At 57.4% G+C, this 115,343-nt stretch carries 104 protein-coding genes and 2 pseudogenes (2 of these 106 running past the window's edge); 57 read left to right on the forward strand and 49 right to left on the reverse strand.

Annotated elements, in window-relative coordinates:
- From KUF73_RS10660 to KUF73_RS10675, 4 genes are all read left to right on the forward strand, one after another.
- Positions 1-264 carry the 3' end of a transporter substrate-binding domain-containing protein gene (locus KUF73_RS10660; protein ID WP_218438012.1) on the forward strand. Its footprint begins 519 nt before the window's first position, so only the last 264 of its 783 coding nucleotides appear in the window; the start codon falls outside the window, past its left edge; it ends in the stop codon at positions 262-264.
- 176 nt (positions 265-440) lie between these two features.
- Complete coding sequence (locus tag KUF73_RS10665) at positions 441-1,154, forward strand: ABC transporter permease (protein WP_218438013.1); 714 nt, start codon at positions 441-443, stop codon at positions 1,152-1,154.
- A 5-nt stretch (positions 1,155-1,159) separates the two neighbouring features.
- The gene (locus tag KUF73_RS10670) at positions 1,160-1,858 is read left to right on the forward strand and encodes an ABC transporter permease subunit (RefSeq protein ID WP_218438232.1); all 699 of its coding nucleotides are present in this window, start codon (positions 1,160-1,162) and stop codon (positions 1,856-1,858) included.
- Positions 1,858-2,862, forward strand: a complete 1,005-nt coding sequence (locus tag KUF73_RS10675; RefSeq protein ID WP_218438014.1) for a DMT family transporter — start codon at positions 1,858-1,860, stop codon at positions 2,860-2,862. Before KUF73_RS10670 ends, KUF73_RS10675 begins: the two co-directional genes overlap by 1 nt.
- Here KUF73_RS10675 and KUF73_RS31345 read toward each other — a convergent pair.
- Positions 2,818-3,357 (reverse strand): annotated as a pseudogene (locus KUF73_RS31345) (TetR/AcrR family transcriptional regulator); the annotation flags it as partial. The gene KUF73_RS10675 and the pseudogene KUF73_RS31345 overlap by 45 nt on opposite strands.
- A gap of 117 nt (positions 3,358-3,474) precedes the next feature.
- Between KUF73_RS31345 and KUF73_RS10680 the strand changes: the two are divergent.
- The gene (locus KUF73_RS10680) at positions 3,475-4,491 is read left to right on the forward strand and encodes a succinylglutamate desuccinylase/aspartoacylase family protein (protein ID WP_218438015.1); all 1,017 of its coding nucleotides are present in this window, start codon (positions 3,475-3,477) and stop codon (positions 4,489-4,491) included.
- Positions 4,492-4,503: 12 nt separating this feature from the next.
- On the opposite strand, the gene KUF73_RS10685 is transcribed toward KUF73_RS10680, so the two are convergent.
- Positions 4,504-5,418 carry a LysR family transcriptional regulator gene (locus KUF73_RS10685; protein WP_218438016.1) on the reverse strand — a complete coding sequence of 305 codons (915 nt, stop codon included), beginning with the start codon at positions 5,416-5,418 and terminating at the stop codon, positions 4,504-4,506.
- 105 nt (positions 5,419-5,523) lie between these two features.
- Here KUF73_RS10685 and KUF73_RS10690 point away from each other — a divergent pair, with 105 nt between their 5' ends.
- The 11 genes from KUF73_RS10690 to KUF73_RS10740 all read left to right on the forward strand — a co-directional run bounded on the left by KUF73_RS10690 (position 5,524) and on the right by KUF73_RS10740 (position 16,228).
- Positions 5,524-7,263 (forward strand): amidohydrolase, encoded by a 1,740-nt coding sequence (locus tag KUF73_RS10690; protein ID WP_218438017.1) that lies wholly within the window; start codon positions 5,524-5,526, stop codon positions 7,261-7,263.
- Between the two features lie 83 nt (positions 7,264-7,346).
- Entirely contained in the window at positions 7,347-8,087 is a 741-nt protein-coding gene (locus KUF73_RS10695) for a TorF family putative porin (protein ID WP_218438018.1), read from the forward strand.
- A gap of 443 nt (positions 8,088-8,530) precedes the next feature.
- Positions 8,531-8,875: a DUF6124 family protein gene (locus tag KUF73_RS10700; protein WP_218438019.1), complete on the forward strand. Its 345-nt coding sequence runs from the start codon at positions 8,531-8,533 to the stop codon at positions 8,873-8,875.
- Positions 8,876-9,083: 208 nt separating this feature from the next.
- On the forward strand, positions 9,084-9,707 hold the full coding sequence (locus KUF73_RS10705; RefSeq protein WP_218438020.1) for an NIPSNAP family protein: 624 nt from the start codon (positions 9,084-9,086) through the stop codon (positions 9,705-9,707).
- A 131-nt stretch (positions 9,708-9,838) separates the two neighbouring features.
- Positions 9,839-10,819 carry a quinone oxidoreductase gene (locus tag KUF73_RS10710; RefSeq protein ID WP_218438021.1) on the forward strand — a complete coding sequence of 327 codons (981 nt, stop codon included), beginning with the start codon at positions 9,839-9,841 and terminating at the stop codon, positions 10,817-10,819.
- A gap of 14 nt (positions 10,820-10,833) precedes the next feature.
- On the forward strand, positions 10,834-11,682 hold the full coding sequence (locus KUF73_RS10715) for a TauD/TfdA family dioxygenase (RefSeq protein WP_218438022.1): 849 nt from the start codon (positions 10,834-10,836) through the stop codon (positions 11,680-11,682).
- A 90-nt stretch (positions 11,683-11,772) separates the two neighbouring features.
- Positions 11,773-12,825, forward strand: a complete 1,053-nt coding sequence (locus KUF73_RS10720; protein WP_218438023.1) for a 3-keto-5-aminohexanoate cleavage protein — start codon at positions 11,773-11,775, stop codon at positions 12,823-12,825.
- 94 nt (positions 12,826-12,919) lie between these two features.
- On the forward strand, positions 12,920-14,239 hold the full coding sequence (locus KUF73_RS10725; RefSeq protein WP_218438024.1) for an MFS transporter: 1,320 nt from the start codon (positions 12,920-12,922) through the stop codon (positions 14,237-14,239).
- Positions 14,236-14,898, forward strand: a complete 663-nt coding sequence (locus tag KUF73_RS10730) for a DsbA family oxidoreductase (RefSeq protein WP_218438025.1) — start codon at positions 14,236-14,238, stop codon at positions 14,896-14,898. The genes KUF73_RS10725 and KUF73_RS10730 overlap by 4 nt, the downstream gene beginning before the upstream one ends.
- Positions 14,895-15,221 carry a Rieske 2Fe-2S domain-containing protein gene (locus KUF73_RS10735; protein WP_218438026.1) on the forward strand — a complete coding sequence of 109 codons (327 nt, stop codon included), beginning with the start codon at positions 14,895-14,897 and terminating at the stop codon, positions 15,219-15,221. The genes KUF73_RS10730 and KUF73_RS10735 overlap by 4 nt, the downstream gene beginning before the upstream one ends.
- Positions 15,218-16,228 (forward strand): YeiH family protein, encoded by a 1,011-nt coding sequence (locus KUF73_RS10740; RefSeq protein ID WP_218438027.1) that lies wholly within the window; start codon positions 15,218-15,220, stop codon positions 16,226-16,228. Before KUF73_RS10735 ends, KUF73_RS10740 begins: the two co-directional genes overlap by 4 nt.
- Before the next feature lie 136 nt (positions 16,229-16,364).
- Here KUF73_RS10740 and KUF73_RS10745 read toward each other — a convergent pair whose 3' ends face one another.
- Complete coding sequence (locus KUF73_RS10745; protein WP_218438028.1) at positions 16,365-17,420, reverse strand: AraC family transcriptional regulator; 1,056 nt, start codon at positions 17,418-17,420, stop codon at positions 16,365-16,367.
- 264 nt (positions 17,421-17,684) lie between these two features.
- Here KUF73_RS10745 and KUF73_RS10750 point away from each other — a divergent pair, with 264 nt between their 5' ends.
- The 7 genes from KUF73_RS10750 to KUF73_RS10780 all read left to right on the forward strand — a co-directional run bounded on the left by KUF73_RS10750 (position 17,685) and on the right by KUF73_RS10780 (position 29,087).
- Positions 17,685-18,251: an alpha/beta hydrolase gene (locus KUF73_RS10750; protein WP_218438029.1), complete on the forward strand. Its 567-nt coding sequence runs from the start codon at positions 17,685-17,687 to the stop codon at positions 18,249-18,251.
- Between the two features lie 129 nt (positions 18,252-18,380).
- On the forward strand, positions 18,381-20,405 hold the full coding sequence (locus KUF73_RS10755) for a DUF1302 domain-containing protein (RefSeq protein WP_218438030.1): 2,025 nt from the start codon (positions 18,381-18,383) through the stop codon (positions 20,403-20,405).
- A 40-nt stretch (positions 20,406-20,445) separates the two neighbouring features.
- On the forward strand, positions 20,446-21,804 hold the full coding sequence (locus KUF73_RS10760) for a DUF1329 domain-containing protein (protein WP_218438031.1): 1,359 nt from the start codon (positions 20,446-20,448) through the stop codon (positions 21,802-21,804).
- A 69-nt stretch (positions 21,805-21,873) separates the two neighbouring features.
- Positions 21,874-22,944 carry a YCF48-related protein gene (locus tag KUF73_RS10765; RefSeq protein ID WP_218438032.1) on the forward strand — a complete coding sequence of 357 codons (1,071 nt, stop codon included), beginning with the start codon at positions 21,874-21,876 and terminating at the stop codon, positions 22,942-22,944.
- A gap of 30 nt (positions 22,945-22,974) precedes the next feature.
- Entirely contained in the window at positions 22,975-25,434 is a 2,460-nt protein-coding gene (locus KUF73_RS10770) for an RND family transporter (RefSeq protein ID WP_218438033.1), read from the forward strand.
- Between the two features lie 182 nt (positions 25,435-25,616).
- Positions 25,617-27,389, forward strand: coding sequence for an acyl-CoA dehydrogenase C-terminal domain-containing protein (locus KUF73_RS10775; RefSeq protein ID WP_218438034.1), 1,773 nt, complete (start codon positions 25,617-25,619; stop codon positions 27,387-27,389).
- Between the two features lie 51 nt (positions 27,390-27,440).
- The gene (locus KUF73_RS10780) at positions 27,441-29,087 is read left to right on the forward strand and encodes a fatty acid--CoA ligase (protein WP_218438035.1); all 1,647 of its coding nucleotides are present in this window, start codon (positions 27,441-27,443) and stop codon (positions 29,085-29,087) included.
- A 124-nt stretch (positions 29,088-29,211) separates the two neighbouring features.
- Here the strand turns inward: KUF73_RS10780 and KUF73_RS10785 are convergent, their stop codons facing one another.
- From KUF73_RS10785 to arcD (KUF73_RS10805), 5 genes are all read right to left on the reverse strand, one after another.
- A complete protein-coding gene (locus KUF73_RS10785; protein ID WP_218438036.1) occupies positions 29,212-29,574 on the reverse strand; it encodes a DUF5064 family protein in 363 nt (120 codons plus the stop codon).
- 66 nt (positions 29,575-29,640) lie between these two features.
- Positions 29,641-30,570, reverse strand: coding sequence for a carbamate kinase (gene arcC, locus KUF73_RS10790; protein ID WP_218438037.1), 930 nt, complete (start codon positions 30,568-30,570; stop codon positions 29,641-29,643).
- 151 nt (positions 30,571-30,721) lie between these two features.
- Complete coding sequence (locus tag KUF73_RS10795) at positions 30,722-31,732, reverse strand: ornithine carbamoyltransferase (protein ID WP_218438038.1); 1,011 nt, start codon at positions 31,730-31,732, stop codon at positions 30,722-30,724.
- 80 nt (positions 31,733-31,812) lie between these two features.
- Complete coding sequence (gene arcA, locus KUF73_RS10800) at positions 31,813-33,069, reverse strand: arginine deiminase (RefSeq protein ID WP_218438039.1); 1,257 nt, start codon at positions 33,067-33,069, stop codon at positions 31,813-31,815.
- Between the two features lie 34 nt (positions 33,070-33,103).
- On the reverse strand, positions 33,104-34,531 hold the full coding sequence (arcD, locus tag KUF73_RS10805; protein ID WP_218438040.1) for an arginine-ornithine antiporter: 1,428 nt from the start codon (positions 34,529-34,531) through the stop codon (positions 33,104-33,106).
- Positions 34,532-34,968: 437 nt separating this feature from the next.
- On the opposite strand from arcD (KUF73_RS10805), the gene arcD (KUF73_RS10810) reads away from it, so the two are divergent.
- Positions 34,969-36,396, forward strand: coding sequence for an arginine-ornithine antiporter (gene arcD / locus KUF73_RS10810; RefSeq protein ID WP_218438041.1), 1,428 nt, complete (start codon positions 34,969-34,971; stop codon positions 36,394-36,396).
- An 85-nt stretch (positions 36,397-36,481) separates the two neighbouring features.
- Here the strand turns inward: arcD (KUF73_RS10810) and KUF73_RS10815 are convergent, their stop codons facing one another.
- The 4 genes from KUF73_RS10815 to KUF73_RS10830 all read right to left on the reverse strand — a co-directional run bounded on the left by KUF73_RS10815 (position 36,482) and on the right by KUF73_RS10830 (position 40,205).
- Positions 36,482-37,387 (reverse strand): amino acid ABC transporter substrate-binding protein, encoded by a 906-nt coding sequence (locus tag KUF73_RS10815; RefSeq protein ID WP_218438042.1) that lies wholly within the window; start codon positions 37,385-37,387, stop codon positions 36,482-36,484.
- A gap of 46 nt (positions 37,388-37,433) precedes the next feature.
- The gene (gene potE / locus KUF73_RS10820) at positions 37,434-38,768 is read right to left on the reverse strand and encodes a putrescine-ornithine antiporter (protein ID WP_218438043.1); all 1,335 of its coding nucleotides are present in this window, start codon (positions 38,766-38,768) and stop codon (positions 37,434-37,436) included.
- Between the two features lie 102 nt (positions 38,769-38,870).
- Complete coding sequence (locus KUF73_RS10825; RefSeq protein WP_218438044.1) at positions 38,871-39,830, reverse strand: HlyD family secretion protein; 960 nt, start codon at positions 39,828-39,830, stop codon at positions 38,871-38,873.
- A gap of 3 nt (positions 39,831-39,833) precedes the next feature.
- On the reverse strand, positions 39,834-40,205 hold the full coding sequence (locus KUF73_RS10830) for a DUF3302 domain-containing protein (protein WP_218438045.1): 372 nt from the start codon (positions 40,203-40,205) through the stop codon (positions 39,834-39,836).
- Between the two features lie 432 nt (positions 40,206-40,637).
- On the opposite strand from KUF73_RS10830, the pseudogene istA reads away from it, so the two are divergent.
- The 4 genes and pseudogenes from istA to KUF73_RS10850 all read left to right on the forward strand — a co-directional run bounded on the left by istA (position 40,638) and on the right by KUF73_RS10850 (position 46,279).
- Positions 40,638-42,136: pseudogene (gene istA / locus KUF73_RS10835) on the forward strand (IS21 family transposase).
- On the forward strand, positions 42,129-42,932 hold the full coding sequence (gene istB / locus KUF73_RS10840; protein WP_218438046.1) for an IS21-like element helper ATPase IstB: 804 nt from the start codon (positions 42,129-42,131) through the stop codon (positions 42,930-42,932). Before istA ends, istB begins: the two are co-directional and overlap by 8 nt.
- Before the next feature lie 141 nt (positions 42,933-43,073).
- Positions 43,074-44,156, forward strand: coding sequence for a hypothetical protein (locus KUF73_RS10845; protein WP_218438047.1), 1,083 nt, complete (start codon positions 43,074-43,076; stop codon positions 44,154-44,156).
- A gap of 38 nt (positions 44,157-44,194) precedes the next feature.
- Positions 44,195-46,279, forward strand: coding sequence for a hypothetical protein (locus KUF73_RS10850; protein WP_218438048.1), 2,085 nt, complete (start codon positions 44,195-44,197; stop codon positions 46,277-46,279).
- Between the two features lie 463 nt (positions 46,280-46,742).
- On the opposite strand, the gene KUF73_RS10855 is transcribed toward KUF73_RS10850, so the two are convergent.
- The 7 genes from KUF73_RS10855 to KUF73_RS10885 all read right to left on the reverse strand — a co-directional run bounded on the left by KUF73_RS10855 (position 46,743) and on the right by KUF73_RS10885 (position 55,972).
- A complete protein-coding gene (locus tag KUF73_RS10855; protein WP_218438049.1) occupies positions 46,743-47,588 on the reverse strand; it encodes a LysR family transcriptional regulator in 846 nt (281 codons plus the stop codon).
- Between the two features lie 95 nt (positions 47,589-47,683).
- A complete protein-coding gene (locus KUF73_RS10860) occupies positions 47,684-47,947 on the reverse strand; it encodes a DUF2790 domain-containing protein (protein ID WP_218438050.1) in 264 nt (87 codons plus the stop codon).
- Positions 47,948-48,118: 171 nt separating this feature from the next.
- Positions 48,119-49,405, reverse strand: coding sequence for an SLC13 family permease (locus tag KUF73_RS10865; RefSeq protein WP_218438051.1), 1,287 nt, complete (start codon positions 49,403-49,405; stop codon positions 48,119-48,121).
- 68 nt (positions 49,406-49,473) lie between these two features.
- Positions 49,474-50,427: a D-2-hydroxyacid dehydrogenase family protein gene (locus tag KUF73_RS10870; protein WP_256345557.1), complete on the reverse strand. Its 954-nt coding sequence runs from the start codon at positions 50,425-50,427 to the stop codon at positions 49,474-49,476.
- Between the two features lie 403 nt (positions 50,428-50,830).
- Positions 50,831-52,954, reverse strand: coding sequence for a methylmalonyl-CoA mutase (gene scpA, locus KUF73_RS10875; protein WP_218438052.1), 2,124 nt, complete (start codon positions 52,952-52,954; stop codon positions 50,831-50,833).
- Positions 52,951-53,814 carry a Pnap_2097 family protein gene (locus KUF73_RS10880; protein WP_218438053.1) on the reverse strand — a complete coding sequence of 288 codons (864 nt, stop codon included), beginning with the start codon at positions 53,812-53,814 and terminating at the stop codon, positions 52,951-52,953. Before KUF73_RS10880 ends, scpA begins: the two co-directional genes overlap by 4 nt.
- A 256-nt stretch (positions 53,815-54,070) precedes the next feature.
- Entirely contained in the window at positions 54,071-55,972 is a 1,902-nt protein-coding gene (locus tag KUF73_RS10885) for a sigma 54-interacting transcriptional regulator (RefSeq protein WP_218438054.1), read from the reverse strand.
- A 242-nt stretch (positions 55,973-56,214) separates the two neighbouring features.
- Between KUF73_RS10885 and KUF73_RS10890 the strand changes: the two genes are divergently transcribed.
- The 7 genes from KUF73_RS10890 to KUF73_RS10920 all read left to right on the forward strand — a co-directional run bounded on the left by KUF73_RS10890 (position 56,215) and on the right by KUF73_RS10920 (position 62,171).
- Positions 56,215-56,697 carry an MSMEG_0572/Sll0783 family nitrogen starvation response protein gene (locus tag KUF73_RS10890; RefSeq protein WP_007969977.1) on the forward strand — a complete coding sequence of 161 codons (483 nt, stop codon included), beginning with the start codon at positions 56,215-56,217 and terminating at the stop codon, positions 56,695-56,697.
- A gap of 139 nt (positions 56,698-56,836) precedes the next feature.
- Positions 56,837-57,814 carry a Nit6803 family nitrilase gene (locus KUF73_RS10895; RefSeq protein WP_218438055.1) on the forward strand — a complete coding sequence of 326 codons (978 nt, stop codon included), beginning with the start codon at positions 56,837-56,839 and terminating at the stop codon, positions 57,812-57,814.
- Positions 57,801-58,883, forward strand: a complete 1,083-nt coding sequence (locus KUF73_RS10900; RefSeq protein ID WP_218438056.1) for an MSMEG_0568 family radical SAM protein — start codon at positions 57,801-57,803, stop codon at positions 58,881-58,883. Before KUF73_RS10895 ends, KUF73_RS10900 begins: the two co-directional genes overlap by 14 nt.
- Before the next feature lie 14 nt (positions 58,884-58,897).
- Positions 58,898-59,458, forward strand: a complete 561-nt coding sequence (locus KUF73_RS10905; RefSeq protein WP_218438057.1) for an MSMEG_0567/Sll0786 family nitrogen starvation N-acetyltransferase — start codon at positions 58,898-58,900, stop codon at positions 59,456-59,458.
- Positions 59,451-60,482 (forward strand): sll0787 family AIR synthase-like protein, encoded by a 1,032-nt coding sequence (locus tag KUF73_RS10910; protein WP_218438058.1) that lies wholly within the window; start codon positions 59,451-59,453, stop codon positions 60,480-60,482. Before KUF73_RS10905 ends, KUF73_RS10910 begins: the two co-directional genes overlap by 8 nt.
- Before the next feature lies 1 nt (position 60,483).
- Entirely contained in the window at positions 60,484-60,819 is a 336-nt protein-coding gene (locus tag KUF73_RS10915) for an MSMEG_0570 family nitrogen starvation response protein (RefSeq protein WP_218438059.1), read from the forward strand.
- A gap of 50 nt (positions 60,820-60,869) precedes the next feature.
- Positions 60,870-62,171 carry an MSMEG_0569 family flavin-dependent oxidoreductase gene (locus KUF73_RS10920; RefSeq protein ID WP_218438060.1) on the forward strand — a complete coding sequence of 434 codons (1,302 nt, stop codon included), beginning with the start codon at positions 60,870-60,872 and terminating at the stop codon, positions 62,169-62,171.
- A 312-nt stretch (positions 62,172-62,483) separates the two neighbouring features.
- Here KUF73_RS10920 and KUF73_RS10925 read toward each other — a convergent pair whose 3' ends face one another.
- From KUF73_RS10925 to KUF73_RS10980, 12 genes are all read right to left on the reverse strand, one after another.
- Positions 62,484-63,344: an oxaloacetate decarboxylase gene (locus KUF73_RS10925; protein ID WP_218438061.1), complete on the reverse strand. Its 861-nt coding sequence runs from the start codon at positions 63,342-63,344 to the stop codon at positions 62,484-62,486.
- A 26-nt stretch (positions 63,345-63,370) separates the two neighbouring features.
- Positions 63,371-63,883 (reverse strand): 3-isopropylmalate dehydratase, encoded by a 513-nt coding sequence (locus KUF73_RS10930; RefSeq protein ID WP_218438062.1) that lies wholly within the window; start codon positions 63,881-63,883, stop codon positions 63,371-63,373.
- 9 nt (positions 63,884-63,892) lie between these two features.
- Positions 63,893-65,149, reverse strand: a complete 1,257-nt coding sequence (locus KUF73_RS10935; RefSeq protein WP_218438063.1) for an aconitase family protein — start codon at positions 65,147-65,149, stop codon at positions 63,893-63,895.
- 190 nt (positions 65,150-65,339) lie between these two features.
- Complete coding sequence (locus KUF73_RS10940) at positions 65,340-66,647, reverse strand: MFS transporter (RefSeq protein ID WP_218438064.1); 1,308 nt, start codon at positions 66,645-66,647, stop codon at positions 65,340-65,342.
- 229 nt (positions 66,648-66,876) lie between these two features.
- Positions 66,877-67,638 (reverse strand): SDR family NAD(P)-dependent oxidoreductase, encoded by a 762-nt coding sequence (locus KUF73_RS10945; RefSeq protein WP_008018040.1) that lies wholly within the window; start codon positions 67,636-67,638, stop codon positions 66,877-66,879.
- A 20-nt stretch (positions 67,639-67,658) separates the two neighbouring features.
- The gene (locus KUF73_RS10950) at positions 67,659-68,372 is read right to left on the reverse strand and encodes a nitroreductase (protein ID WP_218438065.1); all 714 of its coding nucleotides are present in this window, start codon (positions 68,370-68,372) and stop codon (positions 67,659-67,661) included.
- A 7-nt stretch (positions 68,373-68,379) separates the two neighbouring features.
- Positions 68,380-69,117, reverse strand: a complete 738-nt coding sequence (locus tag KUF73_RS10955; protein ID WP_256345560.1) for a FadR/GntR family transcriptional regulator — start codon at positions 69,115-69,117, stop codon at positions 68,380-68,382.
- A complete protein-coding gene (locus tag KUF73_RS10960) occupies positions 69,101-70,747 on the reverse strand; it encodes an acyl-CoA synthetase (protein WP_218438066.1) in 1,647 nt (548 codons plus the stop codon). Before KUF73_RS10960 ends, KUF73_RS10955 begins: the two co-directional genes overlap by 17 nt.
- 53 nt (positions 70,748-70,800) lie before the next feature.
- Complete coding sequence (locus tag KUF73_RS10965) at positions 70,801-71,988, reverse strand: CaiB/BaiF CoA-transferase family protein (protein WP_218438067.1); 1,188 nt, start codon at positions 71,986-71,988, stop codon at positions 70,801-70,803.
- Between the two features lie 14 nt (positions 71,989-72,002).
- Complete coding sequence (locus KUF73_RS10970; protein WP_218438068.1) at positions 72,003-72,791, reverse strand: SDR family NAD(P)-dependent oxidoreductase; 789 nt, start codon at positions 72,789-72,791, stop codon at positions 72,003-72,005.
- Positions 72,788-73,963 (reverse strand): acyl-CoA dehydrogenase family protein, encoded by a 1,176-nt coding sequence (locus KUF73_RS10975; protein WP_218438069.1) that lies wholly within the window; start codon positions 73,961-73,963, stop codon positions 72,788-72,790. Before KUF73_RS10975 ends, KUF73_RS10970 begins: the two co-directional genes overlap by 4 nt.
- A gap of 10 nt (positions 73,964-73,973) precedes the next feature.
- Positions 73,974-75,080, reverse strand: coding sequence for a phosphotransferase family protein (locus KUF73_RS10980; RefSeq protein ID WP_218438070.1), 1,107 nt, complete (start codon positions 75,078-75,080; stop codon positions 73,974-73,976).
- A 147-nt stretch (positions 75,081-75,227) separates the two neighbouring features.
- Here KUF73_RS10980 and KUF73_RS10985 point away from each other — a divergent pair, with 147 nt between their 5' ends.
- From KUF73_RS10985 to KUF73_RS10995, 3 genes are all read left to right on the forward strand, one after another.
- Positions 75,228-76,397: an acetyl-CoA acetyltransferase gene (locus tag KUF73_RS10985; RefSeq protein ID WP_218438071.1), complete on the forward strand. Its 1,170-nt coding sequence runs from the start codon at positions 75,228-75,230 to the stop codon at positions 76,395-76,397.
- A 37-nt stretch (positions 76,398-76,434) separates the two neighbouring features.
- Positions 76,435-77,229, forward strand: coding sequence for an enoyl-CoA hydratase-related protein (locus tag KUF73_RS10990; RefSeq protein WP_218438072.1), 795 nt, complete (start codon positions 76,435-76,437; stop codon positions 77,227-77,229).
- 132 nt (positions 77,230-77,361) lie between these two features.
- The gene (locus tag KUF73_RS10995) at positions 77,362-78,639 is read left to right on the forward strand and encodes an OprD family porin (RefSeq protein WP_218438235.1); all 1,278 of its coding nucleotides are present in this window, start codon (positions 77,362-77,364) and stop codon (positions 78,637-78,639) included.
- A 63-nt stretch (positions 78,640-78,702) separates the two neighbouring features.
- On the opposite strand, the gene KUF73_RS11000 is transcribed toward KUF73_RS10995, so the two are convergent.
- Both KUF73_RS11000 and KUF73_RS11005 read right to left on the reverse strand, forming a co-directional pair.
- Positions 78,703-79,599: an N-acyl homoserine lactonase family protein gene (locus KUF73_RS11000; protein WP_218438073.1), complete on the reverse strand. Its 897-nt coding sequence runs from the start codon at positions 79,597-79,599 to the stop codon at positions 78,703-78,705.
- A 37-nt stretch (positions 79,600-79,636) separates the two neighbouring features.
- Positions 79,637-80,206 carry a hypothetical protein gene (locus KUF73_RS11005; RefSeq protein ID WP_077183557.1) on the reverse strand — a complete coding sequence of 190 codons (570 nt, stop codon included), beginning with the start codon at positions 80,204-80,206 and terminating at the stop codon, positions 79,637-79,639.
- A gap of 264 nt (positions 80,207-80,470) precedes the next feature.
- Here KUF73_RS11005 and KUF73_RS11010 point away from each other — a divergent pair, with 264 nt between their 5' ends.
- From KUF73_RS11010 to KUF73_RS11020, 3 genes are all read left to right on the forward strand, one after another.
- Positions 80,471-81,358 carry a LysR family transcriptional regulator gene (locus tag KUF73_RS11010; RefSeq protein WP_218438074.1) on the forward strand — a complete coding sequence of 296 codons (888 nt, stop codon included), beginning with the start codon at positions 80,471-80,473 and terminating at the stop codon, positions 81,356-81,358.
- 196 nt (positions 81,359-81,554) lie between these two features.
- Complete coding sequence (locus KUF73_RS11015) at positions 81,555-82,085, forward strand: 2,4'-dihydroxyacetophenone dioxygenase family protein (protein WP_218438075.1); 531 nt, start codon at positions 81,555-81,557, stop codon at positions 82,083-82,085.
- A gap of 228 nt (positions 82,086-82,313) precedes the next feature.
- Positions 82,314-83,651, forward strand: coding sequence for an MFS transporter (locus tag KUF73_RS11020; RefSeq protein WP_008018020.1), 1,338 nt, complete (start codon positions 82,314-82,316; stop codon positions 83,649-83,651).
- A gap of 188 nt (positions 83,652-83,839) precedes the next feature.
- Here the strand turns inward: KUF73_RS11020 and KUF73_RS11025 are convergent, their stop codons facing one another.
- Together KUF73_RS11025 and KUF73_RS11030 are read right to left on the reverse strand one after the other, a co-directional pair.
- Positions 83,840-84,121, reverse strand: a complete 282-nt coding sequence (locus tag KUF73_RS11025) for a DUF2790 domain-containing protein (RefSeq protein WP_218438076.1) — start codon at positions 84,119-84,121, stop codon at positions 83,840-83,842.
- 69 nt (positions 84,122-84,190) lie between these two features.
- Complete coding sequence (locus tag KUF73_RS11030) at positions 84,191-84,604, reverse strand: ester cyclase (RefSeq protein WP_008018018.1); 414 nt, start codon at positions 84,602-84,604, stop codon at positions 84,191-84,193.
- A gap of 145 nt (positions 84,605-84,749) precedes the next feature.
- On the opposite strand from KUF73_RS11030, the gene KUF73_RS11035 reads away from it, so the two are divergent.
- Entirely contained in the window at positions 84,750-85,646 is an 897-nt protein-coding gene (locus tag KUF73_RS11035) for a LysR substrate-binding domain-containing protein (protein ID WP_256345562.1), read from the forward strand.
- Positions 85,647-85,691: 45 nt separating this feature from the next.
- Here KUF73_RS11035 and KUF73_RS11040 read toward each other — a convergent pair whose 3' ends face one another.
- A complete protein-coding gene (locus tag KUF73_RS11040; protein ID WP_008018016.1) occupies positions 85,692-86,579 on the reverse strand; it encodes a LysR substrate-binding domain-containing protein in 888 nt (295 codons plus the stop codon).
- A 131-nt stretch (positions 86,580-86,710) separates the two neighbouring features.
- Between KUF73_RS11040 and KUF73_RS11045 the strand changes: the two genes are divergently transcribed.
- From KUF73_RS11045 to KUF73_RS11070, 6 genes are all read left to right on the forward strand, one after another.
- Positions 86,711-87,538, forward strand: coding sequence for a transposase (locus tag KUF73_RS11045; protein ID WP_218438077.1), 828 nt, complete (start codon positions 86,711-86,713; stop codon positions 87,536-87,538).
- A 40-nt stretch (positions 87,539-87,578) separates the two neighbouring features.
- Complete coding sequence (locus KUF73_RS11050; protein ID WP_218438236.1) at positions 87,579-88,739, forward strand: acyl-CoA dehydrogenase family protein; 1,161 nt, start codon at positions 87,579-87,581, stop codon at positions 88,737-88,739.
- Positions 88,740-88,751: 12 nt separating this feature from the next.
- Positions 88,752-90,104 carry an MmgE/PrpD family protein gene (locus tag KUF73_RS11055; RefSeq protein ID WP_218438078.1) on the forward strand — a complete coding sequence of 451 codons (1,353 nt, stop codon included), beginning with the start codon at positions 88,752-88,754 and terminating at the stop codon, positions 90,102-90,104.
- Between the two features lie 6 nt (positions 90,105-90,110).
- A complete protein-coding gene (locus KUF73_RS11060; protein ID WP_218438079.1) occupies positions 90,111-91,316 on the forward strand; it encodes a CaiB/BaiF CoA-transferase family protein in 1,206 nt (401 codons plus the stop codon).
- Positions 91,313-92,134, forward strand: a complete 822-nt coding sequence (locus KUF73_RS11065) for a CoA ester lyase (RefSeq protein WP_218438080.1) — start codon at positions 91,313-91,315, stop codon at positions 92,132-92,134. Before KUF73_RS11060 ends, KUF73_RS11065 begins: the two co-directional genes overlap by 4 nt.
- Before the next feature lie 104 nt (positions 92,135-92,238).
- A complete protein-coding gene (locus KUF73_RS11070; protein WP_218438081.1) occupies positions 92,239-92,832 on the forward strand; it encodes a TetR/AcrR family transcriptional regulator in 594 nt (197 codons plus the stop codon).
- 76 nt (positions 92,833-92,908) lie between these two features.
- Here the strand turns inward: KUF73_RS11070 and KUF73_RS11075 are convergent, their stop codons facing one another.
- From KUF73_RS11075 to KUF73_RS11085, 3 genes are all read right to left on the reverse strand, one after another.
- The gene (locus KUF73_RS11075) at positions 92,909-94,171 is read right to left on the reverse strand and encodes a cytochrome c (protein ID WP_218438082.1); all 1,263 of its coding nucleotides are present in this window, start codon (positions 94,169-94,171) and stop codon (positions 92,909-92,911) included.
- A gap of 113 nt (positions 94,172-94,284) precedes the next feature.
- Positions 94,285-94,563 carry a muconolactone Delta-isomerase gene (locus KUF73_RS11080; RefSeq protein ID WP_218438083.1) on the reverse strand — a complete coding sequence of 93 codons (279 nt, stop codon included), beginning with the start codon at positions 94,561-94,563 and terminating at the stop codon, positions 94,285-94,287.
- Between the two features lie 44 nt (positions 94,564-94,607).
- Complete coding sequence (locus tag KUF73_RS11085) at positions 94,608-96,044, reverse strand: aldehyde dehydrogenase (RefSeq protein WP_218438084.1); 1,437 nt, start codon at positions 96,042-96,044, stop codon at positions 94,608-94,610.
- A gap of 420 nt (positions 96,045-96,464) precedes the next feature.
- On the opposite strand from KUF73_RS11085, the gene KUF73_RS11090 reads away from it, so the two are divergent.
- The 4 genes from KUF73_RS11090 (at position 96,465) to KUF73_RS11105 (ending at position 101,810) form a co-directional block, all read left to right on the forward strand.
- Complete coding sequence (locus KUF73_RS11090) at positions 96,465-97,646, forward strand: MFS transporter (RefSeq protein WP_218438085.1); 1,182 nt, start codon at positions 96,465-96,467, stop codon at positions 97,644-97,646.
- Positions 97,647-97,951: 305 nt separating this feature from the next.
- Complete coding sequence (locus tag KUF73_RS11095; RefSeq protein WP_218438086.1) at positions 97,952-98,437, forward strand: (2Fe-2S)-binding protein; 486 nt, start codon at positions 97,952-97,954, stop codon at positions 98,435-98,437.
- On the forward strand, positions 98,430-100,658 hold the full coding sequence (locus tag KUF73_RS11100) for a molybdopterin cofactor-binding domain-containing protein (protein WP_218438087.1): 2,229 nt from the start codon (positions 98,430-98,432) through the stop codon (positions 100,656-100,658). Before KUF73_RS11095 ends, KUF73_RS11100 begins: the two co-directional genes overlap by 8 nt.
- 135 nt (positions 100,659-100,793) lie before the next feature.
- The gene (locus KUF73_RS11105; RefSeq protein WP_218438088.1) at positions 100,794-101,810 is read left to right on the forward strand and encodes an XdhC family protein; all 1,017 of its coding nucleotides are present in this window, start codon (positions 100,794-100,796) and stop codon (positions 101,808-101,810) included.
- 241 nt (positions 101,811-102,051) lie between these two features.
- Here KUF73_RS11105 and KUF73_RS11110 read toward each other — a convergent pair whose 3' ends face one another.
- Positions 102,052-103,179, reverse strand: a complete 1,128-nt coding sequence (locus tag KUF73_RS11110; RefSeq protein WP_218438089.1) for an alkene reductase — start codon at positions 103,177-103,179, stop codon at positions 102,052-102,054.
- A 107-nt stretch (positions 103,180-103,286) separates the two neighbouring features.
- On the opposite strand from KUF73_RS11110, the gene KUF73_RS11115 reads away from it, so the two are divergent.
- The 3 genes from KUF73_RS11115 to KUF73_RS11125 all read left to right on the forward strand — a co-directional run bounded on the left by KUF73_RS11115 (position 103,287) and on the right by KUF73_RS11125 (position 104,825).
- The gene (locus KUF73_RS11115; protein WP_256345565.1) at positions 103,287-103,655 is read left to right on the forward strand and encodes a helix-turn-helix domain-containing protein; all 369 of its coding nucleotides are present in this window, start codon (positions 103,287-103,289) and stop codon (positions 103,653-103,655) included.
- 72 nt (positions 103,656-103,727) lie between these two features.
- Positions 103,728-104,018 (forward strand): muconolactone Delta-isomerase, encoded by a 291-nt coding sequence (catC, locus tag KUF73_RS11120; protein ID WP_218438091.1) that lies wholly within the window; start codon positions 103,728-103,730, stop codon positions 104,016-104,018.
- Between the two features lie 51 nt (positions 104,019-104,069).
- Positions 104,070-104,825 (forward strand): SDR family oxidoreductase, encoded by a 756-nt coding sequence (locus KUF73_RS11125; protein WP_218438092.1) that lies wholly within the window; start codon positions 104,070-104,072, stop codon positions 104,823-104,825.
- An 86-nt stretch (positions 104,826-104,911) separates the two neighbouring features.
- Here KUF73_RS11125 and KUF73_RS11130 read toward each other — a convergent pair whose 3' ends face one another.
- Positions 104,912-106,087 carry an MFS transporter gene (locus KUF73_RS11130; protein ID WP_371135454.1) on the reverse strand — a complete coding sequence of 392 codons (1,176 nt, stop codon included), beginning with the start codon at positions 106,085-106,087 and terminating at the stop codon, positions 104,912-104,914.
- A 541-nt stretch (positions 106,088-106,628) separates the two neighbouring features.
- Between KUF73_RS11130 and KUF73_RS11135 the strand changes: the two genes are divergently transcribed.
- Both KUF73_RS11135 and KUF73_RS11140 read left to right on the forward strand, forming a co-directional pair.
- Positions 106,629-108,302, forward strand: a complete 1,674-nt coding sequence (locus KUF73_RS11135) for a nitrite/sulfite reductase (RefSeq protein WP_218438093.1) — start codon at positions 106,629-106,631, stop codon at positions 108,300-108,302.
- Positions 108,299-108,802, forward strand: a complete 504-nt coding sequence (locus KUF73_RS11140; RefSeq protein ID WP_218438094.1) for a DUF934 domain-containing protein — start codon at positions 108,299-108,301, stop codon at positions 108,800-108,802. Before KUF73_RS11135 ends, KUF73_RS11140 begins: the two co-directional genes overlap by 4 nt.
- 419 nt (positions 108,803-109,221) lie before the next feature.
- On the opposite strand, the gene KUF73_RS11145 is transcribed toward KUF73_RS11140, so the two are convergent.
- From KUF73_RS11145 to gcvA, 8 genes are all read right to left on the reverse strand, one after another.
- Positions 109,222-110,427, reverse strand: a complete 1,206-nt coding sequence (locus KUF73_RS11145; protein ID WP_218438095.1) for a CaiB/BaiF CoA-transferase family protein — start codon at positions 110,425-110,427, stop codon at positions 109,222-109,224.
- Positions 110,417-110,827, reverse strand: a complete 411-nt coding sequence (locus KUF73_RS11150; RefSeq protein WP_218438096.1) for a PaaI family thioesterase — start codon at positions 110,825-110,827, stop codon at positions 110,417-110,419. The genes KUF73_RS11145 and KUF73_RS11150 overlap by 11 nt, the downstream gene beginning before the upstream one ends.
- 18 nt (positions 110,828-110,845) lie before the next feature.
- Positions 110,846-111,652, reverse strand: coding sequence for an enoyl-CoA hydratase/isomerase family protein (locus KUF73_RS11155; RefSeq protein WP_218438097.1), 807 nt, complete (start codon positions 111,650-111,652; stop codon positions 110,846-110,848).
- Between the two features lie 10 nt (positions 111,653-111,662).
- Positions 111,663-112,427, reverse strand: coding sequence for an SDR family NAD(P)-dependent oxidoreductase (locus KUF73_RS11160; RefSeq protein ID WP_218438098.1), 765 nt, complete (start codon positions 112,425-112,427; stop codon positions 111,663-111,665).
- Between the two features lies 1 nt (position 112,428).
- Positions 112,429-113,574: a thiolase family protein gene (locus tag KUF73_RS11165; RefSeq protein WP_218438099.1), complete on the reverse strand. Its 1,146-nt coding sequence runs from the start codon at positions 113,572-113,574 to the stop codon at positions 112,429-112,431.
- Complete coding sequence (locus KUF73_RS11170; protein WP_007980448.1) at positions 113,571-113,930, reverse strand: OB-fold domain-containing protein; 360 nt, start codon at positions 113,928-113,930, stop codon at positions 113,571-113,573. Before KUF73_RS11170 ends, KUF73_RS11165 begins: the two co-directional genes overlap by 4 nt.
- Before the next feature lie 245 nt (positions 113,931-114,175).
- Entirely contained in the window at positions 114,176-115,114 is a 939-nt protein-coding gene (locus tag KUF73_RS11175; RefSeq protein WP_218438100.1) for an NAD(P)-dependent oxidoreductase, read from the reverse strand.
- 94 nt (positions 115,115-115,208) lie between these two features.
- Positions 115,209-115,343 carry the 3' end of a transcriptional regulator GcvA gene (gcvA, locus tag KUF73_RS11180; RefSeq protein ID WP_218438101.1) on the reverse strand. It continues 771 nt past the right edge of the window, so 135 of the gene's 906 nt are visible here — the last part of the coding sequence; the start codon falls outside the window, past its right edge; its stop codon occupies positions 115,209-115,211.

The following is a 115,343-nucleotide window of genomic DNA, read 5'->3' on the forward strand; positions in this document are numbered from 1 at the left end:
ATTGCCGGTCGTATCGACCTGATGATGGCGGATGGCACGGCCATGGCAGCGTTCGTTCAAACCCCTGATGCGAAAGACCTCGCGTACCTCGGTGCCGTGCCTTACGACCCGATCTTCGGCAAAGGCGTGGGTGCTGGTATGCGCAAGGACGACACCGCGCTCAAGGCCAAACTCGACAAGGCGATCCAGGAACTGTTGGCGAGCAAGGACTATGACGACCTCTCCCAAAGCTACTTCGGCACCAGCGTGAAACCGACGTTCTGACAACAGCAGCTGAACGCTACACCCATGGGCCATATAAAACTCATGGGGTGCGCCAATCCCTGTAGGAGCGAGGCTTGCCCGCGAAGCTTTTTGCGGCCTCAAGGGCCCCTTCGCGGGCAAGCCTCGCTCCTACAAGGGCGATGTGGTGCTGAGAAGACCACTGAGTGGAGAGTGAAATGCCAGCAATGTTCGATTTGATCAATTTCACCGAACAAGGATGGGGCGGGGCGCTGCTGAAGGGACTCTGGATGACCCTGCAGATATCGGCCGGGGCTTTTATTGTCGGGCTGGCCATCGGGTTGGTGGTGGCCTGCATCAAGCTAGGCGCGCCAAAGCCGATTGCGGCACTGGCACGCGGTTACACCACGTTGTTCCGTGCCGTTCCAGAGTTGTTGCTGATTCTGTTGCTGTATTACGTCGGTTCGATGCTGCTCAATTCGCTGATGGCCCAACTCGGTTATGACGCAGTGAACCTGAGTGGTCCGCTGGCGGCGATCCTGGTTCTGGGCCTGGTGCAAGGCGCCTACGCTTCGGAGATTTTCCGCGCGGCAATCCAGGCGATTCCCTATGGCCAGATCGAATCGGCGAAAGCCTTCGGCCTGCACGGCTTCGGGCTGTTCCGGCGTGTCACGCTGCCGATCATGGCGCCCTATGCGATGGCGGGGATGGCCAACCTGTGGATCAACCTGATCAAGGACAGTGCGTTGATCAGCGTGGTGGGCACCAATGAGCTGCTGTACACCGCCAAACAAGGCGCGGGTTCGACGCGTCACTATCTGTTGTTCTACCTCACCGCCGCGGCGTTGTATTACGTGGTGACGCTGGTGTCCAACTACCTGTCGGGTCGGCTTGAGCGGCGTATTCGTCGCTGGATGCCTTTGGCTGAGTGAATGAAATGATTCCAGCGTGGACAATTGAATACGCGTCGCTATTGGGGCGTGGCTTGCAAACGACCATCAGCATTCTGCTTGTTTCCAGTGTGTTCGGTTATGCGCTGGCGGTGCTGGTGGCGTTGGCCAGGATTTCAAAAAACAAAGTGATCGCCAAGGTCAGCCTGTTCTACACCAGCGTGACGCGTGGTACGCCGTTGCTGATCCAGATCTACATCTTCTACTACGGCATCGGCAGCCTGTTTGCCCAGTTCCCACTGATTCGCGGCAGTTTCCTCTGGCCGTACTTGCGCGATGGTTACTGGTACATCGTGTTTGCGTTGGTGGTGTCGATGGGTGCCTACGTCGGTGAAGTGATTCGCGGTGGCCTGCTGGCGGTGCCAAAAGGTGAAATGGAAGCCGCCTCGGCCTTTGGCATGACCCAGCGTCAAGCGTTGTTGCGAGTGCGCTTGCCCCGGGCGTTGCGCTTGCTGCTGCCGACGCTGGCCGGGGAAACCGTGATGTTGCTCAAATCCACGGCACTGGCCTCGACCATCGCGGTGATCGACTTGCTCGGGGCGGCCAACGTGGTTCGGGCGCAGACCCTGCAAGTTTATGAACCCTTGCTGCTGGTGGCCGGGGTGTATGTCTGCCTGACCTTCATGATCGAGGCGTTGTTCGCGGTTGCCGAACGCCGGGGAACTCCAATACGCAGGTCCGCATAATGAATAAGCCACTGGTTGACCGTTCTTTGCAGGGCATTGGCCTGTGCACGTTGGGCTATGCGTTCCTGTCCTTGCAGGATGCGGGCATCAAGTGGCTGGTGGCTGACTATTCGGTGTTCACTATTTTGTTCTGGCGTGCCGCCGTAGTGGTGGTCGCCGTGTTGCTGGCGGGACGCCTGCAGTTGGTCCGGCGTGCATGGCGCTCGCCCAGTCGGCGCTTGCTGGTGGTGCGCGGGTTGCTGTCGATTGCCGCGTGGTTGCTGTACTACACGGCGGCCCGGGACCTGACCCTGGCAGAAATGACCACGCTGTATTTTTCGGCACCGATCATGGTCACGGTGCTGGCGACGGTGATTCTCAAGGAGAAGGTTACGGGTTGGCAGTGGTTCACCCTAATCATCGGTTTTGTCGGCGTGGTCATTGCGTGCAGCCCCGGCAACATGACCAACCCGGTACCGATTGTCCTGACGTTGCTGGCGGCGATGTGCTGGGCCTTTACGTATATCCAGTTGCGTCAGGTGGATGACCAGACCTCAGTGCTGGAACAGATGCTGATTACCAACGTGGTGTTTGTGATTTGCATGCTGGTCGCGTTGCCCTGGACGCACACTCCGACGCCGATGCCTGCATGGCTGGGGATGCTCGGGGCTGGGTTGATGGGCGGTGTCGGTCAGTTTTTATTGTTTGCCAGCTTTCGTCGCGCCACCGCGACAGTGTTGGCGCCATTCGAATACACGGGGCTGATCTGGGCGTTTCTGCTGTCGAGCCTGATCTGGGGCACGCTGATGGATGTGTCACTGATGATCGGTGCCGGGCTGATTGCAGTCAGTGGCACTTTGGCGATGATTTTCGGGCGGCACGCGTCACAAGACGTCGTCGGTGCTGAATGCTCCGTGTCGCAGTCCCTTTATCCAGCAGCGGCAGATATGGAGGCCGTTGGCGGGGCTGAAGGTCTCGGGGTTCAGGCACCACTCGATCCAGAGACCGTCGAGCATCGCCGATAACCCGATGGCAGCCAGACGGGTGTCGCCGATCGCGAACCCCTCGCTGGCCGCCAGGTCACCCAACAGTTGACGCAACAGAGCGATGTACGCGCCGTAGCTTTTTTCGTGGGACTGGCTGACGTGTTCGGAGTGGCGGATCAGGCTCCAGAACACCACCCAGGCACCGAGCAATTTCGGGTCCATGACCCTGGCTGAAAAAGAGCCAACCAGAAAGGCGTCGATTTTTTCAGCCGGTGTGCCGACCTGTTGGATTTCATGGTGCAGGGCGGTCGTGAGTTCGCTGGCAAGCTTTTGGTAAGTGTCGGCAATCAACGCATCAATGCTGCCGAAATGATGATTGAGCAGGCCAACGGAGACCCCGGCCTCGGTGGCGATGCGCCGCACGGAAATGCCGGCGTGGCCGTCGCGGACCAGGCAGCGCAGGGTGGCGGCAACCAGCAGTTCGCGGCGCTCATCAGGTTCGGCGCGGCGGTTTTTCGGGGCGATGGTTGTCACAGGCGATTCCTTGGCGTGGGTTCCACGCTGCCGAGCTTAGTTGAACGTGTGTTCAATCACCAGTCTCGGTAGGCGCAATACCTCGGTTTTTAACGGTCATGACGGGAGGGCAAGCATATGGCGCAGGATGTTTCGTTCAACGTTCGCAACAACAATGGTGAACCGGTGCAGGTCGGTGCCTGGCGTTACGAAGGCAAACGCGAGGGGCCGAAGGTGCATTTGCAGGCGGGTGTGCACGCGGATGAAATTGCCGGGATGCTCGTGCTGCATTTATTGATGCAACGCTTGCAGGCCGCAGAGGCCGAAGGCCGGCTCAAGGGCAGCGTGACCGTGGTGCCGCAGGCCAACCCGCTGGGCATCGGTCAGTTCCGCCAGGGGCGGATTCTCGGGCGTTACCACGACGCCACCGGGCACAACTTCAATCGTGGTTTTGATCATTCGGCGGCGATGGAGCGGGGGTTGACCAACGTTCAGGAATGGCAAAAGCAACTGGTGCAACTGGCGGCCCCGGCGGATGTGATGCTCGACCTGCATACCGATGACGAAGCGCTGCCGTACCTCTACGTCCATCGCAGTTTCTGGCCCCGTGGCCGCGAACTGGCGGCGGCGATGAAGATGGACGTGGCGATCATTTGGGATGACGGCGGCGACGGCTCTTTCGAAGAGACCATCATTGCGCCGTGGTTGCGCGAAGGCCGTACCGGGCAGCACATGGCCGCGACCCTGGAGCTGCGCGGGCAGGGCGATGTAAACGACCGGTTCGCCCAGCAGGACGCCGAAGGGCTTTACACCTGGCTTTGCGGCTATGGCGTCATTGACGAGTCAGTGCCAGCCGTTGATTGGCCCGTTGAAGCCATGGAAATGGGCCATATGGAAACCATTATTGCGCCGCAGTCGGGTGTGCTGATCTTTGAAAAAGAGCTAGGCGATGTCGTCGAAGAAGGCCAGCGTTTTGCGCGGATTCTGCGCCGGCCCGGCGATCCGTCTTCCGAAGTAGTACTGGTGGCGGAGCAGACCGGGCGCATGGTCACCCGCTATCGGGATCGCCTGATACCCCAGGGCATGGGCGTGGCGAAGTTCACCGGTAGCCGGGTGTCACGCAATTGGAGCGGCGGGCTGCTGGACCCGAACTAAGCCGAGCCAACCTCAATGCAGCGCCTGCTCGTCCAGGTACGCATTGAGGCATTCGATAAACGCTTGATGCTTGCGTGTATGCCGTCGGTACGCCGGGTAAATCACATAGACTTTTCTGCCGAACTGCTCAGGGTCCAGATCGGCGTCCGGTAGCAATTGAACCAGTTCGCCGCGCCGGATGTACGGTGCGGCGCTCCACTGCGGGCAGAATTGCAAACCTCGTCCGGCCAGCAAGGCCCCCAGCAGGAAGTCGTAGTTATCGCTGCTCAGGCGCGGAATCGGCTGGGTGACTCGCTTGCGTTCGCCTTCATGCATCAGCCACCAGTAATGTGGGTTCAGGGCCGGATGACGGAACACCAACCAGTCATGTTGGTAGAACGTATCAGGCACCACAGGCAGCGTGTTGCGTTGCAGATACTCAGGGCTCGCGCACAGGAGGATACGATTGGCAGTCAGCGGTCGTGCGATCAGGTCGGGCAGTTCTATCGGGCCGTCGCGCACTGCAAGGTCGAACCGGCCCTCAACCAGATCGACAAACTCATCGGTCAGCACCACGTCCAGGCGCATCTGCGGGTATAGCTCCAGAAAACGACAGCACACCGCATTGAGAAACGCCGGCGCAAAAGAGGGCGGGGCGGTCACGCGCAACACGCCGTACATCTCGCGCTGCAATTGATCGATGTCTTCCCGGGCCTGCCCCAGTTGCATCAGCACTTGCCTTGAACTGGCGAGAAATATTTCCCCCGCTTCAGTGAGCGCGATCCGCCGTGTGGAGCGTTCGAACAGGCGCGTTCCCAGTTCCTCTTCCAAATGAGTGATTGCCCGCGTCAGGGCCGAGGTTGTTTTGCCTAGTTGCGAAGCTGCGCGGGTGAAACTGCCTTGGTCGGCGGTCTCGACAAACATCGCGATGGCGCTGAGTTGGTCCATTCAATGTTTCCTGTTCGGAAAGTATGTGTTGCGTGGGCCGAGTATTCTTTACCTTCGGCCACTTCGCTAGTCTCTCGGCCATTCAAACAAGAAAAGGTGTGGGCGATGAAGCGAATGATCCAGTCGGCGTTGGCCTTGGCTATTGGTCTTTCCTCAATGGAAAGCATGGCGGCCGCCGATCTGATTTTGCACAACGGCAAAGTCTTCACGGCCGAGCAGGGCAAGGGCTTGCAACAAGCCGTGGCCGTGGAAGATGGAAAAGTCGTCAAGGTCGGGAGCGACGCCGAGGTGCTGGCCCTGAAGGAGGCCGGCACTCAAGTCATCGACCTGCAGGGCAAGGTCTTGATGCCGGGCTTGATCGACACCCACAGCCACGCAGTGTTCGGTGGCGTGAAACTGAAGTCCGCCGATCTTGAAACGCAAAAATTGCCGTTCGACGAACTTGAACAGCGCTTGCGTGAATGGCGCGACAGCGGCAAGGCTCGGCATGGCGACATGCTGGTTGTCGGTGGCACGCCTTCCACTTACTGGCCTGAAGTGCCGGAATTCGAGAAACGCTTCAACCAAGGCGAATGGAAAGACACGCCGATCCTGTTCGTCGGCTGGGATTACCACACCGGCTGGGCCAACAAAGCGCTGCTCGAACGCGCGGGCATTGATGCCGAAAAGGTCAAGACACTCACCGGAGAAGCGGTGGCAACCATCGGCCATCACCCCGACAACACCCCCAATGGTTTTGTCGCTGATGCCGGTTTATCGGCGGCCATGTCACAACTCCCACCGGCCAGCCTGGAGCAGTTGATCGGCGCGGCGGAGGCAGCTCGCGACCTCTATCACAGCCTCGGCGTGACGGCCCTGATGGACCCGGCGGCCAACGCGGTGCCGGGGGATGCGTTGTTCGACTTCAAGCCCACAGCAAAAACCGTCGGTGTACTGCCCGCGTACAAAGCCCTGGCGGATAAAGGCGAGTTGCGCTTACACGTGGCGGCCTTGATGGTGGTCAACCCCAAGAGCAAGCCCGCCGACCTTGAAGTGATCGATCAAGTCCGCCTACAGTTTGCCGGTGTCGATAACTTGAGCCTGCCGGGTATCAAGGTGTTTGCCGATGGCGTCGCCGAGTTCCCGGCCCAAACCGCCTCGTTGCTCTCGCCCTATAAGAACTCGCTCAAGGCCGGAGAGCTGTTGATCGACCCGGCGCACTTCGGTGAGTTGGTCGGTGCCGCTGATGCCCGAGGCTGGTTGGTGCATGTACACGCCATTGGTGATCGTGCGGTGCGTGAATCCCTCAATGGTTTCGAGCAGGCACGTAAAGACGGGCACAACAACGTGGCCCACTCCATCACGCACTTGCAGATGGTCAACCCCAAGGAATTCGCCCGGTTCAAGCCACTGAATGTCATTGCGTCGATGCAGCTTTACTGGGCCTCGGCGGATGAGTTGAGCATCGACTTGCTGCAGCCCTACATCACCGCCATGCAGTTCCAGTTCATGTACCCGGCGCGTTCGCTGCTGAAAAACGGCGCGACCATTTCCGGTGCGAGCGACTGGCCGGTCTCAACACCGGACCCTTGGAAAGCGATTGGCCAGGCGATCAGCCGCAAAGGCCCCAAAGGCGTGCTGAACAAAGCAGAAGCCATCGACCGCGAAACCATGTTCTACGCCTACACCCGCAACGCCGCCAAAACCATCGGCCTGGAGCAGCAGATCGGGACGCTGACCCCAGGCAAGCAAGCCGACATGATCGTTGTCGATCGCGATGTGTTCAGCGCACCAGAAGAACAATTGGCCGACACCCAGGTCCTCAAGACCTATTTCGCCGGCCGCGAAGTCTACAGCCGCCCGTAACTCCCCTCCATACGCCCGCCCTTTGCCTTTACCGGCAAGGGAAGGGCGAAGCCATGCCTCAAATAATAAGAAAGGACCGCAACATGCATCGCCACGCCTTGACCCTGTTCCTGGGTTGCACGTTTTTACCGATGGCCGCTCACGCCATCACCTTGACTGATGACCTGCAACTGATGCTCAAACCCGCAGTGGTCAGCGACTACCGCAGCCGTGGATTGTCGATGACCCTGGGTGACCCGGCTGCGCAACTGGACGCCACATTGATCCACAGCAGCGGTGCCTATGTTGGCGTATGGACCTCCAATGTCGACTTCGGTATGGACTTGAAAGCCCGGCTGGAGCAGGACTTCTACGCGGGTTTCTTCAAGCAGTTGACCGATGATGTCAGCCTCGATCTGGGTTACCTCAAGTACACCTACGCCAAGGAAGCCCAGTTCAATCAAAGCGAGGTCTACGCCATCGTCAAAGCCTATGGCTTCAAGGTCGGCAGTTACTACTCCAATGACTTGCAGAATTTCGTCGGCAAGGATCAGGACACGCTCTACACCTACCTGGGCTACAGCTACGCGCTACCCACCGATACGGGGTTGGAGGTGCGCTATGGCCGGTTCGATTTCAAGGATGACGTATTCGTCGATGGCAGTGGAAACACACGCGGTGACTATCACGAATGGGAAGCCAGGCTGACCCACAGCGCCCTGGGCGTGGATTGGGCGCTTTCGTACGTCGACACCGATCTGTCCAGGCAGGAATGCACGAGCTACTACGGCTACGGCGACATATGTACTGCCACCGTGGTGGTCAGTGCCAGCAAGACGTTCTGATTCCTGTGGGAGCGAGCCTGCTCGCGATGGCGTCGGGTCAGTCACATTGATCTTGAATGTTAAGCCGTCATCGCGAGCAAGCTCGGCTCCTACAGGGTTCGTGTTTAAGCGGCCTACAGCTTACTTCTTGAAAGCCACAAGACCTTGCGCCGTTGCCTACGGGTACGCCAGAATCCGCCGGCTTGTGCGCCTTGGGGGTCGTCGGTAACTTGATTCGGGTCACTGCCCATCAGTGATCGGGTTTAGTCGCCTGTGGTTACACGAGGCGTATCTGCATTCCAGATAGTCAGGTTATTCATTGCCTGCACTTTTATGGTGGCTGTGCGCAGGGCGCCTTCGGGCGCGCCGGTTTCGTGTCTCCCCGGTCGACTAACCTGCACACAGCTGCCACCCCTTGTTTAGTCGCAAGCGGTTGATGGCTCCACATTTTTGGAGACAGAAATATGATCAAGCCTTCACCAAACCCGCCAGATACCGATCCAGCATCCCCCGATTCAAAAAAGCTCAACGAGGCCGCCGATCCTACCCTCGACTTCCCCTCGATTGCCGACATCAAAGCCACCCCGCGCACAATGAGCACTCTATTTACCGTTGACCCGGAAGCTACCACCGAAACCCTGATGGTTTATCTGGTCGAAACCCTCGCCTCGGTGGATGTGATGGTCCATCAATTGGTGGATCACCTGGACGGCGGATCCCGCTATGCCCTGCTGGGCATCTCAAACAGCATCATGGTCGCGGAAATCACAGCCAACCGCGTACTCGATCAAATCGATCCACCCGAGTAAAAAACCTGTAGGAGCTGCCGCAGGCTGCGATCTTTTGATGTTGTTTTTAAGATTAAGATCAAGAGATCGCAGCCTGCGGCAGCTCCTACAGGGTTAAAGAAACTACCTAGAACGCTAGGGTAATCACCGTTCGCGAAGGGGATCGTCTCAATATCTCAAGCTCAACTTCCTGCCTTACGCTGAGCACCAAAAACTGGGGGAGTGCGCTATGCGGTTGTTTGAGTTGATCACCTTTACGGTACGGGTTCGCACCGTTGCGGATGCGCTGAAACGTATTGAGACGGCACTCGCCGCGCCCGAGGTCGGTGGCACGCTGATGGGTTGCTGGGCCTCGGAAATCGGCCAGCTCAATCAGATTGCCGTGTTGCGCGGCTATGACGATGAAGGCCTGCGCCAAGCCGAGCGCGAGCGGTTTCTGTTGGACGGCCAGGCATTCGGCATCAACGAATTCATCACCGATCTGCGGATTGAAAACTACAGCCTGTTTCCCTTCCTCAAACCCTTGAGCGCCGGCAAGCACGGGCCGTTCTACGAGTTGCGCGTGTACGACCTGGTCAGTTCCGGGCTGCAACCGACGCTGGATGGCTGGAACCGAGCGGTAGAACCGCGCACCGCCGAGCAGTACTCGCCGGTGTACGCCGCGTTTTATGCCACCGACGGAGCCTTGCCGCGTTACCTGCACATATGGCCGTGGACGATGCTGGAACAGCGCCTGCAAGTACGGACCCAAGCCGTGACGGACGGTGTCTGGCCACCCGAAAACTCCGGCCCGCAACTGCGCGACATGCGCTCGACGATTTACCTGCCAGCGGGATTTTCGCCGTTGCAATGACCGCAGCCCGTGTCATGAAATGAAAAGCGGTTGTCGTCTGATGAGAAGCGATCAGTCGGCCCGAGTCCTACAGTCCAATCAGCATAAATCGGCGCTGGACGCCATATAAAAGCAGATTGGAGAAAACAGGCATGGCCAAAGCCATACGCTTCTACGAATCCGGTGGTCCCGAAGTTCTTCGCTATGAAGACGTTGAAGTGGGCGAACCGGGCCCGGGTCAGGTTCGTCTACGTCACGTGGCTGTCGGCCTGAACTATGCCGACACCTACTTTCGCAACGGCACCTATCCGATCCCGCTGCCCAACGGCATGGGCGTCGAGGCGTCCGGTGTGGTGCAGGCGATCGGCGAGGGCGTGACCAACGTCGCGGTCGGTGATCGCGTCACCTACACCGGTTTTCTCAATACCCTGGGTGCCTACAGCACCGAGCGTCTGATCCCGGCCGAACCGCTGATCAAACTACCAGAAACCATCGGTTTCGAAACCGCTGCGGCCATGACCATGCGCGGGCTCACGGCATCGTACCTGATGCGCCGCATTTACCCGTTCAAGGCCGGTGACAGCATCTTGCTGCACGCTGCAGCCGGCGGTGTCGGCCTGATCGTTTCGCAGTGGGCCAAGCTGCTCGGCCTGACGGTCATTGGCACCGTGTCCACCGATGCCAAAGGTGAAATCGCGCGGGCCCACGGTTGCGACCACGTCATCAACTACAGCCACGAAGATGTTGCCAAGCGCGTTCGCGAATTGACCGACGGTGTCGGCGTCAATGTGGTGTTCGACAGCGTCGGCAAGAACACCTTCATGGGTTCTTTGGATTCGCTCAAGCGCCGTGGGCTGATGGTGTGTGTCGGCACCGCTTCCGGCCCGATCCCGCCATTCGACCCGGTGCTGCTGGCGATGAAAGGCTCGCTGCACCTGACCCGTCCGGCGCTGGCCGACTACATCGCCGACCCTGCGGAGAAAGCGGCCCTGGCCGGCGAGTTGTTCGATCACGTCGGCAGTGGCCGGATCAAGATCGAGATCAATCAGCACTACGCCTTGCAGGACGCCGTGCAAGCCCACCGAGACCTGGAGTCGCGCAAGACCACGGGCTCGTCGATTTTCGTCATTTAAGGAAATCACCCGCCATGAAAGTCGAACAATTGACCAGCACCATCGGCGCGGAACTGATCGGCGTCAACCTCGCCGATGCCGTCCATGACGACGGTCTTTTCGCCGAGATTCGTGCCCAGTTGCTCACGCATCGAGTGGTGTTCCTGCGCGATCAGGACATTACCCGTGCCGAGCACGTGGCCTTCGCTCGCCGCTTTGGCGAGCTGGAGGATCACCCGGTGGCCGGCAGCGATCCGGAGCACCCGGGGCTGGTGCGCATCTACAAGAACCCCGACCAGCCGATGGACCGCTATGAAAACGCCTGGCACACCGACGCCACTTGGCGTGAAGCGCCACCGATGGGCTGCGTACTGCGGTGCGTGGAGTGCCCGCCAGTGGGTGGCGACACCATGTGGGTGAACATGGTCGAGGCTTACAAGCATTTACCCGAAGACGTGAAGGTGAAAATCGCCGACCTGCGCGCCCGGCACAGCATCGAGGCCAGTTTTGGTGCGGCGATGCCGATCGAAAAACGCCTGGGTCTCAAGGCCATGTACCCGGACGCCGAACACCCGGTGGTGCGCACTCACCCGGAAACTGGCGAGAAGGTGCTGTTCGTCAATGCCTTCACCACCCACTTGAGCAACTACCACACCCCCGATCGCGTGCGTTTCGGCCAGGACGCCAACCCTGGCGCCGGCGAGCTGCTGCGCTACCTGATCAGCCAGGCATACATCCCTGAGTATCAGGTGCGCTGGCGCTGGAAGCCCGACAGCATTGCGATCTGGGACAACCGCAGCACCCAGCACTACGCGGTCATGGATTACCCGGCGTGCCATCGCAAGATGGAACGCGCCGGCATCATCGGTGAAAAGACCTACTGATCACCCGACCGAACCGCCCTGATTGACGCATTGATTCTCCCGCCCAGGCCCACGACGCCGGGTGGACAAACATAATAAAAGGAGTACTTCATGCAATTCTTCGACGATTCCCTGCACCCCGAAAACATGGAAAAGGTGGTGATCACCGTCGCCCCGTACGGCCCTGAGTGGATGCCGGAAGACTTCCCCGAAGACATCCCGCTGACCATGGATGAACAGGTGCAAAAGGCGGTCGAATGCTACGAGGCCGGCGCTACCGTATTGCACCTGCACGTGCGTGAACTCGACGGCAAGGGTTCCAAGCGCCTGTCCAAGTTCAACGAGCTGATTGCCGGTGTGCGTGAAGCGGTGCCGGACATGATCATCCAGGTCGGCGGCTCGATTTCCTTTGCCCCGGAAAGCGACGGCGAAGCCGCCAAATGGCTGAGCGATGACACCCGCCACATGCTGGCTGAACTGACGCCAAAACCCGATCAAGTCACCGTGGCGATCAATACCACGCAGATGAACATCATGGAGCTGCTCTATCCGGAATACCTGGAAGGCACGTCCCTGGACAACCCGGCGATTCACGCAGCCTACAGCGAGATGACCGTACCGGCCGGCCCGGCCTGGGTCGAAGAACACCTCAAGCGTTTGATGGCCAACGGCATCCAGCCGCACTTCCAATTGACCGGCATGCATGCGCTGGAAACCCTGCAACGCCTGGTGCGCAAAGGCGTCTACAAAGGCCCGTTGAACCTGACCTGGATCGGCATCGGCGGTGGTTTTGACGGTCCGAACCCGTTCAACTTTTTCAACTTCATCCACCGCGTGCCGGACGGTTGCACCTTGACCTCCGAGTCGCTGCTCAAGAACGTATTGCCGTTCAACACCATGGCGCTGGCCATGGGGCTGCACCCACGGGTGGGCAACGAAGACACGATCATCGATCACCACGGCAAGCGCTTTGGCTCCGTGCAGCAGATCGAGCAGACCGTGCGGGTGGCCCATGAACTGGGTCGCGAAATCGCCACCGGCAAGGAAGCTCGCGAAATCTATCGCATCGGCGTGGAATACCAAACTATCGAAGAAACGTTGCTGGCCAATGGCATGGCCCCCAACCGCAAGGCCGGACAAAAAGGTGTCCCGCAACGCGGCTGATCGCTGGCAAGGGCGGGCGGGGAGATGACTCCGCGCCCGCTGCATGGCAACACGCTCGATAACAATAAATAAAACAAAGCTTCGAGGAGGCTACATGGCCTTTCACCCCATTGCTGCAGACGATGACGACGGTGCCGTCGGCGTTGCGCGCAAATACGCCTGGATAGTCTTCGCACTGACGTTCGGTCTGCTGATTTCCGATTACATGTCGCGCCAGGTGCTAAACGCAGTGTTTCCATTGCTCAAGAGCGAATGGTCCTTGAGCGATGGCCAACTCGGCCTGCTCAGCGGCATCGTTGCCTTGATGGTCGGCCTGCTGACGATTCCCCTGTCGTTGATGGCTGACCGCTTCGGTCGGGTTAAAAGCCTGGCGTTCATGGCACTGTTGTGGAGCCTGGCGACCCTGGGCTGTTCATTGGCGCAGGACTACCCGCAGATGTTCATTGCCCGCTTTATGGTGGGCGTTGGCGAGGCCGCTTATGGCAGCGTCGGTATCGCGGTAGTGATTTCCGTTTTTCCCAAACACATGCGTGCCACGCTGGCCAGCGCCTTCATGGCGGGCGGTATGTTCGGCTCGGTGTTGGGCATGGCCCTTGGCGGTGCCATTGCGGCGAAGCTCGGTTGGCGCTGGTCGTTCGCCGGCATGGCGCTGTTTGGTCTGCTGCTGGCGGTGCTGTATCCGATTATCGTCAAGGAAGCACGCATTGCTCCGAAGCGCGTCGCGGGCAAAACCGCAGCAGCGGTCAAGCATCCGTTGCGCACGTTGTTTTCCAGCCGCTCGGTGATCGCGACGTACATCGGCAGTGGTTTGCAGCTATTCGTTGGCGGGACAGTGATCGTCTGGATGCCCAGCTACCTGAATCGCTACTACGACATGGGAACGGACAAAGCCGGGGGGATGGCGGCGATCATCGTGCTGTGCAGCGGTGCCGGGATGATCCTGTGCGGCATGCTCAGCGATCGTTTGTGCCGCCCATCACCGGAACGCAAGGTCGCCTTGGCCATCGCCTATTGCCTGGGCAGTTGCGTGCTGCTGTCACTGGCCTTCGCCTTGCCGGCCGGGCCTGCGCAATTGGCGCTGATCTGCCTGGGCATGCTGGTTGCCGCCGGCACCACGGGGCCAGCCGGTGCCATGGTTGCCAACTTGACCCATTACTCGGTTCACGGCACGGCTTTCGCCACGTTGACCCTGGCCAACAACATGCTTGGGCTGGCTCCCGGCCCGTTCATCACTGGCCGGGTGTCCGATCTGATCGGCCTGCACGGGGCTTTTCAACTGGTGCCCCTGGTCAGCGTCGCTGCGGCGGGCGTGTTCTTTTATGCCATGTGCCATTACCACAAGGACATTGCTCGCTTGAACGGCGAGCCTGTCAATGACACGCCGGATTTAACTCCGTGCGAGGTGAAATCGTGAGTCTGCGTTTGCGTATCGATGTGTATTTTGACTTCATCTGCCCGTGGTGCCTGATTGGCAAACGCCAATTAGAAATAGCCCGGGAGCTACTGCGCGCTGAGCAGCCCGATGTACAGATCAGCACCGTGTGGCATGGCGTGCAATTGTTGCCAGAGCTGCCGGTGAAGGGTGAACCCTTCTCGCAGTTTTACCTCAAGCGTCTGGGCAATGCCGATGCGGTGCACATGCGTCAGGCACAAGTGCAACAGGCGGCCGCCGGTGTCGGGCTGGCTATCGACCTGAGCGGCATTGCCACCATGCCCAACACGGCCGATGCCCATCGCCTGCTGGAACGTATCAACCTGCTGGGCAATTCGGAGCAGATCGACGCCTTGCTCGAACGGCTGTTCGCGGCCTACTTCCAGTACGGAGAAGACCTGGGTTGCCGCGAAACCTTGATCGCCATCGCCCAATCGTGCGGTTTCGACGCTGGCGCGGTGGCTGACTGCCTGCATGACGATGGCCGGCCTTTTGTTGGCAACCCCGGTCCTGTCAGCGGCGTGCCATGTTTTCAATTCGACCGTCAGTTGAAGGTGCTGGGGGCGCAGCCTGCCGAAGCGCTGTTGGGCGCCATGCGCGAAACACTGCTCGAAAAGCAGCGCGAGCGACAACCGGCATGAGTGTGCGTGTTCCTGTGCCTGCCGGAAAATTACCGCAGGCAGGCAGCCGTGCGCTGTTCGAATTCGATGACAAAAGCATTGCGCTGTTCAACGTCGACGGTCAGGTCTTCGCCATCGATGACAGCTGCCCACACCAAGGCTCATCGCTGTGCGGCGGCCGTCTCGACGGGCGGGTGATCCAGTGTTGTGCCCATGGCCTGCGCTTTGATCTGGCCAGCGGTTACTTGCTCAATTCAAACAAACTCAAGGTCGCCAATTACCCGGTCGAAGTCGTCGACGGCCAGGCATTTATCGTGATCGTTCCCGAGGAGTCCGCGCCATGAGCGCCATTGCTCTCACCCATATCAACAGCCGAGTGCGCGATCTGGCACCTGGTTTTGTCGTCAGCCTGATCGTTGCGGCGGCGGCGAGTTTTCTCTCCGAACACTACGGTGCGCCGGTCATGCTGTTCGCCTTGCTGCTGGGCATGGCGCTGAATTTTCTCAGTGCGGACAGTCGTTGCAAGGCCGGCATCGAATTCACCGCGCGCAGCGTGCTGCGTATCGGTGTGGCGCTGCTGGGGATGCGCATTACCCTGGAACAGATCGTCGGGCTGGGCTGGAAACCCTTGGCCATGGTAGTGATTCTGGTGGTGGTGACCATTGGTGTCTCGGTGGTAGCGGCTAAAGCGCTGGGCTTCTCGCGTCTGTTCGGCATGCTCACCGGTGGCGCCACTGCGATCTGCGGTGCCTCGGCGGCGTTGGCGTTGGCAGCGGCGCTGCCTAATCACCCGCAGAAGGAACGAGCGACATTGTTCACGGTGATCGGTGTTTCGGCATTGTCGACTGCAGCGATGATCCTGTATCCGATGATTGCCAAATGGCTGGAACTGTCGCCACAAATCGCCGGGATGTTCCTCGGTGGAACCATTCACGATGTGGCGCAGGTGGTCGGCGCGGGTTACAGCCTGTCGACCGAGACGGGCGACACCGCCACGGTGGTCAAGTTGATGCGGGTGGCGATGCTGTTGCCGGTGATTGTCTGCGCCACGCTGGTCACCCGCATGAACGGTGCAGATCCGACCGGCAAGCGCCCGCCATTGTTGCCCTGGTTTGCCGTGGGTTTCCTGGTGCTCGCCTGCATCAACAGCACCGGCTGGATTGCACCCGTCGTACAAGGCTCGATTAACGAGTTGTCGCGCTGGTGCCTGGTGATTTCGATCAGCGCCCTGGGCATGAAAACCCAGCTCAAGGAACTGGCCTCCGTTGGCATCAAGCCGATCCTGCTGATGATTGGGGAAACCGTGTTTCTCGCCGTACTTGTGTTGCTGATGCTGCACTGGGGGATGTAGACCCGGTTGCATGCAGCAACGCGCAAGCAGCGCTGCAGCGTGTTCACTCCGACTCGATGCAACGCACACCGGAGCCAAAAGCACCGGTTTTTATGCGGCGACTGTACCAGCAGTCGCCGTTTTTTTTGCTGCGAATTCAGGACTTGGGCGGATCGGGAAGGGTGGTTGCGCCACTCGACGCCTTGGCGGTGGCAAGCTTTTGCGTGCTGCGCCATGTGGCGGGGGGCATGCCGAACTGACTGATGAACCAGCGCGTAAAGGAGCTGGCCATGGAGTAACCGAGCATGTCGGCCACCTGGCTGAGCGAGTAGGTCGGGTTCTCCAGGTAGCGCAACACCAGATCGCGACGCACGTCGTTGATCAGGTCGTTGAAGGTGCACGCGTCTTCCTTCAGGCGACGTTGCAGCGTGCGCACGTTCATGCCTTGGGTCTGGGCAATCTGCTCGATGGTGGCGCGCCCCATCGGCAACAGCACGTAAATGGCTTTACGGACCTCGTGCAGGGTCGAAGGCCCTTCGTTGCGTTGCAGCGAATCGAGGTATCGCTGGGCGTAACGTGCCATGCCCGGGTCGGCATGGGGGTTGGTCATATCAAGATTGGCGTTTGGACAGACAATGCCATTGAACTCGCTGCCGAATTCCAGATTGCAGCCGAACAGGCGACGATGCAGGTGCAGATTATCGGGTGCCTGGTGGGTGAAGTTGACGCTGTAGGGATGCCAGTGCGAACCGAGCAGGGCGGCGCACAGACGAAACATCACGCCAATCGCCAATTCATTGCCTTGCCGGCAGGGCATCGGCGAGTCGGTGATCACCTCTTCGCGGATGATCACCATTTTGCCCGCTTCCTCGACGAGGATCGCCAACGAGTCGTTCATCAGGTGACGGTAATGCACCAGCACCTGCAATGCGTCACGCAGCGTGCGTTGGTGGGTCAGCAGCAGGCTGACGACACCGAAATCGGACAGTTGGCGCGACTCGGCCATGCTCAGACCAAAGTACTGGCAACCACTGGCGTTGGCCGAGTTTTCCAGCAGACGCACCGCAGCGTCGATGGGGATTCTGTGCTCGGGTGTTTGCAACAGGGCTTTGCTCAACCCGACATCGGCCAACAGGACCTGTGGATTCAACCCCAGGTGCTGGGCCACTTCCAGGTAGTTGGTTAACACCGCAGCGCGTACGAGCTTGGTCATGTCGGGGCTTTTTCTTGTAGTAGTTGCGACCGAAATTAACGTGGCCGGGACCAACCGGCAAGTCATGAAATGAAAAGTTTTTGGCCGACGTTTCCAGCGCCTTTTTGCGCCATGAAAGCCGAAGCATAACGGGGAGGTTGTCATCAAAAGAAAAGTGACTGACGTCAAATGAAAAGCACCACAGGTGGGGGCTCTTTAATGTCGGCACTACAAAAAGTTCTGGCGAAACAGCCAGGCGATTCACCGAGAAGCCGAGGTGTTCAAGTGAACAAACTTCAAACTGTCGCAACCGTTCTGATCGTGCCGGGCCTGCGCGAGCATGTGGCCGAGCATTGGCAAACACTGCTGGAGGCGCGGTTGGACAAGGTGCGCAGCGTGCCGCCACTTGAGACCGACAAACTCGACTGCGCCGCTCGTGTACGGGCCATCGAGCATGAACTGGCGCAAATCGACGGCCCCGTGATTCTGGTCGCTCACAGCGCCGGTGTGCTGATGGTTGCGCACTGGGCGGCCCGACACAGTGGCTCGATCAAAGGGGCTTTGCTGGCCGCGCCACCTGACCTCGATGCCGCCTGGCCTCAAGGCTATCCCACCCCGGAATCACTCCGGGCCCAAGGCTGGGACCCTCTGCCTACTGGCGCGCTGCCGTTTCGCAGCATTGTCGCGGGCAGCACCAACGATCACCTGGCCAGCCTCGAAGCCGTCACCCGTATGGCCTGCGACTGGGGCAGCGAACTGGTCAACCTCGGCGAGGTCGGCCACCTCAACCCTGCGTCGGGTTTTGGCCACTGGCCACAAGCCGAAGCACTGATTCTGGAACTGGATCGCTAGTCAGGCATCTGCCCGGTCGCAAAACGTCCGGTAATTGCTCTAACGCGTGAAAAAACGCAGGCCCTTTCACCGGGCCTGTGCAAGGGAAGCTGCGCTCAAAAATAAGTACAACACGGCGGAGACAACGCAATGCATAACAATAAGAGTCATAGCCACACACCCACACAACGCAGTTTGCTGGCCTTGGCCATTCTGGCGGCTTCCATGCCGGCGGCCCATGGTTTCGAACTTGATACGGGCAACCCCGACTGGGCCGTGCGCTTCGACAACACCGTCAAGTACAACTACGGCGTCCGCACTGAAGGCGCTGACAAACGCATGCTGGCCACGCCAAACAATAACGATGGCGACTACAACTTCCGCAAGGCCGGGACCAACATCACCAATCGTGTCGACCTGTTGACCGAGATGGATGTGGTCTATCAGCAAAGCATGGGCTTTCGCGTCAGTGCGGCGAGCTGGTACGACAAGGCCTATGAAAACACCGGTTCCAACTCCAACCCGTTCGTAAACGGCAATGGCGGCACTTCGGGTCTGGTTGCCAATGACACACGACTGGGTTTCGGGGGCGTCAACCGCGACAACGTCGGCTTTGGCAGCTCACACCTGAGTAACTATGCCCAACGCTATTACACCGGCCCTTCCGGAGAAATTCTCGATGCGTTCGTGTTCTACAGCACCAACGTAGGTGAAGAGTCGTTGTTCAGCGTCAAGGCCGGGCAGCACAACGTGTTTTGGGGTGAAACCATCCTCAACCCGGTGCACTCGATCAGCTACGGTCAGTCGGGCCTGGATCTGGCGAAGCTTGCAGCATCGCCTGGCACCGAGGCCAAAGAGTTGTTCGTTCCGCGCAACCAGCTCTCGACGACCTTTACCATCAACCCTGAGTGGACCGTGGGTGCCCAGTATTTCCTGGATTGGGATGCAGCGCGCTTGCCTGAGGCGGGTACTTTCTACGGTGGCTCCGACCTGGTGGGCTTCGGTGCGCAGTCGTTTTTGCTGGGCAATACCAACTCCAGCAATCCCGGGGCTCTCGGCTGCGGCCTGGCACCCTGCAACGGGCTAACCAACGTGCGTCGTGGCGATGATCTGACCCCGCGCAATTCAGGTGATTGGGGCGTTATGGCCAAGTGGTCGCCAGCGTGGCTGGACGGTACCCTCGGTTTCTACTACCGCAAGACTTCGGACATTCTGCCCCAGGCCTGGCTCGACGCCCGTGGATTGAGTTCGGCCAGTCCAAACGGCGTACCGCCAAGGGCCACTCCCGCGGGTCTGGTGCCAGTCGTCAACACCTTGAACTCGTTGAACACCGCGACTTACCAACTGGCCTATTCCGACAACATCGACATCTTTGGCTTGAGCCTGTCCAAGGACGTCGGTGGTATCAGTGTCGGCAGTGATCTGAACATCCGCCACAACATGCCGTTGGCCAGTATCCCGGCGATCGTCAGCACCAATAGCCCAACCGGACTGGGTCAAGGCCTTGGCCTGTTGCCGCCACGCACGGCAGCAACCGGTGTCATCTACGACGTCCCGCACGATGGCGACAGCATGAGTGCCACCGGCGAAACGCTGCACTGGACGCTCAATGGTCTGATGGCGTTGCCCAAGACGCCGGTGTTCGATTCGGCGTCCCTGCTGGCCGAGCTCTATTACAGCAACCTGCTCAAGCTCGATAGCAAGAACGAAGCACTCTACAAGGGCAAGAGCAGCTACCGCGGTATCGACGCACCGACGCGCGACAACTGGGGTATCGCGGTCAACTTCACGCCGACCTGGTATCAGGTGTTCCCGGGTGTCGACATGACCCTGCCAACCTCCGTCAACGTTGGCCTCGCTGGCGTGTCACCCGTATCGGGCGGTGGAGCCAAAGACACCGGCAACTATGCCGTGGGCGTCGGCGCCATCGTTTACAACAAGTATTTCGTCGACCTCAAGTACGTCGACTCCTTCGGCAAGACTGACAAGTGCAACGTCAGCGGTAACAGCACCGGCGCGGCGAACGCCGGAAGTGGCGATGGCTCCACGCCGAACGCCTTCAGCGGTAACGAAAACTATGCGTGCTACGCCGGTGGCTATTCAGCCTTCTCGGGCGGCGGTGCGACCACAGAAGACCGTGGTGCGCTGTACCTGACGCTGAAAACCACCTTTTGATTCACCCAATGCTTAGTCACTAAGCAGGAGTATGACCCCCATGAAATTTGTGCAAACTCTGCTGGCCGCTTCGCTGGCCATGGCCATGGGCGCCCAAGCGCAGGCAGCGGTATCGACTCAAGAGGCGACCAAACTGGGCAGCAGCCTGACCCTGGTGGGCGCCGAAAAGGCTGCCAGCGCCGATGGTTCCATTCCCGCCTACGCTGGTGGCCTGACGACTGCCCCGGCGAATTTCAAGGCCGGCGACAGCATGCGTCCGGACCCGTTTTCCAGCGAGAAACCGCTGCTGGTGATCGATGGCAAAAACGTCGATCAATACAAGGGCATGCTCACGGCCACGACGGCGGAGCTGGCCAAGCGCTTCCCGACTTTCCGTGTCGATGTCTACCCGACCCATCGCACGGTGGCCCTGCCACAAAACGTGTTGGACAACGGCGTGAAGAACGCCACCGGCGCCAAATCCCTTGAAGGCGGTCTGGCGATCGACAACGTCCTGCCCGGCGTACCGTTCCCGATCCCGCAATCGGGCAGTGAGGCCATGTGGAACTTCCTGCTGCGCTATCAGGGCGTCAACATCAATTCCAAGTACGACTCCTGGAACGTCGACTCTGCCGGTGTGGCGAGCCTGGCCACCACCGGGCAGGCGTTCATCAACTACCCGATCTACGAGAACATGGCGCAGCCGGTCAAAAGTGCCGATGTTTACTACCAGATGAAGCTGTACTACACCGGGCCTGCACGCCGCGCCGGTGAGTCGATCATGCTCAAGGACGCCGCCAACCCGCTGGAACAACCGCGTCGAGCCTGGCAGTACCTGCCTGGCCAGCGTCGCGTCAAGTTGGCACCGAGCCTGGCTTACGACACGCCTAACCCGGGTACTGCAGGCGCGGGTACTTTTGACGACGTGTTTGTGTTCAACGGTGCGCTGGATCGCTACGACTGGAAGCTGGTCGGCAAGCAAGAAATGATCGTGCCATACAACACCTACAAGCTGACTTACGCCCAGGACCCCAAGAGCCTGACCACCGCCAACCACCTCGCGCCGGATTTCGTGCGTTGGGAAAAACACCGCGTGTGGGTGGTCGAGGGCAACCTCAAGGCCGGCGCCCGTCATGTCTATCAGAAGCGCCGTTTCTACCTGGATGAAGACAGCTGGGCGGCTCTGGCCTCGGATCAGTACGACGCCCGTGGTCAGCTCTATCGTGGCTCCTTTGCCTTCCTCAGCCAGAGCTATGACAAGCAGGTCCCGGACTCCACGCCGTTCATGATCTACGACTTGGTGGGCGGCTCGTACAACATCAACGGTGTCGTCGGCCCGTACGGCGGCATCCGTTACATCGACTCGCTGTCGAAAGCGCAGTGGTCGCCGGAGTCCCTGGCGGGCGCTGGCATTCGCTAAACGCCCGGTGACAGAGCGTCGGGCTGCACGCGATGTGGGCCCGGCGCCGATTTTTCAAGAGGACGCCGTATGTGTTCGTTCAAGAAGTGCGTGCTGATGTTGGGCACCGCGTTGGCTCTGTTGCATGGATTCGCTCAGGCAGCTGCTTACGTTGACGTGCTCGACCTGCCGGCCAAGCCCACCGCATTGGCAGTGCACAGCCCTTTGCTGGCTACGACCCGTGCCGGTGATCGACTGATCGCCGTGGGGCAACGTGGCCACATTCTTTATTCCGATGACACGGGCAAGCACTGGCAGCAGGCCGCAGTGCCGGTCAGTGCCGATCTCAATGCCGTTTATTTTTCTTCATCTGAGCAAGGCTGGGCGGTCGGTAACGACGGCGTGGTGTTGCACAGCAGTGATGCCGGCGAGACCTGGATCAAGCAGCTCGATGGCCGCGAAATCGGTGCCTTGCTGGTCAAGCACTATGGCGACCTGGCCTCTGCCGAGCCGGCCAACGCGCAATGGAGCCAACTGGCCGCTGATGGTCAGCGTCTGGTCGAAGAGGGCGCCGACAAGCCTTTGCTCGACGTTTGGTTTGCCAATGAAAAGGTCGGCTATGTGGTCGGTGTGTTCAACCTGATTCTGCGCACCGAAGACGGTGGTCAGCACTGGACGCCTTTTCAGGACCGCACCGACAACCCCCAGGGTTTTCACCTTAACGCTATCGCCTTTACCGGTGACGGGCTGTACATCGCCGGTGAACAGGGGCTGTTGCTGAAATGGAACGACGCACAGCAGCGTTTCCTTGCGCTGCAAACGCCTTATCAGGGCAGTTTTTTCGGCGTGATCGGCAAGCCTGGCGAAGTGCTGGCGTTCGGTCTGCGCGGGCATGTGTTTCGCAGCACGGATGGCGGTGCCTCCTGGAGCCCGCTTGATACCGGCCTGCAGGTCAGCATTACCGCTGCGGCGCTGGGCACCGACGGACGCTACCGGCTGTTCAGTCAGGCCGGGCATCTTTTGGTCGAGCAGGAACCTGAGGCGCGCCTGCAACTGGTCGCTCAACAAAGCCAGTCGCCGGTGGCGGGTGCCATCCAGGCAGCCAACGGTTCGTTGATCGTGGTCGGCAGTCGTGGCGCACGCACGCTTTCCCAAGAATAAGAACAGATAAACCAGAGCGAGTACCCTGACATGGGCAATATCCAGCAAGACACCATGCCGGTGATCGGCGACTTGCACGACTTCGACCGAAGTTCCGGCAACCGGCTGGAACGCTGGGTGTTCAACCATCGTCCGCTGTTCATGCTGCTGATGGGGATCATCACCCTGATCCTGGGCTACATGGTGGCGACCCGCCTGGAGTTGCGCCCCAGCTTCGAGAAGATGATCCCGCAGAGCCAGCCGTACATTCAGAACTTCCTGGAAAACCGCAAATCCTTGCGTGGCCTGGGCAGTTCGGTGCGGGTGGTGGTGGAGAACACCCAGGGCGATATTTTTGACCCTGAGTACCTGAACGTGCTCAAGCAGGTCAACGATGAGCTGTTCCTCGCCGAAGGCGTCGACCGTGCCTGGATGAAGTCGTTGTGGAGCCCGGCGGTGCGCTGGACCGAGTCCACCGAGGAAGGCTTCCAGGGCGGTCCGGTGATGCCGGATTCCTATCAGGGTTCGCCAAAAGACATCGAGCAACTGCGCCAGAACATCAACCGCGCCGGCATCGTCGGCAGCCTGGTGGCCAGCGATTTCAAATCCACGATGTTGATCGTGCCATTGCTGGATCAAACCTCCGCCACCGGCCACAGCATCAACTACCACCAGTTTTCGCAAATGCTCGAAGAGCGCTTGCGCGACAAGATCGAATTCGCCGGTGACAGCGCGGCACGCAAGGCCGGGGAAGAGGGCAAGGGCCATTACAAGGTCCGGGTGATTGGTTTCGCCAAGCTGGTCGGCGACCTGATCGATGGCCTGATTCAGGTGATGATGTTTTTTGGTCTGGCGGTGGTCACCTCGTTCGTCATCATCTACTTGTACACCCGTTGCATCCGCAGCACTTTGCTGGTGATTTTCTGTTCGCTGACGGCGGTGGTCTGGCAGTTGGGTATCGTGGCCTGGCTGGGTTATGCGATTGATCCTTACTCGGTGCTGGTGCCGTTCCTGATTTTTGCCATCGGTGTGTCCCACGCGGCGCAAAAGATGAACGGCATCATGCAGGACATCGCCCGTGGCACTCATAAACTGGTGGCGGCGCGTTACACCTTTCGCCGCTTGTTCATTGCCGGTGTCACTGCGCTGCTGGCCGATGCCGTTGGTTTCGCGGTGCTGATGCTGATCGACATTCCGGTGATCCAGGACCTGGCGATTACCGCCAGCATCGGCGTCGCCGTATTGATCTTCACTTCGCTGCTGCTGATGCCGGTGGCGCTGTCCTATATCGGCGTTGGCAAGAAGGCCGCCGCGCGAGCATTGAAGATCGACACCCGTGCCGCCGAACACCGCGGCTTCGGCAAGCTGTGGGACATGCTCGATCGTTTCACCACACCGAAATGGGCCTTGGGCACCGTGCTCGGTGCAGTGGTGCTGGGCGCGGCGGGTTTCATGGTCAGCCAGCATTTGAAAATCGGCGACCTCGACAGCGGTGCGCCAGAGCTGCGCGCCGACTCACGTTACAACCGTGATAACGCTTACATCACCAGCCACTACGCGCTGTCCAGCGACCTGTTCGCGGTGATGATCAAGACGGCGCCAGAAGGCTGCCTGAATTATCAGACGCTGGTTCTCGCCGACCGTCTGGCCTGGGAACTGCAACAACATCCCGGCGTGCAAGCCACTTCGTCGCTGGTCAACGCGGTACGCCAGATCACCGCCGGTTCCTTTGAGGGCAACCCCAAGCTCAACAGCATCCAGCGCAACCAGAACGTGCTGAACTATGCCGCGCAACAGGCCTCGGTCAATGCGCCGGAACTGTTCAATACCGACTGCTCGGTGATGCCCGTGATTGCCTTCCTCAAGGATCACAAGGCCGAAACCCTGGACGCGGTGGTGGCCATCGCCGACAAATTCGCCAAGGAAAACAGCACCCCTGACCGGCAATTCCTGCTGGCCGCCGGGACCGCCGGCATTGAAGCGGCGACCAACATCGTGGTGCGTGAAGCCAACCACACCATGCTGCTTTACGTGTACCTGGCGGTGACGCTGTTCTGCCTGATCACGTTCCGCAGTTGGCGCGCAACGCTGGTGGCGCTGCTGCCGCTGGTATTGACCTCGGTCCTCTGCGAGGCGCTGATGGTCGCCATGGGCATCGGTGTGAAGGTGGCAACGCTGCCGGTCATCGCCCTTGGGGTCGGAATCGGCGTCGACTACGCGTTGTACCTGCTTAGCGTGCAGCTGCATTACCAGCGCAGCGGTCTGTCGTTGTCCGATGCCTATCGCAATGCGGTGGCGTTTACTGGCCGGGTCGTCGGGCTGGTAGGCATTACCCTGGCGGCTGGCGTGGTGTGCTGGGCCTGGTCACCGATCAAGTTCCAGGCCGACATGGGCATCCTGCTGACCTTCATGTTTCTGTGGAACATGCTTGGCGCGCTGATCCTTATCCCGGCGCTGTCGCATTTCCTGCTGCGCAATATCGGGCCAACGCCGATCAAGATCCGCGCATAGCCCGTCATGCAGACGCGAGCTTGCTCGCGAAGGTCGTGAACGATAACGCGTGAACCAGATGCCCAGCGGCGTCGTTGAGTTTTTCGCGAGCAAGCTCGCTCCTAAAGGTATTGCGCGAAGCAACTAACACTTCTATGGAACAGGGCATGTGCGATGCCCTGTATTGATTGAGTACCGAGATCATGTCTGATTACAAAGCCCCCCTGCGCGACATTCAATTCGTCTTGAACGAGGTCTTTGAAGTTTCGAAACTGTGGGCCGCGATGCCGGCTCTGGCCGAGCGGGTGGACGAAGACACCGCCAACGCGGTGCTCGAAGAAGCCGGCAAACTCGCTGCCGGACTGATCGCGCCGCTCAATCGCAGTGGCGACGAGCAGGGCTGTTCGTGGCGCGACGGTATCGTCACCACGCCGGACGGTTTTCCAGCGGCCTATCGTGCTTTTGCCGAAGGTGGCTGGGGCGGCGTCGGCGGTGACCCGGCATACGGCGGCATGGGCATGCCAAAAGTCATCGGCGCTCAAGTCGAAGAAATGGTCAACGGCGCCAATCTCTCTTTCGGCTTGTACCCGATGCTGACGGCTGGCGCCTGCCTTGCGCTTAACGCCCACGCCAGCGAGGAACTGAAAGCTGCGTACCTGCCGAACATGTATGCCGGGGTCTGGTCGGGCTCCATGTGCCTGACCGAGCCGCATGCCGGCACCGACCTTGGGATCATCCGTACCAAGGCCGAGCCTCAGGTCGACGGTTCCTACAAGGTCAGCGGCACCAAGATATTCATCACCGGCGGCGAGCAAGACCTGAGCGAAAACATCATTCACTTGGTATTGGCCAAACTGCCGGACGCTCCGGCCGGGCCGAAGGGCATTTCGCTGTTCCTGGTGCCGAAGTTCATGGTCAATGCCGATGGCAGTCTGGGCGCACGCAACCTCGCCGCCTGCGGTTCAATCGAACACAAGATGGGCATCAAGGGCTCATCTACTTGCGTGATGAACTTCGACGAAGCCGTGGGTTACCTGGTCGGCGAGCCGAACAAAGGCTTGGCGGCGATGTTCACCATGATGAACTACGAACGTCTGGGGGTTGGCATTCAGGGTCTGGCCACGGGCGAGCGCTCTTACCAGAACGCTGTTGAGTACGCCCGTGACCGTCTGCAAAGCCGCTCGCCAACCGGTGCTCAGAACAAGGATAAAGTGGCTGACCCGATCATCGTCCACCCGGACGTGCGTCGCATGTTGCTGACCATGAAAGCCTCGAACGAAGGCGGTCGTGCTTTCTCGACGTACGTGGCCATGCAACTGGACACCGCCAAGTTCAGCGAAGACGCCACCACCCGCAAGCGCGCGGAAGACTTGGTAGCCTTGCTGACTCCGGTGGCCAAAGCGTTTCTTACCGACCTCGGTCTGGAAACCACGATTCACGGCCAGCAGATTTTCGGCGGTCACGGTTACATCCGTGAATGGGGCCAAGAGCAATTGGTGCGCGACGTGCGCATCACCCAGATCTACGAAGGCACCAACGGCATTCAGGCACTGGACCTGGTGGGCCGCAAGATCGTTGGCAGCGGCGGGGCGTTCTACAACCTGTTCGCTGACGAGATTCGCCACTTCACCGCCACCGCTGATCTGCCGGAGTTCACTCGGCCGCTCAATGCAGCGCTGCTCAATCTCGACGAGTTGACTGCCTGGGTATTGGATCGCTGCAAAAACAACCCGAATGAAATCGGTGCCGCATCGGTCGAGTACCTGCACGCCTTCGGCTACCTGGCCTACGCCTACATGTGGGCGCTGATGGCCAAGGCTGCCTTTGGCAAAGAAGCGCAGGACGATTTCTACGCCAGCAAACTGGGCACCGCGCGCTTCTACTTCGCCCGACTGCTGCCGCGGATTCACTCGCTGAGTGCGTCGGTGATGGCAGGCAGCGAATCGCTGTACCTGCTCGACGCCGATCAGTTCTGAGCCACGTGAACCGCCGATGATCTCCAACCACAGAATCAGGAAGAACTCACCGTGGTGAAAACAAAAATAATCGCGCCTGCGCAGGGCGCCTACAGCTATCCCTTATTGATCAAACGCCTGTTGTTGTCGGGTGCACGCTACTCGCCCGATCAGGAAATCGTCTACACCGACAAGCTGCGCTACAGCTACCGGACGCTGAACCAGCGAATCAAGCAATTGGCCAACGCGCTGACGAAAGCGGGCGTCAAGGCTGGGGATACCGTGGCGTTGCTGGATTGGGACAGCCATCGCTATCTGGAGTGTTTCTTTGCCGTGCCGATGATTGGCGCCGTGCTGCACACGGTGAACATCCGTCTCTCGGCCGAACAGATTGTCTACACAATGAACCACGCCGAGGATGATCTGGTGCTGGTCCATGACGATTTCCTGTCATTGATCGAGCAGGTCCAGGATCAACTGACGACCGTCAAAGGCTACGTCCAGCTCAGTGATGGCGATGCACTGTCGACAGGATTGCCAGTGCTTGGGGAATACGAAGGCCTGTTGGCGGATGCTCAGCCCTGCTTCGACTTCCCGGATTTCGATGAGAACTCGGTTGCCACGCTGTTCTATACCACTGGCACGACTGGCGACCCCAAGGGCGTTTACTTCACCCATCGCCAATTGGTCTTGCACACGCTGAATGCCGTGGGCACGTTGGGCGTGTATCAGGGCTTGCCGCTATTACGCTCCGACGATGTGTACATGCCCATCACCCCGATGTTTCACGTGCATGCCTGGGGCGTGCCGTATGTAGCAACGTTGATGGGAATCAAGCAGGTTTACCCAGGTCGTTACGAACCCAATAGCCTGGTCAGGTTGTACCGCGAAGAAAAGGTCAGTTTTTCCCACTGTGTGCCGACCATTTTGCAGATGATTTTGGGTTGTGAAGAAGCGACCCGCACCGATTTCAACGGTTGGAAAATGCTCCTGGGTGGCAGTGCATTGACTCAGGGGCTGGCGGCCCAGGCCACCGAACGGGGAATGTGTGTGCACAGCGGCTACGGGATGTCCGAGACCTGTCCGTTGCTTTGCTTGACTCACTTGAGCGAGTCCGAGCTTGAACAGCCAGCGCAGGCGCAAACAGCCGCCCGGATCAAGACCGGCGTGGCGGTGCCGATGGTGGACCTGCGAATCATCGATGCCAGCGGCAACGAGGCACCACACGATGGTGAGGCCATGGGCGAGATCGTGGTGCGTGCACCCTGGTTGACCCAGGGTTATCTGAAAGACCCGGAGCAAGGTGCGCAGCTGTGGGAGAACGGCTGGATGCACACCGGTGACATCGCGTCGATTGATGCCCGGGGTGTTGTCGAGATCAAGGACCGGATCAAGGACGTGATCAAGACGGGCGGGGAGTGGATCAGCTCGCTGGAGCTGGAAAGCCTGATCAGCGAACACCCGGCTGTGTGCACGGTCGCGGTGGTGGGCATTCCTGATCCGCAATGGGGTGAGCGGCCGGTGGCGCTGGTGGTGTGTGCTTCGGATGAAGGCATCACGTCTGAAATGCTGGTGGCCCACTTGCTGCAATATGTCGAGAGCGGCCGGATCAACAAATGGGCGATCCCGAAGCAGATCAGAATCGTTGCCGATATCCCGAAAACCAGTGTCGGGAAGATCAACAAACGGCTGATTCGAGAGCAGGAGCTGAGCCTGTAGGCGACGATGAATTACTGTAGGAGCGAGCTTGCTCGCGATGCACGCCCGGGTACCGCGTTCCACCAGACCCACGCGTTATCGTTGACGTTTTCGCGAGCAAGCTCGCTCCTACAGGATTGATGGGTTATTCCAGGTGCTCGGGTTTGACCGGGTCACCCGACTTCATATTCAGCTGCACCCGCACATCTTCGAACATCGCATCGTAGTGTTTGTGTATCGAGCCGATTTGGCTGTGTACCTTGGGAATTCCGTACTTCTCGGCAATTTTCGTCACGTTGCTGGCGAAGTTGTAGGCCTGGTCCTTTGGCAGGTAGAACGACTCTTTGAGCTCCTTGCCCTGAATGGTGCCGTGCATGGTGAACAGCATCCCTTTGCCTTCCTTGGGGTCCTGGGAGACTTCGTAGTCGATGCACACGTTGTAGCTGACGTCGTCCTTGTTCAGCGCATGGCGCTCGATGTGTAAGTGACCGGGCTCGAACGTAGCCATTGTCATCTCTCCTTCAAAATAGGCCTTGAAGCGGGGCAGCCCGTGGGACTGCCCCGGGTATTTCGTTTAGTGATAGCTGATACCGGGTGCCGCCGTGCTGACCCGAGTGCCGGCCTTGCCCTGGACGATTGCTTCAATGTCCGAGAGTGAGCCGATCACCGCGACTTTTCCAGTATGGCGGGCAAACTCGCAGGCTGCCTGAACCTTTGGCCCCATCGACCCGGCGGCGAAGCCGAGTCGTTCCAGTTCGTCAGGGTGAGCCTGGGCGATAGCCTTTTGGGTCGGTTTGCCGAAGTCGATGAACGCGGCATTGACGTCGGTGGCAATCACCAGCAAATCGCTTTCCAGCTGTTCGGCCAGCAGCGCCGAGCACAGGTCTTTGTCGATTACGGCTTCCACACCTTGCAGCTTGCGGTTTTCGTCGTACATGGTCGGGATACCGCCACCACCCGCGCAGATCACGATACTGCCTTTGTCCAGCAGCCACTTGATCGGGCGAATTTCGAAGATGCGTTTCGGTCGTGGACTGGCGACCACACGGCGGTACTTGTCGCCGTCCGGCGCGATGGCCCAGCCTTTTTCAGCGGCGAGTTTTTCCGCTTCTGCTTTGGCGTAAACCGGGCCGATGGGTTTGGTCGGGTTCTGGAAGGCCGGGTCGTTGGCGTCAACTTCGACCTGGGTCAGCAAGGTAGCGAAAGGCACCTCGAAAGCCAGCAGGTTGCCCAGTTCCTGTTCGATGATGTAGCCGATCATGCCTTCGGTTTCAGCACCGAGCACGTCCAGCGGGTAGGGGGAAACCGAGGTGTAGGCGGCTGCTTGTAACGACAGCAGGCCGACTTGCGGGCCATTGCCGTGGGCGATGACCAGTTGGTTGCCGGGATGGATCTTGGCGATCTGTTCAGTGGCGACCCGGATGTTGGCGCGTTGGTTGTCCGCGGTCATGGGTTCGCCACGGCGGAGCAGGGCGTTACCGCCCAGAGCAACGACGATGCGCATAATGCAGTCCTTCCTATCAGTGACCCTGTAGGCGCTGCCGAAGGCTGCGATCTTTTGATCTTGATCTTAATTGACTCGATAAACATCAAAATCAAAAAACAGGATCAAAAGATCGCAGCCTTCGGTAGCTCCTACAGGTCAGTGTTAGCTGTTAGAGGTCAGCCAAAGTCGACACCAGAATCGCCTTGATGGTGTGCATGCGGTTTTCCGCTTGCTCGAAGGCGATGCAGGCCGGCGACTCGAACACGTCATCGGTCACTTCGATGCCATTCTTCAGGTGCGGGTACTGCTCGGCAATCTGTTTACCGATTTTGGTATCGCTGTTGTGGAACGCCGGCAGGCAGTGCATGAACTTGGTGCGCGGGTTGCCGGTGGCTTTCATCAACTCGGCGTTGACTTGATACGGCAGCAATTGCTGGATGCGTTCGGCCCAGGCTTCGACCGGCTCACCCATCGACACCCAGACGTCGGTGTGGATGAAGTCCACGCCTTTGACCGCTGCTTTAGGGTCTTCGGTCAGGGTGATGCGGGCACCGCTTTCTTCACCGTATTTCTTGCAACGAGCAACCAGGTCGTCCGCTGGCCACAGGGCTTTCGGCGCGCAGATGCGCACGTCCATGCCCAGCTTGGCGCCGATCAGCAGCAACGAGTTGCCCATGTTGTTGCGGGCGTCACCGAGGTAGGCGTAGCTGATTTCGTGGATTGGCTTATCGGCGTTTTCGCGCATGGTCAGCACGTCGGCGATCATTTGCGTCGGGTGATATTCATCGGTCAGGCCGTTGAACACCGGCACGCCGGCAAACTTGGCCAGCTCCTCGACGATTTCCTGTTTGAAGCCACGGTATTCGATGGCGTCGTACATGCGCCCCAGTACGCGGGCGGTGTCCTTCATGCTTTCCTTGTGACCGATTTGCGAGGAGTTCGGGTCGATGTAGGTGACGTTAGCGCCTTGATCATAGGCGGCGACTTCGAACGCGCAGCGGGTGCGGGTCGAGGTCTTTTCGAAGATCAGCGCGATGTTGTTGCCTTTGAGGTGTTGCTGCTCGGTACCGGTGTACTTGGCGCGCTTGAGGTCGCGGGACAGGTCGAGCAGATAGCGCAATTCGCGAGGGGTGTGGTGTTCCAGGCTCAGCAGATTGCGGTTGTGAATGTTAAAAGCCATTTTGGATCTCCTTAGGTGTCGGTTATCCCCAAAGCCCCGCATGCTCTTGGGTAAAGAGCAGCGGCGGCCTTGGCTAAAGGTTAGTAATCGATGGGGTCGCGAATGATCGGGCAGGTCATGCAGTGGCCGCCGCCACGGCCACGGCCGAGTTCGCCGGCGCTGATGGTGATGACCTCTACGCCGGCCTTGCGCAGCAACGTGTTGGTGTAGGTGTTGCGGTCGTAACCGATTACCACGCCGGGTTCAACGGCCACCACGTTGTTGCCGTCGTCCCACTGCTCGCGTTCGGCGGCGAAGCTGTTGCCGCCGGTTTCAACCACACGCAAGGCTTTCAGGTTGAGGGCCTGGGCCACGGTGTCGAGGAAGTTGGTTTCTTCGCGGCGGATGTCGATACCCCCTTGTTTGCTTTCGTCCGGGCGCAGGGTGAAGGCAACAATCTGATTCACCACTTCCGGGAAAATGGTCACCAGGTCGCGGTCGCAGAAACTGAACACAGTGTCCAGGTGCATCGCCGCGCGAGATTTCGGCAGGCCGGCGACGATCACTTTTTCAACGGCTTTGTGCTTGAACAGGTTCAGTGCCAGTTGGCCGATGGCCTGGCGTGACGAGCGTTCGCCCATGCCGATCAGCACCACACCATTGCCAATGGGCATCACGTCACCGCCCTCCAAAGTGGAGTTGCCGTGTTCCTTATCCGGGTCGCCGTACCAGATCTCGAATTCGGCATTGGTGAACTGAGGGTGGAATTTGTAGATGGCGGTGGTCAGCAAGGTTTCCTGACGGCGCGCCGGCCAGTACATCGGGTTGAGCGTCACGCCACCGTAGATCCAGCACGTGGTATCACGGGTGAACTGAGTGTTAGGCAGCGGCGGCAGGATGAAGCTGGAGTGGCCGAGGAAGTCGCGGAACATTTCGATGGTCTTGCCACCGAAACTGTCCGGCAGGTCGTCAGCGGACACGCCGCCGATCAGGAACTCGGCGATCTTGCGCGGCTCCAGGCTGCGCAGCCAGGAGCTGGTTTCGTTGATCAGGCCGAGGCCGACCGAATTGGCGGTGATCTTGCGCTCGAGAATCCAGTCCAGCGCTTCCGGGATCGCGACGATATCGGTCAGCAGGTTGTGCATTTCCAGCACGTCGATGTTGCGTTCGCGCATTTTGGTGACGAAGTCGAAATGGTCGCGCTTGGCTTGAGCCACCCACAACACGTCATCGAACAGCAATTCATCGCAGTTGTTCGGGGTCAGCCGCTGGTGGGCCAGGCCGGGGGAGCAAACCATGACTTTGCGCAGTTTGCCGGCTTCGGAATGCACGCCGTACTTAACTTTTTCCGTGGTCATTACAGTGATCCTCCAGATGACAAATTTTCAGGTATTACAGGGTCAGGAAGCCGTCATACAGCCCGTAGGCCGCCACCAGGGCGCCCACGACGACGGCCGCGAAAAGCAGCTTCTCGACGTTGGTGAAAATCGGTTTGTTGAGTTCAAGCTTGGCCTTGGCGAACAGGATCACGCCGGGCGCGTAGAGCAGGGCAGAGAGCAGCAGGTATTTGACCCCGCCGGCGTACAGCAGCCAGATCGCGTAGATCAGGGCGACGGCGCCAATGAGCAGGTCTTTCTGCCGTTCACCCGGCGCGCCTTCGTAACTCTCGCCGCGCACCGCCAGCAGCAGGGCGTAGGCCGCCGACCACAAGTAGGGCACCAGAATCATCGAGGTGGCGAGATAGATCAGCGACAGGTAAGTGCTGGCGGAAAACAGGGTAATGATGAGGAACAACTGCACCATGGCGTTGGTCAGCCACAGGGCGTTGACCGGAACATTATTGGCGTTTTCCTTGCGTAGAAACGCCGGCATGGTGTTGTCCTTGGCAGCGGCGAACATGATCTCCGCACACAGCAGCACCCACGACAGCAGCGCTCCCAGCAGCGAGATGATCAGGCCGACACTGATCAGTACCGCGCCCCATTCCCCGACCACGTGTTTGAGTACCGCAGCCATCGAGGGGTTCTGCAGTTTTGCCAGTTCCGGTTGGGTCATGATGCCCAGCGACAATACGTTCACCAGCACCAGGATCAGCAGCACGGAGATAAAACCGATGACCGTGGCTTTACCCACGTCGCTACGTTTTTCCGCCCTGGCCGAGAAGATGCTCGCGCCTTCGATACCGATGAACACCCACACGGTCACCAGCATCATGTTGCGCACCTGGTTCATCACGCTGCCCAGGTCCGGGTTTTTCACGCCCCAGATGTCGGCCGTGAAGATGTCCAGTTTGAACGCGAACAACGCGATCAATACAAACAGCACCAGCGGCACGATCTTGGCGACGGTGGTCACCAGGTTGATGAACGCCGCTTCCTTAATGCCTCGCAGCACGAGGAAATGCACGGCCCACAACAGCACCGACGCACCGATCACGGCGGCGACTGTGTTGCCTTCACCGAAGATCGGGAAAAAGTAGCCGAGGGTACTGAAGAGCAAAACGAAGTAACCGACGTTGCCTAGCCACGCGCTGATCCAGTAACCCCAGGCAGACGAAAAACCCATGTAGTCGCCGAAACCGGCCTTGGCATACGCGTAAACACCACCGTCCAGATCGGGTTTGCGGTTGGCCAGGGTCTGGAAGACGAAGGCCAGGGTCAACATGCCGACGGCAGTGATGGCCCAACCAATCAGAATGGCGCCGACGTCAGCACTGGCGGCCATGTTTTGCGGCAAGGAAAAAATCCCGCCGCCAATCATTGAACCTACGACTAATGCAACAAGTGCACCGAGCTTTAGTTTTCCGGGGGATTCGGACATTGCATGACTCCAATGCAGGAGAAGAGAGACAACAGGGTAGTACTGTTGATCGTTCAATCAGCTGACTTAGATCAGTGCGTGGGCACATTCCATTGTTAATTAGCGACTTATGACAGTTTTCCAGCATAGCTGTCATTTTAGCTAAGAGGCCCGTTCCAGAGGCCTCGGCAAGAACAAACAGGAATAACAGCTATTGCCTGGAGTTTTGAAGCTAGTTCGTTTTTGCCTTTTCGCAAATTTTTCACAAGCCTTTTCATTATAGAGTCGATTTTTAAATTGAATCTGAGGGCCAAGCATCGCTTTAGCGTCATCAGCTATAACTAACGCACATAAACTGGCGATATCTAATAAACGTTATTACGCTTCAGCTATTTAGTTAATGCCGGTTGTATGACGGTTTCGCGGCGATCGCCGCACCGAAAATTGGAGACGCAGGAATGTCGCAGCCGACGCAAAAACTTCGCCTGGGTGCACTGATCGCTTTGGTGGTGGGTTCGATGGTTGGTGGCGGGATCTTTTCTTTGCCACAGAACATGGCAGAGCGAGCTGATGCCGGTGCTGTATTGATTGGCTGGGCGATCACCGCGGTGGGCATGTTGACCCTGGCCTTTGTCTTCCAGACCCTGGCCAACCGTAAGCCGGACCTCAATTCCGGGGTATATGCCTACGCCAAGGCCGGGTTTGGCGATTACATGGGTTTTTCTTCGGCCTGGGGTTACTGGATCAGTGCCTGGCTCGGCAATGTGGGTTATTTCGTTCTGTTGTTCAGCACGCTCGGTTATTTCTTTCCGGTCTTTGGTCAGGGCAACACACCGATCGCCATTGGCTGCGCCTCGGTGCTCTTATGGGCGGTGCATTTCCTCGTGATGCGCGGGATCAAGGAGGCAACGTTCATTAATCAACTGACCACCGTGGCCAAGATCGTGCCGCTGGTGATGTTCATTGTGATTGCCGCCGTGGCCTTCAAGGCCGACATCTTTACCCGCGACTTCTGGGGCCATAGCAACCCGAGTTTCGGCAGCGTGGCGGACCAGGTGCGCAACATGATGCTGGTCACCGTATTCGTCTTTATCGGCATCGAGGGCGCCAGCGTTTATTCGGCGCGGGCAGAAAAGCGCTCGGACGTCGGCCGGGCGACGGTGATCGGTTTTCTTGGCGTATTGGCATTACTGGTGCTAGTGAACGTACTGTCACTGGGGGTCATGAGCCAACCGGAACTGGCCACGCTACAAAACCCGTCACTGGCAGCGGTGCTGGAACATATCGTCGGCCCTTGGGGCGCATTGCTGATCAGCGTCGGCCTGGCCATTTCGTTGCTGGGGGCCTTATTGTCGTGGGCACTGCTGTGCGCCGAAATTCTTTTCGCCACCGCCAAGGACAAGACCATGCCGGTGTTCCTGACCAAGGAAAACGCTAACCATGTGCCGGTCAATGCGTTGTGGCTGACCAATTCGATGATCCAGATTTTCCTGCTGATCACACTGTTTTCTGCGGGAACCTACACTAGCCTTATCTACCTGGCGTCTTCGATGATTCTGGTGCCCTACCTGTGGTCGGCAGCCTACGCAGTGCTGTTGAGCGGACGAGGCGAAACCTACGAAAGCGCGCACGCCGACCGTGGCAAAGACCTGCTGATCGGCGGCATCGCGCTGAGCTATGCGGTGTGGTTGTTGTATGCCGGCGGGGTGAAGTACTTGCTGCTCTCGGCGTTGCTGTACGCGCCGGGGGTGATTCTGTTCGCCAAGGCCAAGCGTGAGCAGGGTAAGCCGCTGTTCACAACCATCGAAAAAGGCATTTTTACCTGCGTCATTGGCGGGGCGGGACTGGCGGCTTATGGGTTGTACAGCGGACTGTTATCGTTGTGAGGTGTGTTGGACCATGGTTACTCATGGTCCAGAACAGGTGTTAATCCGACGTGATGTGGTTCTTGGCAATATTGCGGGTGTCGCTTTACGGCAATGCATAAACCTTGAAAAGTTGCCGCGCCGTTTCACTGACACCTCCCAGGTATTGGATATAGGCCCGTTCGACTTCGCCGGAGCGGTACAGATCACTGAGCGTGATATCGACCAGCAGGCGCAAATCTTCATCGCCACGCTCCACCATCATTGAGGTTGGCGCATAGTCATAGATACGGTCGACAACCATCAGCATGCCATCGGGATAGTCCTTGGCCAGATGGTTTTTGAGCAGCATACGATCGGAAAAAAATGCATCCACTTTGCCATCTGCCACCTGCTTGATTCCGGCGTCATTGTCCGCAACCGTTACCAATGTGGCGACCACGCCGAGCAACCGCATTCGATCGCGAATCCACTGTTCGGTAATGCCTCCTGCAGCGGTTGCAAACGTCTGGTTGGCTAACCCGCGATTGACAGTCGCACGCCAGACCGGACCGGTATGAGCGGGCTCTCCATTCAATGCGTTGAGCAGCGCCTCGGCTGCGTCCTTTCGTACCACCGCCGAAAGGCCGGCAGTGTAGACGGGCACCGAGAAGCTCACTGATTTGCGCCGTTCCAGCGTCGCCGGGGTCGGCGTGCAAAGGATGTCGACCTTGCCCGAACTGACAGCGCTGACCTCGTCAGAGATTTTTACCGCTTGGTAGCGTACCTGCAGGCCGGGCAAACCCAACTCCGCCTTGACCGCTTCAGCGATTTTCAGACAAAGATCGATGGCATAGCCACTGGCCTTGTCACCTTCCCGGGTACTGAACGGGGCGAAATTTGGCAGATAGCCCAAGGTAAAACTGTTGCTGGAGCGCACGCGTTCCAGGGTATCGGCGAGAGACAGCATCGGGAGCAAGGCGAGCACACAAGTGATCAGCACGTTTGCGGGTTTTGGCGATTTTACGTTCATGTCCTGTTCCCCGTATTCAGATGACGTTGCATTTCTGAAGCAGCGTCTAATGATCGGCAGCCTTGGCAGGTACAGGGGGAGGCTCAAAGCGCTTGGCAAGGAAACCATAGAGCAGGTAGCCGAAAGCAAGGACGAGGGTGCCGCCGAATATGGCGTCTTTGCCGCAGGAATAGAGGGCGTAGAGCGAATAAATCAGCCCGATCATCAGTATCACGGTGTTGCGCGTATACACCGATGGGGAAACGCCGGCTTTGTACATAATGACGAGCAAACCTGTGAGAGCCGTTACATAAGGAATCAGGTTGGTCACCGCCGCGAGGCTGACGAGCTTGCTGAACTGTGCGCTGGCGTTGGGCGATATGGTTGAGAGGGCCATTATTGTTTGCAATACACCGCACGCGACCATTCCGATGATCGGTGCATTCATTGCGCTAACCCTACTGAAAAACTTCGGGAACATCGCCTGGTCGGCTGTCATCTTGGCCGTTTGCGCCAGCGTGAATTGCCAGCCCAGTAACGACCCGATACAGGCGATGACAGCCAGCGCCATGATGATTTTCCCGATGACGGGGTTGAACATCTGCGCATAGACAAGGGCGAAAGGGGCCGTCGATGTTGCCAGTTCGGGGTTGGGGATGATGCCTTGGATGACCGTGGTGGACAGCACATAGACCACTGCAGCCCCAAGGGTGCCGAACAAACAGGCGAGAGGCACATTGCGCTTGGGATCTTCCACCGCATCGGAGGCCTGGGCAGCCGATTCCATGCCCAGAAATGCCCAGAGCGTCAGAGGAATGGTTTTACCAATAGCCTCGGAAATGGGCAGGTTGTTCGGGTTCCAGGCGGCAGAAAATACTTCCGCCTTGAAAAAGAACCAGCCGATGATACTCAGTCCGGCCACTGGAATGATGACGCCCCAGACACTGATCGCACCGATTTTGCCGGTAATGTTCGGGCCTCCGAAGTTAGCGACGATGGTCAGCCATATCAGCCCCGCAGTGCCGACGAACAGCGCAATAGCGCCGCTGCCAAACCAGGGCACGAACGAGGTCATGTATCCGACAGCGGAGATCGCGACAGCAACGTTTGCGATGGCCAGCGACAAGAAGTAAAGGTAGGAGCAAAGAAAGAAACCGGATTTGGCGTGCGCTTCTTCGGTATAAGCCGACAATCCCCCCGAGCGCGGACAGAAAACACCGCACTGGGCGAAACTGTAGGCGATTGCCATTGACCCGACTGCGGTGACCAGCCATGACAACAGCGAAACCGCCCCCAACTGCGCCATGCTCGTGGGCAACATGATGATGCCAGAGCCCATCATGTTGACCGTCACCAGAGTAGTGAGCCCCATGAGGCTCATCTTCTTGCTTGACTCAGCCATCACAAACTCCTTGCTTGCGTACCGAACGATGCCGCTGGGGGCGGGCAGGGCACCTTCCCCCAGTCTTTGGCTGGTATGAGCAGGAACAGAATCGAGATCCAGTTAATGGAACGGAAAGATGTAGTTCATCCAGGCAGACATGCGTAGCAGGATTTTGCGCATCGCGGCGATATGGTGAAAATGCTTGCTGTAAAGCGCAGCTTGTCCGTATGCCCCTCCAGGCATTTGTTTACTGTATTGAGCATAGTCGGGGTCGGTTATTTCGATAATGACCGGTACGCGGCCAGGTGGTGGCGCGCCGGTGTAGCTGATCAGCGTTCCGGAGGGCTGTATTTGCCCCTCTGCGATGACGGAAATGACACTTTTGACTTTACCCTCAAAGACCTTGCCGGGAATGCCATCGAACGCCACTTCGGCCTCGTCACCCACAGACAGGCGTAACAGGCTGTTCTGCCGCATCCAGGCCGCAAAGTATTGTCCTTCCTCCGGGATGAACACCATCGACGGGCGCAAAGGCAGCTTGGTGGCCATCATTCCGGGCCGCAATGAAACATGGGTGACGAAGCCTCGGCTCGGTGCGCGAACGATAGTGTTGTCCAGTTCGTACTGCGCGTTGTCCAGTTGTGCCTGCAAGTCGTCAGCGCGTGCTATGGCAGACTCGAGTTCCCGTTGGGTGCCGAAATTACGTTTGATCAGTTCAGTGATGCGAAACCGATCACCGTTGGCCGATATCAACTGAGCCTTGATCGACTTCACCCTGTATTCAAACGGAGTGGGGTCGATGCGAAAGAGCACATCGCCCTTTTGAAGGGGTTGATTGGGCTGGACCGGCACGTCGATCACCTGGCCACTGACCACCGGAATCACCGGCACCGAGATGAAATACGAGCGCGCTACCTCGGAGTAGGGGTGGTTGTAGTTCATCGTAAAGATCAACGCGCCAATCATCAGCACGCCCCCTAGCACAGCCGTAGGGACGGACCATTTATTCAGCGGTATACGGAAAATCTTGAATATCGCGACGCAAATTGCTGCATAGGTCAAGACGAGCAAAAGATCCATGGTTCATATGCCCCCGCCGCGTTCATCCAATGTGGAACTGCTCTGCGATGTTCCTGCGGCCGCCTCCAGTCGTTCGATGCGACTTTGAAGATCAGCGACTTGTTGCTCCAAATGAACGACATGACTTTTCGGTGAGTGCCCATCCCCGAAACCCCAGCCACGGTCCTCGCGGTAAGCCATTGCCCAGATCCACAGAAAGGGCCAGAGCGCGTGCAGGGTAAACAAACTGACCCATCCAGTGGCGTGAATGGCATCCTGATGGGGGTGATTTCGGTGTACGGCAATTTCGTATGGGATGTCGTGTAGCACAATAATCCCGTAGAACAGGACGATCCCGACAAAGATCAATAAGCCCAAAGCGAAGTAATCAAGCATGAGCGATCCCTCTTACATCAAGCCAAGTGCAAGCCTCAGTGTAGTCACAAGTGCAGAAGGGAATTTTTTTATGAGCGACGGAGCAGGGTGGTTACGACAAAGGTTCCAATGTCGCAAATACTTGCTCGATTCGACGGCGAGGCATATAACCAAGCAGAACACCCATTCAGTATAGTTATACCCTGTAGCTATATATATAAGTAATGTCGGGTGAGGGCTTCAATCGTTTGGAAGACGCTTTTATACCGCAGAGATGGTTTAAACATGTGCGACAAATACACTCCGAGCGCTCCAGAGTTGGTAAATGCACTCAAGCTTGTTGCCGCTGACCGAAAACTGACCCAGTAAAGGCTGTTCTGCCGACTGAAAGCTGACCCAGGTGTTCAACTACTTCTGCTCACTTTCCGAGCAGGAGAACACAGGGTGATCAGCATGGAAATGTTGGGGAAAATTCGGAGGATGTACTTTCGCGACAAGCTGTCGCTGCACCAGATCGCCAAGCGTACCGGGCTGTCGAGAAACACCATCCGAAAATGGGTCAGAGCACCCGAAGCCACTCAGCCGGCGTACCAGCGGGGCGCTACCTTCAACAAACTCAGTCCATTTCACGAGACGCTGGAGCAGGCGCTCAAGGCCGATTCGTTTCGGGCAAAGCACAACCGCAGGAGCGCCAAGGCACTTTTAGATCAGATCAAGGCCGAGGGTTACGACGGCGGCTACAGCCAGCTCACCGCCTTCATCCGCTCGTGGCGCGGTGAGCAAGGCAAATCTTTACGTGCCTTTGTACCGCTGACGTTTGCACTCGGTGAGGCTTTTCAATTTGACTGGAGTGAAGAAGGTCTGCTGATCGGCGGCCTTTTCCGAAGCATTCAGGTCTCCCACATGAAGCTGTGCGCCAGTCGCGCGTTCTGGTTGGTTGCATATCCCAGCCAAGGCCACGAGATGCTGTTCGATGCCCATACCCGCTCGTTTGGTGCGTTAGGTGGGGTGCCGCGTCGCGGCATCTACGACAACATGAAAACGGCTGTCGACAAGGTCAACAAGGGCAAAGGCCGCACGGTCAATGCCCGGTTTTCCGTGATGTGCTCGCACTATCTGTTCGATCCGGACTTCTGCAACGTCGCCTCGGGTTGGGAAAAAGGCATCGTTGAAAAGAACGTGCAAGACAGCAGACGACGCATCTGGCTCGACGCTCAAGACTGCATGTTTCACACCTTCGAAGAACTGAATGCCTGGCTTGGCCAGCGCTGTCGTGCACTCTGGAGCGAGCTGGTGCATCCGCAGTACAACGGACTGACGGTGGCAGAGGTCTTGGAGTAGAGCGGGTCGAAATGATGCCGATGCGGACTGCCTTTGATGGCTACGTCGAGCGCACCGTACGGGTCTCCAGCACCTGCCTGATCAGCGTGGCGCGAAATCGCTATTCGGTGCCTTGTGTGCGGGTCGGCCAGTGGGTTAGCAGCCGTCTCTATCCTTCCCGGATTGTGGTCATCGCCGATGAAACGATGATCGCCAGCCACGAGCGCCTCTTTGATCGAGATCAGGTCAGTTTTGACTGGCAGCATTACATCCCATTCATCGAACGCAAGCCCGGTGCGCTGCGCAATGGCGCGCCGTTTGCCGATCTGCCCAAGCCGTTGCGGCTTCTCAAGCGGGGCCTGAGACGTCACACCAACGGTGATCGAATCATGATGCAGGTACTGGCTGCTGTGCCCATCGCCGGTCTCGACCCGGTGTTGGTGGCGGTGGAATTGGTGCTTGAGTCGGGAAGCCTGAGCGCCGATCACATCCTGAATGTTCTAGCCCGACTGACCTCCACTGCACCACCTCCTTCCGTAGAAACCAACATGCAACTCAAGGTAGCGCCTGTCGCCAATACGGCGCGCTTCGACCGGCTCCGAACAACCGATGAGGAGAATCGCAATGCGTGACCTAATGGCGGAACTCAAAGAGCTGCGTCTGCATGGCATGGCCAGCGCTTGGGAAGAACTGGCTTCTCAAGGAGAAGCCTCGACGACGTCGTCGAAGTGGCTGCTCGAACATCTGCTCCAACAAGAACAAGCAGATCGCGCCGTACGCTCAGTGAACCACCAGATGAACATGGCCAAACTGCCCATGCATCGTGACTTGGCAGGCTTCGACTTCAGCGCTTCCAGCGCAGATGTCCGTCTGGTCAAAGATCTGTCCAGCTTGGAGTTCACAGAGACCGCGCAGAATGTCGTGTTCATCGGCGGGCCAGGAACCGGCAAAACACATTTGGCCAGCGCCCTGGCCGTGTCCGGGATCACGACCCATAACAAACGCGTGCGCTTCTTTTCCACAGTGGATCTGGTCAATCTGCTGGAGCGTGAAAAGTACGACGGCAAGAGTGGCCGAATCGCTCAAGGGCTGCTTCGGACAGACCTGGTGATACTCGATGAACTGGGGTATTTGCCCTTCAGCCAGAGCGGCGGCGCGCTGTTATTTCACCTGCTGTCCAAGCTGTACGAGCACACCAGCATTGTGATCACGACCAACCTCAGCTTCTCGGAATGGTCGAGTGTGTTCGGCGACGCCAAGATGACCACAGCGTTGCTGGATCGGCTGACACACCATTGCCACATCGTCGAAACGGGCAACGAGTCCTACCGCCTGCAACACAGCACTCTGGCCGCGCAGACAAAGATCAAATCACGTGAACGAAAGCGCAAGGACGAAGATGGTATCGAGGACGATGAACCGTTTTGATCTGCACCATAAACACCCTGCCGCATGCCTTTATGCGGTGGGGCTAGATGACCGTTCAACCGGGACACTGCTGCTAAGCTTATTCACAATTGCTGGGACGAAAAACAGCAATCCGCCCTGGGTCAATTTTCAATCGGCAGGGTGGGTCAGTTTTCAATCAGCGCCAACAACATACCCCAACTGACGGGGGTCATCGAGCGCTTCTCGCGCGAGGCGACCTGTCATGACTCTGCGCTCGACTTGGCAAAAGAGGTGGAACGCCGAATTCTACTGGAGACAGAGATAGGTGCGCGGATTAGTGCTTATGGTTCGTTAGCCCGAGCGGTCTGGCGAATTGCACCGGAAGAGGCGGCAGTGTACTTCCGACGGCCCCTTGACTTGGCCGAAGCCGTTGGCTCAGAAGATTTTGATCGCACCAATTTCCTGCTGGAGCTCACCGGGCATTACCAGGGGCAAGAGTTAACAGCAGAGGCGGGGCATACGCTTGCACGCATCTTTGAGCTCAATCAGAACGATGATGCCAAGTTCCCTTGGTCCGAATACGCCAAAGCCATGGTACCCATCGCTGGCCTGAGCACGCTGGCGGTGATCGCCCGACTCGATGATCGGGACAACGCTGCGCTGGGTCTGTCGCTGGGCCCGAGTCTGACCCAGCTACTGCGCCACGGCAAAGTCAGTGGCGACATCGCGACGAGCCTGATTGGTCTGGCGGCGCCGATAGAAAGTTGGACTTGGTCTCTTGGGGAGTTTACTGAGTCTGCGCTGGCTTCGTTGCCCGCTCAGCACCACGAATGGTTCTTTGAACAATCGTTGATTGAACTCGATCGCAATGACCAATTGTCGCCACCGCGATCTCACCTCGAGGCATGGAATCGGCTGGCCGCCGAATATTTGCCCAACACCTCGCCCTCTCGGGTGCGTCTTGCGGCACTCCTAAAGCGCTTGCGCTTGGAGCCCACGACCTCACCACGTGAGCCACGGCCAAACCCGTCGGCAAACGTGGCGATCGATCTGGCCGACCCAGTTGCTATCGACCGCATGATACTCGAGCAGGAACCTGTCAACGGTCAACGGTCAACGGTCACCGTTGGCCGTTGGCCGTTGGGGACGTTACGCGACCTTGCGTATCTGGCAGACCAGGAACCCCCGGCCCGGCGCTTGGCCTTCGTACAGGCCGTGGTGACCAGCGGTGTCGCCAGTCTGAGCGAAAGATCTGGGCTTTAGACAAATTTTTACCCATCTGGGGCGCTCGTTCGCCGGCCATGGATCTCGCCCTGCCAGAACTCGGACTGAGGTTGGCGCGTCTGCACGCTGAGGAGTTGCTGCAATCGGAGAGCTGGCGTTCGGCAGGCTGGGACGGGTTATTGACATATTTCCACAGTGATCGCTCAGGGCTTGTCGATGCCGTGCTGGAGGGACTGGGGTCGTCCGTCGCTGAAGTGTCGGGAGATGCCTGGCTGGGATTGGCGGCAAAATTGGCCCCTAGTGTTCGGGATGCGGCTCTGGCAGAAGGACTCACACGTTTGCTGAAGCTGGCAGCAGTCACTCTGCCAGGCGAGTTCGGTGATGGCCCGTGGACCCCTGAGCTGGCGTTGGTATTGAACCCCGAAGGGGTCACGGCTGGATTAATCTGGGCCCGTTTGGGGCACTCGCATGCGCCCATGCGCTGGCGTGCAGTGCACGCAGTATCGCGCTTAGCGGCGGTTAAGCGATTTGATGTCATCGCCCATTTAATTCAGCGCTTCACCGATTCTGGCATCGGCCCTTTTGGTGATGCCAAGCTGCCGGCCTACCCAATGCATGCCCAACTATGGCTCTTGATTGCCTTGGCACGGATTGCCCTGGATCATCCACAACAACTCGTCGTGCACCTTCAATTTTTCGAACAGGTAGCCTTTGCCGACAACTTTCCCCATGTCGTCATGCGTGCCTTTGCCATTGATACTTTGCGCGTCTTGGCCGCCGTGCTGGATCCGTCTGAACGAGACAAGCTACTGCAGCGTCTGGACAACACGAATCGATCGCCTTTCCCTCAAGTCATGGCGCGCGAATTCCAGAAACGTCGCTATCTGCCTAAGCCGGACACGGCGCAACGAGGCCCAGAGGCTTTCCACCTCGACTACGACTTCAGCAAGTACCATGTCGAGCGACTGTGTCGCGTATTCAGCTGCGCAGAATGGGAAATTGAAAGCCGCATGACGCATTGGGTGCACGGTTGGGATGCCAACGCTCACTCCATGTATGACGATCCCCGAGCGCGGCGTTGCTACGAGAATGATTGGTCGTCGGGTTCGATGCCGGAAGTCGATCGTTATGGCGGTTACCTGGGGTGGCATGCACTCATGTTGTGCGCTGGCGAGTTCTTGCAGACGCGCGAGGTAACCAGAGATGAATGGAGCGATGATGCCTGGGCCGATTTTATTGAGCACTATCGTCTATCGTGCGTAAACGGTCAGTGGCTGGCTGAGCTCACGGATCTGTTCCCTGTCGATCTTCCCGACAGCGATGCCATACCGATGCCGGAGACGGATAATACCGCCAGAGAACGCGACGATCATGAGCTACTGCAGCCGATGCTGGGCATTTCTGAAGCCCAATTAACAAGCGAATCGTTACCGGTCAGTGGGCGTTGGTCAATTTCCACGGATTGCACGGTTTCGCTTTCCAGCGTGCTTGTTACGGTCGACGACCTTTCTGCGGTGGTGATGACGCTACTGACCGAGGGCAGGTTCTTCTGCTCTCTACCTGAAGATCCGGAGTCCGTCGAAAGTCATTTCGGGGGGAGCGGTCATGGGATTCGTACCTGGATAGATGGCGTGGCATGTACCGACTCGAACCTTGATCAGCATGACCCCTACGCGTTTATCAGCGCGCAGCGTCGTCCGACACCCAGTGCCTGGGTGCGTGACCAATTGGGGTTGGTGGCTGACGATGTGGGAGGGCGCTGTTGGTCGAACAGTACTGGGGTTTGCTTCAGGACCGAAGCTTGGGGCGCGACTGGAGGGCGAGGGGAACACCGCTGGGAAGTCGGTGGCCATCGCATCAACGTGGATCGATCATGCCTGCTGAGCCTGCTCAAATCCGAGGAGGTGAAATTGATCGGGGTACTCAAAATGCAGCGTTACCTTGCGGGACGGGCAGGAGGTACTGGCAACTTCTCCCACCGCTTACTGGTATTCAATGTCGATTCCAATGGCCGGGTCGAGCTGTTCAAACGTGCTAACAAATTTGCGCGGGATGCGATAGTAGGCCTGGATAAAAAGTATAGACACGATTTTCACCATCGCTTCGACGCCATTTGCGCGGCGTTGAAAGCCCGTCCAGGTTCGCGGGGTGTGCGCAAATAACGGCGCCAACTTTCAATACCATGAAGACTGTTTCACCTTCGGTGGAGCGAGTCTGCATTTGAGTGAGTGCTACCGCAGTTAGATACTTCGGTAGATGTCCCTTGAGGAATGGTCCGGCCGACAATTCGCCTAAACGAACAGTGCCCCTGATGTAAGCTCTTCGTCGAACGGACCATAGCTGCTGTCTCTCTTTAGTGTGCGAACGCACCAAAGATAAAAGCTGCGCGATGGCTGGACGGAACCACTTGGGACTTCGCGGTATGCCGTTCCGCGAGAGATGAGCGCAGTACCATAGTTGCCGTGGAGTTGATAGGGACGTGTCGGGCCCCAACTAGCATTCCAATAGACAAGTTCTGCAAGAATGTTGTTGTTCCGTTTCGCCTCCAGCTGGCCGCCTGAAGGGGGCTATGTCGACCGACGCTGTTCCGCTTACCGTCGACTGAAAATATTCCCTGGCGTCGGGTTACCGGGCGAGGCACTGAGCCAAAAACGTCATGACGGCCTGTACTGATGAGGTATGACGAATGTCACTATGAGTCACCAGCCACACTTCACGTTCTAATGCCGGTCCAGAAATGCCAGCGGGCTTCAGTGAATACTGTTCACCGAGAAAGTACGGTAGCGCTGCGAGTCCAACACCTGCTTTCGCTGCCATTGCCTGAATGTTTAGATCATTGCTGCGTAGAAGAATAGGGCGATCACCGGCCTGTTCAAGCAACCATAGCTGCTGAGGGGTTTGTTCCATGCTCTCGTCATAGGCAATGAATGTCAGTTGATCACCAGGTGTTCGATCCAGGTATTCGGCGGAACCGTACAAGGCAAATAGAATTGTTGTGATTTTTCGCGCGACAAAATCGGGCTCTGTAGGGCGGCTCAAACGAATGGCAATGTCTGCCTCCCGGCGATTGAGGGACGCGCTGCCTAGGTTCCCAAGCAATTGCAGAGAGAGGTGCGGATGTTGTTGGCGAAGCTTTCCCAGGTGTGGAGCTATCAGGGAGCAGGCTAGCGCTGGTGGCGCGCTGACTTTGACCTCTCCGACAACGCCGGACTGTCCTGCTAAAGCACTTCGCTCCACTGCAAAGGATTCGACTTCCATGCGCTTACCCAAGTTGGCAATACGCTCTCCGTCCGCAGTCAGGACGTAAGCCCTAGGACGACGGTCGACCAACTTCAAATTCAGTGAAGCTTCCAGTGCACTGATTCGTCTTGCGACAGTAGCGTGATCGACTTTCAATTTTCGCGCGGCCGCGGATAACGACTGTTCTTGGGCAAACACCGAAAAGTAGCGCAGATCTTCCCAATCAAACATCACATAAGTCCTTTGCCGAGTTATGGTACCTGCCTGTCACGTGGCAACTCGACGTTGCCACAGCCAGACTGCCGATGGACGGGGCACATATACCATCAGTTCTGAGAGTTGCACGATTGAGCAAACTTCCGATAACTGATGCGTTGCAGGCTGCCTTGGGTCGTACTGTAGGTCATGTACGCCTCGACCACTTGGCACTCTGCTGGATCAGGTTCATCCATTGCTATCACCTCGGCAACGTCGAGATTCATCGTGTAGCTATAAGGGATAGCAGAGGGTTGCACGCTGACTTGATCTGCGTGAGCAAAAACGCTGATTGTTGCAATTACGACGGCGCCAATTGTGTTTGTAAATTTCATGATGTTTCTCCAGAAGTCACGTTGTTAACCAATATCGCCAGCCTCATAGGGTTGGCTTGTGATCATTCTGTTGAAACATCTCTATGCTTAAAATTCCCCAGCTACGCACACGTTCTATGCATTTTCGCACATGCGAACCGGCACTTGAGCTATCACTCTGTCTGCAATCACTCAGCCCAGCACGCTCAAGAATGCCAATGTGAATACAACCGCTACACCCAACAGCGGAACCATGAAGAGTTGGTAGAAGAGTCGACTGCGTTCGGCTTCTTCTTGAACACCTGCCAGCGCCATGGCACCTGCTGAGGAGAATGGTGAGAAACCGGTCATGATTGCGCACGAAGTAATCACAGAAAACAGCACCGTTGGACTAACACCAGTCTTTGCGGCCAAGCCTGGGACGATTGGATATAACGTTGGCATGACTACGCCGAGCGTACTTGAGAAGAAGCTCATGATCCCCGCGCAAATACCCGTGGCGTAAACCACAGAATTGAATCCGACGTGTAATCCCAGCCATTGCGATAAAGCGTCGATGGTGCCGGCCCGCGTCGCGACGGAGATAAGCATTCCCATGCCACACAACAATATGATGATCGACCATGGCACCTTGGCCAAGGCAGTGCGTTCATCTCCGATTTTGAAAATCAGTGCCAGAACGACGCCTAGCAACGAGATAAATGTTGGGTCAGCAGCGGTTCTGAGCGTTGCGAGCAGACCCTGTCCTGGAATGATCACTGCCAAAAGGCTTGGCACGATGACCAGTCCCAATATGACGAGTACCAGAACTACCGTTTTGCGTTGTGCTTTATCTAGCGGCGGCGGGGCATCCGCTACAAGGCATCGGGTCTTGTAACCCTGCAACAGTATGTAGGCAGCAACGAAAAGAACGGTTTGTACAATAAGTGAGTCCAGTAGCAGTCGGTGGGTGAAGAGTTCGGCCGTCGCGGTATCGAAACCCATTTGTTCAAATATCCCCTGAGTGACCCGACCTCCGAGACTGATGCTGTTGAACGTGGTGGCCATTCCTCCGCATACGACGATCACAGCGCCTAGTAGCCGACTCATACCAGTCTTGCTCGCAACTGCCATAACCAGCGGGGAAAGAAAAACAAATACGGCGTAGTGTCCCGGTCCTACGCCAGAAATCAGCATCACCAATCCATATAAGGCAAAAGGAATAGCCGCGGGGCGATTGCGTGTTGCATAGACCACTCGACTTGCAATTTGCTCAAGCGTGCCATTAGCGATGGCAAAGCCAAAGAAGAAAGTAACTCCAAAAATGATTAAAAACAGTTTGGTAGGCCAAAGTGAGATCAGTTCGTTCAGGGTTGTACCGGGGTTAGTAACGCTAATGAGATAGGCGAATACAATCGCCAATAGCCCTGTGTTCACGTTGAGCCAGTAGCCGATACCGATGGACGCCAGGATCGCTAATATAATTAATAGGGTCAGCATCGAAGCCACCTCTTTTTTATTCTTGTTTTAGACCAGGGCCAATCGGCCCTGGGGGAATTGCGAAGTGATCAGTGATGAGGCAGGAAGCGTGGGACATCAATACCCTTCTTCCAACCCAGCAGTGCATCAGCTGCGGCATCAGCGAACTGTGCATACATCTCATCGGTTGGCCAGCCGAGATGGGACGTGAGAATGACGTTCGAAAGACCAGTCAAGGCGTGCCCCGCTGGCAATGGCTCCTGATCGAACACATCCAGTGCAGCGCCTGCGATCCGACCTTCTGCAAGCGTTCGCACAAGTGCGGCTTCATCGATAATCGGACCGCGCGCAGTGTTGATGATGTAGGCGGATGGTTTCATCAGGGCCAGGCGGCGCGCGTCAATCAACCCGCGCGATTCCGGGGCCAACGTGGCATGTACTGAAACGATATCGGACTGTCTCATCAGGTCATCCAGCTCCAATGCCTGGGCTCCAACCGCCGCAGCGTCTTCCGCCGTCAGCCTCGGCCCCCACGCTACGACATTCATACCGAATACTTGGGCAACCTGTGACACGTAACGACCAATGTTACCCATACCCACAATGCCCAGCGTTTTGCCGCGCAGGACCCGAGTCATAGGCGTTGGCCATTCACCACGTTTGACGGCGCTGTCGACCCATGGGATTTCTCTCATCAAGGCCATCATCAATCCGAACGTGAACTCGCCTGCGCTGGTGCAGAATCCTCCAGTCGCCTTGGCAATTACGATACCTAGCCGCTGAGCGGCCTCAAGATCGATGTGGTAAGCGTGATTACCCGTTTGCGCGATGATGCGAAGTTCCGGTGTCTGCTCCATGAATTCGGCAGTAAACAAAGTGCGCTCACGATTGGCGATGACTGCATCGAAGCCTTTCAGATCGCCTGGCCCACTCAGGGGACCGGTGAAGATTTTGACCTGCGCATGTTCACGCAGTCGGCGGATGCCTACGGTATTTTCGTAGGCATTGTGAATGTCGTTAAGGACGGCGATACGCATTTTCATCTTCCTCTTATTGTTAGGAGTTAAACCGGACAGTGATCTGTTCTCCAAAATAATTAGCTTAACCAACACAGGCAACCGAGTTTTTGGCTGCTTTCGGTTGAGAAAAAATCAAGGAAATAGTTTTATTACCAATGCTGTCCAAACTTTCTGGTTGTCGCATCAACTCGATGGGACTTGGTCAACGCCAACTTTGAACGCCAGGCCATAGGAGGGTAAAGGGTGAAAGAAGGCTAATACCTATTGGTTTTTCATTATTGGTCGTAAGGTGCTTCCTTAGCTTTTTCATTGAAAATGTCTAACGCCATCCAGTTACTTTAATTGGCAACAATAAAGTTTCGTTGCCGAAATATAAAAAATCGCGCAGTGGCAACATCTGTAACCCATCGCATTAACGTGGCGTCACTTACGGAGTAGGGCAAGTTAACGGCTGCTCAGAGCGGCTATGATTTGATGTACCGGGCCGCAAATGAGGGTGGACGAGCAAATCGACCATCTTTTCAATAATTTCAATCATTTCCTGACCCGCACCGAAACACGCCTTCACTCCCAGGTCCAGCAACTGACGCGCATCGGCCTCTGGAATGATTCCTCCCACGACCACCGATATGTCCAGCTCACGTTTTTTCAACAGGCTCAACAGTTCAGTGAGTAATTCCTGGTGCCCCCCCGCCAGGCTCGAAATCCCGATCAGGTCCACTTGGTTTTCTTCATCCAGGGATTCCAGTAACTGAATCGGTGTTTGAAACAAGGGCAGAAGGCGCACTTCGAAGCCGGCATCGGCAAGTGCCGCAGCAATTAGCCGAATACCGCGGTCATGTCCGTCCTGGCCTAGTTTGGTCAGCAGAATCCTCGGCGGCCGAGCCTCGTGTGCGACAAAGGTCGAGAGGCGCGCACCTACCTGCGCCCAACCCGGGTGCTCACTCACAGAGGGGCCGTAAAAATCTGCGTGAAAGCTCAGGTCCTGCCGGAAGCGTGGCCAGACCTTTTCCAGGGCCTGGGTGCATTCGCCGAGGGTCGCTCGCGCCCGGATTGCAGCTACTGTCACCTGCAGCAGATTGCCCTGACACGAACGGGCGCACTCGGTGATCGAATCCAGAAGGGCTTCAACCCGAGCGGTGTCGCGCATCAGGCGTAAGCGGAGGAGGCGTTGGCACTGTCGGGCGCGCAATGCCTGGCTGTCCATGGCTGACGCTGACTCTGGCGCCGCGTGCACTTGCTCACTTGCACCAACACGCCGTTGAATCCCGCCATCAAGTCGGACCTGGGTTGCCAGGGCCTGAAGATGGATAGCCTGACTGATCCAACCAGACGCTATCGACTGGAACACACCGCCCTGGGCATCAATCTCCGCCATCCGTTGGCGAACCTGCACAGCCATTTGCGCCGTCAGGGATTCCATCATGTAGGATCCCGCCCATGGGTCGACCACATCACAGAGGCCGGTTTCCTGTTGAAGTATATGTTGGGTATTGCTGGCCAATCTTGACGAGGCCTCGCTGGGTAGCGCCAAGGCTTCGTCCCAGGCGTTGGTGTGCAGGGACTGCGTGCCGCCGAATACCGCGGCCATCGCCTGGACAGTTGTGCGCGTGACGTTGTTGAGCGGATCTTGCGCTGACAGCGACCAGCCCGATGTCTGGCAGTGCATGCGCAGCGCCTGGCCTTTGTCACTCTGAATGCCGAGGGCCTGGGTGATTTCCGACCAGAGCAGGCGGGCGGCACGACATTTGGCGATTTCGCTGAAAAAGTCATTGCCAATGCCGAAAAAGAAGCTGATTCGTTCGCAGAACCCTTGCAGGTCCAGACCGCTTTTTTGCACTTGCTCGGCGTAGGTTCTGGCATTGACCAAGGTCAGTGCCAATTCCAGCACCGCATCGGCGCCGGCCTCCTGAAAGTGATAACCGGACACCGATATCGGATTGAACCGCGGTACGTGCTCGTTCAGGTAAGCGATCACGTCCATGGTGATGCGCATTGAAGGTTGTGGCGCAAAAATGTAGGTGTTGCGTACCGTGAATTCCTTGAGGATGTCGTTCTGGATGGTGCCGCTGAGCAGCGCTGGCGCGACGCCGGATTCCTCGGCGGCAACAATGAAGGCCGCCAACACGGGCAGGACCGCGCCATTCATGGTCAGCGAAACCGACACCTGATCCAGGGCAATGCCGTCGAGTAGTTCAGCCATGTCCTCGACGCTATCAATGGCGACACCGGCCTTGCCGACATCGGCCTGCCATTGCGGATCATTGGAGTCGTAACCGCGATGTGTCGGCAAATCGAAGGCCAGTGACAATCCAGTTGCGCCCTCGGCCAGGCGTTGCCGCAGGCGCTGGTTGCTGGCTTCGGCACCGGCGAACCCGGTGTATTGGCGCACGGTCCAGGGCTTTTGCGGATACATGCTCGAATAGGGGCCGCGCACAAAAGGCGCCTTGCCTGGCAGGCTGTGCAGGTGCTCAAGACCTTCCAGGTCATTGCAGTGATACACCGGCTTGAGTCGCAGGCCTTCGGGCCGCCAGAGAGGAGGATGGCTCATGGTCGACTGCAGTCAGAGATATGGATTTTGCGGGTGAAAGTATCCGCCAGTTTGAAGAGGTCGCTGCGCCGATACACTTCACACCAGTGCAGCTCTCTATTACCGGACTGATCGGTGTGTAGTTTGAGCTGCAAGCTGTCGCTGATATTGAGGTTGCCGTAGAAGTGCAACTCGCGTTGGCGGATGTGACCGGGACGGCGCAATCCCAGCAGCGCCCATTCCGCGCGCTCGACCATGGCCTGGAAGTTGGCGAAGTAGAGGAGGTCGGCGCCGTTGAAGTCGATGTCGGGGCAGGGCGTGAAATCAAACACGCGCGCCGCCTCGCTGGATTGGCGGTCAATGCCGTAATGGCTGTGCCAGTCGCCGCCGCGGATTCGCCGATTGTCGGCGTGCAGTTCCTGCAATACCTCGGGTAGGGGTGTCACGGGTGCGTGCGTGCCCCTGAGACATGCTTTGTTGACACTGCGATTGTCACCCGGGACGTGACGGCTCACGAAGGTGGACAGCAACGCCAGTTGACCCACGACGCGGTCGCCGAGCCTGACTTCATGTTCGCTGTAATGCCGGGCCTGCCCACCGCGTCCGAGGCGGGTGTGGATCTGGAACGAGCGGTTCTCGATGATGGTTTCGAGCTTCAGATTCCACGTTTTTACGGCGGTGAACGCGGCATAGGCGATGCGACCTTGCTCATCGACGAAATCAGGCAAAGGCCGATCATGTAACTCGGCCAGTGCGAGCCAATGTTGATGCCCGCATTCTTTCAACAACCAGTTTTCCGACAGGCCGGTAAAAGCCAGGTTAGGCATCGAAGCCAGGTAGGTTTCTGAACGCGAGGTGGTGAACGCAGAGGTTGTCGGCATGGTGGGCATCCTGAATCTGCTGTTGTCGAGGGCCCGTCGGGCCTATCGGTTGCAGTATCGGGAGCGAAGGTCGTGCCAGTTTTTCGAAGTGTTCAGTCTTACGATTAACTGATTGATATTTAATATTTATTTTTCTGAACGGCGCCCGCAAGGCAGACGCCGGTACTACGTAATTACGTGAAAACACGAATTTTCGTAAACGGTTTCACGAGATTGCGTGGTCAGGCCAGGTGCCACAACCAAGGCCCCGTTCGAATCATTCCTCCAGTTTGATTTCCAGCCGCTTGAACCTGGAAGCCAGTGTCGTGGGTTTGAGGCCCAGCAGTTCGGCTGCACCACTTTTGCCAAACAATTTGCCGTCGGCGGCCTTGAGCGCGGCTTGCATATTATTGCGCTCGAGTTCGCGTATCTGCGCGTCGGTCATGATCATGGACGAAGGGGAAGGCTGTAGGGTGACTGTGTTTTTAGGTTCATCGGGCAGGTCGAGGTTAAGGTCGGCGCCGTTCGAAGTGATCAGCGCGCGCTCAATGACGTTTTGCAGCTCGCGGATATTTCCCGGCCAGGAGTAGTTTTGCAGGCGCTCGATATCGCTGTTGCGCAAGCGTCGCCCAGACATGTTCAGGCGTTTGCCAGTCTGTTTGAGGAAGTGTGCCGCCAAGGGCGCAATATCCATCGGACGTTCACGCAGTGCCGGCGACTGGATCGGAAAAACGTTGAGCCGGAAATACAGGTCTTCGCGAAAGTGCTTCACTGCCACTTCTTGCCTCAGGTCCCGGTTCGTGGCGGCGATGATCCGCACATCGACCTTGCGTGTGCGTTCTTCGCCGACCCGTTCGAACTGGCCTTCCTGCAAGACCCGCAGCAGTTTGCTTTGCAGCTCCAAAGGAATTTCGCCGATCTCGTCGAGAAACAACGTACCGCCATCGGCCAGTTCAAAGCGCCCGACGCGGTCTCGCACCGCGCCGGTAAAGGCACCGCGGATGTGCCCGAAAAATTCGCTCTCGAACAGCTCGGCCGGGATCGCCGCGCAGTTGACCCGGATCAGCGGGCTGGCGTTGCGGCGGCTGGCCTGATGGATCGCGCGGGCGATCAACTCCTTGCCCGTACCCGACTCGCCGTTGATCAGCACGCTGGCATCGGTGGGGGCGACCACATCGATTTGCTTGATGATTTTTTTGATCGGATCGCTCTGGCCGACGATCTCGCGGAAGTTGTGCTCGATGTGAATCTCTTCCTGCAAATAAGCGTTTTGCTCTTCGAGCCGCTCCTTGAGGACCTTGAGTTCATCCAAGGCATTTTGCAGTTGGGTTTCGGTGCTGCGCCGCTCGGTGATGTCGCGAAACACCACCACCGCACCGACGATTCGGCCGTCGGAAATCACCGGAGTGCTGGTGAATTCCACCGGAAACGAACTGCCGTCTCGGCGCCAGAACACCTCCTGACGTCCTTCGTGAACCACGCCGTCGCGCACGGCTTTGTAGATCGGACACTCTTCGACCGGGTAATGGCTGCCGTCCGCGTGAGTATGGTGGTGGATGCGATGGATGTTCTTGCCGATCATGTCCTGCGGCTCCCAGCCCAGCATGCGCGCGCCGGCCGGGTTGACGAAGGTGGCCAGGCCATCGCTGTTGATGCTGTAGATGCCGTCGCCCACGGAGCTGAGCAACAGTTGATTATCGCGCTCGCTTTCCTGAAACAGGTTGAGAATGTTGCGCCACTCGATCAGCCCGCCGCGCATGGTGCGCTCGGTATGCGCCTGGTCGCGCTGGTACTTTTCATGACTCAACTCGCGCATCACCAGAATCAAGTGCTGCTCACCCTTGATCTGCAAGGTAGTGGCGGAGATTTCCAGCTCGATGCGCTCGCCGCTTTTGCAGTTGCAGCTCAACTCTTCGGTCCAGCCACGACCTTTGTCCATCACTGCCTGGGTGAACACGATCAGGTCGGCCAATTGATGGCCGAACAGCTTGCTCACCGGCAGTTCCAGCAACTCCTGACGCGGGTAGCCGAGCAACTTACAGGCAGCAATGTTCAGGTCACCCAGCCGATCAGAAAACGGGTTGAGCAGCGCGATGGCCTCGGCGCAATGCTCGAACACCATGTGCCGCGACGAATACGCCAGATCGGCCCAGCCGTTGAGAGAGTCTGTTTCAGTCATGGCTACGAAGTCTCGTGATTGGCCGCTACGAATATTCGTATTTCTACGGGAATGCGTGATTCACCGATAGCATCAGTTACGCAATATAAAACCGGAGCAGATTGTCATTCGTAACCTAATCAATCACTTACCACTGCACAGAAAATAATTTTATTTCCTGGCACGGCATTCGCTCTCTCTCCTGTAACCCGGCAGCCAACACAGGCTGGCGTTCAAGCACGAAGCAACTGGAGAGCGACACTATGCCAACCGTGGACATCCCCCATTACAAAGACGGCGACTTCCTGGTCAATTACGAAGAGAAAGTCTTCGAGGACATCAAGGCCGAGCCCGGCGAAAAAGTCCTGATCACCTTCCACACCATCGCCTTCGAGGGCTCCATCGGCCTGGTCAATATGCTTCAGGCCAAGCGTCTGCTGCGTAAAGGCTTCGAAACCAAAATCCTGCTCTACGGGCCAGGTGTGCAATTGGGCGTGCAGCGCGGTTTCCCGACCTTGGGGGCCGAAGCGTTCCCTGGTCATCTGGCAGTGAACAAGCAACTCATTCAGTTCATGGAAGAGGGTGGTGAGGTCTATGCCTGCCGTTTCGCCCTGCAAGCTTTATACGGCCAGACCGAAAAAGCCCTGATCGAAGGCATCCGCCCGATCAACCCGCTGGACGTGATGGACCTGCGCCTGCTGATGCGTCGTGAAGGCGCAATGATCATCGATACCTGGACGGCCTGACAGCACAGAACTCCCTGTGGGAGCGAGCTTGCTCGCAATGGCGGTGTGACTGATACATCGCGCCGCCTGAATCCCAGGCAAGCCAGCCCCCACAGGACTGATGCCGATCTTCCGAGTACCCATTACTTCAGGACCCCTCATGGCCATTATTCGCGCAGCCGCCGTACAAATCAGCCCGGTGCTCTACAGCCGCGAAGGCACCGTGGACAAGGTCTGCCAACAGATCATCGCCCTTGGTAGACAAGGCGTGCAGTTCGCCGTGTTTCCGGAAACGGTGGTGCCTTACTACCCGTATTTTTCGTTTGTGCAGCCGGCGTTTGCCATGGGCGCACAACATCTCAAATTGCTCGATCAATCGGTCACGGTGCCATCCGCCGCCACACTGGCGATTGGCGAGGCCTGCAAGCAAGCGGGGATGGTGGTATCCATCGGCGTCAATGAGCGCGATGGCGGCACCATCTACAACGCGCAATTACTCTTCGATGCCGACGGCAGCCTGATTCAGCATCGACGCAAGATCACCCCGACCTACCACGAACGCATGGTCTGGGGTCAGGGCGATGGTTCGGGACTGCGCGCGATCGACAGCGCCGTGGGGCGCATCGGCTCGCTGGCTTGCTGGGAGCATTACAACCCGCTGGCCCGTTACGCCTTGATGGCGGACGGCGAGCAGATCCATGCTGCGATGTTTCCCGGCTCTCTGGTGGGCGACATTTTTGCCGAGCAGATCGAAGTCACCATCCGCCATCACGCCCTGGAATCCGGCTGTTTCGTGGTCAATGCCACCGCGTGGCTGGATGCCGATCAGCAGGACCAGATCATGCAGGACACCGGTTGCGGCCTCGGCCCGATTTCGGGAGGTTGCTTCACCGCCATCGTCTCTCCCGAAGGCAAATTACTCAGTGAACCGCTGCGTTCCGGCGAAGGCGTGGTGATTGCCGATCTCGATCTCGCACTGATCGACAAACGCAAACGGATGATGGACTCGGTCGGGCATTACAGCCGTCCGGAACTGCTCAGCCTGTTGATCGACCGCACGCCCACGGCGCATGTCCATGAGCGCGGCGGCCACTTCGCATCGATTGCCGACGAGGAGTCCGATCATGCAAACCAATGAATTGCTCGCTGAACTGCAATGCCATGGCGTGCGTTGGCCGGCTGCGCAGAACGGCCTGTCCCGGCAAGGTGGCGCGGGACCGTCGGATCACAAGGCGCTGAGTTTCGGCAGCCGGACCATGATGGTGCCGATCCTCAATCAGGCTTCGCAGAATTCGCCCTATCAAGCGCAGCCCAGTGCCGATGGCAGCCAGGCGCTGATCTTTCGCGAAGGCCTGCAGGTCGGTCAGGTGCAGATGCCCGGGGTGCCGAAGTTCTATGGTTTGAGCACGGCTGACGGCATTCCCTATTGGAAAATTGCCACGCTGCACAGCAGCGATGTGCTCGCAACGACGGTGTTGCAGCATTGCATTCGCTTCAATGATCGTGGCAGTTCTTGCCAGTTCTGCGCCATCGGCCAGTCGTTGGCCGCGGGTAAAACCATCGCCCGCAAGCGCCCGCAGCAATTGGCCGAAGTGGCGAAAGCCGCGGTGGAACTCGACGGCGTCAAGCACATGGTGATGACCACCGGTACGCCACAGACCCCGGACCGTGGCGCGGCGATTTTGTGTGAATCCGCCGCTGCGGTGACGGCTGCGGTCGATCTGCCGATCCAGGCTCAGTGCGAGCCGCCGGACGATGATCGCTGGTTTCAACGCCTGGCTGACAGTGGCGTGGTGTCGCTCGGCATGCACCTGGAAGCGGTCACTGATGAAGTGCGCCAACGGATTATGCCGGGCAAGGCCGAAGTGCCGCTGAGCCGCTATTTCGAAGCCTTCAGCGCGGCGGTCGAAGTCTTCGGTCGGGGCCAGGTCAGCACCTACATTCTCGCCGGGCTGGGCGACAGCGAAGCGGCGATCAGCGAGATGAGCGAGCGCTTGTGCGCCCTGGGTGTGTACCCGTTCGTGGTGCCATTCGTGCCCATCGACGGCACGCCATTGGCACATCACCCAAAACCCGACAGCGCAATGATGGCCCGGCTCTATCCGCAGATCGGCGCGAGCTTGCGCCGTCACGGTTTGCATTCCGATCAGATCAATGCCGGTTGCGCCAAATGCGGCGCGTGCTCGGCCCTGAAAAGCTACGAATAAACCGGAGAATCACCATGCCGAATTCCACCTTTGCCTTGGTTGACAGCACTTTCGAACCGTTCCGTGCGGGTGAGTTGCGGGTCAAGCCCGCCAGCGAAAATTGGGAGAAACAGGCCTATTTCGCTTTGCGGCGCTCGGTGTTTTCCGATGAACAGCAACTGCTGGTGCAAGACAAGGACAGTCATGATTTCCAGGCGATTGCCATCGTCGCGCTGGCCGGCAATTGCGGCATCAGCGATCAGGTGGTGGGCGCGGTGCGCATCTATCAGCCGGAGCCGGGCCTGTGGTTTGGCGGGCGGCTGTGCGTGGCCCCGGCGTATCGGCGGCACAGCATGATCGGCAAGGCACTGGTCAACGAAGCGGTGTCGCGCGCCAAGGATCTGGGATGCGAGGTTTTTCGCGCGACAGTACAGGCACAAAACGAAGTCTATTTTCATGGCTTGCACTGGCAAACCCTCGAACAACTGGAGTTGCTCGGGCAACCGCATTGTTTGATGCAGGCGGATTTGCCGAGCTACCCGTTGATGCCGCGTCAGGTCTCATTGCGTGCGCTGAAGGTGGCTCGCCATGACTGAGACTGTTGATTTGGCGGCGCTGCTCGACAGCGTGCGCAACACACCGGCGATGCGCTCGAAACAGGCGATCCAGCAGCCGGCGGCCATTATCGGCGACGCGAAACAAATGCTGACTCGCGAGCAACTTTACGCCTTGCCCGGCGATGACACGGCAGCCATTGCCTGCGGCGATCATTTCCAGCTGCTGGCGATCGAAGGCATGTTGCCGGCTTTCGTTGAGGCCGCGCCCTGGTTTGCCGGATGGTCGGCGGTCATGGCCAATGTCAGCGATATCACCGCCATGGGCGGTCGCGCAACAGCGGTGGTCAATGCGTATTGGCATCACGACGATGTTGCCGCGCAGCAATTGCTGGCGGGTATTCGTGCGGCCTGCGACGCATATGGATTGTTGTTGGCTGGCGGGCATACCAGCCTCACGGCGGGTAATCCGGCTGCGCTTGCGGTGGCGATTACCGGCGTTGCGCAAAAACTGTTGTCGACCTTGCATGTGGCCTCCGGCCAGGTCATCGCCATGGCAGTGGACTTGGAAGGCCATTGGCATGCCGACAGCACCTATTGGAAAGCCTTTGAAGGCGTACCGGCCGAGCGCCTGCGCAGCAAACTCGAAGTGCTGCCGCGCCTGGCCGAAGCAGGGTTGCTGCTGGCGGCAAAAGACATCAGCAACGCCGGGGTGCTTGGCAGTCTGTTGATGCTGCTGGAAACCACCGGCTGCGGCGCGACCATCGATTTGTCTGGGCTGCCATGCCCTGCGGATAGCGACCTCGCGCGCTGGCTGCAAGTGTTCCCCAGCTATGGCTTTTTGATGACGCTGGATGAGCGTGACTGGCCGCAAGTGCAGAGCGCATTTGCCTTCGAGGGCGTGCGCTGCGAACGCATTGGCCGAGTCAACGCCAGCGCCACGTTGAGCGTTCAGTCCGGCCCACAACAGGGCGATTTCTGGAACCTGCGCGAGCAGTCGTTTACCGGCTTCAGCTACCCCCATCTCGATCTGACCCCTTTGAACCTTAATCATCAGGAGCACTGACATGCCCGCCGTCAATTTCAAAATCCGCTGGCCCAATGGCCGGGAAGCGACCGGTTACTCACCCTCGACCGTGATCTATCAATACCTGGAGGAGGGCGCCAGCTACCCGCTGACGGACTTCCTGCAACGTATCGAAAGTGCCTTGAACAATGCCTCGGAGCGGGTCAAGCAGGTCAAGGGCTTCTATTGCAGTTCGGCGATGGACACCTTGAGTTCGCTCAAAGGCCAAGCCAGCTACCTGGTCGAGCCCGGCCACGCTGCCGGGCAAGTGGACATTCTCAGCATGCGTACCGAAGGCGCCGGCCAGGTGCTCGGTGCCGGCTGGAGCTCGTTCTGAGTCGTCGATTTTTCCTTTAACCCTTTTCGTTACCGAGTACCGGAGTCCCCATGACCAGCCACCTCACTTCAATCAAACCTCCACACCACAGCGTGATCGTCGTCGGCGGCGGACAGGCCGGGTTATCCGCCAGCTACTACCTGCAACAGCAGGGCATCGATCATCTGGTACTGGAAAAACACAGCCTGACCCACACCTGGCGCAACCAGCGCTGGGATGCCTTTAGTCTGGTAACGCCCAACTGGCAATGCGCGTTGCCGGGTTACACCTACACCGATGGCTTCAACGGCCACGATCCTCACGGGTTCATGAAGAAGGACGAGATCAATCAATACCTGGCTGGCTTCGTCAGATCGGTCAATGCCCCGGCCCGTGAAGGTGTCACGGTGCAGCGCGTGGTTCCCCGCAGCATGGGTGGTTTCGAGGTGCATACCTCGCAGGGCGAGTTCACGGCTGATCAAGTGATTGTCGCGTCGGGCGGATATCACACGCCGATCATCCCGCGCCTGGCCGAACGTTTGCCGGCCGGCATTCATCAGCTTCATTCCGAGCAATACCGCAATCCGCAGGCCTTGCCCGCCGGCAATGTGCTGGTCGTTGGCTCCGGGCAGTCGGGTGCGCAAATTGCCGAAGATCTGCACCTGGCCGGTCGCAAGGTCTACCTGGCGGTAGGGGATGCGCCGCGTTGCGCACGTTTTTATCGGGGCAAGGACGTAGTCGATTGGCTGGCGGAAATGGGCTACTACGAGATTGGCGTCGACACGCATCCGCTGCGTGAGGGGGTGCGCGACAACACCAATCACTACGTCACGGGGCGCGATGGCGGGCGGGACATTGACCTGCGTAACTTCGCTCGCGAAGGCATGGAGTTGTTCGGTCGGCTCGACGGCTTGCAAGGCACGCGCCTGCAATTCGCCAACAACCTGACCGAGAATCTGGACACCGCCGATGCGGTGTACAACCGGATCAACAGCTCGATCGACAAGTACATCGAGCAACACGGGATTGATGCGCCTCCCGGCGAGCGCTACCAGCCGAGTTGGGTACCCGTGCAGGAGCGTAGCGAGCTGGATCTGATGAGCGAGGGTATCACCAGCATCATCTGGTGTATTGGCTTCAGTCCGGACTTCACTTGGGTCGAGGCACCTGTCTTCAATGGGCGTGGCCATCCCGGGCACCAACGCGGAGTGACGGCACAGTCTGGTTTGTACTTTCTTGGATTGCCGTGGTTGTACACCTGGGGATCAGGACGTTTCTCGGGTGTAGCGCGGGACGCGGAGTACCTGGTGCAGCACATTATCGAGGGAGCGCTTGAAGGCACCTCACGGAAACGACGTTTAGTGGCAGGGTAGGGCAGACCACCAAATCCTCTGGCTTGTGTGAGCAGGCCAGAGGCGTTTGCTTCTAGCACCGTGGATGGCTGAAATAAAGTTTATCGTGCATCCGGGTGCAGGGGATCTGGAGGATGACCGAAGCCCGCCCAAGGCAGGATCGTTCTCGTATCCATCACGATCTCCGGAGGACGAGCCGCATGAGGCGGTGTCAACAGTTGTAGGCACAGTACTAGATACGCCATCGGGTTCATGAGCGCTCCGGGAGGAAAATCCAACCCTTCCGACAGTGTCGACCATCGGATGGGACAAGTTCGATGGTGTATGGGGCGATCAGCTTTCATTGCTTGTATAACGCAGGGCGCGTTCGGTGAAATCGGCATATCCCAAACGACGCTCGAAGGTTTCGAAGTCTTCGAGAAGCACGTCCGATCGATCCGCATCCGGATCGCTCTTGTATTGTTTCAGCGCAACTTGAAGCGCCTTGGTCACTGCCAGCAGGCAGAAGCCATAATCGATGACTAGATCCGCTGCGCCGTCCCATTCATCACGATGACGAACGCTGGGTAGATTGATCACGATGTACTTGCCGGGAACTTTCTGTTTAATTTTCCGCAGGGTCGCAGGATCTGCACCGTTGGCAAAAAAGTGGGTGATCCCGATATTGGCGAATGCTTTTAAACGTTCGACGCATTCGTCGACATCATGCGTGGCCCAGATGGCGTCAGTTCGAGCAATGATCAAGAACTCAGGGTTGCGTCGAGCATCCAAGGCTGCTTGCAGGCGCTGTAGCATCAATTCAAGCGGAACCAATTTTTGTTCCAGATCAGTGTGTTTACCACCGGCATGATCTTCAATGTGAATGGCCGACACGCCAGCCTCTTCAAACGCCTGTACTGTTCGCCAGATATTGGCAGGGTCGAAAAAACCGCCCTCGGCATCGGCAATCACCGGCACGCTGACGGCGTTACTGACAGACTTGGCATGACGGGCCAACTCCTCGAGCGTCAACACGCCGACGTCGGCAAGTCCGAATCCGGCTGCGGCTGTTGCATAGCTGCCAACGTAGACTGCCGGGTAACCTGCCGCCTGGACGAGCATGGCGCTCAAGGCATCATAGGCCCCAGGTATCACTAACGCCTTTGGACCGCTGAAGGCCTCGGTCAGCGGGTAAAAGCCTTTCTTTGCATGCATTTCAACTCTCCTGAAAAGGGACGGCGCTAGGGGCATTGACGTTTCAGCTTGAGGTAAGGAATGAGCCCGCCAGCCTCGAGAACCGATAAATCCGAGGCACTGAATGGCTTGAAAATCAGTTCAGTGCCTCGAGTGAGGTTGATGACCCGGCGCTCTTTCCAATCCACTTCTATTTCATCCCAGCGGCTCACCAGTCGGGTGATACCCGGGCACTCGATTTGTGCGAAGCCTTCGGCCATTTCGCCCCACCAGTAACCCGGGGAAAAAGATTCTGCGATGACGGCTGTTATGCCCAGCTTGCGCATGGCTATCATTGGCGGATAGTGCGGATGGCCGTAGCCGAAATTGGCTGCGCCGACTAACAGATCACCCGGCCGCATACGCTCGGCAAAGTGCTCGTCGTAAGCGTTCATTGCCACCTTGGCCAACACCTCGGCATCGCTTATCCGGATGTTTTTGACGCCGACGATTTGATCGATATCGAAATTTTCTTCTTCAAATACATAGGCGACGCGGCCGCGCAAATTGACCAAACTCATGACGAATCCTCAAAGGTAATGACGAGGGTCGGCAACCTTGCCTTCAATGGCGGCCGCCGCCACGGCAGCAGCACTGCACAGATAGATTTCGGAGTCGGAGCTGCCCATCCGCCCGCGAACATTCAAGGTGCCGGTGGAGACTGCGCGTTGTCCTGCATTCATGGTTCCGATGCGCCCGTAGCAATAATCGCAACTGGGCGAGGAGATGAATGCGCCGGCCTCGACCAGTGTGGTCAGCAACCCTTCTTTAGCTGCGGCCGCCATGATCTGTTGACTGGTGGGCACCACGTAGAGTGAAAACCCGGGCGCCAGCGTGCGGCCCTTGAGAATTTGCGCAGCAATGCGCAGGTCTTCGAGACGGCCAGAAGCACAGGAACCGAGGTAGCCGACATGCACCTCGAGACCGAGATAGTCAGTCAGATCGCGGGTTCCAGCGGAGCTGGGCGGAATCACAATCAAGGGTTCGATGGTGCCGAGGTCGATGGTGTGGACCGCCCGGTAGCGAGCATCCGCATCGCTGTAGACCGGTTCCAGCACTTTGCGCGACCTGGAACGGGCATAATCGAGCCTCACGGCATCCGGTGCGACGATCGCGGAAATCGCCCCGGTGAACATGGCCAGCCCGGTGATGGTCTGCAAGCCTTCCACCGACAGGCTGGCGAGCCCACTCCCTGCCAGTTCCATTACACAAAACTGGCACGCGCTGGGTCCCAGGGTTTTAACCAGATAATTGAGCACATCGCGAGCCATCACGCCTGCCTGCAATTGGCCATTGAAGTCGATACGTACCGTCTCGGGTACACGCAGGGAAACGGTGTCCTGAACATAGGCTTCCAGCATGTTGCGGTGAATACCCAGGGCGAGTGTGCCGAAGGTGCCCAGTTGTGAAATATGCGGGTCGAAATGCACCGCCAATGCGCCCGGTACGGCATAGCCGACTTCCGCCGCGACCTGATGGCCGATACCCCGACGCTCGAACACTTCAACTCCATTACGAGTCGCCCAGTCGCGGGTTTCTTTGTGGAATTGTTCTTCGTCCGGCGTAATAGCGGGAATCATATGGTCGATAAAAACACCAAAGCGCGCAGGTTCTTTTACTTGTATGACCTGGAACTCGCTTTCCATTTCCTTGAAGTAGCGATCAGTGTAACCCGGGAAGTCGTATGCCAGTACGAAGTCTGGTTTTACTTGAACTTCATCACCAGCATTGACTGTTGCCAGGCCCGCAGTTCGGGCCAGTATTTTCTCTGTCATGGTGTAGCCCATCGGAATACTCCTGCACGAGCATAAAATATAAGGGATTAAATGAAGTATTTGATTTTTGGCCCAGGCAGACAAGCGCATAATTCTTATTGCAGCTAGTCACCGGGCTGATTGATAAATTAAAGACGGGAGTTTAAACGTGACAACTGGATCCTTCGATGCAGTTGTCTTTTCGCAGAATTCAGCGAAGTTCTCAGGCCACCACGGCGGTGATCCGCGGTTCAAGACGTACAAAACCCACCAATAACACGGCGCCGATCAGGAGCATCGCAGCGATGACGAACAGACCGTTATCCAGGCTGCCGGTGTTGGTTTTGATCAGACCAAGCATGTACGGACTCACCACGCCGCCGAGCAGGCCGATGGTGTTGACGAATGCGATGCCGCCCGGCGCAGCTTTGCTGGATAAATAGCACATGGGCATTGCCAATGTGATCGGCATGGCCGAAAACACCGCGGTGCTGGCGAGGGTCAACGACAACATCGTCAACAGAAAGCTGCCATGGACGATTGGCAATAGAGCCAGCCCTACTGCTCCTAACAGAGCGCAGGCAGCCGCATGCCAACGACGCTCCATGGTTTTGTCCGAGTGTCGCGAAACGAGCACCATGCCGATGGCCGTAGCTCCGTAAGGAATGATCGACCACAGTCCGATTTCGGTTGAGGTCTTGATACCGGCGTCCTGCATGAGCATCGGCATCCAGAACGACACCGAATAAATCCCGCAGATAACGGTAAACCACGCGATAGCGATGTAATAGATCACGGGATCGCGAAGCGCGTCGATGAAGCCGTGGCTCGCTTTCGATGTCGGCGTAGCAAGCCTGGCGGTAACCTGAGCTTTTTCTTCATGCGAGAGCCAGGTTGCGGCCGAAGGACGATCAGGTAACAACAACAGTGCCAACGCACCGAGCAGCACCGAAGGCACGCCTTCCATCATGAACAGCCATTGCCAGCCGTGCAGGCCGCCGGCTTCGTCCATCGCGTCGAGGATCCATCCGGAAATCGGTGCCCCAACAACGCCTGCAATGGCGGCGCCGCTGAGGAAAATAGCAGCCATTTGCGCCCGGCGGGCAGGCGGATACCAGAGCGTCAGATACAGCAGGACCCCTGGCGCGAACCCGGCCTCGAAGATCCCGAGTAGCAATCGCACCAGGTAAAACGATGTCGAACTGGTCACCAGCATTGTGCAGCAGGACACCAGTCCCCAACAGATCATGATTCGGGCAATGGTCAAACGTGCGCCTATTTTGTTCATCAACAGATTACTGGGTATCTCACACATGAAATAACCGACGAAGAACATTCCCGCGCCCAGGCCATATACCGCGTCCGAGAAGTTAAGGTCGGCCTTCATCTGTACGGCGGCGAATCCTATATTGACCCGGTCAAGGTAGGCAAATACGTAGCTGACAAACAGATAGGGAAGTAAGCGCCAGGTTATTTTTCGATAAGTGGCATCTAATAGGTCGGCGTGTCCGATGGCATTTTCAGGGTGCATTAGTTTGTCTCCGACAATTATTATTGGAAGAACGAGAGAGCATTAACGCTGGTTTAATAATGATTTAAATCAATGGCTGCTTTTTTCGGGTGCACGAACTCCTTCGCTAGTTAAAGCGTCAAACTCTCAAGTTCACGGCCTTGTGAGTGTTTAAAGGTGTCTATCGAATAACAGATTAATGCGATGTTTAAGCGCCATCCGAATCGGTGATGACGTTGCGTGCGAGTGCTTACTGCGCTTGCATGCGCAATGCCGCATCCAGCCGTATCACCGAGCCGTTCAGCATCGGATTTTCGATAATTGCCCGTACCATCGCGGAGTATTCGGTGGGCTTTCCGAAGCGATGAGGAAACGGAATGTCAGCGATGAGTCGATCTTTGATTTCTTCATCAATCGATTCAAGCATCGCCGTGCCAAACAAACCTGGGGCAATGGCCGTTACCCGAATGCCATATCGGGCGAGCTCCCTGGCCGCCGGGAGGGTCAGGGACACCACACCTCCTTTGGATGCGGCGTAAGCACTTTGGCCGATCTGGCCTTCGTAGGCAGCAATCGAGGCGGTATTGATGATGACGCCGCGTGCGCCGTCAGAGTCGGGGATGTTGTCTTTCATCGCATCCGCCGCCAGACGTAACCAGTTAAAGGTGCCCAGGAGGTTAATGCGGATGACGCGCTCAAAATCACTCAACGATGCCGGACCTTTTTTGGAGATGATCCGCGCAGACGGCGCAACACCCGCGCAATTGACCAGCACTGCGGGCAGTCCCACCGTATCTATGATTCGTTGCATGGCGGCACGGGAAGCGTCGTCATCGGCCACATCACAAGCGACCGCCATGCCATCGACGGCGTGAGCCACTTGGTTTACGGCTTGTTCGTTGAGGTCCACGATCACCACTTTGGCTCCACGTTCGGCCAAGTCCATGGACGTGGCTTGGCCAAGGCCTGAGCCGCCACCCGCGACAATCACTACTTTATTGACGATATCCATCCACTCGCTCCCGGGTTGGTTTAGTACAAGGTGTCGACGAATTGCGTGAATGCCTGCAACGGTGCACGCTCGGCAACAAATGTGTTTTCCGCGGCAGTCAAATCGCCGTAGCCGAGCGCCATGCCGCAGACCAGTTTCTGACTGTCGGCGAGGCCCAGGCGACGGGCGATAACGGCCTCGTATTTTACAAAGGCCTGCTGGGCGCAGGTGTCCAGCCCGTAGGCTTTTGCCGCGAGCATGATGTTCTGTAAAAACATGCCGTAATCGAGCCAGCGGTTGCTATCTAGGTCTCGATCAATGGTGAAAAACAGACCGACCGGGGCGTCGAAAAAAATGAAATTTCGCGACGTTTGCCTGAGCATTCCCTGTGTGTCATCTCGGGTGATGTCGAGTGATTCGTACAGATCCCGCGCGACTTTTCGCCGCCGGGAGCGATAGGGCTCACGGACGTGATGGGTTTGTGGTTGTTCCTTTTGATCGGAGCTGCCGGCAAGTGCCAACGCCTGTAGCTCAAGACCGAGATTGATCAACGGCGCATCGGTCAGCACCCACACCTGCCACGGCTGGACGTTCGAACCACTCGGTGCGCGCGCGGCGAGTTCCAGCACCTGCTCGACTGTTTCCCGTCGTACCGGGGTTCGCAAAAACGCGCGCACGGAGCGACGGGACGTAATGACCTGCCGGGCACTGAGTTCCGCGTCGTGCGCCTTCGGGGGCGGCTGCTTTGTATCCATGGTGACCTCATCGTTCTGGCATCAGCACCGGGCTGGCCATGTTCAGATTCGCCAGTTCGTACCCACGCTCGAAATCCTGGATATGCTTTTCCATCCACTCCCGGGCGTTCGCTGCGTCATGGGCACGAATCGCCTTGTATATCTGCTCATGTGCGGTCAAAAGCCGCTGGCCCGCATTAAGACGTGACATCACGGCGTAAAAGGGCGGATAGAACAGTGTGCTCAACGGTGCACGGGCCATTTGAATGGCACGATTGCGAGTGGCCGTGGCGACCAGTTCGTGAAACTCGATGTCCAGCTCCACCAGGCTGGCGCTGTCCTCCAACGCCTGCCGCGTCGCGGCGAGATTGGCTTCGATGGCGACGAAGTCCTCGTCGTTGCCGCGTACCGCCGCGGCGGCTGCGGCGGCAGGCTCCAGGGCATACATTGCTTCCCACAATTCCTCAAACGTCACCTGGTTCAGCACCATGGTCGCGGTGAGGCGCTGGGAAATATCTCCCGAATGGGGAATCGAGGTAATCAGCTTGCGTCGTCCCGGTTCCCGTTTGACGAACCCGTTCTGTTCCAGCACGCGGATGGCTTCGCGAATGGTCGAACGATTGACGCCCAGTTGTTCCGCAAGCCTGGATTCGGCCGGCAGGATGTCCCCGGGCGTAATTTCCCCGGAAATAATCCGCTGCTCGATCGTTCGAGCCACCATGCGGAAGCTGGACTCTGTCGGCTCGGAGTTAACAGGACGTGCCATGGATGGACTGTTCTTCAAGGGTAAGTCTCTTTTTTTCAAGTGCCCTGAGTGCGCTGCGCTGGATCTTGCCTGTCTGGGTCTTGGGCAGCGCGTCGACGAACTCAATGGCGCGTGGATATTTATAAGGAGCGGTCATCTGCTTGACGTGTTCTTTCAGATCTCGGACCAATTCGTCACTCGGCGTTGTACCCGGACGCAGTATCACGAAAGCCTTGACGATTTCACCCCGTTCCTCATTTGGTGTTCCAATGACCGCGCATTCAAGGACACTCAGGTGAGAGAGCAGGGCGTTTTCAACTTCGGTTGGACCGATGCGGTAGCCCGCTGAATTGATGACATCATCGCGCCGGCCACTGTAGAAGAAGTATCCGTCCGCGTCTCGGCTTCCGATATCTCCCGTGATAAACCAACGCTCGCCGTCCGCCTCGATATACGACTCGCGGGTACGCGCTTCATCCTTGTAATAGCCAAGCATCAACAAGGGATTGGGAACGCGCACCGCGATGTCGCCTTCACTGCCCTGAGGCAGTCGTCGCCCTTGTGCGTCAATGATGTCGACATCGCTGCCTGGCAAAGGCAAGCCCATCGAACCTTCACGGGGCGGCATGCAGGCATAGTTGGCCAGGGTCATGAGCGTTTCGGTCTGGCCGAACGCTTCCATGACCTGGATGCCGGTTTTGTTATGCCACTTTTCGGCCACAAAGGCATTCAGTCGCTCGCCGGCCGATACGGTGTGGCGCAGCCGCGACAGGTCAAAACTGGCCACATCTTCATCCACCACGCGAAACAGCTCGGTGCCGGGCGCGCAGTAGACGCTTATGTTGTACTTGGCCAGTAACGCCAGGCGCTGCGCGGGATCAAACGGGCCGTCGTAGAAAAAGGTGCAGGCCCCGGCGCTCCATGGGCCGAACAGAATAGACGTACCGGCTTTGCTCCAACCGACGTCTGCGGTGCACCAGATCACATCGCTGCGATCCAGATCGAGCCAGTATTTCGCAGCTTCGCGCCAGGCATACAGACTGCGCGCGGGGTGCAATACGCCTTTGGGCTCTCCGGTGGAGCCACTGGTGTAATACAGAATGGCAGGATCGTCCAACGACAACGCGGCAGGTTCGAAGACGCCGTCGGCTTCGATCATCGCGTTCTCATAGGATTCGAAACCCGGGGTGATTCCCAGCGATAGCCTGACCGGCACTTCATTCAGCACATCGACGAACTTTTCCGCATGTTCGGCCCGGACCACCACGGCGCGCGCCTCGGCGTGACGGACGCGGTAATTGATGTCCTTGCGGGTGAGCATTTCAACGGAAGGGATCGGGATCGCGCCCAACTTCAGGCAGCCGACCATCGCCACCTGCCAGTCCGGAATGCGCGGGAGCATGATCAACACCCGATCACCCCTGCGTATGCCGCGTTTGGCCAGCACCGACGCGAACCTGTCGGTGAGGCGTGACATGTCGGAATAGGAGAGGTGGATTTCCTCGCCAGCAGCATTGGCCCAGATCAGTGCGGGACCATCGGCTGCACGCGCGTAGCGGTCGACAACGTCTGTGCCGAAGTTAAAAGTCGACGGCAGCGTCCACTGAAAGTCCCGGTAGGCCTGGGTGTAATGAACCATATTGCGAGCCATGATTGTTCTCCTCGAGCTTTATTATTCTTGTTTGTCAGCATCATTGAGCGGGATCAGATCACCTGCGTCCTTCGCCACTCATCAAGTTGCGCGCTGCTGTAGCCAAGCGCACCGAGTACCCGTTCATTGTGTTCACCCAGCAGTGGCGGCGGACTCCTCAGGGAGCAGGGTGTCATCGAGTACTTGACCGGAAATCCCAGCTGCGGGATCAAGCCTTCCACAGGGTGTTCAATGTGCTGAAGCATGTGTCTATGACGCGCCTGCGGTGCGTCGAGGGCTTCAGCGACGTTGAACACCGGCCCGACAGGCAGGTCGATACCCTTGAAAGTGTCGACCCAGGCATCACGAGACCGGGTGGCGAACAAAGTGCCCAGTACTTGCTTTTGCAACAAGCAGCGGTCGCCGGTTGGCCATTGTTCATCCTTGAATTGATCCAGTTGCAGATGCTCGCAAAAACGCAGCCAGAAATGCTGCTCTATCAGCCCCAACGCGAAATACTTGTCATCGGCACAGATGTAGACGTTGTAGCAGGGGGCCTGGCCGATAAAAGGGCGCTCGCCACCTCTGGGTTCGATGTCAGCGAACAATAGGTCGGCCGCATGCAGGGCCAACCAGGAAATCGCCCCGTCATGCATCGACACATCCACCAGTTGGCCCTTTCCTGTACGGTGACGGGCGTGCAGTGCCGCAAGAATTCCAGTGGTGGCCATCAGTGAGCCGCCGCCCACATCGGCGATCGACAACCCTGGCACGATGGGCCCTTCACCGGCCTTGCCGAACAGCTGCAATGCACCTGCCTCAGCCATGTAGTTGAGATCATGTCCGGCTTTCAGATGGTCGGGACCATCCTGGCCGTAGCCGGTAATGGCGCAATAGATCAAACGTGGATTGATCTCACTTAACGTCTCGTAGGACAGGCCCAGGCGGCGCATCACACCGGGACGGAAACCCTCGATCAAAACGTCCGACTCACGTACCAGGTCGAGGAGGATCTGTTTGCCCGGTTCGCTTTTCAAGTTGAGCGTGACGCTTAGCTTGTTGCGGTTGAGCAGCAGAAAGGAACCGGATTCCACTTTGTTCAGTGGCGTGAACGCACGGTTGTAATCACCGGTCAGCGGCTGTTCGACCTTGATCACATCGGCGCCAAGATCGGCCAGCATCTGCGTGCAGAACGCTCCCGGCAACAAACGGGTGAGGTCAAGAATCTTCAACCCTTCAAGGGCCATACCTTCAGGTTTCATCGTCGATTCCTCGCTCAGCACGCCGTCCAGCCGCCATCAACGGCCAGTGAATGACCGGTGACATAGGCGGCTGCCGAAGAGGCCAGAAACAGACTGGCACCCACAATTTCCTGTGGCTCGCCGAAACGTCCCATGGGGGTGCGATCCAACACCCGGCGCCCAAGCACCGGATGGGTGCGCAGGCCTTCAGTCAGGTCAGTGGCGAAATAGCCGGGTGCAACGGCATTCACTCGTATGCCCTTAGGTGCCCACTCCAGGGCCAATTGGCGGGTCAACATTTCGACGCCGCCCTTGGCCGCGCAATAGGCGGTGGTTTTAGCCAAGCCGACACGACCCGCCACAGAGGTGATGTTTATGATCGAACCCTGGCCTGCGTCGAGCATGAATTGCCCGACGTGCTTGCACGTAAGAAACACACCCGTGAGGTTGACGTCGAGAATCTGTCGCCACTCCTGCAGGGTGGTTTTTTCTGCAGACTTGTACCAAGGGTTGATGCCCGCGTTGTTCACCAGAACGTCGATCCTGCCGTAGGTTTCATGCACTGATTTGCTCAGGGTCGACACGCTGTCTTCATCGGCGATGTCAGCCACAAAAGCAGCGGCTTTGCCACCGGCCTCAACAATTTCGCTGGCGGCGATATTCAATTGCTCGAGATTGCGACCCACCAGAATCACGGTGGCACCCTGCTTAGCGAACCCATCGGCAATTGAGCGCCCCAATCCGCGGCCACCGCCGGTGACGATCACCACTTTATCCGCGAGGTCTGTGAACACGGTCGCAGGGGTAAGAAGGGCCTGGTTCATTGGGCAGTCCTCCCCAGACGACGAGCGATACTCCAGCGATGCACCTCGGACGGACCGTCATAGATCCGGAATGCGCGGACATCACGAAAGATCCGCTCAACTTCGGTATCGGCGGTGACACCCATACCGCCGAGCACTTGGACGCAACGATCGACGATTCGCCAGATGGCCTCAGAAGCATGCACTTTGACCATGCTGCTTTGCGCGCTGGCGCGTTCGCCGGTATCGAGTAACCAGGCTGTGTGCCAGATGCTCAAGCGGGTGGTGTGCAAGTCGATCTCGTTATCAGCCAGCATGAATCCGATACCCTCGTGAGCGACGATGGGTTGACCAAAGGCCTCGCGTTTTTGCGCATAAGCCACAGCGATATCGTGGGCCCTTTGGGCAGCTCCCAGCCAACGCATGCAGTGGGTCAGGCGCGCCGGAACGAGGCGTACCTGTGCGTAGCGAAACCCTTCGCCGATTTCGCCAAGCACGTCCGCTTTGGACACCCGCATGTTCTCCAGCCTGACTTCAGCGTGGCCGCCGGTGAACGATGAATCGAGCGTGTCCAGCGCGCGTTCGATGCGAAAACCCGGATTGGGCAGGTCAGCCAGGAACATGGTGGCACCGACATCCACGTCGTCCACGATCGTGCGGGCCATGATGATGGTGAACGCCGCACCGTCCGCACCGGTGATCAGCCATTTGCGACCATTGATGACGAAATCGTCGCCGTCGTTGATTGCCGTGGTCTTGAGCAGTGTCGGATCAGACCCAGCCCCCGGTGAAGGTTCGGTCATACAAAAGCAAGAACGTGTTTTGCCTTCTGCCAAAGGCTTTAGCCAGCGCTCCTTTTGCTCAGTGGATGCGACCGCTTGCATCAAATGCATGTTGCCCTCATCGGGCGCGGCACAGTTCAACGCCACGGGCCCCAGCATCGAGTAACCCGCCGCTTCGAAAATCACGGCGCGGCCAATGTGCGGCAAACCAAGGCCACCCAAAGAAGTGTCAACGTGGGGGCTCAGTAAGCCTGTTTCGCGGGCATGCGCGATCAGCTCACTGCGCAACTCGTCGCTGGGCCCATGGGCAGTGCGCCGCGGGTCTTTCTCGTAGGGGATGACCACCTCTCGAATGAAAGTGCGGGTCTTGTCTCGCAACTGTACGAGTGAGTCGGGCAGCGTGAAGTCCATAGCAACGTCCTCAGAGGATTTTATCGTTGGCGATAGTGAGGGTGAATTCGAAGAGGTCTTCGGCCAGTTGGCCGAAGTCGGCGTAACGCGGATCTTTGGTTTCACCGAGCAGATGGCGTCGGTGCAATTGTTGAAACACTACGGCCAGTTTGAACATCGTCAGGACCCGGTAGGGCTTGAAGTCTTCCAGGCCGCGTCCGGTCAACGCGCTGTAGGTATTAGCGACTGCTTCGCGATTGGCAAAGCCCGGTTGCAGCGTCGGCATCTGCGCCAGACGGTGCATGCAGGAAGGATCGTCCGGTTCGCTCCAATAGCTCAGGAGTGTGGCCAGGTCGAACAACGCATCGCCCTGGGTACCCATGTCCCAGTCAACGATGGCGCGGGGCTGCAGGGTTTGCGGGTCAATCAGAATGTTGTCCAGCTTGAAGTCGTTGTGCAGCAACACCGGTTTGCCCGCTGCAGGGTCGGGGGCATCAGTCAGCCATTGCGCAAGGGTTTGGGCAGGGCGGCTCAAGCTGCCATTGGCTATCAATTGCGCGCGCTTGATCCAGCCAAGCGTATTACGCCTGAAGAAGCCTTGCGGGTGACCGAGCGCTTCCAGCCCAACACTGGCGAGGTCGACCGCATGCAATTGCGCGAGCGTTTCCACCAGCATCTTTGACAGTTGATGGCCTGTGTTTTCGGTCGCAGGCAGTGGCTGGGTGCTGTCCCCACGCAAAGAAAGTCCAGCGCGATAGTCGATTAAAAGAAACGGCGCACCGGCGATGGCGGCATCAGAACAGAAGTGATGGCTGCGCGGAGCCAATGCGAATGTTCTCCAGAGTCGAGAAAGGATCCGGTGCTCACGCTGCATGTCGTTAGCACCCGGCGGTAACGGACCGGCAGGAGGGCGACGCAGCACCATCCAGTTGTGGTTGATGCGTACAAGGAAATTCAGGTTCGCGAGGCCGCCCGACAATTGTCGAGGGGCGACCCCGGGATCCATCTGCAAACGGTGGCCAGCGAGATAACGTTCGATGGTTGGCCAATCCAGCGCCTGGCTTGCCAGCTCTGGCCGCAGTGCAACGCCCTCGGGATATTGACGCCGGACAGTGGGAGTAAATCCGATCTCGACCATAACTGCTGTCTTCCAGATGTTGAACTTTGGAGAATTATTGTCGGACCGAAAATTGAACGTCAAGCGATAAAATCACCTATTGCGCATATTCACGATACCGATTAAGAATATTGTCGGACTGAAATGACGAATGACGGAGAACCTGACATGGTTGGCAATATCATAGGATGGGCTCACACCCCCTTCGGCAAGCTAGCGAATGACACGCTTGAATCGCTGATTACGCGGGTTACCGTGGACGCGTTGGCACATGCGGGTCTTGAAGCTCTGGATGTGGATGAGATTGTCATCGGGCACTTCAACCAGGGGCTGGATCCTCAGGGATCTCCGGCATCCCTGGTTCTGCAGGCCGACCCCGGCTTGCGCTACAAGCCTTCGACACGAGTGGAAAATGCCTGCGCCACGGGTTCCGCAGCGGTAAGACAGGCATCCAGCCTGATCATGTCCGGCCAGGCGAAGGTGGTTCTGGTGGTTGGCGTCGAGAAAATGACTGCGGTCGCTGAAGACGTCGTGCGCAAGGCGCTGGTTTCGGCCAGTTACGTAGCCCAGGAGGGCGGCCCCGAGGCATCGTTCGTCGGGTTGTTCGCGGGTATCGCCCAGCAGTATTTCGCCCGCTATGGCAATCAATCCTTGGCACTTGCCCACATCGCGGCAAAAAACCATCGCAATGGCAGTCTCAACCCATTGGCTCACTTGCGTAAAAACCTGGACGTGGATTTCTGTCACCGGGTGTCCACCGGCAACCCTTATGTCGTTGCTCCGTTGCGTCGCACGGACTGCTCGCTTGTGTCTGACGGGGCTGCGGCGTTGGTGCTCGTCAGCGACGACATGGCGGCACGAACAGAGCGGGTGATCAGCATTCGTGCGCTGGCACAAGTCAATGATTACCTGCCGATCAGTCGCCGAGACATCACCCGCTTCGAGGGTGCTGCCAAGGCCTGGCAAGCTGCGCTGGGCATGGCCGGGCTGGCACTCGACGACCTCGATTTCGTTGAAACCCATGACTGTTTCACGATTGCCGAACTGATCGAATATGAGGCAATGGGGCTCACCCCTCCAGGTCAGGGCGCCCGGGCCATTCTGGAAGGATGGACAGAGCCGGGTGGGCGATTACCGGTGAATCTGTCCGGTGGCTTGAAAGCCAAAGGGCATCCGATCGGCGCGACCGGGGTGTCCATGCACGTCATGACCGCTATGCAACTGGCCGGAGAATCACCGGGCCTGCAACTGGCCGAAACACCGCGGCTGGGCGGAATTTTCAACATGGGCGGAGCCGCCGTGGCCAATTACGTCAGCATTCTCGAACGTACCCGATAAGCACGGCTGACTCAGCCGATCAACGCAGGAGACTGGAATGGGAGACATGGCGGCCTTAGGCCTTTTGAATTACGTGCGCGTAAAACGGAGCGAACGGGTCGGATGGATCACGCTCGACCGTCCCGAGGCAATGAATGCGTTGAATACCCAGATGATTCTGGAAATTTCCCAGGCGCTGGATTGTTTTGAAGAAGACGAAAGCATCGGCTGCATTGTCTTGACCGGCAGCACCAAGGCTTTCGCTGCGGGGGCAGATATTCTGGAAGCGCTCGATCAGGAATTCCCGCAAACCAGCGTCAATAATTTTCTCGGCGAATGGGACCGAATTGCCCGCTGCCGTAAGCCCATGATCGCTGCGGTGGCCGGTTATGCGCTGGGCGGAGGCTGCGAAGTGGCGATGATGTGCGACTTGATCGTGGCCGCGGACAACGCCAGTTTCGCATTGCCGGAGATATCTCTGGGGTTGATACCCGGTGCGGGCGGAACTCAACGTCTATCGCGCTGGGTCGGTAAAGCAAAAGCCATGGATCTGTGCCTGACGGGCCGTCGGATCGGTGCTGAAGAAGCCGAGGCTATCGGACTGGTATCTAGAGTGGTGCCCACGGGGCAGTTGCTGGACGAAGTCAGTGCGATCGCGAAGAAAATTGCCGAGCGTTCGTTACCGAGTTTATTACTCCTTAAAGAGTGTGTGAATCGAGCGTATGAAACCGGATTGAGCGAAGGACTCGGTTTCGAACGTCGCACGTTTCATTCGTTGTTCGCGACCCAGGATCAGAAAGAAGGTGCCCGCGCTTTCGTTGAGAAACGATTGCCTGTCTTTCGGCATCGCTGATAGGCAATAAGACCTCTGTTGAAGCGAACAGGCCGGATCTTCAGATCTGGCCTGACGGTTTCGCACGTCTGCAAAGCGAGTGTGTTTATTCATATCCGACGTACCCATAACAAAAATACAGGTATACAAAACATGACGCCGAGACTGAATGTTGTCTGCTTGACGGGCATAGTGGCTGCGCTTCCGGCCCTGGCCCAAGCCGATTTCCTCAAAGACAGCCGCTTGAATTTCAGCACCAAAAACTACTATTTCAATCGCGATTACCGAGACGGCACGGGGCCTTCCAAGGCCGAGGAGTGGGCGCAAGGTTTTGTTATGAAATACCAATCCGGTTATACCGATGGTCCGCTCGGGTTCGGACTGGACGCAATCGGCATGCTCGGGATCAAGCTTGACTCGGCGCCTGAGCGTTCGGGTACCGGCATACTGGCGCGTCAGGCTGTGTCCGATGATCCAGGCAAGCCCTACGCCAAACGCGCTGCTGATGACTATTCGAAGTTGGGATTGACGGCCAAGGCGCGCCTCTTTGACAACAACGAACTATTCGTCGGTAGCCTCCAACCCGCAGGCATTGCGGTGATACAGCCAAACATCAGTCGTCTATTCCCCCAGACTTTTGAAGGCCAGCAACTGACCAGCAAGGCCATCGAAAACCTGACGTTGAACCTGGGCCATATTAGTCAAGTGAAGCAACGCGACTCTACCGATTTCGAAAAAATGGGAATCACCAGCCAGTCCGGACAGTACTCCAGCGCGGCGCGCTCTGACGATTTCAAGTTTGCCGCGGCCGACTATCAAATCACCCGGGATCTGCTGGCGAGTTTGCATTTCGGCCGACTCCAGGACATCTACCAACAAGGTTTCGTGGGCCTCAAATACAACGCGCCATTGGGCCCTGGTCGCATATTGGGAGAGCTACGCTACTTTGACGGCAGCGACGCTGGCGCGGCACTGGGAGGCCATGTAGATAACCAGGCGCTCAGCACCAATATCGGGTATTCCATCGACGGTCATACCGTCAGTGGCGGGTATCAGAAACAGTGGGGCGATACAGCCTATCCGTTGATTGACGGCACGGTCAGTTACCTGTTCACCGAATTGCAGGTCAGTAACTTCTCCCGCGCCAGGGAACGCTCCTGGCGCGCGCGTTATGACTACAACTTTGCCGCTGCGGGAATGCCTGGGCTGACGTTCACCACGGTTTATGTGCAGGGTGACCAAGCCAGGGTGGTGAACATGAATCAGGAAGGCCAGGAGTGGGAACGCGACACCTACATAACCTATGTCGTGCAGGACGGTCCGCTGAAGAATGTCGGAGTGCAATGGCTGAACGCGACTCAGCGCTCCAATTACACGCGCAACACCGATGAAAATCGCTTGATTTTCAGCTACAGCCTGGCGTTGAAATAGCGCTGCACACATAAAAAAAGCCGTCTTTTTAGACGGCTTTTGTCTGTAATGAGGCCGACGTGATCAGACGCGAGATTGTTCACCTTCTGCCAGACAGACTTGCATGATCCGCAGGTTTTTGTCCGTCACGCGGGTAGGGAAAACCTCACTCAAACGGTCTTCGTGTACAGGGATGACTCGCTTGACTTCATAGTCGACCGCTTTGAGCATTTCCTCGGTCGCCAGCACCAAGTTGGTGTTGCTGTTTTGCGCCAGGCCAACGGGACGGTAGTCTAGCGTTCCAGTGATATCACTGTTGATGATCTGCGGATTGGCCACCATGTTGTCGTAGACGTACACAAGGTCTCCGGCCAACACCCAGCTGTTATGAGCGACCGCTGCCAGATCGTTGCGCACATGTACCCACATGCAGCCGAAGGTGTGGCTGTCGAATGCAACGCGTAGATCAATGCCAGGCGCTACATCTTCCATTTCGCCATCTACGCAAATCAGCCGTCCTTGGCGGGCCAGTTCCACTGCACGGAGAATGTCCGAGGGATCAAGGCCCGTGCGCGTCCAGTTCAGTCGATCCGGCAGGGCCATGGCCCAGATCCATTTCGACAGTTCTCGTTCCTGAAGGTAGAACCGCGCATTGGGGAAAGCATCGGTGTTACCGAAATGGTCAAAGTGAGCGTGTGTGACAAACACGGTATCGATGTCTTCGGGGGTCACATCGCACTGAGCCAAAACCTCTCGAGCGGAATGCCAGTTAGTCACGCCAAACTGCCCAGCCAGGGCCTGGCCATAGTCACGATGGTTGTAACCGACGTCCACCATAATGGTCCGGCCATTTCCCTTTATCAGCACGTAGCAGTACGGCAACTTTCGAACACCTTCGTTATGGATGCCGTATTTGATACCGCTGACTGGAAAGTCAGGGATGTGGGCGTATTCGAGAATCCAGATCGAGTAGGGGGACATGACAGCCTCTTTTATTGGTCTTTGATTGACTGTGGTTTCACTGCTGCGAACAACAAAAACAGGTGTTTTGCAGGTCCACCGGCATAAGCCCTGAGTGCGGGATGGCGATGCAGCGCAAGAGTGCGTTGGCCTTGTTGAGTTCGCTCAGCCATCCGGGGGCGCGCGTTTTGAAAACAGCAGCGTTATTGATGTTGCGATGCAATGCCCGAGAGAGGTCAAGCAGGTTTCTGGCCGCGAGTGAAAGGTGTTTGAAATGCGTTAACCCCATAGGCGGAACCTTGAGTTGGTTCAGCAAATCCAGGGTCTCGATCAGCGCCTGTTCCGGGGTTTTGGCTAATTGCGCGTAGGTGGAAAAGCCATTGCGGGCATGCCCGAGAATTAGCAAGCCAGCCATTTGCGCAATGACCCGATTGAGCTGCCCATAAGGATGTTCGATCAAGGCGACATAACGATTGAGCTCATCGGTGACATGCACCAACGAGCGGTCTGACGGGACGGGTATAGGCTGAACCGCTTCATCGCCGAAGGGGGCCAGGCGACCCTCCATACAGTCCTGACTGAACGACAATGAGTAAGGCGAGTCTTGCGAACGCATAGCATCAAACATGTGGGGGCTCTCTTATTGTAATCCGCTTGAGTATTTGAGCGGCCCGGCCCCTTGGCAAACGCATAAAACTGATCACAGCTAATCGACTGGCTGATGGATGTCCCTGGGTTTTTCCTGTGAACAAAATTCACATCCAGTGTGAATAACCGGGCGTATCCACGGATTCAGAGATGTAATAGTTTAAGCACATGTGCTCCCAAAGCCGCCGGCACCGCGGTCGATACTAATAAGAGAAGGAGGAGAGATCTGGACAACTATTCCCAAATGCTCGCCTTCATCCGAGCGGCCGAACATGGCAGTTTTTCCGCGGCGGCCCGTGCCGGCCATCTGACCCCCTCGGCCGTCAGCAAGCTGATTTCACGACTGGAAGATCGCTTGCAGGTGCGATTGTTTGTGCGAAGTTCACGGGCACTGCTGCTGACGGAGGAGGGCGCGGCGTACCTCAAAAGCGCACTGGCCGTCGTCGATGCCATGAGCGAGGCGGACTCACTGGCCGAGCGATTGCCCACCAGGGTCAGTGGCATGCTGCGCGTGCATACGATGACCACGTTCGCCAAGCATCAGATAATGCCGTGGCTACCTGAATTTCTCGGCACTTACCCGCTCCTTGATCTCGACATTCAGCTGGGGCCGCAATACATCGATCTGTTTGAGCAAGGGGTGGATGTGGCGATTCACAGCGGGTTCTTGCCTGACTCTTCGCGGGTGGCGCAACGTCTGAATGACAATGAATGGATTGTGTGCGCTTCACCCGAATACCTGGCCCGTCAGGCGCCTCTGCTCCATCCGCAGGACTTGCTGGAGCATCAGTGCTTCGGGTTCAGTTTCGATAGTCAGTGGAGCGCCTGGTCGTTTCGGGAAAACGGTCGCTTGATCAAGGTGCCATTCCGCAGTCGCACGTCATTCAGCCAGGGTGACCTGTTGCGAGATCTGGCGCTGCAAGGGGCGGGCATCGTTAAGTTAGCCGGATTTCATATTGGCGAGGATATTCGTCAAGGTCGTCTCGTCCCTGTGCTGTCCGAGTTTTATACCGGAACAAAAGAATCAGTCAGTCTGATTTACGCGAACCGTAAATACTTAAGTCCGCGAATCAAAGTATTTAATGACTTCCTCAGCAGCCGCGTCAAAGGCTTGTGCTGGACGATTACATAACACATTTTAGCAAGACCCTCTTTCTTGCCCTGTTGCTTGAGTTGCATTGATTGAAAGTGCGCTCAATCGTTATCAAGTTGCACGTTTGCTGCCGACTTGATGGTGTCTGCGATAGCGATATCGCAATCTGGTAAATGTCTGACCGTGAGGTTGAATAAAAATGACTGTACAAGAACAAAGTTTGGCAAGGCCTGTGATGACTTCTCATCGTGGTGATCGATCCAAGGTGCCCTATCAATTCGACCAGCCGGCCGGTATGCCAGCCGACTTTTTGCTGGCGGGTGCGCTCAATCTCGACTGTGATGAACGCGAGTGGGTACCCCAGGCTGAAGGTGTCTGGTTTCGGCCATTGATACTGAGCCTGAGTGGCGGCTACTTCGTCAATCTCACCCGGGTGCGGCGCTCAGGTGTGCTGTCCCGCCACCGCCATGGTGGGCCAGTGCACGCGTTCACTTTACGGGGCCACTGGCATTACCTCGAGCACGAATGGGTGGCCACCGAAGGGAGCTACGCGTTTGAACCACCAGGAGAAACCCATACGCTGGTAGTCCCCGAAGAGGTCACCGAAATGATTACCTTGTTCCATGTGACCGGCAACTATGTCTATGTAGATCCCTACGGTAAGGCGCTGGATTACGAAGATGTTTATACAAAGCTGGAAAGTGCCCGTCAGCATTATGAAAGTGTCGGGTTAGGCGCTGACTATGCCGATCGTTTCATTCGTTGACATCTGCCCCGTATCAACTGTACGCCGCGAACTCTAAATGAATTTACGAATTCGCATTGTTCGCGGATACCCGTTTTTCTAACTTGCGTGAATTTTTATGCTGCTTGCGCAGCAAGCAATAATTTTCGAAATCCATGTCGCGGGGTATTAAAAGCGCGGCCCCGAGTTTGACTCGATGAAATCTTTCTTGCGCACTTCCAATAACAATATTTGCAGGAGATTCGATCCATGCAACTCCAATCCTCCGTCGCTCAAGGCGCCATGGCGTTGATCGATGACAACGATCCTGTTTACCGAAAAATTGCCTGGCGGCTCATGCCGTTTCTGTTCGTCTGTTACGTGTTCGCCTATCTGGACAGAGTGAACGTCGGGTTTGCCGCATTACATATGAAAGCCGACCTGAGTTTCTCCGACGCCGTCTACGGGCTGGGGGCGGGTATCTTTTTCTTCGGTTACGTGTGCTGCGAGATACCCAGCAACTTGTTGATGAAACGTCTGGGTGCCCGGGTCACTATCGCCCGAATCATGATCGGCTGGGGCTTTGTGTCGTGTTGCACCATGCTCGTTCATAGTCCCACCTCGTTCTATCTCATGCGCCTGTTGCTCGGCGCTTTTGAGGCCGGCTTCGCTCCGGGGGTATTGCTGTACTTGACGTTCTGGTTTCCACCGGCCCGACGGGCTCAAATGGCCGCGATTTTTCTCTGCGGGTCGGCTATCGCTGGCGTGGCAGGGGCGCCGTTGTCAGGGGTCATTCTGGATGCGTTCCATGGGATTGCCGGGCTGCAAGGCTGGCAATGGCTGTTTGTCATAGAAGGAGTTCCGTCCATCGTGCTGGGCCTCATCGCACTGGCGTTGCTCTCTGATGGCCCGAGTACCTGCAAGTGGCTCAGACCCGACGAAAAGGCCAAAGTAATACGGCATTTGGCGAGTTTCCAGCCGGCAGTCGATAGAGGTTTCCTGGCCGCTCTGCGAGAACCGCCGATCCACTTGATCGCCTTGACCTGGTTCACCATCGTTTGTGGCCACAACGCCGTCAACTTCTGGATGCCTATGATGTTGCGGGAAGCAGGCTTGACCACCGCGACGCAGATCGGCATGTGGGCCGTCGTGCCTTACGCCTTCACCACGATCGGAATGATCCTGATCTCACGACACTCCGATCAGCGACTCGAGCGGCGTATTCATATTTCTGCGTGTTCATTGCTGGCGGCGGTAGGTTTTGGGATGTTGCCATTTGTTCAGGGGCATTTTGGCCTGAGTATTTTCGGGCTGACACTGGCAGCGCTCGGTGTGTTCTCTGCAATGCCGATCATCCTCGCAATGCCCATGAGCTATCTGCCGGCCGGCGCTACCGCCGGGGGGATCGCTTATGTGAACACGATCGGGATGCTGGGTGGTTTTGTCGGGCCTTACATGATGGGCGCGATCAAGACGGCTACGGGCAGTTTTGCGAACGGGTTGTTCGCCGTTACCGGACTGTTGTTGATCGGAATATTGATCATGACCTTGATGGTACGAACTCCTCGCCTGGAACCTGTGCTGGATGCGCGAGTACCTGCCGCATAAAGCGAAGAAAATAGTGTGGGACATTGCCTGCACGCGATGTGATTCGTTAGATAATTCGTCGAGTGATTACTCGGCGATTTAACTATTTCGTTTGTACTCGCAGGGGCGGAGAGGGGCTTGCTCTTGTTTTTATAATGCAAGCGGTGAGGCGTAAGGAGCAGTAGTCGTTTGATGCGCGGGTGTAACCGTTAACCGCCGAAGGCGTCGCAATCTGTTGACAACGAAAGGTATTCAAGCCCTTTGATGTGTCCACTGGAGTCGCGGTAGATCATGGTCACGGGAACGGCATTGCACTTATCCGCTGGGGTCGTAATCGAAATCACACTGGCGATGTCCAGGTGCATTGTGTAGCGATACGGTTCAATTTCTACATGGCGTTCATCTGTTGACTGACCTGCCATGACTGTGGAACAGAACACCAGAACTGCCAATGGAAGCAGGTTTTTCATTGCAATAACCTCGTTGATCAAGACTCCCTCCGTACGTTGCGTGGACGAAACCGAGGGAGGTAAGCCGGGTGTTGAGGCAGCGATTCGACCTTAGAGACCGATAACGTCGCGATGAACCTCAAGCGAATTGCGCTCTACCCAGTTGTGCGCCAGCAGACCGTCTGGGCGTACTTCCCAAACCGCAGTACCGAGCATTTCGAAAGGTGTGCTACACGAGCGAGCACCTATGAAGCCCTTGTTCTTGCCGGTGAGTTTCCACCGTGAGGCCACGCGAGTACCTTCTTTGTTCTGGAAGGTCTCGATGCTGCCAAATGTGAAATCTTCGATCTTCGACAGAAAGACGCCGATCCACTCAATAAAGGCTTCACGGCCGACGACATCGACCCCGCCAGAGGTAATGACAAAGTCTTCAGCAACAAAGCGCGCGGCGGCCTGCGGATCTTTCGCCTGCCAGACTTCGCGCCAGAAGCGTTCAACAATTTCTACAGCTTTATTGTCAGGCATTTTCTATCTCCTGGAATTTGGGCTCGGCGTCCCATTCAGTGGTGACGCTGGATTAATCGGTGAAAAGTCCCTAGGGGATGATCACAAGTATGATGTTCGGAGTTTGCTATCTATAATTCAAACGCATAAAGTTAATGGCATCTAGTTGAAAGGCGAATTCATCATGCAAGCGGGCGACGTTGATATCGATTTGCTTCGGGCGTTTATCGCAGTCGCAGAAACGGGGAGCTTCACGGCGGCGGCGGAGGTGATTGCACGATCGCAATCAGCGGTGAGTCAGAAAATCATCCGGTTGGAAGAAGTACTTGGCATGCGCGTTTTCGAACGCACCAGTCGTGCATTGACTCTGACCCCGGAGGGCGAACGTCTTCTGGTTGGCGCACGCAAAATGATGGTGCACTTTGACAATTTCGTCCGTGAAATCAGAGAGCCGGAGGGGGTGAATGTCCTGCGTCTGGGCATCTCTGAAAACCTGGTGCCTACCCAGTTGCCACGACTGCTCTCACGCTTCAGCAAGCTCTATCCGGATATTCAGCTGGAACTCACCACTGGCCTCAGCAACGACTTGTTGGCGGACCACGAAGCAGGACTGCTGGATGTGGTGATCGCGAAACGCAAGATCAGCGCCACGGCCCAGCGCGGTAGGATCATCTGGCGTGAACCACTGGTCTGGATTGCCGCAAAGGATTATGAAATTGAAGCATCGCGGCCGGTGCGCCTAGTGATGATGCGACCTCCATGCGCATACCGCGCGATCATGATCGAGGCGATGGCTTCGGTAAGGCGCGAGTGGACTTCGGCCTGTCTGGCCAGCAATCTGATTGGCGTTCAAGCAGCCGTAGCAGGCGGATTGGGTATCACCGCCCTTGGCACTTCATTTCTGCAGGAAGGCATGAAAATCGTCGAGCCCTCGGAAAAATTGCCAACGCTGCCCACCACTGAAGTGGCGGTGATCGGCGATGATGTTCGCACTCAGCATTTAGTCCAGCCTTTGGTGTCGTTGCTGACTGAAGGACTGATGTCTGGCACTAGCCTGACCTGACATTCCAGGTTTCATACTTCTTGATCGCGTCAGCGAAGGGCGCATTCAATGCTGATCTTGCAATAGCGCGATCAACGCCTTCACACAGCCGGGCAATGCTTCTATGTCACGAACCAGGATGCTGCGTTCGCGAACGACCCAAGGCTCGTCCAACGATAAAATGGCCAGATTCATGGTTTTACTGTTACGGATGGCGGCCGACTCCGGTATGACGCCAATGCCGACACCAGCCTCAACCATTCGGCAAACGGCCTCGAAGCTCGACAACTGAATTCGCCATACCAGGGTTTCACCCAACAACTCGGCCTGGTCACGGACAAACGCCTGGAGCGTGCTGCCTTCTTGCAAGCCGACGTGATGGAACGCCACAGTGTCACGCAATTTTATGTGCTTGCGCTGTGTCAGCTCGTGCTCTTTGGGTACCACAAGCACCAGTCGGTCTGTACTGAAGTGCAAAACTTGAAGGTTTTTCGCCGCAACAGGGCCGGCAATGATGCCGATATCCGTTGAGCCATCAAGTACCCCTCGAATGATGTCGCGCGATAGGCGCTCCCGTAAATCAACCGTCACACCAGGGCGTGCAGCGAGGAATCCTGCCAGCAGTTCCGGAAGGAACTCAGTGACAGCAGTTGTATTGGCGAAAATGCGAATGTGTCCGGAAGAATCGGTGCCGAATTCGGCGAACTCGGTTTTCAAGTAACCGACCTGACGCATGATCAATCGCGCATGCTGCAAAAGCTTCTTCCCGGCATCCGTCAGATCGACACCCTTGCTGTCGCGATACAACAAGTGGCTGTTCAACTGCGCTTCCAGCGCTTTGATCCGTACGCTTGCCGCGGCAGGCGAGATGAAGGCTCGTCGCGCCCCCTGAGTCAGACTGGAGGCTTCTGCGATGTGTATGAACAACCGCAGATCGGTCAAATCAAAGTGCATCGGCAAAGCCCTTTTCCTATCAGCTGAAGCGTTAATTTTGTATTAACGCCGGGTTAAATAAAAGTAGATTCACAGAACGCCAGGCCACTCGCATTATCGGCCTCGACCGAATAATCGAGGACGCACATTTCATGAGTAATCAGGACCTGAGCGCTTGGCTTGGCAAGACTGAACAGGCGGTGGATGATCTGGGATCAGGACTGCTCAAGCGCGTAGCGGCAACTTTTGGTGCGCAGCCGATAATGCCCGGCGCACCGCTTCCCGCGTTGTGGCACTGGTGCTTTTTTCAGGACCCCGTGGCCGAGTCTGGCCTGGGTGCAGACGGACATCCAGCCCGCGGAGGTTTCCTGCCTCCTGCCGACAATCGCAATCGAATGTGGGCCGGTAGCCGCGTCGAATTCTTTCAATCGCTACTTGCCGGTATTGAGGCGTCCCGCCTCTCGACCGTCACGCGTATCGAAGAAAAGGTCGGGCGCAGCGGCCAGTTGTTGTTCGTGACGGTAAGGCACGAGTTTTTCCAAAACGGACACCTGTGCATTCGTGAAGAACAGGACATTGTGTATCGCGAGGCCAGCGCACCGAATCTGGCTGCCGGCAATGCAGTGCCGGCAGCCCAGTGGAATGAATCCGTTTCTCCTACCGCCGTACTGTTGTTCCGTTATTCGGCCATCACGTTTAACGCGCACCGTATCCATTACGACGTTCCCTATGTCGTGGACGTCGAAGGCTATCCCGAAAAAGTCGTCCACGGCCCGCTCATAGCCACACTGAATCTGCATGCATTTTTACGCGCCCATCCCACTGCACAACTGCGCACTTTCAGCTTTCGTGGCGTACGCCCATTGATCGCCCCCCATCTCTTTGAAGTTGGAGGAACACTAGTTGAATCCGGCCATGCGCAGTTATGGGCGAGCAATGAAGGCGGGATCGCGCAGGTCGCGGATCTGATTTTCGACTGAGTGAGCCAACTCACTTGCTGGCATTTTGAGAGTGATCGCAATGCAAAACAAAAATGAAGAACTCAACGCAATTCGGGAAGGTGTACAGGCATTGTGCGCGGAGTTCGACGGCGCTTACTGGCGTGAGGTCGATGAGCGCAAGGGCTTCCCGGAAGCGTTTGTCAAAGCACTGACTGACGCCGGATGGTTGGCCGCAATGATTCCTTTGGAATATGGCGGATCTGGCCTGGGATTGGCCGAAGCCTCGGTGATTCTCGAGGAGGTCAACCGTTGTGGCGGTAACTCCGGCACCGTGCACGGGCAGATGTACAACATGTTTACGCTCTTGCGTCACGGTAGCGAAGAGCAGAAAAGTTACTACCTCCCCAAAATCGCTGCAGGTGAACTGCGGCTGCAATCCATGGGGGTCACTGAGCCCTCTACGGGGACAGACACCACGAAGATCAAAACGACGGCCGTTCGCAAGGGCGACAAGTATGTAATCAATGGGCAGAAAGTCTGGATCTCGCGCATCCAGCATTCCGACCTGATGATCCTGCTGGCGCGGACTACGCCCCTGGCGGAAGTGAAAAAGAAGTCGGAAGGCATGTCGATCTTCCTGGTCGATCTACGCGAAGCCATCGGAAACGGCCTGACTGTCCAGCCGATAGCAAACATGGTCAATCATGAAACCAACGAGTTGTTTTTCGACAATCTGGAATTGCCGCTCGACAGCTTGATTGGGGAGGAGGGCAAAGGATTCAGATACATCCTTGACGGCCTGAATGCCGAACGTACATTGATCGCCGCAGAGTGCATTGGTGACGGCCGGTGGTTTATTGAAAAAGCCAGTGCTTATGCCCGTGATCGCGTGGTTTTTGGACGCCCCATCGGGCAAAACCAAGGTGTCCAGTTTCCGATTGCCGAAGCGCATATCGAAATCGAAGCGGCCGATCTCATGCGCTGGCGCGCTTGTGAAGAGTACGACAGCGGCATTAACGCCGGTGCCAGTGCCAACATGGCCAAGTACCTCGCTGCAAAAGCTTCTTGGGAAGCCGCCAATGCCTGCTTGCAGACCCACGGAGGCTTCGGTTTTGCCTGTGAATATGACGTCGAACGCAAGTTCCGCGAAACACGCCTCTATCACGTCGCCCCGATTTCCACCAACTTGATCTTGTCGTACGTAGCTGAGCACTTGCTCGAGCTACCTCGCAGTTTTTAAGGGAGCCAGCCCATGAGTCATACACAGCAATTAGCCAAATTTCTCGCTGATCTTGATTACTCCGATATCCCCGACAACGTGCTGAGCCGCACAGAGGAACTGTTTCTTGACTGGCTCGGCTCTGCGCTCGCCAGTCAGGGCGCGCACCCGATCCCGCTGTTTGAGCGTTACGCAAAAACAATGGGACCGGCGGAAGGCAAGGCGATAATCGTCGTCAACGGTCTCAGCACTTCCGCGTACTTTGCGGCGTTGGTCAATGGCGCTTCGTCGCATCTGGTTGAGCAGGACGATTTACACAACAGTTCGGTACTGCATCCTGCAACCGTCGTATTTCCGGCGGTGTTAGCCGCCGCGCAAGAGCATGGGAAGTCGGGCCGTGACTTGCTTTTAGCGTCGATTGCCGGCTATGAGGCAGGCATCCGCATTGGTGAATTTCTGGGGCGTTCGCATTATCGTATTTTCCACACTACAGCGACTGTCGGGACCTTGGCGTCGGCGGTTGGGGTGGGCAAGTTGCTTGGACTCGACCAGGAGCAATTTATAAATCTTCTGGGTACCGCCGGCACTCAAGCGGCCGGGCTTTGGGAGTTTTTGCGCGATGCCGCCGACTCCAAGCAATTGCACACGGCTAAGGCTGCCGCAGATGGTTTGCTCGCGGCCTATTTTACTCAAGACGGGCTTACCGGAGCGCGCAATATTCTGGAAGGCGATCAAGGCTTGGCTGCTGGAATGTCCAGTGATGCCGATCCAGGCAAATTGTCGAACGGCCTGGGCAGCCGATGGGCATTGCTTGAGACCTCTTTCAAATTCCATGCCTCATGTCGTCACACCCATCCTGCTGCTGACGCACTGCAGAACGTGATGCGCGAACACGAGCTCACCCATAAAAACATTGCCAAGGTGGTCACCCACGTCCATCAGGCGGCCATTGATGTGCTGGGGCGCGTAGTAGTGCCCAAGACTGTCCATCAGGCGAAATTTTCCATGGGAACGGTCTTGGGTTTAATCGCCGTTCATGCAAAGGCAGGGTTAACTGAGTTCGATCGTCTGGCGCTGACCGATCTGGATGTCGCGAGTTTTGCAAATAACGTCAGCATGGAACTGGATCTGGAAGTCGATCGCGCCTACCCGCAGCAGTGGCTCGGTCGAGTACAAGTCACCACAACGGATGGCCGGGTGTTTCTCGGCAAATGCGATGAGCCTAAAGGTGATCCGGGTAACACGCTGTCTCGCCTCGAACTGGAAGAAAAATTTCGTAGATTGCTGGGGTTTTCCCAAGCACGAACCCCCGACCAGATCAATCAGCTGATCGAACGTATCTGGGCGCTGCAGTCCACCGACAACCTGTCGACACTGTTGGAGTAGTCGTTGATGAATCAGAACAATAACGCAACGCGTCCGTTGGACGGGATCACGGTTGTCAGCCTCGAGCACGCTATTGCAGCGCCATTTTGTACGCGCCAGTTGGCGGATATGGGCGCGCGAGTGATCAAAATAGAACGCCCCGAGATTGGCGATTTCGCTCGCGGGTATGACACTCGAACCAACGGCTTGGCGTCCCATTTTGTGTGGAGCAATCGCTCGAAGGAAAGCCTCGCGTTGGACGTCAAGGCAGAAGGGGCGAGCCGTGTACTCGACGCTTTACTTGCCAAGGCCGACGTCCTGGTGCAGAACCTGGCACCCGGTGCGGCTGCGCGAATGGGGTTGTCGTTTGAAACGCTGCGCGTCCGGTATCCGCGGCTTATCGTCTGCGACATCTCGGGTTATGGGGAGGGCGGGCCTTACTCGGACAAGAAAGCCTATGACTTGTTGATTCAAAGCGAGAGCGGCTTCTTGTCGGTCACCGGTGGTGCCGGCGAGAATGAGATGGCCAAGGCCGGGTGTTCGATCGCCGACATCGCGGCCGGTATGTATGCCTACAGCGGCATATTATCCGCGTTGCTGTTGCGCGGGCGCACCGGGCTTGGTAGTCGGGTCGATGTCAGCATGCTTGAAAGTCTTGCTGAATGGATGGGCTTTCCAATGTATTACGCCTACGACGGTGCTCAGCCGCCACCACGTGCCGGCGCCTCTCACGCCACCATTTATCCCTACGGACCGTTCCCGGCCGGTGACGGGGGAGCGGTGATGCTCGGTCTGCAAAATGAGCGCGAATGGGCGACTTTCTGCGACCACGTGTTGCTGATGCCGAGCCTCAAACTCGACGAGCGTTTCTCCGCCAACGTCAAGCGCTCCGCCAATCGTAAGGTTTTACGGCAGATCATCGTAGATACCTTTGCCGATCTGAAGGCAGCAGAAATTGTCGAGCGGCTGGACCGTGCGCACATTGCCAGCGCCAACGTCAACGATATGGCCGGGTTGTGGAACCATCCACAACTCAAAGCGCGCAAACGGTGGGTACAGATTGACAGCCCCGCAGGGTTGCTTCCTGCAATGCTGCCTCCAGGCATCAACAGTGCGTTCGCTCCTCGCATGGACCCTGTCCCCGCGCTGGGTGAACACAGTGAAGCCATTCTTGAAGAGCTCGGTTATACGGCCGAATCGATTGAGCAAATGAAGCGGGGGGCAGTGATATGAGCGGACGAAACTTACCGTCGGTGATCACTGCGCTGTTTGTTCCAGGGAGCCGACCGGACCGGTTTTCAAAGGCGCTGGCTTATGGCGCGGACCGGGTGATTGTCGATTTTGAAGACGCCGTTGAGGAGTTTCTCAAACAACAGGCTCGCCACAATCTGGCATCGTTTCTGCGTAGTCATCCGCAAGCGCAAGTGATGGTGCGCATTAATGCGCCCGATCATTGTGAGCACGCCGCGGATATTAACTTCTGCGCGGAGCACCCAGGTGTTATCGGCGTGATCTTGCCCAAAGCCGAGTCGGATGCTCAGGTCGAAGCACTCCTGCGTTGTGGCAAACCCGTGTGGCCGCTGATTGAAAGTGCCAGGGGCTTGCTTGCGCTGCAGAGCATCGCAACGGCCAAAGGCGTTGAGCGCTTGAGTTTCGGGGGCCTGGACCTGGCTCTGGACTTGGGTATGAAGGGCGCTGAAGAAAGCGCAACGATCATGGATCAGGTTCGCTTTCAACTGCTGTTGCACAGCGTGAGCGCGGGTCTGGCGCCGCCGATCGATACCGTGTTTGCCAATATCAGTGATTTGCACGGATTGTCACTGGCAGCACATCGTGCACGGGGTATGGGGTTTGATGGTTTGCTGTGCATACATCCTGCTCAGCTGACAGTGGTCGCGGCGGAGTACGCCCCTGCGGCGCGTGAGGTAGAGTGGGCACGCAACGTCCTTGCTGCGGCTGAAAAAGAAGGGGGAGCGTTTCGCTTCGATGGACAGATGGTTGACGCGCCAGTGCTGCAGCGCGCTCGTCAGGTACTGGCTCATGCAAATTAACCGGAAATTTTGCTTCAGATGCCGAAGGCTCTTGCGCAAGGTGCTTTTCGGATTGAGCAAGTTGCCTGCCTATGCATAGCGAGTGGGCATGGGCGGTGTGACGAATGAATTCGCTCCTTAAAGAACGGCCGGTGTTGTGCGACTCGGCAATCGTGCGAGTCGCCACCCAATTGATGCTCGAACAAGGCTACAGCGCCATGTCCATGCGCACATTGGCCAGAACACTCGGGGTGCATGCAGGTAGCCTTTACTACCATTTCCCCGGAAAGCGGGAGTTGCTTGAACAGGTGCTGACGTCGGTGTTGCAGGAGCGACTCGACGCCTGGCAAGCCTTCAAACCAGCACTTGGAGGCGTTCTGGACCAGTTTGATGCATTTGTGCTGTTTCATCTGCGCCGCAGTATTGAGTTCGGAGGTGAAGAGCGTTTGGTTGAGCGGGAAATGCGCCATATCGATGAAGCATCACAGTGCCAACTGATCAAGCTTCACGCACGTTATGTGGGCGAACTCAGTGAGATTATTACTCACGGCATTGAGCAGGAACTGTTTCAAGTGTGCAATATCGACCTTATCTCGCAGTGCATGCTGTCGATGCTTTCAGGGGTCATCATTGCGATGGGTAGTGAGGCGGTGACGGATCGATCCCTCACCGATCCAGTGGCGATGCTCTGTCGAAAACTGGTTCAGGTTAGGCATTAGCCTTGGCTGCGGCAAATCACTCGCTAGAGGCAGTCGCGCGTCTTGCTCGCGTGAGCCGCAGTAGGCTGGATCGCGATCAATGTACCCCTTGCGTCACGTCCCTGATTTTTTTCACCTGTTCAGCCGTAACGCTCGAACCCTCCTTGTGCCACGCGGTGCGCAGATAAGTCACCAGGTCGGCCACGTCTTGATTGTTCAGCGCGGCGTGGAAACCGGGCATGGGGAAGGGGGAGGGGATGCCATGGAGTACGATGAAGGGGGTGCCATTAAGGGTGACGTTGATCAACGATGATGGATCCGGCTCCAGCACATTGGGGTTCCCTGCTAACGGTGCCAGCCAAGGCGCTCGACCTTGGCCGTTGCTACCGTGACATTGAAGACAATGGTTGGCGTAGAGCAGGCGGCCACGATTGCCACTGAGGCTGGTTGCCAGGCCCGCCCCCGGTTCAAAGTGTACTCCATCATCGTCACGGGCTCCGGGCAGGGATTTCAGGTACACCGCGACGGCTCGCAAATCCTGTTCAGTCAGGTGTTGGCTGCTGTTATTGACCACCTCGGTCATTGAGCCAAATGAGGTCGCGTGCCGATTAGCGCCACTGCGCAGGAAGTTTTCAATGTCCTTGATGTCCCAGCGACCTAAGCCCGTGTTGTGGTTGCCGGTCAGATTGGAAGCGAACCAATGGTCGACCTGCGCACCACTCAGGTAGCGAGGGCTGTTTTGATCGAGGCCCAGCTCCTGAAAACCGATGCCTCTCGGTGTGTGACAGGCACCGCAATGCCCTAGGGATTGGACCAGATAAGCGCCACGGTTCCATTCTGAAGACTGCTGTGGGACCGCGGTGTAGCGTTCATCCTCTAGAAACGTCCAACTCCAGAACATCAATGGCCAGCGAATGCTAAGCGGCCAGGGAATGTCCGACGCTGTATTGGCCTGGGCGACGGGGGGGACTTCCTGCATGAACCAGGTATAGAGCGTATGCATGTCGTCGTCGCTGATTTTCGCATAGGAAGGAAATGGCATGGCCGGATAAAGGCGATGGCCGTCTTGGGCTACGCCTGCGCGAACCGCTCGTATGAATTCGGCCTCGCTGTAGCTTCCAATGCCGGATTCACGATCAGGGGTAATGTTGGTGGAGTAAATGGCGCCCATGGGCGTCACCATTTTCAGCCCGCCGGCAAATGGCTTGCCACCGGGGACAGTGTGGCAGGCGGCGCAATCTCCGGCTCTCGCCAGGTATTCGCCGGTACTGGCGAGCGTACTGTCGGTGGCTGCGAAAGCAGGCGCAAGTATTGCGCTCAGCCAGACAAGGCAAAGGGCTGGAATCAGGTTCTTTTTCATGATCAGGTTCCTTATCTGGCGTTGATAAGGTCTATCTTGCAGAGGTGCACTTTGCTTGGAAATTCGGCACGGCTGCTTATCACCTCTGCAAAAATTCCCAATGAGGTTTTGCCTCATCCTATGGCCGCAGGGTGTTTGCACAACGGTGTTATGTCGAGCGCCATGAAGGGGAACAGCGGCAGAGCGCTCAGGATTGCGTGAAGCTCGTCGATACTGTCGACATCGAAAACACTGACGTTTGCCCATTTTCCAGCGACCCGCCATAAATGTAGCCACTTCCCTTGATGCTGAAGTTCTTGCGCCTGCTTGACCTCCAGGGCGCTGAGGTTTCGAATTTTTTCCTGGTCCGCGTCATGCGCAATGTTGATCTGGATGTGTACGTGAAACAGCATGGGAGTCTCCTGTCTGTCTGAGGGCGAATAAGCGACCTCCGTTCTTACAAACGGATAATCACTGATTTCAATTGAGTGTAATGAGACAGGGCATCAACACCCTGTTCACGCCCATATCCGCTTTGTTTGAAGCCACCACAGGGCGTCTGTACGAAGCCGCCGCTGTACTCGTTGACCACGATTCGCCCCGCTTCCAGCCTGCCTGCAACGCGATGGACGCGGCCGATGTCCCGACTCCAGATCCCGGCCCCCAATCCAAACTCACTGTCATTGGCAATGCGCAAGGCGTCGGCTTCATCCTTGAACGGTATGACACAGACGATCGGTCCGAAGATCTCCTCGCGAGCCAGCGTCATATCGTTAGTGACGTGGGTGTACACCGTAGGCTCGATGTACCAACCCTCATCCAGTCCCGGCCGGGATAGCACCTTGCCGCCGATCGCCAGCGTCATACCTTCTTGCTCGGCGATGGCGAAATAGCTTTTGATTTTTTCGAATTGCGCCTGGGTTGTGATGGGGCCTGAAGTGGCGTCATCTTCGGGGCCGACGCGCAATGCTGCGACTTCGGCGACCAGTTTTTCCACAAAGTGATCGTAGATATTTTCTTGAACCAGCAGGCGCGTGCCGGCCGCGCACCATTGACCACTGTTCCATGTGAAGGCAGTGGTCGAACCCTTTGCCGCAGCATCGAGGTCAGCATCGTCAAAAACAATATTGGCTGACTTGCCGCCCAATTCCAGGGTCAGTGGGAGAACGCGCTCGGCGGCGATATGCCCCAGTTCCTGACCTGCTCGCAACCCACCGGTGAAGGAGATCTTGCGAATATCAGGATGACGGGCCATGACCGGCCCTATGACACTGCCCTTGCCAACGATGACGTTGAAAACGCCAGGGGGTATTCCTGCTTCTTCCACGGCAATGCGTGCCAGCTCTACCAATGATGCGGAGGTGTGCTCGGAAGGTTTCGCAACGACCACATTGCCGGTGGCCAACGCTGGCGCGATTGCTCGTGCAGCTTGGTGGAGTGGGGCATTCCACGGCAAAATTACGCCGATAACGCCGAATGGATCGCGCCGAGTGTAAACATGGTAATTCGGGCCTTGGTTGATCACTTCGCCATCCATCACATTCACGATACCGCCATAGAATTCGAAGTATTGGGCGGTGAGATCCATTAGCGTTGACATCTCACCGCGCGGCTTGCCAGTGTCTGCACTCTCCAGCGCACCCAAGGTGCTTTCACTGCGCCGAATGATGCGAGCCAGGTCGTTGAGCAGGCGACCACGGTCAGCTGGGCGCATATCGCGCCACGCCTGCAAAGCGCTGGATGCCGATTCGATAGCGAGCTCGACATCGCGTGCGCTACTGTTCGCGACTTCACTGAGTTTGAGCGCGCTGCGCGGGTCGATTTTTTCTACATACGCGCCTTCCACCGGCTCCGCATATCTCCCGTGGACATAACTCTTCACTTTTTCAAACATGGTCATTTTCTCTGAAGGGAATGTCGCAATTCGAGGCGACAAGCGAGCAGTGTGGGTCAGCCTTTAACGTCGTTACGCGGCAGACGATGCAGGCAGGGTGAATTTCATTACAGAAGCAAGCAGAGGGTTGTTCAACTGATTTTATGGCGTTGGAAGATTGAGAAAAAACCAATCGTCAGTGGCATAACGGAACGACAAGAGCCTGGAAAAGCATCTGAAACCACAACCGCGACATTATTGCCGGGGTTTCTCTTTGGAAAATTATTTAGCAGATCCACTGGCTTGGCCTCGCTGAGGTTCATTATCAACGCTCAACGCTTGTGAAAATTTGCACATTAGCTCCGCGCCCGTGGGCATATGTAGGTCAAAGCGCACTGTTTATGCTGTCTCCACTACGGGAATTTATGCGGAGTGTTAACGATGAATATCGAAGTGAAAGCTGACAACACCCTGGGCGTCATGCGGGCCGCCTGGGTAATCACGGCAATATTTATACTGTCCAATGCTGCAACACCGTTATATGGAATATGGCAGGATGAATTAGGATTTGCTTCGGGAATACTGACTGTTATTTTCGGATGTTACATTCTCGGGTTATTAATGACGTTAATTGTCGCTGGGCAACTTTCGGATCACTATGGGCGCAAAGCAATGTTGCTGCCATGCATTGTGATAGCCATCGCAGCCGCAGTGTTATTTGAGGCGGCTCAAAGCGTCTTCGTCCTGATGCTTGCGCGCTTCCTGACAGGCGTATCAGTGGGTATCGTCGTCTCTGCGGGTATGGCCAATGTAGTTGAACAGACCTCGTCCCATCGTAAGCATTTCGCGTCGTTAATGGCCTCTGTTGCCATGGTCGCGGGGGCGGGCTCGGGACCTTTGTTAGCGGGGGTAATAGCCCACTACTACGCGGATCCGATTCGCCTGGTCTTCAGCACTGAAATCCTGCTGTTGTTGCTCGCGCTGGTCGCCGTTCTTCGCCAACCCCATCGGAAGTTGGATACCGGAACGTTCCGTCCCAAGCTTCCCTCTATACCAAAGCAGAGCATCGGCATTGTCTTGCTGGGAGTGACCTTTTTCGGGCCCGGGATCACAGCTACGTCTTTTGTGCTTTCGTTGGGACCGAAGATGCTCGCGACATTTTTACATACCAATCAACCCCTTCTGAGTGGTGTGATGGCGTTTTTCATGTTTCTTACCGCGGTGCTCGTGCAATTTGCGATGAAGCCATTCAGCGTTAAAAAAATGTTTTTGCTCAGCGGGCTCTCGACGATTTTAAGCATGCTGAGTCTGTGGGTTGCGCTGCACTTTGGCTCTGCGACGTGGCTTCTGGTAGGCGCTTTGTTTGCCGGTGCGGGTCAAGGTCTGGGGCAATTAGGCGGGTTGACGCTGATTGCCGATAATGTGTCGGCCAATCGCCGAGCTGAAGCAAATGCGATATTCAATATCGGCGGTTACATACCAGCCGGCATCATTCCTGTGGCCACGGGTTATCTCATTGAATTTTTCGGTTTGGAAATGGGAGTGACTGCCTTGGCCTGTTTTATTGCCAGCAGTGCTCTACTGGCGCTGGGCGGCTTGGCAAAGTCTGCGAGGGTCGCTTGATCGAGTGATGTTCATTCCCACAAAAAAAGGCGCGAGGCAACTTCTGCATTTTTTTATCCGCCTGTCTCAGTATTGAGTTGATATTTTGTCAACTGACTCCTTTCTTCATATCGTTTGAGCGGTCACGCTTGATGTACGACCATTCCTGAAACGATCTGCTGCTGGCGGATACAACAGGAGGTCAAATGAACAAATCATCGCAACTTAATCGGTTTCAGCTGAAACACAAGTTGTGAACAGCTGGGTGGGTGAGGCGTATATTGAGCGCACGTCACCAGGCATTTTCTTGCAGAGAGGCGAGCACCATGAGTCAGTCACTATCGCTGGTTGTGAATCAAAAAACAGTTACAGTCGAAGTTGATGATCCAAATATGCCACTCTTATATGCTCTTCGCGATGAGCTTGGATTTCATGGCCCCAAGTTCGGCTGTGGCTTGGGCCAGTGTGGTGCTTGCACGGTATTGCTCAATGGTGAGGCGTTGCGGTCTTGTCTGATGCCCGTGTCCGCCGTCGTAGGTTCCAGCGTCACCACGCTTGAAGGTTTGGCCGAAGGCAACACCTTGCATCCTCTGCAACAAGCGTTCATCGATGAACAAGCAGTGCAGTGCGGCTACTGCATCAACGGCATGATCATGCAGTCGGCGGCGTTGCTGCATCGCAACCCGACACCGAGCGACGAGCAAATCCGCCAGGAACTGGCCAATAACTTATGCAAGTGCGGCACTCATGTGCGGATCTTGCGCGCGGTAAAACGCGCCTCCGAATCGATGCAGGGAGGCCAACATGTTTGACATCTCAAGCAGTCGACGAGGGTTTCTCAAGGGTGGGGCGGTTGTGGTCGGCTTCAGCCTGCTACCTCAAGCCGCTCAGTTGCTTGCTCAAACAGGTACTCAGGAGAAAAGTGTCGACATCGATCAAGTCGACGCTTTTCTAGCCATCGATAAAACCGGTCAGGTCACGGTGTTCTCCGGCAAAGTTGACCTGGGTACCGGGGTTGAGACCGCGCTGGCGCAAATGGCCGCCGAAGAACTCGATGTAGCGATTGAACGGATCACGATCGTCCAGGGTGATACAGCATTGACCCCTGATCAAGGCACCACATACGGCAGCATGTCGATCACCAATGGCGGGTTGCAGATTCGCCAGGCTGCGGCGACTGCCCGTCAGGCATTGATAGCTAAAGCTGCGGTGCGCTTAAAGGTCGGAATTGATCGCTTGCAAGTCACTAACGGCGTGATCTCCACCGCACCTGGGGCACCTGGCCTCAGCTATGGCGAACTGGTTGGCGGGGATCAGTTGAACCTGCCCATCGCGACGAACGTGGTGCTCAAAGATGCCACGCAATACCGGAGCATCGGTAAATCCGCGGCGCGTCGTGATATTCCACCAAAAGTCACCGGTGACTTTACCTACATGCAGGATTTCAAGGTACCGGAGATGCTCCATGCCCGGGTCATTCGGCCACCAGCGATGGGGGCAATGCTAGTCAGCGTTGATGAGGCGTCGGTCAAGGACATTCCTGGTCTATTGAAAGTCGTACGCGAAGGAAACTTCCTGGCAGTGGTGGGCAAGACGGAATGGTCAGCGATCCAGGCGATGAGAACCCTCAGCGCTTCGTGGACGAACTGGACGGGACTGCCTGAGCAGGAAAAGCTTTGGGAGCATGTGCGTGCTACACCCGTGACGAATACCGAAGTCTCCAGCAAGTTGGGCGATACCGGTGCGGCATTGGGCAGCGCACATCGAACGTTGAAATCCACCTACGACTTCGCCATTCATACCCATGGCTCCATCGGCCCATCGTGTGCCATCGCTCAGTTCAAGGACGGTGATCTGACCTGCTGGACTGCATCCCAGGGCACCCACGCCTTGCGTCGGCAGTTGGCGGTGATGTTCAAGCTTGATCCAAAAAACGTACGTGCAATTTACCTGGAGGGTGCCGGTTGTTATGGCCGCAACGGTCATGAGGACGCCGCGGCAGATGCAGCTTTGTTGGCGAAGATCATGAACAAGCCGGTGCGCGTGCAGTGGATGCGTGCCGATGAACATGGGTGGGACCCGAAGGGGCCTCCGACGCTCATCGATATGCAGGCCGGTTTCGACGCTGACAACCATTTGACCACGTGGCAAAGCGACTTCTTCGTGCCGGACGGCAAACCGGGTACGGTGGCGCTAATCGCTGCCGACCTGAGCGGCATGCCCCATGAAGACTTCATCTCACCGGGCGGCGTGATGGGAAACTCAGGCATTCCTTACCGGTTCGCCAATATCCTCACTCAAGGTCACCGCTTGGCCAATACGCCGTTTCGTCCTGCATGGATTCGCTCCCCGGGACGGATGCAGAACACTTTTGCCAACGAAAGTTTTCTCGACGAAATTGCAGCAGTTGAAGGAATTGATCCGATGACGATCCGTCTCAAAAGCATCGATCCCACCGACTTGCGTGGTGCCGAGGTGTTGCAACGTTTGGCAACGATATCGAAGTGGCAGGCAGGGGCTTATCCTCGCCCGGCCGGTACCGACGAGACGGTAAGGGGGAGGGGATTGGCTTACGTCAAATACGACTTGTCGAAAACCTACGTGGCCATGGTGGCGGACGTTGAAGTAAACCGAAAAACCGGCAAGATCCTTGCGCGCAAGTTCTACGTCACTCATGACTGTGGGCTGGTGATCAATCCCGACGGGACCCGCAACCAGATCGAGGGCTGCATCGTGCAAACCCTCAGCCGGACCTTGCGAGAGGAACTCAAGTTCGATCAGTCGACCGTGACCAGCCGCGACTGGGCGTCCTATCCGATCCTCACATTCCCGGAAGTTCCGGAGATCGAAATTGAGTTGATCGATCGTCCCACGGAACCTCCGCTGGGCGTAGGTGAAATTGCCGCGGCCGTGGTGTGTGCGGCAGTCGGTAACGCGGTATTCGACGCCACGGGAGTGCGTCTGCGGTCAATACCTTTCACCGAGGCCAAAGTGTTGGCCGCGTTGGGGCATACCGCAAGCACCAGTGTTTGACTGCCCGCAACAGCGGCAAAACTACCCGCTGCTGTGATGCAGCAGCGAGTGTTTTTTCTGGGTGCTCAGCGCGGGCTTTCAGCCACATTCCCACCCTGAATTAAGTCTCTATCCTTCAAGTATGTCCGGAGGCCCATGGACAGCGTCGATCTCAACGTCTTGAAAAACGTCCTGCAATGGCGGCGCGACGGACATCTTGTCTGGCTCTATACGGTCATCCAGACATGGGGAAGTGCACCCCGCCCACCAGGCGCGATGTTAGCCTTGCGCGAAGATGGCATGGTGATCGGGTCAGTGTCGGGAGGGTGCATTGAAGATGATTTGATCGCGCGTCGTCAGTCAGAACGGGATCATGAAGTGCTCAATGTTCCCGTACAACTGATCACCTACGGATTGAGCAGGGAAGAAGCGGCCCGTTTTGGACTGCCCTGCGGAGGCACGTTACGGTTAACCGAAGAACGGATAACTGATCCGTCCTGGGTCGAAGAACTGTTGGCGTGCTGCGAAAACCACGAAATTGTGAGTCGTGAACTGTCGCTAAGCACAGGTCAGTCGAAACTGGGTGCTGCGACGCGCGATGATCTCCTTGAGTTCGACGGAAAACGACTGAAGACTGTTCATGGGCCGCGCTGGCGTCTGCTGTTGGTTGGCGCTGGACAACTGTCCCGCTACGTGGCGTCTATGGCTCGAATGCTGGATTTCGACGTCCTTATCTGCGATCCGCGAGAAGAGTTCACCTATGGCTGGGAGGACGAAGGAGCCCGCTTTGTTCCAGGAATGCCCGACGATGCCGTACAAGCTATCGTCCCTGATGCGCATACTGCCATCGTCGCGCTCACCCATGATCCAAGGTTGGATGACATGGCACTATTGACCGCACTGAAGTCCGATGCTTTCTATATCGGCGCGCTTGGCTCTCGAGTTAACACACTCAAACGTCGAGAAAACCTCCTGTTGCTTGGGTTAACGGAGGACGAAATTGCTCGATTGCATGGGCCTGTTGGTTTACATATTGGTAGTCATACTCCGCCGGAAATAGCCTTGTCGCTGATGGCCGAAATCGTCTCGATCAAGAATGGAGTTCAGGCAGTGCAGAAAAAGTCTTTTGTTGAGCCGCGTCTGTTAATGCACATCCATCATGCCAATGGATAGTCGGTAAGTGGCTGCTGGGATCACTGATGCGGCCCCAACAGCTCTATGAGCCTTACTTTCTACTACCGACTTCGCAGCCAATCCCAAAAAATCCCAGCATTGAAAATATTCAGTGTTTGTTCACCCTGAACCCAGAATGTGTGAAACCGCTTTTGGTCTTCATTGTCTTGCAGCGACGTTCATTGGCTGAGAGATTGCTCGGTTAGTCACGCGAGGTGTGATGTGGCGAACGCGTAACGACTTATTCGAAATATGGAAAGTCGGTATAGCCCTTCTCACCGTCGCGTGTATAGAAGGTGGAATGAGGAGCTTCAGCAAGCGGCCAATTGTTTCTCAAACGATCCACCAAGTCAGGATTGGCAATGAAAGGTCTGCCGAAAGCTATCAGGTCTGCCCAACCGTCATCCATTGCCGCCTGAGCCGCTTGTTGGTCAAATCCTCCACACCAGATCAATGTTCCCTGAAAGGCTTTACGGACCTCGCGCACCAAGTCGTCACTGAGATTATTTTCGTTGAACTCGCTGTCCACCGTGTTGCCCGCCGGTAACGGTTGGTAGACGACATGTAGATAGGCAATTTCACGTCGATTCAACTCGCCGCACAGGTACAGCAACGTTTCTTCTGCGAATGGATCAGAGGGCATGCTATTGAACTTTCCGAAGGGGGAGACGCGAACGCCGACCTTATCGGCCCCCAGTTCCCGAATCGCCATGTCGACCACATCCAGCAGCAGGCGCGTGCGCGTTTGAGGTGTTTGCCCACCGAATTGATCGGTGCGCGTATTAAGGGTCGAGTTCATGAACTGATCGAAGAGATAACCATTGGCGCCGTGAATTTCCACACCGTCAAACCCGGCAGCCTTTGCGTTTCTGAAAGCGTGGGTGAACTCCTCGAGCAGTCCCGCGACTTCCTCGGTCTCGATCTTGCGCGGGGTGTCCGCGGGAACGAAAACCGCCTTGCCATTGCCGTCGTAGATGAATACCTCGGATTCCGCTGCCCGCTCATCGGTCGCACCACGTGGTGCCTCTCCGTTCGGTAGCATTGTGTGGTGGGCCATTCTGCCGACATGCCAGATTTGCAGAAAAATCGTACCGCCGTGGCGATGGACCCGGTCGGTTACCAGGCGCCAACCTTGAGTCTGCTCGGCGGTGTAAATGCCAGGAGTGCAAGCGTAGCCCTTGCTGAACGCCGAGACATCGGTTGCTTCCGTAATGATCAGGCCAGCACTCACTCGTTGCGCATAGTAGGCCGCCATCAGTGCGTTGGGGATGTCCCCGGTGGACGTGCGCGATCTGGTCATCGGGGCCATGACAACGCGGTTTTGCAGGGTGCGGTTACCAAATGCATAGGCCTTGAACAGAGAGGACATCTGAATTATCTCCAAAGTGGACTGGAGAACCAGATTAGTCAGAGCGTATTCTCCCATCTACACACCCTTTGGTATGCAAGTTCAATCACTCTATGACCCTTACAAAAATGCTTCCCCGTCTACCCATCGAGCGAACCCTGGGCATCATTTCAGGACGCTGGAAAGCAGTCATCATTCATGTCTTGCTGGAAGGGCCCAAGCGAACATGCGAGATAGAGGCGCAAATTACCGGCATCTCGCAGAAAGTCCTGATCCAGCAGCTCAAGGCGCTCGAAGAACACGGCATTGTCTGGCGAAAAACCTCCCCTGAAGAGCCGCAACGCGTCGATTACACGTTGACGCCATTGGGATTGACCCTTCAACCGCTGATTGCGTCGCTCCAGGATTGGGGCCAGCAACATGCGCAAGAACTGGGTGATACCCATCGACTGCTACCGTGCGACGCGGTCGTGCGTTCGCTTGAGGGGCAGCGGTAGTGTGAGTCAAACAGCGTTCTAAAGGGAGAAAGCAGCCACCCCCTACCGTTCATCAAACCTGAGGAGAGCATCATGCTGTTCCATGTGAAAATGACCGTGAATTTGCCATTCGACATGAACCCAGAACTCGCCGCCCAGCTCAAGGCCGATGAGATGGCCTTGGCGCAGCGCCTGCAGCAGCAAGGGAAGTGGCGCCACCTATGGCGCATCGCCGGGCACTACGCCAATTACAGCGTCTTTGACGTCGACAGCGTTCAGGAATTGCACGACCTGTTGATGCAATTACCGCTACATCCCTACATGGCAATTGAGGTAGATGCGATGTGCCAGCATCCAGCTTCCATTCATGAGGATAATCGCTAGGCCGACGTTGTTCCGTTTTGCATGCTAATCAATGCACGATGAGGATCCATCATGACCAAGATTGCTATCGTTACCGGTGCAAGCCGCGGACTCGGCCGAAGCACTGCACTGAGCATCGCTCGCCACGGCAGTGACGTCATTGTTACTTATCAGAGCCGTAGTGGAAACGCTGAGGCTGTCGTCGCAGAAATCAACGCCTTGGGGCGCAAGGCGATTGCCTTGCAACTCGATACCGGAAAAATTGCTGGTTTCGCGCCATTCGCTGGGCAGCTTCAGAAGGCATTACGCGAGATCTGGCAGCGCGAAACATTCGATCATTTGGTGAATAACGCCGGTCACGGTGATTATGCTCTGATCGAACAGACCACTGAGGAGCAGTTCGACGGGCTGGTAAACGTCCATTTCAAGGGTGTTTTCTTTTTGACTCAGACGCTGCTGCCATTGATCGCCAATGGCGGCCGTATCATTAACCTATCCTCCGGGTTGACGCGGGTTTCCTTTCCTGGCTACGCCGCTTATGCAGCCGTCAAGGGTGCGGTCGAGGTACTTTCCGTGTACATGGCCAAGGAACTGGGTGGCCGAGGTATCGCGGTCAACACTGTGGCGCCGGGTGCAATCGAAACTGACTTTGGCGGCGGCGCCGTCCGCGACAATTCTGAGGTCAACAAATTGTTCGCGGATATGACCGCACTAGGCCGCACCGGGCTACCGGACGATATTGGACCGATGATCGCGAGTTTGTTGTCTGAAGACAATCGCTGGGTTAACGCTCAGCGGATTGAAGTGTCCGGAGGCCAAGGCATATAAATGGGATGATGATCGCGCTTTCCAAGAGTGGGTCATCAAGGTTCATGGGGTTGCGAAGCTGACAACCCCATGGACCACGTCACCCGTCAATCAGGCGCTGTCTTCGCAGCGCTGATTTCGTTCGGCTTCGGCGCTTTGCGAACCTCAATCAACAACATGAGCACGAGAACGACATTGATTAGCGCGAGGCCACCGAGGACCATCATGGTCACCGTTGCGCCGTAGCGCTCCTGCAGGTACCCCCCAGCCAAAGGTGTCAATGCTTGCGCAATCAATGTGGGACGAGCAATTCGGCCCAGTATGATCGGGTAAATACGTGTACCGAACAGCGCCAGGGGCAAGGTGCCGCGAACGATGGAACGAATGCCACTGCCAGCGCCGTAAAGCACGATGCCCAATGCTGCCATCGTGGGTGACATGATCACGCACCCCAGACCAAGCGCGACGAGAACCGAAGAGCCTAGCGCGCTCCAGATCGGGTGAGTTTGCCTGCCGATGAATATATCGATAGCGCGGGCACCCACTTGGCTGGGTCCGAGCAGTGCGGCAATACCCAGGGCTGCAGCGAGCGAGATGCCTTGCGCTTGCAGCACGGCGATCAGTTGTACCGAAATCGCTGTCATGATCACGGAGGCCAGGATGAAGCCCGCCGTCAGTAGCTTGAACATCCTTTCTTGCGCCACGTTCGATTGAGCTTGTTCGATGCGTGGGTGAGCCGTTGTTGTTTGTGTTGCGGGGACGTGTTTTGGAAACACACACAGGTAGATCGGCAGTACCAGCAGCGCAAGTCCGGTGCTGTACACCAAACAGGTTTCACGCCAGCCGAAGCGCTCGATGAGGATGGCAATCAGCGGCCAGACTATGGTGGTACAGAACCCCGAAATCAGTGTGATCCGGGTGATCGCGCTGCGAGCGTTGTCTCCATAGAGTTGTCCCAGAGCGGCAAACAAAGGGTCGTAAAGTCCGACAGCCATTCCGACACCGATCACAACCCAGGCCAGAACAAAACACGGCAGGTTGGGTGCGCTGGCGAGCAAGACCAGCCCCAGTGCGATGATGAGGCCACTACTTGCGAGGATCAGTCGACCACCGGTCCTGGCGACCCCGCGGCCGACCATCGGCGCCAGCAGCCCTGAGATCAGAATCCCTAGCGAAAGTGAACCGTACACCCATTGCTGCGACCAGCCCGTGTCCTTGACCACCGGCCCTGCCAGCATCGCCATTAAAAAGAATGAACCACCCCAGACCATAATCTGTGCGATGGCCAATAAAACCGAAACAGCCACCGTTGGTTTTGAGTGCGGGTCTGTCACTGACATCCTCGAAGGGCATAAAAAGTGATCGGGCATTCGATACCCCATTTTTGTCGCAAGACGGGCCCGCTCGCTAGCCTGAAAAAGTGCGGACGCCGTCCGTAAAAATGCACATCCTTTACTGTGTACTCAGTCAGTTTTCAACGCAGGACACGAGGAAACTCATCACCGCCTGGACGGCCGGGGACTACGAATTTTCGTGTATCTACCGGAGTGCATGGTTCATTGACGGCATCAGATAAGCAATTAAAAGCCATCCCATATCGATTTGAGTATTGGAGGGGGATGTGGCGGTTGCTCCGCGTTAAAACAGACACACCAAACTTTGAAAAAACGATATCAGATATGCCACGAGTACCGGATGGATTCCGCCGGATCTGATCCGGTTTTTTATGCATGACCTGATTCTGTAATGAATATCAGCGCAAGCGCATATTGGCCCCATCGAAGTTGCCCCGTGTGAGAGGGCAAATACTGATGAGGACCCAGCATGTATCAATACGACGACTACGACCGCGCACTAGTGCTGGAGCGCGTAGAGCAGTTTCGCGATCAGGTCGAACGCTATCAGGCGGGCGAGTTGAGCGAAGAGGAGTTTTTGCCGCTGCGTCTGCAGAACGGTCTGTATATGCAGAAGCATGCATATATGCTGCGGGTCGCAATTCCCTACGGCACTCTGTCGGCGCGGCAGTTGCGGACCCTGGCGCGAATCGCTCGCGACTATGATCGCGGCTACGGGCATTTCACCACCCGGCAAAACCTGCAGTACAACTGGATCGAGCTGCATCAGGTACCCGAGATTCTGCAGCACCTGGCACAAGTGGACATGCATGCGATCCAGACCTCGGGAAATTGTGTGCGCAATATCACCACCGAAGCCTTTGCCGGCGTCGCGGCCGATGAACTGATGGATCCGCGACCTTTGGCCGAAATCCTCCGGCAGTGGTCGACGATCAACCCGGAGTTTCTGTACCTGCCGCGCAAGTTCAAGATTGCGATCTGTTCCGCAAAACAGGATCGTGCGGCGATCATGATGCACGACATCGGCCTGTACCTGTATGCCGACGAAGCAGGCCATATGCGTTTGCGGGTGATGGTCGGCGGTGGATTGGGGCGCACTCCGATCTTGTCGCAGCAGATCCGCGAGGACCTGCCCTGGGAGCATTTGCTGTCTTATGTCGAAGCGGTGCTGCGGGTCTACAACCGCCACGGGCGGCGTGACAACAAGTACAAGGCCCGAATCAAGATCCTGGTCAAGTCGCTGGGCATCGAAGCCTTTGCTGCTGAAGTCGAACAGGAATGGCAGCAAATCAAAGATGGTCCGGCGCAACTGACTGAAGTCGAGTACCAGCGCGTTGCCGGAGCTTTTGTCGCGCCGGCGTATCAATCCCTGAGTGATACCACGCTGAGTTTTGGCAGTGAGCTGATGGCTTTTCCTAACTTTGCACGCTGGGTCTCGCGCAATACCCAAGCTCATAAAGTTCCCGGCTACGTGAGTGTCGTACTGTCGACAAAACCCGGTGCGGATACTCCGCCTGGCGACTTGACGGCAGTACAGATGGAGGCGGTAGCCGGCTGGTCGGAGCTTTTCGGTTTCGGTGAGATACGTATCGCTCATGAGCAGAACCTGATTTTACCGGACGTGCGCAAAAGCGATTTGCTCGCGCTGTGGATGTTGGCCTGCGATCACGGGCTGGGTGTGGCCAATGCTGGCTTGTTGACTGACATCATTGCCTGCCCCGGTGGCGATTTTTGCGCCCTGGCCAATGCTCGCTCGCTACACATTACCGCTGCGATCCAGGCGCGTTTCAGTGACCTGGACTTCCTGCATGACCTGGGCGATTTCAGTTTGAACATTTCCGGCTGCATGAATGCCTGCGGTCACCACCACATTGGCAACATAGGCATCCTTGGGGTCGATAAAAACGGCATGGAGTGGTACCAGATCACCCTGGGTGGCGCCCAGGGCAAAGCGGCGGCATTGGGCAAAGTGATCGGCCCGTCGTTCAGCGCCGAGCAAATCCCGGATGTTATCGAGCGCATCGTCGACACCTTCGTCGACTATCGCGAAGTCGATGAAAACTTTATAGATACCTTCTCCCGCATCGGTATCGAGCCGTTCAAGGAGCGGGTGTACCCCAAGCACGTGGAGGCCCTGGCATGAACAACTTGCTGATGCTGTCCGAAGGCGGTGCGCGTCACGTTCTGGATGATCACTGGACCTTGATCCGCGACACCGAGGGCGAACTCCCGACCGGCCCTCTGATCCTGCCACTGGCTCGCTGGCGTCAACGACAGGAGAGAGGCGCGCTGCATACAATCAGCGTGGATGGCGTGTGGCTTGGCCCCGATGACGACTTGGAAAGCCTTGAAATGTGGCTGGATGTCTTGCCCCTTATTGCCCTGGATTTTCCCAGCTTTCGAGACGGACGGGGCTACAGCCAGGCCTATCTACTGCGCACGAGACTGGGCTGGGAGGGCGAGTTGCGCGCCATCGGCGATGTGCTGCGCGATCAGCTCAGCCACATGCGCCAGTGCGGTTTCACCAGCTTTGCTGTGCGTGAAGACAAATCCTCTGAAGATGCCCTTAAAGGACTGGCTGGTATGAGCGTGCTGTATGGGCGTTCGGTGATTGAGCCGCGGCCGTTGTTTCGGCGTCGCTGAACCTTGCCGTATCCCGTTCGCGCGGACGTCGATGCGCCGCTGAGGCAGATATTCGAGCAGGTCGTAGAGTATTTCGTTGTGCACGCCCGTCAGGCTGGAAAACCCGATCAGGTCGACCGGCCCGGCGCCGTCCTTGGACGCCAGCAGTTCAGTGGGGGCTCTGGAACAGTGGCAGCATCGTGACCCGAAATCCTGCCTCGACGAGTACTGAGGTGATCAAGCGGATCCCGCGATCATTGCCATCCAGGCCCAGCTTTCCGAGCAGTAACTGTGGCGGTCGGCCATGATGCATCGTAAACCGTGAAGAAGCCCGCGACATGTGCAGCGCGTTTCAATAACGGAGTGTTTTGCAGAAAAGAAAAACCCCGGGGCCTTTCAGCGCATCGCGAAGAAAGGACTCGGGGTTTAGCCACTGGCGATCAGAGGGGTTCGCTACAGTGCAATGCCTGCGATGCCTCCAGCGCGGCGATCTGCGCTTCGGAAAACGCAAAGTCGCGCAGTACCGAGCGAGAATGTTCACCGTTTTGCGGGGCTGGCGCATAGGGCGTTTGCGCAGCCTGCACGCTGTTGATGGGAAACCCCGGGACGCGCACGGCGCCATGTACAGGATGGTTGAGCTCAACCAGCATGCCATTGCTGGCGAGCTGCGGATGCTTCATCAGATCGCTGTAGTCGGCCACCTTCGAGCAGAGAATGTCCGCTTCATGCAACACCTGCAGCCAATGGGCCGTTGGCTTGCTCATGAACACGTCGGTCAGCGCTGCGCACATTTCGGCGCGGTGGATGACCCGTTGCGCGGAGCTGACGAAGCGTGGGTCGGTAATCCATTCTTCGTGGTTCAGCACCTTGCACAATGTCGGCCAGCGGTTGCCGTTGTAGGCCGCAACCATCAGCCAGCTATCCTCGGTCTGGAAGGCTTCGTTGGGAGCCGAGTAGGGTGCGCCGCTGCCGATGCGAGTCGGCAACTTACCATCGCTCAGATAACTGGTGATGGACGACTGTTGCAGTGCCAGCGCCGAGTTCATCAGGCTGACATCCAGATGGCCGCCCAGCCCATCGTGCTGACGGGCGTGTAGCTTGGCCAATACGGCCATGCAGGCCATGTAGCCGGTGACTACGTCTACCACTGGAGCCTGCACTTTGCAGGGAGCCGACCCTGGCGTGCCAATCAGGCTCATCAGTCCGGAATCCGCTTGTAGAATCCCGTCGACACCCGCCCGGTCCGAATAGGGACCTTCCTGGCCGTAGGCCGAGATTGAGCAATAGATCAGGTCAGGCTTGAGCGCGGCCAGGGTTTCATAACCCAGGCCCAGCCGGGTCATCACGCCCGGGCGCATGCTTTCGATCAGCACGTCGGCTTGCAGTACCAGCCGTTTGATGACCTCGATGCTGTCGGGGTGCTTTAGGTCCAGGCCGATGCATTGCTTGCCACGGTTGAAAGCGTGGTAAAGCGCGCTGTCTTCGCCCACCCAGGCGGGCCCTAGGGTGCGCCCCAACTCTCCTTCGCGGGGTTCGACCTTGATCACCCGGGCGCCCATGTCGGCCAGCAGCATGGTCGCCGTAGGGCCTGCGGCGATCTGGGTGAAATCGAGGACGGTGAGGCCGTCCAGTGCGTTACGTAACATGATTACCTCCACGGATCGACGCCCGGGGTTTCTTGAAGGTCCCTTGGGCGGTGGCCAGAAGTACGCCGGTGTCGGACAGCAGCTCGGCTTCGGCGAAGTAGAGGCTCCTGCCGGCGCGGCGAACCCGGCCCAATGCGCTAACGCTCCCCTCGAATGCCGGTTGCAGGTAGGCAATGTTCAACATCGCGGTGAGTCCATGAATCTCTGCTTCGCCTTCGCCAGTGTGCAGGCCTGCATAGCCGCAAGCCGCGTCCATCAACGTGGCGATCATCCCGCCGTGCAAGGCGCCCTGACGGTTGAGATGTTGCTCGCAGATGTGCAGCTGGAATTCAGCCTCTCCCGGCACCCAGCGGACCAACGTCACGCCCAGGCCCTGAAGAAAGGGATTGTGCAATTGCATGATCGCTCCTCGGGCCATCTAGCGGCCCTTGTAGTGCGGTACACGTTTCTCGGCAAAGGCTTGACGCCCCTCGATACGATCTTCGGTATCGCGCAGTACCCCCCAATACAACTCGGTCAAACGCTGGGCATCGCGGTCGCTGAGGTGCGCTGTGTTGCGTGACAGGGTTTGCAGTGCCTGTATGGCCAGGGGCGCCTGTTGTGCAATACGTTCGGCGAGCTCCATGGCGCGTGCCAGCAATGCCTCGTGACTGTCCAGTCGTTCGGAGATCAGTCCGACACTCAGTGCCTGATGTGCATCGATGCGTTGCCCGGTCAACGCCATCTGTATGGCAGGGGCCGCCGGTATCGCCCGCATCAGCCGGTGCAAACCACTGACTGCAGGGATAGAGCCCACGGCAGCCTCGGGCAGCCCGAAGGAGGCGCTGCTGCTGGAGATTCGCAGGTCGCATTGCAATGCCAGCTCCAGTCCACCGCCCAGGCAGTGACCGTTGACCGCGGCAATCAGTGGCTTGTGCAGGTCAAGGTCGGTGAGGTCCATCAAGCGAATGTAGAGACCGGCATCGGCAGCAGGCTCATTGGCCAGGAACAGCGCCTGGGCATATGAGGCGGACGAAGAGCGGGTACTTTTAAGGTCTGCACCGACGCAGAACGCCCGCTCGCCGGCGCCGGTGATGACGGCGACACGCAGCGCGGGGTTGTCGCGCACGTGCACCAGGTGCTCGCGAAGGGCCAGGAGCGAGTCCAGGTCCAGGGCATTCAAGGCCTGCGGGCGATCAAGTGTGATCAGCGCAATCGCCCCCTGTATTTGCATTGAAACTGACATGGCGCTCACCTCAGACACTGGCCGACGACAGACTGCGTCCGCCGCAGACATACAAGGTTTGTCCGGTCACATAGGAACTGGCTGGGTCGAGGAAAAACTCCACGGCGTTGGCGATGTCATCGGGGGTGCCAATGCGTTTTACCGGCACGGTTTCCTTGAGTTTTGCCTGAACCTCAGGGGCGAAGCTCTGGAACAGCGGGGTATCGACAATGCCGGGCGCGATGGCGTTGACAGTAATGCCCTTGGCGGCGAACTCGATGGCCAGGCTGCGGGTTAAGCTCACCACGCCGCCCTTGGCCGCCGAGTAGTTGGCCTGGCCGAAACCGCCGAGCCAGGCCCTGGAGGACATGTTGACGATACGGCCGAAGCCTTTTTCCAGCATCAACGGCAGGGCGGCCTTGCAGCACAGAAATTGGGCACGCAGGTTGGTATCGACAACCAGATCCCAGTCCTGCTCGGTCATGCTCAGGAAACGCTTGTCCCTGACCACACCGGCGTTATTGACCAGAAAGTCGAGCGACCCGTGGGCTTCGTGGATCCGTGCAAACGCCGCAGTGACAGCCTCACCTTCGGTCAAGTCCAGCGCAATGCCAGTGACCTTCAAACCATGCCCCGTCAAGGCCTCAACGCTTGCGGCGAGTGTTGCTTCGTCGCGGTCCAACAGATAGACAAATACGCCTTGGCGCGCCAGTCGTTCGGCGATAGCCAGGCCGATGCCGCGAGCGGCGCCGGTGATCGCGGCGACCTGTGTGGCAGTGAAATTTCGAGTGCTCATCTCAAACTCCCAGAATGTGGACGGCAGAGGCGGCGTGATCGACGCCAGCAATACCGCCACCGGTGCATTGCGCCAGGCCCAACTTCGGTGTGCCAGCCTGACGACTGCCGGCGCGCCCTTGCAATTGCCAGGTCAGCTCGACCATTTGCGCGACGCCGGTAGCGCCCAGCGGATGACCCTTGGCAAGCAGACCGCCACTTGGGTTAACCGGTACGCGGCCGCCAAGCGCCGTAGCCCCCGAGTGCAACAGCGACACGGCTTCGCCCGGCGCCGCTAGGCCGAGGGCTTCGTAATAGAGTAATTCGGCGATAGTGAAGGCGTCATGCAGTTCAACCACGCCGATGTCAGCAGGCGCTACACCGGCTTGCTCATAGGCCATGCGTGCAGCCCTCGCGGTGATTTCGGCATCGAGAATGTCGTCATCGCCGGTTTCACGCATGCCCGAGACAACGATCGACCCCAGCACCTTGACGGCTTTGGCCTGTGGTCCCGGCTGCGTTCCAAGCACCATCGCGGCAGCACCATCGACTTGCGACGGGCAACACTGCAACAGGGTCAGCGGGTCGGCGATCATCCGCGAACTCAGCACCTGTTCCAGGGTGACTTCGGTACGCTGCTGCGCATACTCATTGAGCGAACCGTGGTGGCGGTTTTTCACAGCGATAGCCGCGAGGTCGGCTGGTTTGGCATCGCGCTCATGGATAAAGCGGGTGGCACGCATGGCGTACACCGCAGGCAGCACCATACCGGCGGTTGCGTACAGGTCGGTCATGCGATCGTTGCGCTGCATGGGGATGGTACCGCCGCCCAGCGCGGTCAATTGCTCGATGCCAAACACCAGTACCCGCTCGTATTGCCCGGCCAGCAGTGCATGCCGAGCCAGGTGGACCGCCGTGGCGCCGCTAGCGCAGGCGTTTTCGATGTTGTAAACCGGAATGCCCTTGAGGCCCAGGTCACGCAGGATCACCTGGCCGAGAATCATCCCGCCCAACACATTGGCGCAATAAACCGCCTGGATGTCGGCCAAGGCAATGCCGGCGTCGGCCACCGCGTCAAGAATCGCTCGCTGGGCAAGCTCCGGTGCCATGACATCAATGTGGCGGCCAAATGGCGTCATCGCGGCGCCCATTACATGCATCTGGGTCATGGACGTACCTCCAGGGATTCGAATACGTAGCCAAAAGTCTCGTCGGCAATCACACGGCATTTTTCGCCAATGAACGGACGGCCGCTGCTGCCATTGAGGCGACCGAACAGGCGGACCGGACCGGGCAGGTCGACGTAGGCCAGAACGAAGGGGTTGAGCCCGCTCTTGGGGCTGGGGTGCATGATGGTGAAGCTGTACACGCGGCCTTCCACGCTCAGGGTGGTGTCCTGGAACTGATCAGCCAGGGGCGAATCGGCAGGTACCGCGGGAAAGAAGATTTCGTCAGTGCCAAGATGTCGCGAGGCAGCAAGACCGGGCGGTGTGGTGGATGCCCAGATAGGTGACGGACTGTTCATGTGACCTCCTGTTTTTATTGACGCTCGATAGCGAACGCCTGGAGGTATGTTCGGGCACGCCTTAATGGGCGACAAACGATATAAAAACGCTGTTGAGTTGAGAAAAAATCAAACCAACAGGGGGAGAAGGGCTCATTGAGTGACAGTGATGGAAGCGGGCCTCACCGGCCCGTCCGGGTTACTTTATGCCGACAAATCAGTCAGCGAAGACAACTTGCCTGCCTCCAGATAGGAGGGGAGTGAGGCTATGTCGAGGGATGCCCTTCGATGGTTGCCCCGGCCATTTTCTCGAGCACTTTGACCACATGGGTCATGTCGCGGGCCGGGTCGCCTTCGCTCATGGCTTGATCGAAGAACTGTTTGACCACGGCGCAGGTGAACGCCGGCGTGCCGATGTTTTCCGCCTCGGCGAGAAACAGCCGTACATCCTTGCGCATTAGGTCTAGGCGGAAGCCGAAGTCGAATTGGCGCTGCATGACAGTACCGGCCAATATCTGTTCGCTGCTGAAGCTGCGCGCGGTGCTGGCATTGAGCATTTCCAGCATTTGCCCGGGTTCGAGCCCGGACTTGACACCGAACAGCAGTGCTTCGCTGGTGGCCACCAGGGTGGCGCCAACGATCATGTTGTTGACCAGCTTCAACGTCTGGCCCAGACCTGGTGTAGTGCCGATATGCTCGACTTTTTTGCCGAAACAGGCGAACACCGGCTCGCACTGTTGGTAGGCGGTCTTGTCACCCCCCACCATGACCGAGAGGGTGCCATTGAGAGCGCCTGTTACGCCACCGGCCAAGGGCGCGTCCAATGCCTGGATTGCGCGATCGCGCAGAGCCTGTTCAATACGCCTGGCCATACTCGGTCCGGTGGTCGAGTGGTCCACCAGGATTTTCACCTTTTGACCGTGGATGACCCCGTTGTCGCCCAATACCACGTGCTCGACAATATCCGGCGTCGGCACGCAGATCAGAACGATCCGTGCGTGATCGGCGACTTCGCGGGGGCTGCCATGGTTGTGCGCTCCGCGTGCGAGCAAGGGAGCTAATACTTGCGGATTGGGGTCGAAGAGACTTAGGCCATAGCCATTGTCGAGCAGGTGGTGGGCCATTTTCTGACCCATGGCGCCCAACCCGATAAAACCGATGGTTTCGTTCGATGCAGAGGTTGAATGCGCAGGAAGTGGGCTCATGGGGTGTCGTCCTTATTATTGGAAAGACATCATCCTAGGTGCGGCGATCACCTTGCGACAAAGGAGTTATTGGCCCGTTTTGGTTGACAAAAACTCAAGCGCTTTCACGGGTCAAATGTGCCTGTTCGAGGATCCACTCGCGAAAAACCCGCGTGTCATCGCTTTCTTCGCGGTGCTTGGGCGTGAGCAGATAATAGGTGTACACGCCCATGTCGACGATTTGCTCGAA

It is taken from the genome of Pseudomonas sp. PD9R, assembly GCF_019200975.1.
Classification (GTDB): Bacteria; Pseudomonadota; Gammaproteobacteria; order Pseudomonadales; family Pseudomonadaceae; genus Aquipseudomonas.

Excerpts from the sequence above, each read along its gene's own strand:
- KUF73_RS11030 (WP_008018018.1), bottom strand. The coding sequence starts at position 84,604 with ATGCCTGACAATAAAGCTGTAGAAATTGTTGAACGCTTCTGGCGCGAA.
- KUF73_RS10955 (WP_256345560.1), bottom strand. The coding sequence starts at position 69,117 with ATGGCACGTCCTGTTAACTCCGAGCCGACAGAGTCCAGCTTCCGCATG.
- KUF73_RS10715 (WP_218438022.1), top strand. The coding sequence starts at position 10,834 with ATGAAAGTCGAACAATTGACCAGCACCATCGGCGCGGAACTGATCGGC.
- KUF73_RS11160 (WP_218438098.1), bottom strand. The coding sequence starts at position 112,427 with ATGAGCACTCGAAATTTCACTGCCACACAGGTCGCCGCGATCACCGGC.
- KUF73_RS10895 (WP_218438055.1), top strand. The coding sequence starts at position 56,837 with ATGGCCATTATTCGCGCAGCCGCCGTACAAATCAGCCCGGTGCTCTAC.
- KUF73_RS10675 (WP_218438014.1), top strand. The coding sequence starts at position 1,858 with ATGAATAAGCCACTGGTTGACCGTTCTTTGCAGGGCATTGGCCTGTGC.
- KUF73_RS10825 (WP_218438044.1), bottom strand. The coding sequence starts at position 39,830 with ATGGATCTTTTGCTCGTCTTGACCTATGCAGCAATTTGCGTCGCGATA.
- KUF73_RS10685 (WP_218438016.1), bottom strand. The coding sequence starts at position 5,418 with ATGGACCAACTCAGCGCCATCGCGATGTTTGTCGAGACCGCCGACCAA.
- KUF73_RS10870 (WP_256345557.1), bottom strand. The coding sequence starts at position 50,427 with ATGAAAATGCGTATCGCCGTCCTTAACGACATTCACAATGCCTACGAA.
- KUF73_RS11000 (WP_218438073.1), bottom strand. The coding sequence starts at position 79,599 with ATGTCCCCCTACTCGATCTGGATTCTCGAATACGCCCACATCCCTGAC.
- KUF73_RS11045 (WP_218438077.1), top strand. The coding sequence starts at position 86,711 with ATGAGTAATCAGGACCTGAGCGCTTGGCTTGGCAAGACTGAACAGGCG.
- KUF73_RS10785 (WP_218438036.1), bottom strand. The coding sequence starts at position 29,574 with ATGGCTACGTTCGAGCCCGGTCACTTACACATCGAGCGCCATGCGCTG.
- KUF73_RS11100 (WP_218438087.1), top strand. The coding sequence starts at position 98,430 with ATGTTTGACATCTCAAGCAGTCGACGAGGGTTTCTCAAGGGTGGGGCG.
- KUF73_RS11050 (WP_218438236.1), top strand. The coding sequence starts at position 87,579 with ATGCAAAACAAAAATGAAGAACTCAACGCAATTCGGGAAGGTGTACAG.
- KUF73_RS10855 (WP_218438049.1), bottom strand. The coding sequence starts at position 47,588 with ATGTTTGATTGGGAAGATCTGCGCTACTTTTCGGTGTTTGCCCAAGAA.
- KUF73_RS10940 (WP_218438064.1), bottom strand. The coding sequence starts at position 66,647 with ATGCACCCTGAAAATGCCATCGGACACGCCGACCTATTAGATGCCACT.
- KUF73_RS10860 (WP_218438050.1), bottom strand. The coding sequence starts at position 47,947 with ATGAAATTTACAAACACAATTGGCGCCGTCGTAATTGCAACAATCAGC.
- KUF73_RS10815 (WP_218438042.1), bottom strand. The coding sequence starts at position 37,387 with ATGAACGTAAAATCGCCAAAACCCGCAAACGTGCTGATCACTTGTGTG.
- KUF73_RS10990 (WP_218438072.1), top strand. The coding sequence starts at position 76,435 with ATGGGAGACATGGCGGCCTTAGGCCTTTTGAATTACGTGCGCGTAAAA.
- KUF73_RS10925 (WP_218438061.1), bottom strand. The coding sequence starts at position 63,344 with ATGCATGCAAAGAAAGGCTTTTACCCGCTGACCGAGGCCTTCAGCGGT.
- KUF73_RS10890 (WP_007969977.1), top strand. The coding sequence starts at position 56,215 with ATGCCAACCGTGGACATCCCCCATTACAAAGACGGCGACTTCCTGGTC.
- KUF73_RS11115 (WP_256345565.1), top strand. The coding sequence starts at position 103,287 with ATGCTTCCCCGTCTACCCATCGAGCGAACCCTGGGCATCATTTCAGGA.
- KUF73_RS11150 (WP_218438096.1), bottom strand. The coding sequence starts at position 110,827 with ATGCAATTGCACAATCCCTTTCTTCAGGGCCTGGGCGTGACGTTGGTC.
- KUF73_RS10920 (WP_218438060.1), top strand. The coding sequence starts at position 60,870 with ATGACCAGCCACCTCACTTCAATCAAACCTCCACACCACAGCGTGATC.
- KUF73_RS10975 (WP_218438069.1), bottom strand. The coding sequence starts at position 73,963 with ATGGACTTCACGCTGCCCGACTCACTCGTACAGTTGCGAGACAAGACC.
- KUF73_RS10880 (WP_218438053.1), bottom strand. The coding sequence starts at position 53,814 with ATGCCGACAACCTCTGCGTTCACCACCTCGCGTTCAGAAACCTACCTG.
- KUF73_RS10680 (WP_218438015.1), top strand. The coding sequence starts at position 3,475 with ATGGCGCAGGATGTTTCGTTCAACGTTCGCAACAACAATGGTGAACCG.
- KUF73_RS10985 (WP_218438071.1), top strand. The coding sequence starts at position 75,228 with ATGGTTGGCAATATCATAGGATGGGCTCACACCCCCTTCGGCAAGCTA.
- KUF73_RS10670 (WP_218438232.1), top strand. The coding sequence starts at position 1,160 with ATGATTCCAGCGTGGACAATTGAATACGCGTCGCTATTGGGGCGTGGC.
- KUF73_RS10830 (WP_218438045.1), bottom strand. The coding sequence starts at position 40,205 with ATGCTTGATTACTTCGCTTTGGGCTTATTGATCTTTGTCGGGATCGTC.
- KUF73_RS11125 (WP_218438092.1), top strand. The coding sequence starts at position 104,070 with ATGACCAAGATTGCTATCGTTACCGGTGCAAGCCGCGGACTCGGCCGA.
- KUF73_RS10735 (WP_218438026.1), top strand. The coding sequence starts at position 14,895 with ATGAGTGTGCGTGTTCCTGTGCCTGCCGGAAAATTACCGCAGGCAGGC.
- KUF73_RS10775 (WP_218438034.1), top strand. The coding sequence starts at position 25,617 with ATGTCTGATTACAAAGCCCCCCTGCGCGACATTCAATTCGTCTTGAAC.
- KUF73_RS11170 (WP_007980448.1), bottom strand. The coding sequence starts at position 113,930 with ATGAACAGTCCGTCACCTATCTGGGCATCCACCACACCGCCCGGTCTT.
- KUF73_RS10745 (WP_218438028.1), bottom strand. The coding sequence starts at position 17,420 with ATGACCAAGCTCGTACGCGCTGCGGTGTTAACCAACTACCTGGAAGTG.
- KUF73_RS10885 (WP_218438054.1), bottom strand. The coding sequence starts at position 55,972 with ATGACTGAAACAGACTCTCTCAACGGCTGGGCCGATCTGGCGTATTCG.
- KUF73_RS10950 (WP_218438065.1), bottom strand. The coding sequence starts at position 68,372 with ATGGATACAAAGCAGCCGCCCCCGAAGGCGCACGACGCGGAACTCAGT.
- istB (WP_218438046.1), top strand. The coding sequence starts at position 42,129 with ATGCGTGACCTAATGGCGGAACTCAAAGAGCTGCGTCTGCATGGCATG.
- KUF73_RS10740 (WP_218438027.1), top strand. The coding sequence starts at position 15,218 with ATGAGCGCCATTGCTCTCACCCATATCAACAGCCGAGTGCGCGATCTG.
- scpA (WP_218438052.1), bottom strand. The coding sequence starts at position 52,954 with ATGAGCCATCCTCCTCTCTGGCGGCCCGAAGGCCTGCGACTCAAGCCG.
- KUF73_RS11155 (WP_218438097.1), bottom strand. The coding sequence starts at position 111,652 with ATGTCAGTTTCAATGCAAATACAGGGGGCGATTGCGCTGATCACACTT.
- KUF73_RS10930 (WP_218438062.1), bottom strand. The coding sequence starts at position 63,883 with ATGAGTTTGGTCAATTTGCGCGGCCGCGTCGCCTATGTATTTGAAGAA.
- KUF73_RS11010 (WP_218438074.1), top strand. The coding sequence starts at position 80,471 with ATGCTCGCCTTCATCCGAGCGGCCGAACATGGCAGTTTTTCCGCGGCG.
- KUF73_RS11090 (WP_218438085.1), top strand. The coding sequence starts at position 96,465 with ATGAATATCGAAGTGAAAGCTGACAACACCCTGGGCGTCATGCGGGCC.
- KUF73_RS10945 (WP_008018040.1), bottom strand. The coding sequence starts at position 67,638 with ATGGATATCGTCAATAAAGTAGTGATTGTCGCGGGTGGCGGCTCAGGC.
- KUF73_RS11140 (WP_218438094.1), top strand. The coding sequence starts at position 108,299 with ATGAACAACTTGCTGATGCTGTCCGAAGGCGGTGCGCGTCACGTTCTG.
- KUF73_RS11135 (WP_218438093.1), top strand. The coding sequence starts at position 106,629 with ATGTATCAATACGACGACTACGACCGCGCACTAGTGCTGGAGCGCGTA.
- KUF73_RS11070 (WP_218438081.1), top strand. The coding sequence starts at position 92,239 with ATGAATTCGCTCCTTAAAGAACGGCCGGTGTTGTGCGACTCGGCAATC.
- KUF73_RS11020 (WP_008018020.1), top strand. The coding sequence starts at position 82,314 with ATGCAACTCCAATCCTCCGTCGCTCAAGGCGCCATGGCGTTGATCGAT.
- KUF73_RS11040 (WP_008018016.1), bottom strand. The coding sequence starts at position 86,579 with ATGCACTTTGATTTGACCGATCTGCGGTTGTTCATACACATCGCAGAA.
- KUF73_RS10700 (WP_218438019.1), top strand. The coding sequence starts at position 8,531 with ATGATCAAGCCTTCACCAAACCCGCCAGATACCGATCCAGCATCCCCC.
- KUF73_RS11015 (WP_218438075.1), top strand. The coding sequence starts at position 81,555 with ATGACTTCTCATCGTGGTGATCGATCCAAGGTGCCCTATCAATTCGAC.
- arcD (WP_218438040.1), bottom strand. The coding sequence starts at position 34,531 with ATGTCCGAATCCCCCGGAAAACTAAAGCTCGGTGCACTTGTTGCATTA.
- KUF73_RS10690 (WP_218438017.1), top strand. The coding sequence starts at position 5,524 with ATGAAGCGAATGATCCAGTCGGCGTTGGCCTTGGCTATTGGTCTTTCC.
- potE (WP_218438043.1), bottom strand. The coding sequence starts at position 38,768 with ATGGCTGAGTCAAGCAAGAAGATGAGCCTCATGGGGCTCACTACTCTG.
- KUF73_RS11005 (WP_077183557.1), bottom strand. The coding sequence starts at position 80,206 with ATGTTTGATGCTATGCGTTCGCAAGACTCGCCTTACTCATTGTCGTTC.
- KUF73_RS10905 (WP_218438057.1), top strand. The coding sequence starts at position 58,898 with ATGCCGAATTCCACCTTTGCCTTGGTTGACAGCACTTTCGAACCGTTC.
- KUF73_RS10710 (WP_218438021.1), top strand. The coding sequence starts at position 9,839 with ATGGCCAAAGCCATACGCTTCTACGAATCCGGTGGTCCCGAAGTTCTT.
- KUF73_RS11075 (WP_218438082.1), bottom strand. The coding sequence starts at position 94,171 with ATGAAAAAGAACCTGATTCCAGCCCTTTGCCTTGTCTGGCTGAGCGCA.
- KUF73_RS10720 (WP_218438023.1), top strand. The coding sequence starts at position 11,773 with ATGCAATTCTTCGACGATTCCCTGCACCCCGAAAACATGGAAAAGGTG.
- KUF73_RS11095 (WP_218438086.1), top strand. The coding sequence starts at position 97,952 with ATGAGTCAGTCACTATCGCTGGTTGTGAATCAAAAAACAGTTACAGTC.
- KUF73_RS10850 (WP_218438048.1), top strand. The coding sequence starts at position 44,195 with ATGGATCTCGCCCTGCCAGAACTCGGACTGAGGTTGGCGCGTCTGCAC.
- KUF73_RS10995 (WP_218438235.1), top strand. The coding sequence starts at position 77,362 with ATGACGCCGAGACTGAATGTTGTCTGCTTGACGGGCATAGTGGCTGCG.
- KUF73_RS10795 (WP_218438038.1), bottom strand. The coding sequence starts at position 31,732 with ATGGCTTTTAACATTCACAACCGCAATCTGCTGAGCCTGGAACACCAC.
- catC (WP_218438091.1), top strand. The coding sequence starts at position 103,728 with ATGCTGTTCCATGTGAAAATGACCGTGAATTTGCCATTCGACATGAAC.
- arcC (WP_218438037.1), bottom strand. The coding sequence starts at position 30,570 with ATGCGCATCGTCGTTGCTCTGGGCGGTAACGCCCTGCTCCGCCGTGGC.
- KUF73_RS10970 (WP_218438068.1), bottom strand. The coding sequence starts at position 72,791 with ATGAACCAGGCCCTTCTTACCCCTGCGACCGTGTTCACAGACCTCGCG.
- arcA (WP_218438039.1), bottom strand. The coding sequence starts at position 33,069 with ATGACCACGGAAAAAGTTAAGTACGGCGTGCATTCCGAAGCCGGCAAA.
- KUF73_RS10665 (WP_218438013.1), top strand. The coding sequence starts at position 441 with ATGCCAGCAATGTTCGATTTGATCAATTTCACCGAACAAGGATGGGGC.
- KUF73_RS10915 (WP_218438059.1), top strand. The coding sequence starts at position 60,484 with ATGCCCGCCGTCAATTTCAAAATCCGCTGGCCCAATGGCCGGGAAGCG.
- KUF73_RS11055 (WP_218438078.1), top strand. The coding sequence starts at position 88,752 with ATGAGTCATACACAGCAATTAGCCAAATTTCTCGCTGATCTTGATTAC.
- KUF73_RS10980 (WP_218438070.1), bottom strand. The coding sequence starts at position 75,080 with ATGGTCGAGATCGGATTTACTCCCACTGTCCGGCGTCAATATCCCGAG.
- KUF73_RS10770 (WP_218438033.1), top strand. The coding sequence starts at position 22,975 with ATGGGCAATATCCAGCAAGACACCATGCCGGTGATCGGCGACTTGCAC.
- KUF73_RS10760 (WP_218438031.1), top strand. The coding sequence starts at position 20,446 with ATGAAATTTGTGCAAACTCTGCTGGCCGCTTCGCTGGCCATGGCCATG.
- KUF73_RS11065 (WP_218438080.1), top strand. The coding sequence starts at position 91,313 with ATGAGCGGACGAAACTTACCGTCGGTGATCACTGCGCTGTTTGTTCCA.
- KUF73_RS10865 (WP_218438051.1), bottom strand. The coding sequence starts at position 49,405 with ATGCTGACCCTATTAATTATATTAGCGATCCTGGCGTCCATCGGTATC.
- KUF73_RS11165 (WP_218438099.1), bottom strand. The coding sequence starts at position 113,574 with ATGACCCAGATGCATGTAATGGGCGCCGCGATGACGCCATTTGGCCGC.
- KUF73_RS10910 (WP_218438058.1), top strand. The coding sequence starts at position 59,451 with ATGACTGAGACTGTTGATTTGGCGGCGCTGCTCGACAGCGTGCGCAAC.
- KUF73_RS10705 (WP_218438020.1), top strand. The coding sequence starts at position 9,084 with ATGCGGTTGTTTGAGTTGATCACCTTTACGGTACGGGTTCGCACCGTT.
- KUF73_RS11175 (WP_218438100.1), bottom strand. The coding sequence starts at position 115,114 with ATGAGCCCACTTCCTGCGCATTCAACCTCTGCATCGAACGAAACCATC.
- KUF73_RS10965 (WP_218438067.1), bottom strand. The coding sequence starts at position 71,988 with ATGAAACCTGAAGGTATGGCCCTTGAAGGGTTGAAGATTCTTGACCTC.
- KUF73_RS10695 (WP_218438018.1), top strand. The coding sequence starts at position 7,347 with ATGCATCGCCACGCCTTGACCCTGTTCCTGGGTTGCACGTTTTTACCG.
- KUF73_RS11085 (WP_218438084.1), bottom strand. The coding sequence starts at position 96,044 with ATGTTTGAAAAAGTGAAGAGTTATGTCCACGGGAGATATGCGGAGCCG.
- KUF73_RS10755 (WP_218438030.1), top strand. The coding sequence starts at position 18,381 with ATGCATAACAATAAGAGTCATAGCCACACACCCACACAACGCAGTTTG.
- KUF73_RS11110 (WP_218438089.1), bottom strand. The coding sequence starts at position 103,179 with ATGTCCTCTCTGTTCAAGGCCTATGCATTTGGTAACCGCACCCTGCAA.
- KUF73_RS11060 (WP_218438079.1), top strand. The coding sequence starts at position 90,111 with ATGAATCAGAACAATAACGCAACGCGTCCGTTGGACGGGATCACGGTT.
- arcD (WP_218438041.1), top strand. The coding sequence starts at position 34,969 with ATGTCGCAGCCGACGCAAAAACTTCGCCTGGGTGCACTGATCGCTTTG.
- KUF73_RS11080 (WP_218438083.1), bottom strand. The coding sequence starts at position 94,563 with ATGCTGTTTCACGTACACATCCAGATCAACATTGCGCATGACGCGGAC.
- KUF73_RS11145 (WP_218438095.1), bottom strand. The coding sequence starts at position 110,427 with ATGTTACGTAACGCACTGGACGGCCTCACCGTCCTCGATTTCACCCAG.
- KUF73_RS10900 (WP_218438056.1), top strand. The coding sequence starts at position 57,801 with ATGCAAACCAATGAATTGCTCGCTGAACTGCAATGCCATGGCGTGCGT.
- KUF73_RS10960 (WP_218438066.1), bottom strand. The coding sequence starts at position 70,747 with ATGGCTCGCAATATGGTTCATTACACCCAGGCCTACCGGGACTTTCAG.
- KUF73_RS10765 (WP_218438032.1), top strand. The coding sequence starts at position 21,874 with ATGTGTTCGTTCAAGAAGTGCGTGCTGATGTTGGGCACCGCGTTGGCT.
- KUF73_RS11105 (WP_218438088.1), top strand. The coding sequence starts at position 100,794 with ATGGACAGCGTCGATCTCAACGTCTTGAAAAACGTCCTGCAATGGCGG.
- KUF73_RS10725 (WP_218438024.1), top strand. The coding sequence starts at position 12,920 with ATGGCCTTTCACCCCATTGCTGCAGACGATGACGACGGTGCCGTCGGC.
- KUF73_RS10935 (WP_218438063.1), bottom strand. The coding sequence starts at position 65,149 with ATGGGCTACACCATGACAGAGAAAATACTGGCCCGAACTGCGGGCCTG.